Annotated in this window: 107 protein-coding genes (2 of these 107 only partly in view); 55 read left to right on the forward strand and 52 right to left on the reverse strand. The window is 60.8% G+C overall.

Annotated features, from left to right (window positions below):
- Both ACEN8R_RS27500 and ACEN8R_RS27505 read right to left on the reverse strand, forming a co-directional pair.
- Positions 1–1,161 carry the 5' portion of an MFS transporter gene (locus ACEN8R_RS27500; protein WP_495624487.1) on the reverse strand. It extends 51 nt beyond the left edge of the window, so only the first 1,161 of its 1,212 coding nucleotides appear in the window; its start codon is at positions 1,159–1,161; the stop codon falls past the left edge of the window.
- A 271-nt stretch (positions 1,162–1,432) separates the two neighbouring features.
- On the reverse strand, positions 1,433–5,773 hold the full coding sequence (locus tag ACEN8R_RS27505) for a DEAD/DEAH box helicase (RefSeq protein ID WP_495624488.1): 4,341 nt from the start codon (positions 5,771–5,773) through the stop codon (positions 1,433–1,435).
- Positions 5,774–5,998: 225 nt separating this feature from the next.
- On the opposite strand from ACEN8R_RS27505, the gene ACEN8R_RS27510 reads away from it, so the two are divergent.
- A complete protein-coding gene (locus ACEN8R_RS27510; protein ID WP_032833719.1) occupies positions 5,999–6,883 on the forward strand; it encodes a sugar nucleotide-binding protein in 885 nt (294 codons plus the stop codon).
- Entirely contained in the window at positions 6,876–7,805 is a 930-nt protein-coding gene (locus ACEN8R_RS27515; protein ID WP_019650850.1) for an NAD-dependent epimerase/dehydratase family protein, read from the forward strand. Before ACEN8R_RS27510 ends, ACEN8R_RS27515 begins: the two co-directional genes overlap by 8 nt.
- A 187-nt stretch (positions 7,806–7,992) precedes the next feature.
- Here ACEN8R_RS27515 and ACEN8R_RS27520 read toward each other — a convergent pair whose 3' ends face one another.
- From ACEN8R_RS27520 to ACEN8R_RS27540, 5 genes are all read right to left on the reverse strand, one after another.
- A complete protein-coding gene (locus ACEN8R_RS27520; RefSeq protein ID WP_495624489.1) occupies positions 7,993–8,691 on the reverse strand; it encodes an OmpW/AlkL family protein in 699 nt (232 codons plus the stop codon).
- A 177-nt stretch (positions 8,692–8,868) separates the two neighbouring features.
- Positions 8,869–9,387: a DUF3299 domain-containing protein gene (locus tag ACEN8R_RS27525; protein ID WP_018925681.1), complete on the reverse strand. Its 519-nt coding sequence runs from the start codon at positions 9,385–9,387 to the stop codon at positions 8,869–8,871.
- Positions 9,388–9,398: 11 nt separating this feature from the next.
- Positions 9,399–10,664, reverse strand: a complete 1,266-nt coding sequence (locus ACEN8R_RS27530; protein ID WP_007933653.1) for an ABC transporter permease — start codon at positions 10,662–10,664, stop codon at positions 9,399–9,401.
- 1 nt (position 10,665) lies between these two features.
- Entirely contained in the window at positions 10,666–11,376 is a 711-nt protein-coding gene (locus ACEN8R_RS27535) for an ABC transporter ATP-binding protein (RefSeq protein WP_018925682.1), read from the reverse strand.
- Positions 11,377–11,423: 47 nt separating this feature from the next.
- Positions 11,424–12,011, reverse strand: a complete 588-nt coding sequence (locus ACEN8R_RS27540; RefSeq protein WP_018925683.1) for a DUF2796 domain-containing protein — start codon at positions 12,009–12,011, stop codon at positions 11,424–11,426.
- Between the two features lie 135 nt (positions 12,012–12,146).
- On the opposite strand from ACEN8R_RS27540, the gene ACEN8R_RS27545 reads away from it, so the two are divergent.
- Entirely contained in the window at positions 12,147–12,488 is a 342-nt protein-coding gene (locus tag ACEN8R_RS27545) for a hypothetical protein (protein ID WP_018925684.1), read from the forward strand.
- Positions 12,489–12,503: 15 nt separating this feature from the next.
- Here the strand turns inward: ACEN8R_RS27545 and trxA are convergent, their stop codons facing one another.
- The 3 genes from trxA to ACEN8R_RS27560 all read right to left on the reverse strand — a co-directional run bounded on the left by trxA (position 12,504) and on the right by ACEN8R_RS27560 (position 14,687).
- Positions 12,504–13,376, reverse strand: a complete 873-nt coding sequence (gene trxA / locus ACEN8R_RS27550; protein WP_018925685.1) for a thioredoxin — start codon at positions 13,374–13,376, stop codon at positions 12,504–12,506.
- A 193-nt stretch (positions 13,377–13,569) separates the two neighbouring features.
- Complete coding sequence (locus tag ACEN8R_RS27555; protein ID WP_018925686.1) at positions 13,570–14,226, reverse strand: class I SAM-dependent methyltransferase; 657 nt, start codon at positions 14,224–14,226, stop codon at positions 13,570–13,572.
- A complete protein-coding gene (locus ACEN8R_RS27560) occupies positions 14,223–14,687 on the reverse strand; it encodes a YbaY family lipoprotein (protein WP_018925687.1) in 465 nt (154 codons plus the stop codon). Before ACEN8R_RS27560 ends, ACEN8R_RS27555 begins: the two co-directional genes overlap by 4 nt.
- Before the next feature lie 116 nt (positions 14,688–14,803).
- On the opposite strand from ACEN8R_RS27560, the gene nrdR reads away from it, so the two are divergent.
- From nrdR to ACEN8R_RS27620, 12 genes are all read left to right on the forward strand, one after another.
- Positions 14,804–15,268 (forward strand): transcriptional regulator NrdR, encoded by a 465-nt coding sequence (gene nrdR / locus ACEN8R_RS27565; protein ID WP_007906838.1) that lies wholly within the window; start codon positions 14,804–14,806, stop codon positions 15,266–15,268.
- Positions 15,265–16,398, forward strand: coding sequence for a bifunctional diaminohydroxyphosphoribosylaminopyrimidine deaminase/5-amino-6-(5-phosphoribosylamino)uracil reductase RibD (gene ribD / locus ACEN8R_RS27570; RefSeq protein ID WP_018925688.1), 1,134 nt, complete (start codon positions 15,265–15,267; stop codon positions 16,396–16,398). Before nrdR ends, ribD begins: the two co-directional genes overlap by 4 nt.
- Before the next feature lie 44 nt (positions 16,399–16,442).
- The gene (locus ACEN8R_RS27575) at positions 16,443–17,120 is read left to right on the forward strand and encodes a riboflavin synthase (RefSeq protein ID WP_018925689.1); all 678 of its coding nucleotides are present in this window, start codon (positions 16,443–16,445) and stop codon (positions 17,118–17,120) included.
- A gap of 16 nt (positions 17,121–17,136) precedes the next feature.
- Positions 17,137–18,228, forward strand: coding sequence for a bifunctional 3,4-dihydroxy-2-butanone-4-phosphate synthase/GTP cyclohydrolase II (gene ribBA, locus ACEN8R_RS27580; RefSeq protein ID WP_018925690.1), 1,092 nt, complete (start codon positions 17,137–17,139; stop codon positions 18,226–18,228).
- 91 nt (positions 18,229–18,319) lie between these two features.
- On the forward strand, positions 18,320–18,796 hold the full coding sequence (gene ribH, locus ACEN8R_RS27585) for a 6,7-dimethyl-8-ribityllumazine synthase (RefSeq protein ID WP_003228649.1): 477 nt from the start codon (positions 18,320–18,322) through the stop codon (positions 18,794–18,796).
- Positions 18,793–19,293 (forward strand): transcription antitermination factor NusB, encoded by a 501-nt coding sequence (gene nusB, locus ACEN8R_RS27590; RefSeq protein WP_007933632.1) that lies wholly within the window; start codon positions 18,793–18,795, stop codon positions 19,291–19,293. Before ribH ends, nusB begins: the two co-directional genes overlap by 4 nt.
- 23 nt (positions 19,294–19,316) lie before the next feature.
- Positions 19,317–20,282 carry a thiamine-phosphate kinase gene (thiL, locus tag ACEN8R_RS27595; RefSeq protein WP_018925691.1) on the forward strand — a complete coding sequence of 322 codons (966 nt, stop codon included), beginning with the start codon at positions 19,317–19,319 and terminating at the stop codon, positions 20,280–20,282.
- Positions 20,279–20,782, forward strand: coding sequence for a phosphatidylglycerophosphatase A family protein (locus ACEN8R_RS27600; protein ID WP_018925692.1), 504 nt, complete (start codon positions 20,279–20,281; stop codon positions 20,780–20,782). The genes thiL and ACEN8R_RS27600 overlap by 4 nt, the downstream gene beginning before the upstream one ends.
- A 22-nt stretch (positions 20,783–20,804) precedes the next feature.
- Positions 20,805–21,539: a type 2 periplasmic-binding domain-containing protein gene (locus ACEN8R_RS27605; RefSeq protein WP_018925693.1), complete on the forward strand. Its 735-nt coding sequence runs from the start codon at positions 20,805–20,807 to the stop codon at positions 21,537–21,539.
- A gap of 140 nt (positions 21,540–21,679) precedes the next feature.
- Positions 21,680–22,297 carry a GTP cyclohydrolase II gene (gene ribA, locus ACEN8R_RS27610; RefSeq protein WP_018925694.1) on the forward strand — a complete coding sequence of 206 codons (618 nt, stop codon included), beginning with the start codon at positions 21,680–21,682 and terminating at the stop codon, positions 22,295–22,297.
- Complete coding sequence (locus ACEN8R_RS27615) at positions 22,294–22,713, forward strand: hypothetical protein (protein ID WP_018925695.1); 420 nt, start codon at positions 22,294–22,296, stop codon at positions 22,711–22,713. Before ribA ends, ACEN8R_RS27615 begins: the two co-directional genes overlap by 4 nt.
- The gene (locus ACEN8R_RS27620; RefSeq protein ID WP_018925696.1) at positions 22,713–23,513 is read left to right on the forward strand and encodes a cobalamin-binding protein; all 801 of its coding nucleotides are present in this window, start codon (positions 22,713–22,715) and stop codon (positions 23,511–23,513) included. Before ACEN8R_RS27615 ends, ACEN8R_RS27620 begins: the two co-directional genes overlap by 1 nt.
- Positions 23,514–23,568: 55 nt before the next feature.
- On the opposite strand, the gene dxs is transcribed toward ACEN8R_RS27620, so the two are convergent.
- The 4 genes from dxs to ACEN8R_RS27640 form a co-directional block, all read right to left on the reverse strand.
- Positions 23,569–25,467: a 1-deoxy-D-xylulose-5-phosphate synthase gene (gene dxs, locus ACEN8R_RS27625; RefSeq protein ID WP_018925697.1), complete on the reverse strand. Its 1,899-nt coding sequence runs from the start codon at positions 25,465–25,467 to the stop codon at positions 23,569–23,571.
- A 91-nt stretch (positions 25,468–25,558) separates the two neighbouring features.
- A complete protein-coding gene (ispA, locus tag ACEN8R_RS27630; RefSeq protein WP_018925698.1) occupies positions 25,559–26,446 on the reverse strand; it encodes a (2E,6E)-farnesyl diphosphate synthase in 888 nt (295 codons plus the stop codon).
- Positions 26,443–26,685: an exodeoxyribonuclease VII small subunit gene (locus ACEN8R_RS27635; RefSeq protein ID WP_007894317.1), complete on the reverse strand. Its 243-nt coding sequence runs from the start codon at positions 26,683–26,685 to the stop codon at positions 26,443–26,445. The genes ispA and ACEN8R_RS27635 overlap by 4 nt, the downstream gene beginning before the upstream one ends.
- Positions 26,686–26,794: 109 nt before the next feature.
- Complete coding sequence (locus tag ACEN8R_RS27640; protein ID WP_026286375.1) at positions 26,795–27,940, reverse strand: Fic family protein; 1,146 nt, start codon at positions 27,938–27,940, stop codon at positions 26,795–26,797.
- Between the two features lie 276 nt (positions 27,941–28,216).
- Here ACEN8R_RS27640 and ACEN8R_RS27645 point away from each other — a divergent pair, with 276 nt between their 5' ends.
- From ACEN8R_RS27645 to ACEN8R_RS27670, 6 genes are read left to right on the forward strand one after another with little or no spacing between them, the layout of a single operon-like run.
- Entirely contained in the window at positions 28,217–29,008 is a 792-nt protein-coding gene (locus tag ACEN8R_RS27645) for a YfaP family protein (RefSeq protein WP_018925700.1), read from the forward strand.
- Between the two features lie 37 nt (positions 29,009–29,045).
- Positions 29,046–30,758, forward strand: a complete 1,713-nt coding sequence (locus ACEN8R_RS27650; RefSeq protein ID WP_026286376.1) for a DUF2138 domain-containing protein — start codon at positions 29,046–29,048, stop codon at positions 30,756–30,758.
- On the forward strand, positions 30,728–31,393 hold the full coding sequence (locus ACEN8R_RS27655; RefSeq protein ID WP_032833720.1) for a DUF1175 domain-containing protein: 666 nt from the start codon (positions 30,728–30,730) through the stop codon (positions 31,391–31,393). The genes ACEN8R_RS27650 and ACEN8R_RS27655 overlap by 31 nt, the downstream gene beginning before the upstream one ends.
- Before the next feature lie 11 nt (positions 31,394–31,404).
- A complete protein-coding gene (locus tag ACEN8R_RS27660) occupies positions 31,405–35,964 on the forward strand; it encodes an alpha-2-macroglobulin family protein (protein ID WP_432416834.1) in 4,560 nt (1,519 codons plus the stop codon).
- A gap of 1 nt (position 35,965) precedes the next feature.
- Positions 35,966–37,585: a DUF2300 domain-containing protein gene (locus tag ACEN8R_RS27665; protein WP_018925704.1), complete on the forward strand. Its 1,620-nt coding sequence runs from the start codon at positions 35,966–35,968 to the stop codon at positions 37,583–37,585.
- A gap of 3 nt (positions 37,586–37,588) precedes the next feature.
- Entirely contained in the window at positions 37,589–38,395 is an 807-nt protein-coding gene (locus ACEN8R_RS27670; protein WP_018925705.1) for a YfaP family protein, read from the forward strand.
- Positions 38,396–38,695: 300 nt separating this feature from the next.
- Here the strand turns inward: ACEN8R_RS27670 and darG are convergent, their stop codons facing one another.
- The 12 genes from darG to exaC all read right to left on the reverse strand — a co-directional run bounded on the left by darG (position 38,696) and on the right by exaC (position 50,904).
- Positions 38,696–39,784 carry a type II toxin-antitoxin system antitoxin DNA ADP-ribosyl glycohydrolase DarG gene (darG, locus tag ACEN8R_RS27675; RefSeq protein ID WP_018925707.1) on the reverse strand — a complete coding sequence of 363 codons (1,089 nt, stop codon included), beginning with the start codon at positions 39,782–39,784 and terminating at the stop codon, positions 38,696–38,698.
- The gene (gene darT, locus ACEN8R_RS27680; RefSeq protein WP_018925708.1) at positions 39,781–40,425 is read right to left on the reverse strand and encodes a type II toxin-antitoxin system toxin DNA ADP-ribosyl transferase DarT; all 645 of its coding nucleotides are present in this window, start codon (positions 40,423–40,425) and stop codon (positions 39,781–39,783) included. The genes darG and darT overlap by 4 nt, the downstream gene beginning before the upstream one ends.
- Positions 40,422–41,003, reverse strand: a complete 582-nt coding sequence (locus ACEN8R_RS27685) for a DarT ssDNA thymidine ADP-ribosyltransferase family protein (protein WP_018925709.1) — start codon at positions 41,001–41,003, stop codon at positions 40,422–40,424. Before ACEN8R_RS27685 ends, darT begins: the two co-directional genes overlap by 4 nt.
- Positions 41,004–41,510: 507 nt before the next feature.
- Entirely contained in the window at positions 41,511–42,257 is a 747-nt protein-coding gene (locus ACEN8R_RS27690; RefSeq protein ID WP_026286380.1) for a S24 family peptidase, read from the reverse strand.
- A gap of 228 nt (positions 42,258–42,485) precedes the next feature.
- Positions 42,486–43,013 (reverse strand): inorganic diphosphatase, encoded by a 528-nt coding sequence (gene ppa / locus ACEN8R_RS27695; protein ID WP_007933577.1) that lies wholly within the window; start codon positions 43,011–43,013, stop codon positions 42,486–42,488.
- Positions 43,014–43,126: 113 nt separating this feature from the next.
- Complete coding sequence (locus ACEN8R_RS27700) at positions 43,127–43,939, reverse strand: M90 family metallopeptidase (protein WP_018925730.1); 813 nt, start codon at positions 43,937–43,939, stop codon at positions 43,127–43,129.
- A 6-nt stretch (positions 43,940–43,945) separates the two neighbouring features.
- A complete protein-coding gene (locus ACEN8R_RS27705) occupies positions 43,946–44,602 on the reverse strand; it encodes a DedA family protein (protein ID WP_018925731.1) in 657 nt (218 codons plus the stop codon).
- A 268-nt stretch (positions 44,603–44,870) separates the two neighbouring features.
- On the reverse strand, positions 44,871–45,332 hold the full coding sequence (locus tag ACEN8R_RS27710) for a GNAT family N-acetyltransferase (protein WP_018925733.1): 462 nt from the start codon (positions 45,330–45,332) through the stop codon (positions 44,871–44,873).
- 113 nt (positions 45,333–45,445) lie between these two features.
- Complete coding sequence (eutC, locus tag ACEN8R_RS27715) at positions 45,446–46,270, reverse strand: ethanolamine ammonia-lyase subunit EutC (protein ID WP_018925734.1); 825 nt, start codon at positions 46,268–46,270, stop codon at positions 45,446–45,448.
- 8 nt (positions 46,271–46,278) lie between these two features.
- On the reverse strand, positions 46,279–47,673 hold the full coding sequence (locus ACEN8R_RS27720) for an ethanolamine ammonia-lyase subunit EutB (RefSeq protein WP_018925735.1): 1,395 nt from the start codon (positions 47,671–47,673) through the stop codon (positions 46,279–46,281).
- Positions 47,674–47,793: 120 nt separating this feature from the next.
- Positions 47,794–49,164: an ethanolamine permease gene (eat, locus tag ACEN8R_RS27725; protein WP_018925736.1), complete on the reverse strand. Its 1,371-nt coding sequence runs from the start codon at positions 49,162–49,164 to the stop codon at positions 47,794–47,796.
- A gap of 219 nt (positions 49,165–49,383) precedes the next feature.
- Complete coding sequence (gene exaC, locus ACEN8R_RS27730; protein ID WP_018925737.1) at positions 49,384–50,904, reverse strand: acetaldehyde dehydrogenase ExaC; 1,521 nt, start codon at positions 50,902–50,904, stop codon at positions 49,384–49,386.
- A 452-nt stretch (positions 50,905–51,356) separates the two neighbouring features.
- On the opposite strand from exaC, the gene ACEN8R_RS27735 reads away from it, so the two are divergent.
- The 4 genes from ACEN8R_RS27735 (at position 51,357) to ACEN8R_RS27750 (ending at position 55,666) form a co-directional block, all read left to right on the forward strand.
- Complete coding sequence (locus tag ACEN8R_RS27735; protein ID WP_495624490.1) at positions 51,357–53,270, forward strand: sigma-54-dependent Fis family transcriptional regulator; 1,914 nt, start codon at positions 51,357–51,359, stop codon at positions 53,268–53,270.
- A gap of 140 nt (positions 53,271–53,410) precedes the next feature.
- Positions 53,411–54,760, forward strand: coding sequence for a UDP-N-acetylmuramate:L-alanyl-gamma-D-glutamyl-meso-diaminopimelate ligase (gene mpl, locus ACEN8R_RS27740; protein WP_258612719.1), 1,350 nt, complete (start codon positions 53,411–53,413; stop codon positions 54,758–54,760).
- Positions 54,757–55,389, forward strand: coding sequence for a flavin prenyltransferase UbiX (gene ubiX / locus ACEN8R_RS27745; RefSeq protein WP_018925740.1), 633 nt, complete (start codon positions 54,757–54,759; stop codon positions 55,387–55,389). Before mpl ends, ubiX begins: the two co-directional genes overlap by 4 nt.
- Complete coding sequence (locus ACEN8R_RS27750) at positions 55,382–55,666, forward strand: YceK/YidQ family lipoprotein (protein ID WP_018925741.1); 285 nt, start codon at positions 55,382–55,384, stop codon at positions 55,664–55,666. Before ubiX ends, ACEN8R_RS27750 begins: the two co-directional genes overlap by 8 nt.
- 37 nt (positions 55,667–55,703) lie before the next feature.
- On the opposite strand, the gene ACEN8R_RS27755 is transcribed toward ACEN8R_RS27750, so the two are convergent.
- From ACEN8R_RS27755 to ACEN8R_RS27765, 3 genes are all read right to left on the reverse strand, one after another.
- Positions 55,704–56,345 (reverse strand): oxidoreductase, encoded by a 642-nt coding sequence (locus tag ACEN8R_RS27755; RefSeq protein WP_018925742.1) that lies wholly within the window; start codon positions 56,343–56,345, stop codon positions 55,704–55,706.
- A gap of 27 nt (positions 56,346–56,372) precedes the next feature.
- Positions 56,373–58,088, reverse strand: a complete 1,716-nt coding sequence (locus ACEN8R_RS27760) for a C13 family peptidase (protein ID WP_018925743.1) — start codon at positions 58,086–58,088, stop codon at positions 56,373–56,375.
- 115 nt (positions 58,089–58,203) lie between these two features.
- On the reverse strand, positions 58,204–58,659 hold the full coding sequence (locus ACEN8R_RS27765) for a MaoC family dehydratase (RefSeq protein WP_018925744.1): 456 nt from the start codon (positions 58,657–58,659) through the stop codon (positions 58,204–58,206).
- A 188-nt stretch (positions 58,660–58,847) separates the two neighbouring features.
- Here ACEN8R_RS27765 and ACEN8R_RS27770 point away from each other — a divergent pair, with 188 nt between their 5' ends.
- From ACEN8R_RS27770 to ACEN8R_RS27780, 3 genes are read left to right on the forward strand one after another with little or no spacing between them, the layout of a single operon-like run.
- The gene (locus ACEN8R_RS27770; RefSeq protein WP_495624491.1) at positions 58,848–59,210 is read left to right on the forward strand and encodes a CidA/LrgA family protein; all 363 of its coding nucleotides are present in this window, start codon (positions 58,848–58,850) and stop codon (positions 59,208–59,210) included.
- Entirely contained in the window at positions 59,207–59,923 is a 717-nt protein-coding gene (locus ACEN8R_RS27775) for an LrgB family protein (RefSeq protein ID WP_018925746.1), read from the forward strand. The genes ACEN8R_RS27770 and ACEN8R_RS27775 overlap by 4 nt, the downstream gene beginning before the upstream one ends.
- 10 nt (positions 59,924–59,933) lie before the next feature.
- Positions 59,934–60,524, forward strand: a complete 591-nt coding sequence (locus ACEN8R_RS27780; RefSeq protein ID WP_018925747.1) for an LON peptidase substrate-binding domain-containing protein — start codon at positions 59,934–59,936, stop codon at positions 60,522–60,524.
- A 46-nt stretch (positions 60,525–60,570) separates the two neighbouring features.
- Here ACEN8R_RS27780 and ACEN8R_RS27785 read toward each other — a convergent pair whose 3' ends face one another.
- Both ACEN8R_RS27785 and ACEN8R_RS27790 read right to left on the reverse strand, forming a co-directional pair.
- The gene (locus ACEN8R_RS27785) at positions 60,571–61,887 is read right to left on the reverse strand and encodes a bifunctional DedA family/phosphatase PAP2 family protein (protein ID WP_495624492.1); all 1,317 of its coding nucleotides are present in this window, start codon (positions 61,885–61,887) and stop codon (positions 60,571–60,573) included.
- Between the two features lie 100 nt (positions 61,888–61,987).
- The gene (locus tag ACEN8R_RS27790) at positions 61,988–62,686 is read right to left on the reverse strand and encodes a DNA-3-methyladenine glycosylase (protein ID WP_018925749.1); all 699 of its coding nucleotides are present in this window, start codon (positions 62,684–62,686) and stop codon (positions 61,988–61,990) included.
- Between the two features lie 442 nt (positions 62,687–63,128).
- Between ACEN8R_RS27790 and ACEN8R_RS27795 the strand changes: the two genes are divergently transcribed.
- The 13 genes from ACEN8R_RS27795 (at position 63,129) to ACEN8R_RS27855 (ending at position 75,706) form a co-directional block, all read left to right on the forward strand.
- A complete protein-coding gene (locus ACEN8R_RS27795) occupies positions 63,129–64,400 on the forward strand; it encodes a glutamate-5-semialdehyde dehydrogenase (RefSeq protein ID WP_026286381.1) in 1,272 nt (423 codons plus the stop codon).
- 1 nt (position 64,401) lies between these two features.
- The gene (gene nadD / locus ACEN8R_RS27800) at positions 64,402–65,091 is read left to right on the forward strand and encodes a nicotinate-nucleotide adenylyltransferase (RefSeq protein ID WP_018925751.1); all 690 of its coding nucleotides are present in this window, start codon (positions 64,402–64,404) and stop codon (positions 65,089–65,091) included.
- Positions 65,092–65,163: 72 nt separating this feature from the next.
- Positions 65,164–65,658: a ribosome silencing factor gene (rsfS, locus tag ACEN8R_RS27805; protein ID WP_018925752.1), complete on the forward strand. Its 495-nt coding sequence runs from the start codon at positions 65,164–65,166 to the stop codon at positions 65,656–65,658.
- A gap of 9 nt (positions 65,659–65,667) precedes the next feature.
- A complete protein-coding gene (gene rlmH, locus ACEN8R_RS27810) occupies positions 65,668–66,135 on the forward strand; it encodes a 23S rRNA (pseudouridine(1915)-N(3))-methyltransferase RlmH (RefSeq protein WP_007937439.1) in 468 nt (155 codons plus the stop codon).
- 10 nt (positions 66,136–66,145) lie between these two features.
- Positions 66,146–68,041: a penicillin-binding protein 2 gene (gene mrdA, locus ACEN8R_RS27815; RefSeq protein ID WP_018925753.1), complete on the forward strand. Its 1,896-nt coding sequence runs from the start codon at positions 66,146–66,148 to the stop codon at positions 68,039–68,041.
- A gap of 31 nt (positions 68,042–68,072) precedes the next feature.
- Positions 68,073–69,176, forward strand: coding sequence for a rod shape-determining protein RodA (gene rodA, locus ACEN8R_RS27820; protein ID WP_050438283.1), 1,104 nt, complete (start codon positions 68,073–68,075; stop codon positions 69,174–69,176).
- Between the two features lie 17 nt (positions 69,177–69,193).
- On the forward strand, positions 69,194–70,204 hold the full coding sequence (mltB, locus tag ACEN8R_RS27825) for a lytic murein transglycosylase B (protein WP_018925755.1): 1,011 nt from the start codon (positions 69,194–69,196) through the stop codon (positions 70,202–70,204).
- A complete protein-coding gene (locus tag ACEN8R_RS27830; protein ID WP_026286382.1) occupies positions 70,204–71,214 on the forward strand; it encodes a septal ring lytic transglycosylase RlpA family protein in 1,011 nt (336 codons plus the stop codon). The genes mltB and ACEN8R_RS27830 overlap by 1 nt, the downstream gene beginning before the upstream one ends.
- 182 nt (positions 71,215–71,396) lie before the next feature.
- Positions 71,397–72,554 (forward strand): D-alanyl-D-alanine carboxypeptidase family protein, encoded by a 1,158-nt coding sequence (locus tag ACEN8R_RS27835; RefSeq protein WP_018925757.1) that lies wholly within the window; start codon positions 71,397–71,399, stop codon positions 72,552–72,554.
- 83 nt (positions 72,555–72,637) lie between these two features.
- On the forward strand, positions 72,638–72,913 hold the full coding sequence (locus ACEN8R_RS27840) for a DUF493 domain-containing protein (protein WP_003215438.1): 276 nt from the start codon (positions 72,638–72,640) through the stop codon (positions 72,911–72,913).
- Complete coding sequence (gene lipB, locus ACEN8R_RS27845) at positions 72,913–73,560, forward strand: lipoyl(octanoyl) transferase LipB (RefSeq protein ID WP_007937425.1); 648 nt, start codon at positions 72,913–72,915, stop codon at positions 73,558–73,560. The genes ACEN8R_RS27840 and lipB overlap by 1 nt, the downstream gene beginning before the upstream one ends.
- Before the next feature lies 1 nt (position 73,561).
- Entirely contained in the window at positions 73,562–74,584 is a 1,023-nt protein-coding gene (gene lipA, locus ACEN8R_RS27850; protein ID WP_007946663.1) for a lipoyl synthase, read from the forward strand.
- A 174-nt stretch (positions 74,585–74,758) separates the two neighbouring features.
- Complete coding sequence (locus tag ACEN8R_RS27855; RefSeq protein WP_018925758.1) at positions 74,759–75,706, forward strand: S66 peptidase family protein; 948 nt, start codon at positions 74,759–74,761, stop codon at positions 75,704–75,706.
- A gap of 93 nt (positions 75,707–75,799) precedes the next feature.
- Here the strand turns inward: ACEN8R_RS27855 and ACEN8R_RS27860 are convergent, their stop codons facing one another.
- The 5 genes from ACEN8R_RS27860 to leuS form a co-directional block, all read right to left on the reverse strand.
- On the reverse strand, positions 75,800–77,122 hold the full coding sequence (locus ACEN8R_RS27860; RefSeq protein WP_495624493.1) for a lytic murein transglycosylase: 1,323 nt from the start codon (positions 77,120–77,122) through the stop codon (positions 75,800–75,802).
- A gap of 62 nt (positions 77,123–77,184) precedes the next feature.
- Entirely contained in the window at positions 77,185–77,349 is a 165-nt protein-coding gene (gene arfA, locus ACEN8R_RS27865; RefSeq protein WP_003176285.1) for an alternative ribosome rescue factor ArfA, read from the reverse strand.
- A 254-nt stretch (positions 77,350–77,603) separates the two neighbouring features.
- A complete protein-coding gene (gene holA / locus ACEN8R_RS27870) occupies positions 77,604–78,641 on the reverse strand; it encodes a DNA polymerase III subunit delta (protein ID WP_007937416.1) in 1,038 nt (345 codons plus the stop codon).
- Between the two features lie 39 nt (positions 78,642–78,680).
- Positions 78,681–79,286 carry an LPS-assembly lipoprotein LptE gene (locus ACEN8R_RS27875; RefSeq protein ID WP_305410247.1) on the reverse strand — a complete coding sequence of 202 codons (606 nt, stop codon included), beginning with the start codon at positions 79,284–79,286 and terminating at the stop codon, positions 78,681–78,683.
- Positions 79,287–79,376: 90 nt separating this feature from the next.
- Complete coding sequence (leuS, locus tag ACEN8R_RS27880; RefSeq protein WP_495624494.1) at positions 79,377–81,983, reverse strand: leucine--tRNA ligase; 2,607 nt, start codon at positions 81,981–81,983, stop codon at positions 79,377–79,379.
- Between the two features lie 280 nt (positions 81,984–82,263).
- Here leuS and ACEN8R_RS27885 point away from each other — a divergent pair, with 280 nt between their 5' ends.
- Complete coding sequence (locus ACEN8R_RS27885) at positions 82,264–82,584, forward strand: hypothetical protein (RefSeq protein WP_019650894.1); 321 nt, start codon at positions 82,264–82,266, stop codon at positions 82,582–82,584.
- A gap of 106 nt (positions 82,585–82,690) precedes the next feature.
- Positions 82,691–83,470 carry a YdcF family protein gene (locus ACEN8R_RS27890; protein WP_026286383.1) on the forward strand — a complete coding sequence of 260 codons (780 nt, stop codon included), beginning with the start codon at positions 82,691–82,693 and terminating at the stop codon, positions 83,468–83,470.
- A gap of 38 nt (positions 83,471–83,508) precedes the next feature.
- On the opposite strand, the gene lnt is transcribed toward ACEN8R_RS27890, so the two are convergent.
- The 5 genes from lnt to miaB form a co-directional block, all read right to left on the reverse strand.
- The gene (gene lnt, locus ACEN8R_RS27895) at positions 83,509–85,032 is read right to left on the reverse strand and encodes an apolipoprotein N-acyltransferase (RefSeq protein ID WP_018925764.1); all 1,524 of its coding nucleotides are present in this window, start codon (positions 85,030–85,032) and stop codon (positions 83,509–83,511) included.
- Positions 85,033–85,046: 14 nt separating this feature from the next.
- Entirely contained in the window at positions 85,047–85,886 is an 840-nt protein-coding gene (locus ACEN8R_RS27900) for a CorC family transporter (RefSeq protein ID WP_007909641.1), read from the reverse strand.
- Positions 85,887–85,891: 5 nt separating this feature from the next.
- Positions 85,892–86,386 carry an rRNA maturation RNase YbeY gene (gene ybeY / locus ACEN8R_RS27905; protein ID WP_018925765.1) on the reverse strand — a complete coding sequence of 165 codons (495 nt, stop codon included), beginning with the start codon at positions 86,384–86,386 and terminating at the stop codon, positions 85,892–85,894.
- The gene (locus tag ACEN8R_RS27910) at positions 86,379–87,383 is read right to left on the reverse strand and encodes a PhoH family protein (protein ID WP_019020889.1); all 1,005 of its coding nucleotides are present in this window, start codon (positions 87,381–87,383) and stop codon (positions 86,379–86,381) included. Before ACEN8R_RS27910 ends, ybeY begins: the two co-directional genes overlap by 8 nt.
- A 244-nt stretch (positions 87,384–87,627) precedes the next feature.
- Positions 87,628–88,956 (reverse strand): tRNA (N6-isopentenyl adenosine(37)-C2)-methylthiotransferase MiaB, encoded by a 1,329-nt coding sequence (gene miaB / locus ACEN8R_RS27915; protein ID WP_018925767.1) that lies wholly within the window; start codon positions 88,954–88,956, stop codon positions 87,628–87,630.
- Positions 88,957–89,090: 134 nt separating this feature from the next.
- Between miaB and ACEN8R_RS27920 the strand changes: the two genes are divergently transcribed.
- Complete coding sequence (locus ACEN8R_RS27920) at positions 89,091–89,420, forward strand: DUF1820 family protein (RefSeq protein WP_003185742.1); 330 nt, start codon at positions 89,091–89,093, stop codon at positions 89,418–89,420.
- 183 nt (positions 89,421–89,603) lie between these two features.
- On the opposite strand, the gene ACEN8R_RS27925 is transcribed toward ACEN8R_RS27920, so the two are convergent.
- The 4 genes from ACEN8R_RS27925 to ACEN8R_RS27940 all read right to left on the reverse strand — a co-directional run bounded on the left by ACEN8R_RS27925 (position 89,604) and on the right by ACEN8R_RS27940 (position 93,136).
- A complete protein-coding gene (locus ACEN8R_RS27925; RefSeq protein ID WP_018925768.1) occupies positions 89,604–90,158 on the reverse strand; it encodes a tetratricopeptide repeat protein in 555 nt (184 codons plus the stop codon).
- 224 nt (positions 90,159–90,382) lie between these two features.
- Positions 90,383–91,666, reverse strand: a complete 1,284-nt coding sequence (gene hemL, locus ACEN8R_RS27930) for a glutamate-1-semialdehyde 2,1-aminomutase (RefSeq protein ID WP_495624495.1) — start codon at positions 91,664–91,666, stop codon at positions 90,383–90,385.
- A 16-nt stretch (positions 91,667–91,682) separates the two neighbouring features.
- Positions 91,683–92,306: a thiamine phosphate synthase gene (gene thiE, locus ACEN8R_RS27935; protein ID WP_018925770.1), complete on the reverse strand. Its 624-nt coding sequence runs from the start codon at positions 92,304–92,306 to the stop codon at positions 91,683–91,685.
- Between the two features lie 32 nt (positions 92,307–92,338).
- Positions 92,339–93,136 carry a hydroxymethylpyrimidine/phosphomethylpyrimidine kinase gene (locus ACEN8R_RS27940; RefSeq protein WP_019581334.1) on the reverse strand — a complete coding sequence of 266 codons (798 nt, stop codon included), beginning with the start codon at positions 93,134–93,136 and terminating at the stop codon, positions 92,339–92,341.
- A 427-nt stretch (positions 93,137–93,563) separates the two neighbouring features.
- Between ACEN8R_RS27940 and ACEN8R_RS27945 the strand changes: the two genes are divergently transcribed.
- The 4 genes from ACEN8R_RS27945 (at position 93,564) to ACEN8R_RS27960 (ending at position 99,999) form a co-directional block, all read left to right on the forward strand.
- Positions 93,564–95,945, forward strand: a complete 2,382-nt coding sequence (locus ACEN8R_RS27945; RefSeq protein ID WP_495624496.1) for a hybrid sensor histidine kinase/response regulator — start codon at positions 93,564–93,566, stop codon at positions 95,943–95,945.
- A gap of 73 nt (positions 95,946–96,018) precedes the next feature.
- On the forward strand, positions 96,019–97,668 hold the full coding sequence (locus ACEN8R_RS27950) for an acyl-CoA dehydrogenase family protein (RefSeq protein ID WP_495624497.1): 1,650 nt from the start codon (positions 96,019–96,021) through the stop codon (positions 97,666–97,668).
- Positions 97,669–97,786: 118 nt separating this feature from the next.
- Positions 97,787–99,286, forward strand: a complete 1,500-nt coding sequence (gene amn / locus ACEN8R_RS27955) for an AMP nucleosidase (protein WP_018925774.1) — start codon at positions 97,787–97,789, stop codon at positions 99,284–99,286.
- Between the two features lie 146 nt (positions 99,287–99,432).
- Positions 99,433–99,999 carry a pseudouridine synthase gene (locus tag ACEN8R_RS27960; RefSeq protein ID WP_258614509.1) on the forward strand — a complete coding sequence of 189 codons (567 nt, stop codon included), beginning with the start codon at positions 99,433–99,435 and terminating at the stop codon, positions 99,997–99,999.
- On the opposite strand, the gene ACEN8R_RS27965 is transcribed toward ACEN8R_RS27960, so the two are convergent.
- Together ACEN8R_RS27965 and ACEN8R_RS27970 are read right to left on the reverse strand one after the other, a co-directional pair.
- Positions 99,994–100,203 (reverse strand): DUF2788 domain-containing protein, encoded by a 210-nt coding sequence (locus ACEN8R_RS27965; protein WP_007937369.1) that lies wholly within the window; start codon positions 100,201–100,203, stop codon positions 99,994–99,996. The two genes, ACEN8R_RS27960 and ACEN8R_RS27965, sit on opposite strands and share 6 nt — an antisense overlap.
- Before the next feature lie 226 nt (positions 100,204–100,429).
- Positions 100,430–100,909: an Lrp/AsnC family transcriptional regulator gene (locus ACEN8R_RS27970; RefSeq protein WP_007937367.1), complete on the reverse strand. Its 480-nt coding sequence runs from the start codon at positions 100,907–100,909 to the stop codon at positions 100,430–100,432.
- 448 nt (positions 100,910–101,357) lie between these two features.
- On the opposite strand from ACEN8R_RS27970, the gene ACEN8R_RS27975 reads away from it, so the two are divergent.
- Positions 101,358–102,455 (forward strand): DUF6515 family protein, encoded by a 1,098-nt coding sequence (locus tag ACEN8R_RS27975; protein ID WP_495624498.1) that lies wholly within the window; start codon positions 101,358–101,360, stop codon positions 102,453–102,455.
- Here ACEN8R_RS27975 and ACEN8R_RS27980 read toward each other — a convergent pair.
- Together ACEN8R_RS27980 and pmcY are read right to left on the reverse strand one after the other, a co-directional pair.
- Positions 102,449–103,345: a cation diffusion facilitator family transporter gene (locus ACEN8R_RS27980; RefSeq protein ID WP_018925777.1), complete on the reverse strand. Its 897-nt coding sequence runs from the start codon at positions 103,343–103,345 to the stop codon at positions 102,449–102,451. The genes ACEN8R_RS27975 and ACEN8R_RS27980 overlap by 7 nt on opposite strands.
- A gap of 29 nt (positions 103,346–103,374) precedes the next feature.
- Positions 103,375–103,794 carry a periplasmic Zn2+ metallochaperone PmcY gene (gene pmcY, locus ACEN8R_RS27985; RefSeq protein ID WP_018925778.1) on the reverse strand — a complete coding sequence of 140 codons (420 nt, stop codon included), beginning with the start codon at positions 103,792–103,794 and terminating at the stop codon, positions 103,375–103,377.
- A 97-nt stretch (positions 103,795–103,891) separates the two neighbouring features.
- Here pmcY and hrpB point away from each other — a divergent pair, with 97 nt between their 5' ends.
- Complete coding sequence (hrpB, locus tag ACEN8R_RS27990) at positions 103,892–106,408, forward strand: ATP-dependent helicase HrpB (protein ID WP_495624499.1); 2,517 nt, start codon at positions 103,892–103,894, stop codon at positions 106,406–106,408.
- 149 nt (positions 106,409–106,557) lie between these two features.
- On the opposite strand, the gene ACEN8R_RS27995 is transcribed toward hrpB, so the two are convergent.
- Together ACEN8R_RS27995 and ACEN8R_RS28000 are read right to left on the reverse strand one after the other, a co-directional pair.
- Positions 106,558–107,637, reverse strand: coding sequence for an endonuclease/exonuclease/phosphatase family protein (locus tag ACEN8R_RS27995; protein ID WP_495624500.1), 1,080 nt, complete (start codon positions 107,635–107,637; stop codon positions 106,558–106,560).
- 74 nt (positions 107,638–107,711) lie between these two features.
- Positions 107,712–108,386, reverse strand: a complete 675-nt coding sequence (locus ACEN8R_RS28000) for a YciC family protein (protein WP_230173113.1) — start codon at positions 108,384–108,386, stop codon at positions 107,712–107,714.
- A gap of 177 nt (positions 108,387–108,563) precedes the next feature.
- Between ACEN8R_RS28000 and ACEN8R_RS28005 the strand changes: the two genes are divergently transcribed.
- The 3 genes from ACEN8R_RS28005 to ACEN8R_RS28015 all read left to right on the forward strand — a co-directional run bounded on the left by ACEN8R_RS28005 (position 108,564) and on the right by ACEN8R_RS28015 (position 110,613).
- Positions 108,564–109,340 carry a DUF2076 domain-containing protein gene (locus tag ACEN8R_RS28005; protein ID WP_230173115.1) on the forward strand — a complete coding sequence of 259 codons (777 nt, stop codon included), beginning with the start codon at positions 108,564–108,566 and terminating at the stop codon, positions 109,338–109,340.
- Between the two features lie 159 nt (positions 109,341–109,499).
- Positions 109,500–109,979: a LabA-like NYN domain-containing protein gene (locus ACEN8R_RS28010; RefSeq protein ID WP_018925783.1), complete on the forward strand. Its 480-nt coding sequence runs from the start codon at positions 109,500–109,502 to the stop codon at positions 109,977–109,979.
- A gap of 22 nt (positions 109,980–110,001) precedes the next feature.
- Complete coding sequence (locus ACEN8R_RS28015) at positions 110,002–110,613, forward strand: 3'-5' exonuclease (RefSeq protein ID WP_018925784.1); 612 nt, start codon at positions 110,002–110,004, stop codon at positions 110,611–110,613.
- A 19-nt stretch (positions 110,614–110,632) separates the two neighbouring features.
- Here ACEN8R_RS28015 and ACEN8R_RS28020 read toward each other — a convergent pair whose 3' ends face one another.
- A complete protein-coding gene (locus ACEN8R_RS28020; RefSeq protein ID WP_096479505.1) occupies positions 110,633–111,085 on the reverse strand; it encodes an Lrp/AsnC family transcriptional regulator in 453 nt (150 codons plus the stop codon).
- A 163-nt stretch (positions 111,086–111,248) separates the two neighbouring features.
- On the opposite strand from ACEN8R_RS28020, the gene yedA reads away from it, so the two are divergent.
- Positions 111,249–112,181: a drug/metabolite exporter YedA gene (gene yedA, locus ACEN8R_RS28025; RefSeq protein ID WP_018925786.1), complete on the forward strand. Its 933-nt coding sequence runs from the start codon at positions 111,249–111,251 to the stop codon at positions 112,179–112,181.
- A gap of 65 nt (positions 112,182–112,246) precedes the next feature.
- Positions 112,247–113,339 carry the 5' portion of an RNA helicase RhlE1 gene (gene rhlE1 / locus ACEN8R_RS28030; RefSeq protein ID WP_086945927.1) on the forward strand. The gene runs 242 nt beyond the window's last position, so only the first 1,093 of its 1,335 coding nucleotides appear in the window; its start codon is at positions 112,247–112,249; its stop codon lies off the right edge, out of view.

Raw genomic sequence — 113,339 nt, forward strand, 5'->3', positions numbered from 1 at the left:
CGGACCCAATCGATCGAGACGACCACTCCAGGCGGTCAGTGCCAATGCCACCAACACCACCAGGCCACCGATCCACGCGGTATGGATCAGGCCCATATGCGCCACGATCAAACCACCACCCCACGCACCACCGGCAATGCCGAGGTTGAACGCCGCGATGTTCAGGCCCGACGCCACGTCCACCGCATGCGGGGTGTGATGTTCGGCCTGACGCACCACATATACCTGCAGCCCCGGCACGTTGCCGAACGCCACCGCACCCCAGACCAGCACAGTGGCCAGGGCCAGCCATGGATTGGCGGCGGTGAAGGTCAGTGCGAACAGTACGGCGGCGAGCAGGGCGAAGATGATTTTCAGGGCGCCGATCGGGCCGCGCTTGTCCGCCAGCTTGCCGCCCCAGATGTTGCCGACGGCCACCGAGATGCCGTACACCAGCAGCACCAGGCCGACGGTGCTGGCGCTGAAGCCCGCAATGTCCTGAAGAATCGGTGCCAGAAAGGTGAACGCGATGAACGAGCCGCCGTAGCCGACCGCCGTCATGGCATACACCAACAACAGGCGCGGTTGCTTGAGCACTTGCAACTGCTGCAACAGCGAAGCCGGTTTGCTGTGGGCGACGTTCTTCGGTACGTAGAGCAGGCTGCCGATGAAGGCGATCACACCCAGTGCAGACACCGCGAGGAAGGTTTCACGCCAGCCGAAATGCTGACCGATAAACGTCCCCAGCGGCACGCCAGTGACCAGCGCCACAGTCAGGCCGGTGAACATGATGGCAATCGCGCTGGCGGCTTTTTCCTTAGGCACCAGGCTGGTGGCGATGATCGAGCCAATTGAGAAAAACACCCCGTGGGCCAGGCCGGTGACGATCCGCGCAATGATCAGCGACTCGTAGCTTGGCGCTTTCCAGGCCAACAAGTTGCCGAGGGTGAACAGCACCATCAACGACAACAGCAGCAATTTACGCGGGACTTTGCCGGTGAGGGCGGTCAGTACCGGCGCGCCGACGGCCACCCCGAGTGCATACAAACTGACCAGCAAACCGGCAGACGGCAGGCTGACGCCGAGGTCGGCGCCGATGGTGGGTAACAGGCCAACGATGACGAACTCCGTCGTCCCGATGGCGAAAGCGCTAAGGGTCAGCGCCAGCAAGGCAATGGGCATGGCTGCAACTCCGATGGATTGATTGATGGAGCGCAGTGTCGGGGTTTGGGACGTGCGGAAAAATACAGGGATGGGCATTTGATATTTGCGTGCAGGTCAAATATCTCACGGCTGGTATTAAACCTTGTGGCGAGGGAGCTTGCTCCCGTTCGGCTGCGGAGCAGTCGCAAAGCCATACAGCGCGGTGCATCCGGGAGAAATTGGTTTACAGGTTTTGGGGGCGCTTCGCACCCCAGCGGGAGCAAGCTCCCTCGCCACAGGAGGTTGAATCCTACAGGGGGGAGTGGCGGATCAGTGTGTTGTGTACTTCTGTAGTCGATTGCTGATCCAGCTCCAGCCAGAACTGCTGCTTGCCGGCGATCTCGGCGGCAGCCGGCAAGCCATCGCGATACACCAGCCGATTGCTCGCCAGCGCCGGCACTTTTGCGCCCGGCAGCAGGGTGCCGGCGAGGTTCAGCGGATCCACCCCGCACACCGCGATCAAACTACCGTCATGGGGGCGCCGCCTGACTTCGCGCAGCAACGGGATCGCCTCGGGCAGGGCAAACTGTTCGCCGGCCAAACCACTGACAAACCGCCCGCCACGAATCTCGCCCCGGGCCTCCAGCCGATGGAACGTGCGCAGCAATTCCCGCCAACTCGGCAACCAGTCCGCCTCGCGCTCCAGCAAGCGCCAGAACACCACGCCGTACCGGCGCAGCAAGGTCATGGCGATGTGTTCCAGGGTTTCTGTGGGTGTGGACGTCGGGCGTTGTTTATCCACAACCGGCTTATCCACAACCGGCGCGACCGCACTGCGGCGCAGCAACGCCCAACGCCCGGCGTCGTCCATCCCGCCGACAAACGCTCCACGCCCGCGTCGGCTGCTGCGATTCTGGCGTTTGCTGGCCGGGGTGATCAGCGCCCGCAACCCGGCGAAACTGTCGGCGTTGACCAGTCCGGCACCGACCAGTTCCTGCAAGGCGATTTCCAGTTCCGAGCGCAGCAGATGGGCCTCGTGCATCAGCTCATCAAAAAACAGCGCGCCGTGCTGGCTGAGTGCTGCATGGACCTTTTGTGTTTTGGGCGACAACTCGTTGACCGGCGTCTGCTCGGTCAAGCTGCTCCACAACCCGACCTGATTACGCGGCAGCAGCAGAATCGGCGTGCTGCGCAATGCCGTGCCGGTGCTCTTGTTGCGCGCGGTCAGGCGGGTCCAGACCAGTTTGCCGCTGCGGCATAACTCATCCAGCCAGCTCGCCGAATAGTCTTTGAGCCGCGCCGGCAGAATGTCGCTGTCCCATGCCGAAGCGGCGGCGGGGTAGCCTTCGAACTGGCTGATGATCGCCGGCAACACTGCGCTGCCCTGGCCTCGGCTCATGCTGGAAAGATGCTGCCAGTCGAACAGGAAGCGCATGAAATCCTGCAACGCCACTGGCTCGATTTCCCGTCGCAGCCGTTTGACCGTGTAGCGATGAATCCGCGCCAGCAGATGCCGTTCGCACCATTCCTCTTCGCGGGCGCCCGGGCTGAATTGCCCTCGCAGCACGTAACCTTCACGTTCCAGTTGGGCCAGGGCCTGAGTGACTTGAAGCGCCGGTAATCCCAGCGGTTCGGCAATCGCTTTCAGCGGCAAAGGACCAAACGCACTGAGTCGCGCACGGACCACTTCCAGCACCGCTTCGTCCGGCTCCCAGGTTTCATTGAAACCGGGCAACGCCTCCAACGACGGAAACAACGTGGCCTGTGGATAAATCGCCCGCAGGCAGGTCAGTCGCTCCAGTGGCAGCCACAGCGATTGCTTGGCGTTGATCTGCAAACGGCTGGCGCGGCCACTGTTGGCCAGGGTGTTCAGCCATTCGAGCCAATTGGGGTTGGCCCGGGCCTCGGCGTCGGTGATGCACGCCAGGCTCATCAAGGCCTCATGCATTTCATCGAGGCCGGTTGGCGTTGGCCAGGCTTCGTCGCGCACCGCGGCAATCGCGTCGGCGTCCAGCGTACTGAGGTCGTCGGTGGACTGCGGATCGCTCCAGCGACGGTTGAGTACCGCCTGAGTACGGCGTTCTTCCAGCGGCGCGTCGTCGAGGAAGGTGTAGGGGCGGGCACTGAGGATTTCCGCCGCCATTGGCGAAGGCGCCGGCAGGTCGCGGCTGATCAGGCGTATATCGCCCTGTTCCATGCGCCGCAACAACGCCAGCCAGCCTTCGCTGTCCATGGCCTCGTGCAGGCAATCGTCGAGGGTTTGTTCCACCAGCGGATGGTCGGGAATCTCGCGCTCGCCGGCGAGGTTTTCCACGCAGGCGATCTGATCGGGAAACACGCTGGCGATCAGGTCTTCGCTTTTCATCCGCTGGATCTGCGGCGGCACTTTGCGGCCGCCGCTGTAGCGTGGCAGCGCGAGGGCGACCCCGGCATTCCAGCGCCAGCGTACGCCGAACAGCGGGGCTTCGAGCACCGCTTGAGTCAGGATATGTTCGGCGCTGTTGCTGTGCAGGTAGCGCCAGACGTCGTCCAGCTCGAAGCTGTGGCTGGTGGACAGCGACAACACGATGGCGTCCTCGCTGGCGGCGGCCTGCAATTCGAAGTTGAAGGTGCGGCAGAAACGCTTGCGCAGGGCCAGGCCCCAGGCGCGGTTGATGCGGCTGCCGAACGGTGAGTGGATGATCAGTTGCGTACCGCCTGACTCGTCGAAAAAACGCTCCATCACCAGTGTGTCCTGGGACGGCAAGGCGCCGAGGGTCAGGCGGGCCCGGGCCAGGTAGTCGACCAGTTGCTCGGCGCTGGCGAGGTTCAGGCCGAGGGTGTCGGTCAGCCAGTCGAGGGCCGGTTGCAGATCGCCGGGTGTGGCGGCGAGCAGTTCATCGAGTTGCGCTTGCAGGCGGGCCACGGCGAACGACAGTTCATTGCTGCGACCGGGTGCTTCACCGAGCCAGAACGGAATGGTCGGCGGCTGGCCCTGAGCATCTTCGACCCGGACCTTGCCGGTTTCGACCCGCAGGATTCGATACGACGTATTGCCCAGCTGAAAGATATCCCCGGCGATGCTTTCCACCGCGAAGTCTTCGTTGACGCTGCCGATGTTCAGCCCCTGAGGCTCCAGCAACACGCTGTAGTCGGCGTTGTCGGGAATCGTCCCGCCGCTGGTCACGGCGGTCAGCTTGGCGCCCCGACGACCGCGCAAGGTGCGGCTTACGGCGTCCCGGTGCAGGTACGCGCTACGTATGCCCTGGCGACCGTTGTAGCCCTCGGCGAGCATGTGCAGCAACGCCTGATAATGTTTTTCGTCGAGCTTGGCGTAAGGCGAGGCTTTACGCAGCATCTCCAGCAACGCCTGCTCGTGCCATTCCTGGCAACTGACCTCGGCGATGATCTGCTGGGCCAGCACATCCAGCGGCACTTCGGGGATCAACAAGGTGTCGAGTTCGCCACGGCGCACGCAATCGAGCAAAGCGGCGCATTCGATCAGGTCGTCGCGGGTGGTGGCGAACAATCGGCCCTTGGGCGTGCCGCCGACCTGGTGCCCGGAGCGGCCGACCCGTTGCAGAAAACCGGCAATCGAGCGTGGCGAAGCGATCTGGCACACCAGGTCGACGTCGCCGATATCAATCCCCAGTTCCAGCGAGGCGGTGGCGATCAGCACTTGCAGCTCGCCGCGCTTGAGCCGTTGCTCGGCGTCCAGGCGAAACTCCTTGGCCAGGCTGCCATGGTGGGCGGCTACCGCGTCTTTGCCGAGGCGTTCGCTCAAGTGCCGGCTCAGGCGTTCGGCCAGGCGCCGGGTGTTGACGAAAATCAGCGTGGTCCGGTGTTCGCGGGCGAGGGCGGCGAGGCGGTCATAGACCAGCTCCCACACGTCGTTGGCCATCACCGCCGACAGCGGCACGGGCGGCACTTCGATATCGAGATCCCGTGGGCGGGCATGGCCGATGTCGATGATTTCGCAGTCGCGATCACGACCAACCAAAAAACGCGACACCGCTTCGATGGGTTTTTGCGTGGCAGACAGGCCGATCCGCACCAGCGGTTGCGGGCAAAGTGCTTGCAGGCGCTCCAGGCTCAGGGCCAGGTGACTGCCGCGTTTGCTGGCGGCGATGGCGTGGATTTCGTCGACGATCACCGTTTGCGTGGTGCCGAGCATTTTCCGGCCGGAGTCGGAGCCGAGCAGTACGTAAAGGGATTCCGGAGTGGTCACCAGAATGTGCGGCGCGGTTTTGCGCATGGCCGAGCGATCTTTTTGTGGTGTATCGCCGGTGCGCACGGCGGTGCTGATCGGCACGTCGGGCAGGCCCATCAGGCGTAACTGCTCGGTGATGCCGGCCAGCGGGTTTTGCAGGTTGATCCGGATGTCGTTGGACAGGGCCTTGAGCGGCGAAACGTAGACCACCAGGGTTTCGTCTGGCAGGCCATCCGGGTTTTCCAGGCCACGATGGACCAGATCGTCGAGCACGGCCAGAAACGCGGTGAGGGTTTTGCCGGAGCCGGTGGGCGCGGCAATCAGCGTTGAACGGCGCTGGCGGATCAACGGCCACGCCCGGGCCTGGGCGGCGGTAGCCGTCGCGAAGGTGTTGCTGAACCAGGCGCTGACGGCGGGGTGGAAACCGTTCAGCGCGCTGTCTGCGGGGATGGGCAGGTTCATGAGCCAATTTATGCGGGTGGGGGCGGGAAGTTGCAAGTACCGCTCAGGCTCTGTGTTGATCCTGAGGCCAGTAGCTGCACCACAAATCCCCGGGAACTACACTTTACGGGTGACGGTTGCGCACTAAACCCGCAAAATGCAACGATTCCGGCAATTATTGAGGACATCGCCTGCGGGCGCTGTCGATAAAGCCATCGTTCCAATCAGACTGGGCCTGCTGACTCTATGCGAATGCGCCTTATGTTACTGGGCGGCGGAAATGCCCTTGGGCAGGCGCTGATTCGCCTCGGTGCGGAGGAAGACATCGGTTTCCTCGCCCCCCGCCCACCACAAGACGGCTGGGACGCCGCGAGCCTGACGCAACTGCTCGACGATACCCGTCCGGATGCGTTGATCAATCTCGCCTACTATTTCGACTGGTTCCAGGCGGAGACCGTCAGCGAACAGCGTCTGGCCGGGCAGGAGCGCGCCATCGAGCGTCTGGCCGAATTGTGCCAGCATCACAACATCGTGCTGGTGCAACCGTCGAGTTATCGCGTGTTCGATGGCTCCCGGGCGACCGCCTACAGCGAAAAAGACGAACCGGTACCGTTGGGCCTGCGCGGTCAAGCTTTGTGGCGCATTGAGCAAAGCGTGCGCGCCACTTGTCCACAGCATGTGTTGCTGCGTTTCGGCTGGCTGCTCGATGACAGCCCCGAGGGCACCCTCGGGCGATTCCTCGCCCGGGCCGAGAAAGCTGAAGAACTGCTGTTGGCGGATGATCGTCGCGGTAATCCGACGCCGGTGGACGACGCTGCCCGAGTGATCATTTCGGTGCTCAAGCAACTCGATTGTGCTGCGCCGCTGTGGGGCACCTACCACTACGCCGGGCATGAGGCGACCACACCGCTGGCACTGGGGCAGGCGATTCTCACTGAAGCGCGCGCCCTGCATCCGCTGGCCATCGAAGCGCCGACCGCCCAGGCTCACGCCGCGCGGCCCGACGCTGCCGAAGAACCGCAACACGCGGTGCTGGCCTGCAAGAAAATTCTGCACACTTTCGGGATCAAGCCCCGCGCCTGGCGCGCGGCACTCCCGGGCTTACTGGATAGGTTTTATCGCCATGGCTGACGGCCCTGTTTTAATCACCGGCGGCGCCGGTTTCATCGGTTCGCACCTGACCGACGCCTTGCTTGCCAAAGGGCATTCGGTGCGAATTCTCGATGACTTGTCCACCGGCAAGCGCAGCAACCTGCCGATGGACAATCCCCTCGTTGAACTGATCGAAGGCGATGTCGCTGATGCCGCCCTGGTGGCGCAGGCGATGCTCGGTTGCAGCGCGGTGGCGCATCTGGCCGCGGTGGCTTCGGTGCAGGCTTCGGTGGATGACCCGGTGAAAACTCACCAGAGCAACTTCATCGGCTCGCTGAACGTCTGCGAAGCCATGCGTCAGGCCGGTGTCAAACGCGTGTTGTACGCGTCCAGCGCAGCGGTCTATGGCAACAATGGCGAGGGCGAGTCGATCGACGAAGACACGCCCAAGGCACCGTTGACGCCGTATGCGGTGGACAAGTTGGCGAGCGAGCATTACTTCGATTTCTATCGCCGCCAGCATGGTCTGGAACCGGTGATTTTCCGCTTCTTCAACATCTTCGGCCCGCGTCAGGATCCGTCTTCGCCATACTCCGGTGTGATCAGCATTTTCAGCGAGCGCGCGCAGAAAGGCCTGCCGATCACCGTGTTCGGTGATGGCGAGCAGACTCGGGATTTTGTCTACGTCGAAGACCTGGTGGACGTGCTGGTGCAAGCCATCGAGAAACCGCAGGTTGAGGTCGGCGCGGTGAATGTCGGCTGGAATCAGGCGACGACTCTCAAGCAGATGCTTGAAGCCCTTGAAGCCGTGGTCGGCAAGCTGCCGCCTGTTAGCTATGGCCCGGCGCGTTCCGGTGACATCCGTCATTCACGAGCGAATAACCGGCGTTTGCTGGAGCGGTTCACCTACCCGGAGCAGACGCCAATGAGCGTTGGCCTGGCGCGGTTGTTGGGGCGCTGAGGTTTTACACAGCCGTGAAAAAGGCGCCTTGAAGGCGCCTTTTTTGTGTGTCGAATATGACCGATGCAGTTCCGTGGCGAGGGAGCTTGCTCCCGTTCGACTGCGCAGCAGTCGCCATCAATCTTGGGGCTGCTTCGCAGCCCAGCGGGAGCAAGCTCCCTCGCCACAAAAGCTGATCACATGTTGCTTAGAATTTGTAACCCAGACCGACCATGTAGATGAACGGATCGACGTCCACGTTCACCCGTGCGCGGGTGCCCGGAGCCACGGCGTTGTTTTCCACGGTGGCACGGGTGTCGATGTCGATGTAGCGCACTTGGGCGTTGATCATCACCTTATCGGTGAGCATGTAGTCGGCCCCGACTTCCCAGGCCAGGCCCCAGGAGTTTTTCGCGTTGAAGTTGCTGAAGCCGTTGGCGCTGGCTTCGCTGCCGACGTGCTCGTCGTAGATCCAGGTGTAGTTGATACCGCCGCCAACATACGGCTGGAATGCGGACTTGGCGTCCATCGGGTAGTAGACCAGGCTCAGGGTCGGCGGCAGGTGTTTCAGGGTGCCGAGTTTGCCGTTGGCGGCGCCGAGCGCGGTGCCTTTGAGCTTCACGTCATGCTCGAACGGCGAGGCCGCGAGCAGTTCGATCCCCAGGTGGTTGGTGATCATGTAGGCGAAGTTCAGGCCCAGTTGCGTGTCGCTGCTCATGGTGGCCTTGCCACCCAGGTCGGCGCCCTTCAGCGGGCCTTGATCGACCTTGACGCTGGAGCTGTCGGCTGTCGGATTGACGGTGATCGCACCGGCCCGAACGATGATATTGCCAGCCTCATGGGCATGGGTGAGCGGGGCTGCGAGTGCGAGGGCAAGCAGCGAAGCGCTGAGCAGGGACTTGTGCATGGGGGCTCCAAAGGACGTTAAAAATGCTTGATGTCCAATGGTAGGGATCCAACTGATACGGTCTTTTGACTCAGCTCAACGAAACAGTGATGGCCCAGATTTTTGCGGAACCTTTGATGGCCTCATCACGGGTAAGCCCGCGATGGCAGTCCAGTAGGCGACAGATCACCACCGGATTCACTCCGGCAGTTCATACACATAAATCTTCTGCGCCTCCATCTGATACCCGGCATCCGCCAATTCGCTGGTGGACGCCTTGACCTGCAACGCACCTTCGACCCAGTACGGCTGGTACAGCTCATCGAGCTTCACGCCGACTTCGCTTTTGACGTGCACGATCTGGTTCGACGGCGGAGGCGGTACGTGGATGCAGGCGCCGAAATATGGCACCAGCAGAAACTCCGTGGTGCGGCCTTCTTCACTGACCTCCAGCGGCACGATGTACCCCGGCAAGCGAATGTTCTGGCCATCGAGACTTTTCACCACCGGCGCGTTCGGCATGTCCTGTTTGGCGGCCGGGGCCGACTCCGCGGACAATGCGTCGCTCATCTTCGACAGGTCGTGCAGCGGCGTCATGTTCGGCACTTCCGGCGGGGCATCCGGCGGGATCATTTCCGACCAGGTCAGGTCTTTCGGCTCGGCCGCCCACAGCGGCAGAGCAACCAGCATCAACAGCGCAAGCAGAGCGCGGGGCATGTTCAACGTCCTCACAGGCGGATCGACAGGCCATCGGCCAAGGATTGGCGATAAGCGCGCCAGGCCGGCACGCTGCCCATCAGCAGCGCGGCGATCAGGATGCCACCGAGCAGCGTCCATTCATATTCGCTTGGCCAGGCCAGCGGCAGGTACAAACCGTAATTCGACTGCACGTAACCCTGCGCCACGGCGATGCCCACATACAGCAGCGCCACGCCGGCAATCACTCCCGACAGCGCCAGGGCAAACGCTTCCAGCACCAGTAAAGTCGCGATATGCCATGGCCGCGCGCCCACCGAACGCAGAATCGCCATCTCCCGGCGCCGCTCGTTGAGGCTGGTGAGAATCGCCGTGAGCATGCCGATCAACCCGGTCAGCACCACGAACAGCGAGACGACGAACAAGGCTTTTTCCGCCGTGCTCATCAAACTCCACAGCTCCTGCAACGCCACACCCGGCAGGATTGCCAGCATCGGTTCGCCACGGAATTCGTTGATTTCACGTTGCAACGCGAAGGTCGAAATCTTGTTGTTAAGGCCGAGCATGAACGCGGTGATCGCTTGCGGCGTCAGGTCCATGTTGCGCGCCTGATCGGCACTGACTCGACCGTTACCCCGCGCCGGTACGCCGTTGTGCCAGTCGATGTGGATCGCTTCCATGCCGCCGAGGCTGATGTGCAGCGTGCGGTCCACCGGGGTGCCGGTGCGTTTGAGAATGCCGACCACGGTGAACGGCTTGTCGTCGTGCTTGACCAGGCTGATCGCCGCCACGCCATGGGCCAGCACCAGTTTGTCGCCGAGTTTGTAGTGCAGCGCGTCGGCCACTTCGGCACCGAGCACCACTTCGAACGGATCGCTGGCGAAGGCACGGCCGTCGGCCAGTTCCAGATGCTGTTGATGGCCGTACTGGTAATGCTCGAAGTACGCCTCAGTGGTGCCCATCACCCGATAACCACGATGGGAATCGCCGAGGGACATCGGGATCGCCCACTTCACTTTCGGGTTGTTGGCGAACTGCTCGAAGCTGTCCCAGCGGATGTTGTTGGTGGCGTTGCCGATGCGGAATACCGAATACAGCAGCAGGTTCACCGAGCCGGAACGCGCGCCAACGATCAGGTCGGTGCCGCTGATGGTGCTGGCGAAACTGGCCTTGGCCTCGGTGCGCACCCGCTCCACCGCCAGCAGCAGGCAGACCGACAGGGCGATGGCGAACGCGGTGAGGATCGCGGTGAAGCGACGGTTAGCGAGGCTGGCCATGGCTAGACGAAACAGATACATCTCAAACCTCGGACGGGGTGGCGGCGCGATTGAGATCGGCCAGCGACAGGTGGCGATCGAACAGCGGCGCGAGGCTCTGATCGTGGCTGACGAATAACAGGCTCGAGCCGGCTTCGCGGCATTCGGCGAACAGCAGGCGAATGAAGTTTTCGCGGGCGTCGTAATCCAGTGCCGAGGTCGGTTCGTCGGCGATCACCAGTTCCGGCTGACCGATCAGCGCACGCGCGGCAGCGACCCGTTGCTGCTGGCCGATGGACAGCGAATCGGCACGACGGCCCAGAATGCTTTCGTCCTTCAGGCCCAGATGGGCGAGCAGGGTGGCGGCGGCCTGATCGACGCTGCCGTGGCGCTGTTTCGCCCGCTCGGCGCGCAGTTTCGAGAAGTGACAGGGCAATTCGACGTTCTCCCGCACCGACAGAAACGGCAGCAAGTTGAACTGCTGGAAGATGTAGCCGGTGTGATCGACCCGGAAGTGGTCGCGAGCCCCGGCAGACAGTTCGGTCAATTCCTGGCCGAGCAGCCGGATGCTGCCGCGATCAGGCTTTTGCACACCGCCGAGCAAGCCGAGCAGGGTGGTCTTGCCGCTGCCGCTGGGGCCTTTGAGGAACAGGGTTTCACCAGGCTCCAGGCGAAACGCCGGGATGTCCAGCAGCGGCGGGTGACCGGGCCAGCTGAAGCCCAGGTCGGACAGTTCGATGAGTGCTTGGGTCATGTGAAACCGGTCAGGTTGATGGTGAACCCTGTGGGAGCGGTGTCGGATCAGAATTTCAGGGCGGCGGTTTTGGCCGTCACTTCAACCCCTTGCTGTCCGCTCGGGCTGATCAGTTGTACCTGAATCTTCTGGGTAGCCGGGAACGTGTTGAAGACAGTCGCCAGGTCCAGGGTCTTCAGCGCGCCCGGGGCCGAGCAGCTGAATTGGTAACGGGCGTGGATTTCGCTGTGGTCATGTTGATGCTCGTGACCATCCTTGGCTTCTTCATGCTCATCGTCGGCATCCGGTTTGTCACCGAACAACGGGCTTTCCAGCTCCTGGGTCGCGACCACGCACCCGGCGGCTTTCGGCAGGTTGAACAGTGTCAGTGGTTTTTCCAGTTGGGCACGGACGGCGGCGACTTTGGCCTTGTCGGCATCGGTGGTGGCGGCGTGCTCGAACCCCACCAGGTTCATTGCCGGGCTTTCCAGCTCCAGCTCCAGGGTCTGGCCGTCCAGCGCCGCATTCAAGCGACCGACGCCGTGTTCGTGGGCACCGAGGCTGCCGTGCTCATGGTCGTGATCTTGCTCGACAGCCGCGTGGGCGACAGCCAGCGGTAACAAGGCAAACGGCAAAGCGAGCAGCAGACGGCGCATGACGGGTCTCCGAAAAGTAAAATGAAAAATTTGTTATGTAATCTTATAACGAAAGTGCCGAGAGTTTGACCGTCTGCTTGGCGTTGTGCAAGACCCATGGGAGCATGCGAGTCAGGTATGTGCTGGAGCAGACTTATGTTGCGAATACGCGGAAGCATCGGCGACTGGCCGGTGGATTTGACCCTTGAACTGGATGAGGGCGACTGGGCGCAGCTCGGTGCGCAGTTGCAGGCTGCCAAACCCGAGGCGAGTGCAACACCGGTCAAACCGGTGAATCAGGATGATGCGCTATGGCAGATTGCCAAAGAATTGCTGCGCAAGGCCAGGCAATTGAGTGGGCCGGATTTGCTGGAGCAACTGGAAGGGCTGACCGGCAGCGCAGCGGCGGGCAAGCGCTTGTTGGTGCGCTTGCGCCACTGCGCAGATGTCAAAGTGGTGAGCGGCGGGGATACACCGCTCTACAGCTGGATCGAGTAAGCCGCAAAAAAGAGCTTAATAGAGCGCGGCAAACAGCTTGCGACGGTACGTGGTCACCAACGGGTGATCGTTGCCCAGCAGTTCGAACACTTGCAGCAAGGTCTTGTGTGGCAAGCCTTCGTTGTAGCTGCGATTGCGGATGAACAGTTTCAGCAACGCATCCAGCGCCGCGTCGTATTGCTGACGGGCCAGTTGCTGGATCGCCAGTTGATAGACCGCCTCATCGTCCTGCGGGTTTTTCGCCAGGCGTGCTTTCAGGTCTGCCGCATCCGGCAAATCCCTGGCCTGACCGAGAAACTGGATCTGCGCCTTGGCGCCTGCCAGCGCGGCCTTGTGTTCGTCGGTCTTGACCGCGTCGAGTACGGTTTGCGCTTCACTCAGCTCGCTGCGCTCGGTAAGGCAGCGGGCGTAGAGGATCAGTGCCTTGGCATTGGTGTTGTCTTCAGTCAGCAAGACTTTGAGTGTGGCTTCGGCGTCGGCGAAACGGCCTTCATCGAACAGCGCCTGAGCCTGTTCAAACGGGTCGGCGGCGGCTGGAGGCGGCATTTGCACATGAGGTTCGAGCATCGTGCGCACTGCGGATTCCGGTTGCGCACCGGCAAAACCGTCCACCGGCTGACCGTCCTTGAACAGCACCACGGTCGGCAGGCTGCGAATGCCGAAACGCGCAACAATGTCCTGCTCGATGTCGCAGTTGACCTTGGCCAGCAGCAACTCACCCTGATAGCTCTCGGCGATGGTTTGCAGCATCGGCATCAAGGCCTTGCACGGCGCACACCATTCGGCCCAGAAATCCACCAGTACCGGTTTGTGGAAAGAGTTCTCGATCACCGACTGGTCGAAATCGGCAGTCGTGGCGTCGAAGATGTACGGCGTTTCCTGACTCATGGGGGATCTCGTAAAAGCGTGGATGAGGCCACTATAAGGCTTGGTGGGGGGCGGCTGAAAGCGGGGTGATCATTGAGTGATGTGCTGCCAGGCAGGACGTCTTCGCGGGCAAGCCTCGCTCCTACAGGTCCGCGCTGATTTCGAAATCGCCACCCAACCCTGTAGGAGCGAGGCTTGCCCGCGAAGCTTTTTGCTAACCGCGCCGCGCGTGGTAAAGGCTCACATGCCGAAACTCTTCGGGTTCGGCCAGGTCCGGCAAGGTCATCGCCTGCAGCATCTCGATGCGCTGATACAGCGGATGGCGAAAATCCCGCACCCGTGAATCCGCCACCAACGCTTCCCGGCCACGGCTGAGAAACTCGTCGAGTAGCGGCAGATTCTCCCGGTCGTACAACACGTCGGCCACCAGAACCAGATCAAATCGATCCGCTTCGGCGAAAAAATCCGTCGAGTAGCGCAGCTGCACATCATTGAGTTCGGCGTTCGCCCGACACGCGGCAATCGCCAGCGGGTCCAGGTCACAGGCCACCACTTCCAGCGCCCCGGCCTTCACGGCCGCAATCGCAGCCACGCCGGAACCGGCGCCGAAATCCAGCACCCGTTTGCCTACGACCCAGTGCGGGTGTTCGGCGAGATAGCGGGCCACGGCCAGCCCACTGGCCCAGCAGAAACTCCAGTACGGCGGCTCGTGGAGAATCCGCCGGGTTTCTTCGGGGCTGAAGGCGCGATCCATGTTGTCGCCGTCGATCAGCCAGAGTTTCAGCTCGGTGCCCGGCAATTCACAGGCTACAAGCTGTGCGTCACCGAGCAGTTCACCCAACGCCTGTTGCAGGTCGAGCGGTGCAATCATGGCGCTTTGACGAATTGCAACTGACCCAGGGCCTGGGTCGTCGGCTGGGTGATGAGTTGCGCCGGCAGATGCAGAATCAACTGCCCGGACTGGCTGGCGCGGCCGCGCAGTTCAACGCGAGCGCCAACCGGGAAGGATTCAGGGTTGAAACGCAGGCGAAACGGCAACACCTGATTGGTGCCGATCAGGTTGGCACTGGCGAGCAATTGTTGCGGGCGATCCTTTTCGTCGATCACCAGCAGCGCCAGTTCGACTTCGGCGTCGGCCGGCACGCCCATCAGGGTGCCACTGATTTCACGTTGGTAAGCCGGCAGCGGGCCGAGCTCGGCAGACGCCTTGGCCTTCTTCTGCGCCTGTTGCGGCGCTGGGCCTGGTGTTGGTGGCTGGGGCTTGGGTGCATCGCTGCCACAGGCCACCAGCAGGCTGAAAAGACTGAGCAAAACGAGCGGTCGTAACGACATTGGCGGCTCCAGCAAGGTGAAAACATTATAGCCCGTCTGTATACCGCAAACCCTATGGCTTGTCTTGCCACGGGGATGCGCTACCATGGCCCTCCCATTTTTTGTTGCCTGCCACCATGCACTGTCCCTTCTGCGGTGCCAACGACACCAAGGTCATCGACTCGCGTCTGGTCGCCGAGGGCGAACAGGTGCGCCGCCGGCGTGAATGCCTGGCCTGCGGCGAACGCTTCACGACGTTCGAAACCGCTGAACTGGTGTTGCCGCGCCTGATCAAAACCGACGGCAGTCGCCAGCCGTTCGACGAAGAAAAACTTCGTGCCGGCATGCAGCGAGCGCTGGAGAAGCGCCCGGTGAGTGTCGAGCGCCTGGAATCGTCGCTGGTGCACATCAAACACAAGCTGCGCGCCACTGGCGAGCGCGAGGTCAAATCCCTCGTGGTCGGCGAACTGGTGATGGCCGAGCTGAAAAAGCTGGATGAAGTCGCCTATATCCGCTTCGCTTCGGTGTACCGACGCTTCCAGGACCTCAACGAGTTCCGCGAAGAGATCGATCGCCTCGCCCGTGAACCGGTGAAAGAATGACCACCTCCCCGGAACAAGCCATCCTCGACGCCCATTACATGGCCCGTGCCCTGGAACTGGCGCGCAAAGGTCATTACACAACGCACCCCAACCCACGAGTTGGCTGCGTGGTGGTGCGTGACGGGCAGATTGTCGGCGAAGGCTGGCATGTGCGCGCCGGCGAGCCCCATGCCGAAGTCCACGCCTTGCGTGCCGCCGGTGACAAGGCGCGAGGCGCCACGGCTTACGTGACCCTGGAACCGTGCAGCCACCACGGACGTACACCGCCCTGCGCCGATGCGCTGGTGAATGCCGGTGTGGCGCGCGTCGTTGCGGCGATGCAGGACCCGAACCCGGAAGTTGCCGGTCGCGGTCTGCAACGTCTGGCCCAGGCGGGAATCGCCACCGAAAGTGGCGTGCTGGAAGGTGAGGCGCGCAAGCTCAATGAAGGCTTCCTCAAGCGCATGGAACACGGCTTGCCGTTCGTGCGGGTCAAGTTGGCCATGAGCCTCGACGGTCGCACGGCGATGGAAAGCGGCGAGAGCCAATGGATTACCGGCCCGGCGGCGCGCTCGGCGGTACAACGGCTGCGCGCGCAGGCCAGCGTGGTGCTGACCGGCGCCGACACGGTGCTGGCGGACAATGCCCGCTTGACCGTGCGTGCCGATGAATTGGGCCTCGATCCCGAACAAACCGCCTTGGCCATGAGCCGTCCGCCACTGCGCGTGCTGATCGACGGTCGCCTGCGGGTGCCGTTGGACGCGCCGTTCTTCAAGGCCGGTCCGGCATTGGTCGCGACGTGCATGGCGATCGAAGAGCAATACGCCAACGGTCCGGAATGCCTGATCGTGGCGGGCGACGATGGCCAGGTCGACCTGCGCAAGTTGCTGGTTGAACTGGCTGCCCGTGACGTCAACGAGGTACTGGTCGAAGCCGGTCCGCGTCTGGCCGGGGCGTTTGCTCAGCAAGGGTTGGTGGACGAGTTCCAGATTTTCATTGCCGGCAAGTTTCTCGGCTCCACGGCGCGCCCGTTACTGGACTGGCCGCTGGCGCAGATGAAAGATGCGCCCGAGCTCAAAATTACCGAAATCCGCGCGGTTGGCGATGACTGGCGAGTCATTGCCATACCTGTCCCAACGGTCAGCGTATAATTCCCGGCTGCAGCCCAGAAGGCCCTGTTCTCGAGGAGGACTCCATGTTTACCGGCATCATCGAATCCATCGGCAGTATTCGTGCATTGACCCCAAAAGGCGGAGATGTGCGGGTTTACGTAGAAACCGGCAAGCTCGACCTGAGCGACGTCAAGCTGGGCGACAGCATTGCCGTCAACGGCGTGTGCCTGACGGCGGTTGAGCTGCCGGGCAATGGCTTTGCGGCGGACGTCAGTCGCGAAACCCTTGACTGCACCGCCATGAATGACCTCAAGAGCGGCAGCCCAGTGAATCTGGAAAAAGCCCTGACCCCGACCACCCGCCTCGGTGGGCACTTGGTCAGCGGTCACGTCGACGGTGTCGGCGAAGTGGTTTCGCGCAGCGACAATGCCCGCGCCGTGGAATTTCGCATCCGCGCGCCGAAAGAACTGGCCAAGTACATCGCCCATAAAGGCTCGATCACCGTCGACGGCACCAGCCTGACGGTGAACGCGGTCGATGGCGCCGAGTTCTTGCTGACGATCATTCCGCACACCCTGAGCGAAACCATCATGGCTGCTTACAAGCCAGGTCGCCGGGTGAATCTGGAAGTCGATCTGCTGGCACGTTATCTGGAGCGCCTGTTGCTGGGCGACAAGGCTGCTGAGCCTGGCTCTTCGCAGAAGTCTGGCGGCACTATTACTGAAAGCTTTCTGGCCCAAAACGGCTACCTCAAATCCTGACTCAAGGGGGTGCCTTGTGGCGCTCAATAGCATCGAAGAACTGGTTGAAGACATCCGCCAAGGCAAGATGGTCATCCTCATGGATGACGAAGACCGCGAGAACGAAGGCGACCTGATCATGGCCGCCGAGTGCTGCAAGGCTGAGCACATCAACTTCATGGCCAAGCACGCCCGTGGCCTGATCTGCATGCCAATGAGCCGCGAGCGCTGCGAACTGCTCAAGCTGCCGTTGATGGCGCCACGCAACGGCTCCGGCTTCGGCACCAAGTTCACCGTGTCCATCGAAGCCGCCGAAGGCGTGACCACCGGTATCTCCGCGGCCGACCGTGCGCGTACCGTACAAGCCGCTGCCGCCAAAGACGCCAAGGCTGAAGACATCGTCAGCCCCGGCCACATCTTCCCGCTGATGGCTCAGGCCGGCGGCACCCTGGCCCGCGCCGGCCATACCGAAGCGGCTTGCGACCTGGCGCGCATGGCCGGTTTCGAGCCGAGCGGTGTGATTTGCGAAGTGATGAACGACGACGGCACCATGTCCCGTCGCGCCGAACTCGAAGCGTTTGCCGCCGAGCACAACATCAAGATCGGCACCATTGCCGACCTGATCCACTACCGGATGATCCACGAACGTACCGTTCAGCGGATTGCCGAGCAGCCGCTGGACAGCGAACTGGGCCAGTTCAACCTGGTGACCTATCGTGATTCGGTGGAAGGCGACGTGCACATGGCCCTGACCCTGGGCAACGTGTGCGCCGAAGAACCGACCCTGGTTCGGGTGCACAACATGGACCCGCTGCGTGACCTGCTGATGGTCAAGCAACCGGGCCGCTGGAGCCTGCGCGCCGCCATGGCCGCGGTTGCCGAGGCTGGCAGCGGTGTGGTGCTGTTGCTCGGTCACCCGCTCGATGGCGATGTCTTGCTGGCGCACATCCGCGAAACCGCCGACCACAGCGCAGTGAAAAAGCCGACCACCTACAGCATCGTTGGTGCCGGTTCGCAGATCCTTCGGGACCTGGGCGTGCGTAAAATGCGCCTGATGTCTGCGCCGATGAAATTTAATGCGATATCCGGTTTCGATCTGGAAGTTGTAGAATACGTGCCCTCCGAATAATGACCGGTTGTTTCCAGTCCTTGATTCGCGGCTAACACATCACTGAGGGATGCGTAGAAAACGCGTCCCGGCTCTTTAAGAGATCTAACGAATGACCCTGAAGACCATCGAAGGTACCTTCATCGCCCCTAAAGGCCGCTACGCTCTGGTAGTGGGCCGTTTCAACAGCTTCGTGGTTGAAAGCCTGGTCAGCGGTGCAGTTGATGCCCTGGTTCGCCATGGCGTGAGCGAAAGCGACATCACCATCATCCGTGCGCCTGGCGCCTTCGAAATCCCGCTGGTTGCGCAGAAAGTCGCTCAGAAGGGCGAGTTCGCGGCAATCATCGCCCTGGGCGCGGTCATTCGTGGCGGTACTCCGCACTTCGAATACGTGGCTGGCGAATGCACCAAGGGCCTGGCCCAGGTGTCCATGGAGTTCGGCGTACCGGTCGCTTTCGGCGTACTGACCGTTGATTCCATCGAACAAGCCATCGAACGTTCCGGCACCAAGGCCGGTAACAAAGGTGCTGAAGCTGCCCTGTCCGCTCTGGAAATGGTCAGCCTGCTGGCGCAGTTGGAGGCCAAGTGATTAGCGACGATAGCGATCGTTTCAACCCGCGCGATCCAAAGCCTGCGGATGCCGGCAAGCCATCGAAAAGCGCAAAGCGTCGCGAGGCCCGTCAGCTCGCGACCCAGGCGCTGTACCAATGGCATATGGCCAAGCAGTCGCTGAACGAGATCGAAGCGCAGTTCCGGGTCGATAACGATTTCACCGATGTCGATGGCGCGTACTTCCGCGAAATCCTGCACGGGGTTCCGCAGTTCAAGACCGAGATCGACACCGCGCTCAAGCCTTGCCTGGACTTGACCATCGAAGAGCTGGACCCGGTTGAACTGGCGGTTCTGCGCCTGTCCACATGGGAACTGCTCAAGCGTGTCGACGTGCCGTACCGCGTGGTGATCAACGAAGGCATCGAACTGGCCAAGGTCTTCGGTTCCACCGACGGCCACAAGTTCGTCAACGGTGTGCTCGACAAGCTGGCCCCGCGTCTGCGTGAAGCCGAAGTGAAGGCGTTCAAGCGCTGATTGGCGCTTGAACTGCCATTGCCATGGGTGAGTTTGAGCTGATCCGCAACTTCTTCGCCGCCGCGCCTTGCGCGCAGGGCGGTGAAGGCGTTGCCCTCGGGATTGGCGACGACTGCGCCTTGCTGGCTATTCCTCCCGGGGAGCAGTTGGCGATTTCTACCGATACGCTGGTGGCCGGTGTGCATTTCGCCGACCCCTGCGATCCGTTTCTGCTCGGCCAGCGCTCGCTGGCCGTGGCCGTCAGCGACCTGGCCGCCATGGGCGCCACCCCCGTTGCCTTTACCCTTGCCTTGACCTTGCCGATCGGGACTTCCGATTGGCTGGAAGCGTTCGCCCGTGGTTTGAACCTCATGGCGCAGAATTGCCGTGTGGCACTGGTGGGCGGCGATACCACTCGCGGGCCGTTGAGCCTGACCATGACTGTGTTCGGTCGAGTGCCGACCGGTCTGGCGCTGACCCGCAGTGGCGCACGGCCGGGTGATTTGCTCTGTGTGGGCGGTGAACTGGGTAACGGCGCGGGCGCATTGCCGCTGGTGCTCGGCCAGCGGACTGCGGACGCGGCCATCGCCGATCCATTGCTGGCCCACTACTGGTCGCCGCAACCGCAACTGGCGTTGGGCCAGGCCTTGCGTGGCAAGGCCACCGCCGCGCTGGACATCTCCGACGGCCTGCTCGCCGACTGCGGGCATATTGCCCTGGCGTCGAAAGTCGGGATTCGGGTAGAGCGCAGCAGGCTGCCGTTGTCGAAGGCGCTGCTGGCTTTCCTTGGTCAATCCGGCGCTGAGCAGGCTGCCCTGAGTGGCGGTGACGATTACGTGCTGGCCTTCACCTTGCCGCCTGCCGAGTTGCCATCGTTACTGGCGGACGGCTGGCCGATCCATGTGCTCGGGCAGGTGGTTGCAGGGCAGGGCGTGATTCTGCTGGACGCCGACGGACACGACATCACCCCGCCAATCCGGGGTTACCAACATTTTCGGGAGACACCGTGACAGATCATCCCAAACAGGTTCCGTCGGAGTTCGTACCACCGTCGGTCTGGCGCAATCCGTGGCATTTCCTGGCGTTCGGCTTCGGCTCGGGCACCCTGCCAAAAGCGCCGGGCACCTGGGGTTCGTTAGTGGCGTTACCCTTTATTCCGTTGTGGCAGATGCTGCCCGACTGGGGCTACTGGCTGATGCTCGGCATCACCATGCTGTTCGGCTTCTGGCTGTGCGGCAAGGTCGCCGACGATTTGCGCGTGCACGACCATGAAGGCATCGTCTGGGACGAAATGGTCGGGATGTGGATCACCCTGTGGCTGGTGCCGCAAGGTTGGTATTGGTTGTTGGCGGGGTTCCTGATGTTCCGCTTCTTCGACATCCTCAAGCCGTGGCCGATTCGCTGGATCGACCGGCATGTGCACGGTGGCGTCGGGATCATGCTCGACGACGTGCTGGCCGGGGTGTTCGCGTGGTTGGCGATGCAAGGGCTGGTCTGGCTTTTCGCCTGAAGGCTACAGTCGAGGACGAAAGATGGCTCGCTGGTTGATGGTGATGGTTTTCGCGACGTTTTGCTCGTTCGCCCAGGCGGGGGATGCACCGACGACGCCGTCCGTGATTCACCTGGCCAGCGAAGCGTGGGAAGACTTTACCGCCGCCGATGGTCGTGGTTTGGGCTGGGACGTGTTGCGCGAAGTGTTCGAGCCTGCGGGCGTCAAACTGGATATTCGAATCGAACCGTATACACGCGCCACGGGCCTGGCACAGCGTGGCGAAGTGGACGCGTGTGTCGGTGCCTATCGGGATGAAGTCAGTGACGTGCTCTATCCGCGCTGGAGTTTCGATACCGATCCGATCTATGCACTGGGCCTGGCCACCAATCCGGCGCCGACCCCGGAAAATCTGGGCAGTTACCGTTTGGCCTGGGTACGCGGCTACAAGTACCAGGCTTACCTGCCCAACGTGCAGCGCTATAACGAAGTCGCGCGGCGTACCGGGATTCTGCCGATGCTGATCCACAACCACGTCGACTACTACATTGACGCGCTGGACGAGGTTAACTCTATCGTCAGCCGAGCCAAGGATCCGTCGCAGTTCCGCCGCACGCACATCGCGGATTTACCGCTGTACCTGTGCTTCGCCGATACCCCTCGGGCACGGCAGTTGATGGTGCTGTTCGACCAGCGTATGGAATTGCTGGTAAAAAGCGGTCAGCTGAAACCGGTCTTCGAACACTGGAAACAGCCCTATCCGTTCGGCTCGAAATGAAAACGTTCAATGCGGGCGCGGGGCAGATATCAAACTTTTTGATCGTTATGGCCGATAATTCAGCCTAAGCGTCTGTAGGAACGTGCTGTTACAATGCCGCCTCTGCGAATCTTCAGTACTTATAGATCAGGAGCACACCGGTGCCTGTCGTTTTTGTCGCCGCTTCCAAGCTGCCAACGCCTTTTGCGCAATTCACCATGCACGGCTTTCTCGATGAAGAGAACGGGCGCGAGCACGTGGTGTTGAGTCTGGGTGAGATCGCCGACGGTGCGCCGGTACTCGGCCGGTTGCACTCCGAATGCCTGACCGGCGATGCCTTGTTCAGCCAGCGTTGCGACTGCGGTTCGCAACTCGAGGCGGCGTTGCAGGCGATCGCCCGTGAAGGCCGTGGCGTATTGCTCTACTTGCGTCAGGAAGGCCGTGGCATTGGCCTGCTGAACAAGATCCGCGCTTATGAATTGCAGGACGGCGGTGCTGACACCGTTGAAGCCAACGAACGTCTGGGCTTTGCCGCCGACCAGCGCGACTACGCCATGTGCCTGCCGATGCTGGAGCACCTGGGCGTGAAGTCCCTGCGTCTGATGACCAACAACCCACGCAAGGTCAAAGCCTTGACTGACATGGGCATCGTGGTTGCCGAGCGCGTGCCGTTGCACACCGGGCACAACCCGCATAACAAACTCTACCTGGCGACCAAGGCCAGCAAGCTCGACCACATGATGGGCAACGAGCACCAGGGCGAGGCTGACAGGGCGTGACCCGCGGTCAGGTACGGCGACGACTGGCCGTCAACTGGTGGCAATATCTGGCGTTGGCCTTGCTGCCGCTGTTCGTGGTCAATGGCTTATTCGGCCAAAGCGAGGCGATTCTGCCGGTGCTGGCCATGCCGTTTTTCATTGCCGGTGTGGCGTCGATGTTTGTCAGCCTGAAGTTCTTTGGCGGTTACAAACATGCGCTGATCGCGACCCAAAAAGCCCTCGATACCCCTGAAGAACCCGCCGCCTGGATCGCCCTGGCCGCGAAACGCCGTGCTGCGTTTCTGGTCGCCGGCCTGCCCGCCTGGATCGGCGCACTGGCAGTCTTCGTTGGTCTGGAAGCCGTGCCGCTGATGCTGCTGGCGTTGTCGACGGTGGTGCTGTTCTACCTCTACCGTATCCCGCGTCAACTCGGCTGATGCGATGCGTCTGGCTGGCAGTCCTGTTGCTGGCCATCGGTGGTCCGGCAGCTGCGGCCGAGCGTGTTGTCAGCCTGGCACCGTCGCTTTCCGAAATCGTGATTGAACTGAATTCGGCTGACCTGCTGGTCGGAGTGCTGGATGCCGGTGAGCGTCCGGCCGAGCTCAAAGACATTCCTTCGGTGGGCCGCTACGGTCAGTTGGACATGGAGCGATTGCTCAGCCTCAAGCCCGATTTACTGCTGCTCTGGCCAGGCAGTGTGGGGCCGGCTCAGCGTGAACAGCTCAAACGGCTGAACATTCCCACCTATGTCGCCGAACCGCATAACCTCGAACAACTCACTGTGCAGATCGAAGCGATAGCCACGCAACTCGGGCGAGCGGAGCGGGGCGTTGCATTGGCCAAAAAACTGCGTCAGCGACTCGACTCCCTGCGCCAGCGCTATCGAAGGGATGAGCCGCTGCGGGTGTTTTATCAAGTCTGGGATCGGCCGCTGTACACCGTGGGCGGAAGGCAGATCATCAGCGATGCGCTACAGGTTTGCGGGGCAAGCAATGTGTTTGCCGATCTGCCACAGCCTGCACCGCAGGTCAGTGTGGAGGCGGTGTTGCAGCGCAACCCCGAGGTGATTCTGGCCAGCGATCAGGCGCAGCTCGAGGCGTGGAAGGCCTGGCCCCAGGTGACGGCGGTGGCGCAGGGGCAATTGCTGTTGGTGACGGATAAAGGCCTGGAACGACCGAGTGGGCAGATGATCGAAGCGACGGCCAAGCTCTGTCAGTTGATCGCACCCGATCTTTAACCTGTGGCGAGGGAGCTTGCTCCCTCGCCACAGGGTTTTGCATGTAGCCAGAGGATCAGATATTCAGCAATTGCAGGCGCTGACGCACCGCCTCTTCGATCCCGGCTTCATCCAGCCCGCATTCGGCGAGCATTTGCGCAGGCTTGGCGTGTTCGACGTAGATGTCTGGCAAGCCCAGGTGCAGCACCGACTTTAGGATGTTCTCGCGGGCGAGGAACTCGCTGACCGCGCCACCGGCGCCGCCCATGATCGCGTTCTCTTCGACGGTCACCAGCAATTGGTGACTGCCGGCGATTTCGCGAACCAGTGCTTCGTCGAGCGGTTTGACGAAACGCATGTCGACGACCGTTGCATCCAGCTTCTCGGCGACTTTCAGTGCCTCGGCCAGTTGCACGCCGAACACCAGCAGGGCGACTGTGCTGCCCTGACGACGAACCACGCCCTTGCCGATTTCGATCGGTTCGAGGTCTTTCGCGATCGGTGCATTCGGGCCGGTGCCACGCGGGTAACGCACCGCCGCCGGGCCGTTGTACAGGTGGCCGGTGCTGAGCATTTTGCGCAGTTCGTTTTCGTCGCTCGGGGTCATCACCAGCATGCCGGGGATGCAACGCAGGAACGACAGGTCGAAGCTGCCTGCGTGCGTCGGGCCGTCTTCGCCCACCAGGCCGGCGCGGTCGATGGCGAACAGTACGTCGAGGTTTTGTACCGCGACGTCATGAATCAGCTGGTCGTAACCGCGTTGCAGGAAGGTCGAATAGATCGCCACCACCGGTTTGGCGCCTTCACAGGCCATGCCGGCTGCCAGGGTCACGGCGTGTTGCTCGGCAATCGCCACGTCGAAATAGCGCGTCGGGAAGCGTTCGCTGAAGGCCACCAGGTCGGAGCCTTCCTTCATCGCCGGGGTGATCCCGACCAGGCGCGGATCGGCTGCGGCCATGTCGCACAGCCACTCACCAAACACACCGGAATATTTCGGCCCGCTGGCTTTTTTCGGCGCGGCGGCCGGAGCGTCCAGCGGTTCGAGTTTGGTAATGGCGTGGTAACCGATCGGGTCGACTTCCGCCGGGGCGAAGCCTTTGCCTTTTTTGGTGACCACGTGCAGGAATTGCGGGCCTTTCAGATCGCGCATGTTGCGCAGGGTGGCGATCAGGGTCGGCAGGTCGTGGCCATCGATCGGGCCGATGTAGTTCCAGCCCAGCTCTTCGAACAGCGTGCCAGGGACCAGCATGCCTTTGGCATATTCTTCCGTGCGACGGGCGATTTCCCAGGCGCCGGGCAGGCGCGACAGGACCTTTTTGCTGCCTTCGCGCATGCTTGCGTAAGTGCGGCTGGAAAGGATTTTCGCCAGATAGTTCGACAACCCGCCGACGTTGCGCGAGATCGACATGTCGTTGTCGTTGAGGATCACCAGCATGTTGGCGTCCACTTCCGGCGCGTGGTTCAGCGCCTCGAAGGCCATGCCGGCGGTCAGTGCGCCGTCGCCGATCACCGCGATCGCCTTGCGATCACTGTGTTGCAGGCGGGCGGCAATGGCCATGCCCAGCGCTGCGCTGATCGAGGTGCTGGAGTGGCCGACGCCAAAGGTGTCGTACTCGCTCTCGGAACGACGCGGGAAGGCGGCGATGCCATCCTTCTGGCGCAGGGTGCTCATGCGCGCGCGACGGCCGGTGAGGATTTTGTGCGGATAGGCCTGATGACCCACGTCCCACACCAGCCGGTCGTCCGGGGTGTCGAAAACGTAGTGCAACGCGATGGTCAGCTCGATCACGCCCAGGCCGGCACCGAAATGCCCACCGGTCTGGCCGACCGTGTAGAGCAATTCCAGGCGCAACTCATCAGCCAGGGTTTCCAGCTCGGCTTCGCCTAACCGGCGCAGGCCGTCCGGCGTGTTGGCACGGTCGAGCAGGGGCGTGGTCGGGCGCTTACGGGGAATCTCATGAAACGTCGTGGGCATCAGGCGAATCGTTATAGGTATAAAAGATGCGGCAGTTTACCTGATGCATCGCCCCCTGCCCACGCGTTGGTCTTTTTTGGCGGATACGCCGTCAGTTGCGGCGGTCAACGATGTACCGGGCCAGATCGCGCAAGGGCTCGGCTGCCGCGTCAAACGGTCGCAGTGCGTGCAGGGCCTGGTCGCGCAGTTCCAGAGCGTAGGCCTTGGCCGCGTCGAGACCGAGCAGCGCCGGGTAGGTCGGCTTGTCCCGGGCGATGTCGGCGCCCTGGCGTTTACCTAGGGTGGCGGTGTCACTTTCGACGTCGAGAATGTCGTCCTGGACCTGAAATGCCAGGCCGATGGCCTGTGCATAACTTTGCAGCGACTTCAGTTCGTCCTTCTCGGCACGGCCACTGGCCAGGGCACCGAGTTTGACGCTGACTTCGATCAACGCGCCGGTCTTGTGCCGATGCATGTATTCAAGGGCTTTTTGATCGAGCTTCAGTCCCACCGAGCCAAGATCGATGGCTTGCCCGCCGACCATGCCCGCCGGGCCTGCCGCCAGCGCCAGGGCGCTGACCATTTGCAGCCGGGTTTCGGCATCCGACGAGCTCAGGCGTGGGTCGAGCAGGGCGCTGAAGGCCAGGCTCTGCAAACCGTCGCCGGCGAGAATCGCGCAGGCTTCGTCGAATTTCTTATGGGTGGTCGGCTGGCCGCGACGCAGGTCGTCATCGTCCATGGCCGGCAAATCGTCGTGCACCAGCGAATAGGCATGGATCAGCTCAACCGCGCAGGCTGCGCCGTTGGCTTGCTCGGCCTTGCCGCCCAGCGCTTCACACGCGGCGTAGGCCAGCAGCGGACGTACACGCTTGCCACCATTCATCACGCTGTAGCGCATGGCTTCATAGAGGCGGGCGAGCTCAGGGCTCGGCGGGTTGAACAGGGTTTCCAGTGCTGCATTGACGCGGGCCTGGCTGGCTGCCGAATACGCTGCAATCATTCTGGCTGATCCGCGTCGAAGGGTTCCTCGGCCAACTCGCCATCACGCTCGAGCAGCACTTGAACCTTCTGCTCGGCCTGGGCCAGCGCCGCCTGGCAATCACGGGTCAGCCCGATGCCCTGCTCGAAAGCGGTCAGCGAGTCTTCCAGCGACAATTCGCCGTTCTCCAGACGCTCCACCAGCGTTTGCAGGTCGGCGAGGGATTGTTCGAAATCCAGTGCAGCTTTTTTGCGGGCCATGGCGGCTATTTCCGGTTGACGTTAAACCGGCGCGACACTAGCAGACATGGGGGGTATGGGCAAATGAGCGGGCCTGAAAACCCCTGTCGCCGCGTCGGAAAAACCGGACTCAGAATGCCTCAAGCTCAGGGTGAAGGATCTGATACCGAGTGCTGCGCCCGCCACCGGGCAGGCGTTTCAGGCAGCCCTTCTCCAGCAGCTCGGTCAGATGACGGGTCGCGGTAGCTTTGGAAACCTTTGCCACTGCCTGGTATTGAGCGGCGCTGATTCCCTCCTCGAAACCACGTTCTCCGCCATCGAGTAAACGATTCAACACTTTGATCTGCTCAACTGACAGCTCGGACTCCCGATGTGCCTGCCAGAAGCGCGCTTTGGCCAGCACCAACTCGATACGGTTCATGGCTTGCTGCAAACTACGCAGGAGAGTTTGTAGAAACCATTCCAGCCATTGTGTGATGTCCAGCGTGGCTTTCTGGCTGGTTTCCAGCACTCGGTAATAGCCTGAACGATCCTCCAGGATGCTCGCCGACATGGCATAGAAGCGGATAGCCTGAGCCTCGCTCTGGGCCAGCGCCAGGTCGGTGATGGTTCGCGTGAGACGGCCATTGCCATCGTCGAAGGGGTGCAAAGTGACGAACCAGAAGTGCGCGATACCGGCCCGCAGCAATGGATCGAGGCCGGCTTGATTTCGGCTGACTTCAAACCATTTGAGGAATGTGTCCAGTTGCTGCTCAAGGCCTTGGCGAGGCGGCGCTTCGAAGTGAACGGTTGGCCTGTCGAGTCGCCCCGAAACCACTTGCATGGGTTCATCGCCGCGTAACGCTCCAATGTGGATGGGCCGGGCGGCGAAGTCGGAATCTTGATCAGGAAATAGCCACTCGTGCCAATCCAGTAGTCGCTGCAACGTCAGTGGTTCAGCGAAATGCTGTGTGGCGTCGAGCATTAATTGCGCCAGACCTTCACTGCGTTGGCTCACCTTATCCCCGTCGACCAGATTTAAACCCAGTCGTCGCGCCAGTGAAGAGCGCACGGAGCCGACGTTAAGTTGTTCACCCTCGATAGCTGAAGACGTCACGATATTCTGCAATAGCGCATCCAGTTCGTTCTGCGCGCTTAGTGAGCTATCTACGGAACTGGCCATGCCCATCAACCGACCTTGTGCCTGCACACACTCGCGTAATAACGGTGTCAGGCGCTCGGCTTGCCAGTTGAAATTTGGCCAATCAGGCCGTTGCCAGATCCAGTGAGGTGCCATGAACTCGGGTGCTCCAAGGTGAATGAGCCGAATAATAGTCTTATTCGGCTCACTTTATGAGCCGAATAAGATCGCTATTCGGCTCACGCCCAACAAACACCGTGATTCTCACCGCAAATATAGATGTATCTGATTGTTAAAAAACTGCCGAATGGCTAATCTTCGCGCCTTCAACGACCCTATATTCAGGGTCTTCTGACGAAACGCAGTTTTTTTGATCTGTAACGCGCCGAGGATCAGGCGCCAGGTTTCGTTATGCATGGCAGGAGGCGTCACATGCGTTGGGTTCTTTCACTGCTGATTACGCTGGTCTGCGCTCAAGTGGCGCGGGCCGAGCCCACGGCCGAGCTATCGGAACCGGTGGGTGGTTGGCGCTATCACGGCTTGCTGGACCGCAGTGAAAACCCTCGCGTCGCCTATCCCACACCGCCCATCGACCGGGGCGTGCAGCGCAATCGCACAATGATCGAAGGCCAGCTCAAGGCCCTCGGCACGCTCCGTCCGCCCCACAGCCTGGCGGTCAACGGCAATCCCCTGAATCTGTACACCGACGATCAAGGGCGTTTTGCCCGCCCGTATGCGTTCGGCGCCGGTTCCAACAGCGTCGAAGTGCGCAGTTCCGAGGGCAAGTCGCTCAAGCGCGTTCAATTCTATGAAGCCAATAACCTGCGCACCCCGGCGCGGATTCGCGTGGTGCTGGGCTGGGACGATCCCAAGGCCGAACTCGACCTGCACATCATTACCCCCGACGGCCAGCACGCGTTCTGGGCCAGTCCGGCGATGAGCAACGGCGGTGGGCTGGACCCGGACGGGGTCGATGGCCCTGGCCCTGAAATGTTCACCATGACTGCGCCGATGCACGGCACCTATCTGGTTTACGTGAACTATTGGGGCAACTACGGCAGCGGCGGCTATAACTTCGATGAGAACAGCAACCAGAACGAGGTGATCACCTCGCAAATCAATCTGGTGCTCAATGAAAACACCGTCGACGAAAAACGCGAGACGTTCATCGTGCCCTTGCGGGCGATCGGCGACCTGCTGCTGGTCAAGACTTTCAACTATTAAACATCCCGCACCACGGATGAAATCGGGTTTTGTGAACATGAGCGATAACACTGTGACTCCGGCCGCCGACATACCAGCAGCCAAAACCCCACGTCGTTGGCCGGCGTTGCTGATCGGGCTGTGCCTGGCGGCAGGCGTAGCGGGCGGGTTAGGCTGGTTCCTGCACAAACCCAAGGCTCCGCCTGCGCAGTTGGCCAGCGACAAGCTGGGCATGAGTCGCCCGGACGGTCTGCTCGAAACCCATTCCTTGAGTCAGCTACCCAAGGATTTGCTGGCCGTGCCGTTCCTCAAGGAAACCCTGACCGAAGATTTCGTCTTCTATTACGAAGCCCATGCCGATCGCCTCGGTTTGATCGGCAGCCTGCGGCGGATCATTTACGAGCATGACCTGAAGTTGCAGGACAGCCTGATCGAGCAGCTCTTCGACCAACCGGCGGATGTGGCGCTGTGGCGCGGGGCGGATGGGCGTCTCAAGGATTTCCTGTTGGTGATGGATCGCGGCGGACTGGCCAAGGTGCTCGAGCCGCTGGCGAAAGTGGCGCTGGATGATTCGCAGCTGAGCAAGCTCAGTGAAGTGAAAGTCGGTGCCGACGCCGTCACCCTCTATCAGCTCAACTACAACGCCAGCAAGGCGTTGGTGTTCGCTTCCCATGGCGACAAATTGGTGGTGCTGTCCAATCCGGCCAAACTCTACGACCCGGATAACGGGGCTTTGGAGGAAACCGGCGGCGTTTCGACCAAGGCGATCGCCGCCTTGCTCAACGGCGACAAACTGTTCCCCGAAGCCTTCGGCCTGCCGCCGCGTGCGCCCGAGGTAAAACAACGCCTCTCGGTCAACTCCAGCGTGTTGGCCATGGGTTATCAGCGCTTCATCCCGAACTTTGCCGGCCTGCGTTTCGACATGGATGACAAGGGCTGGCACAGCTTCCTCGCCATGGACGAACTGGACAAGCAGCCGGACTTCGACTTCAAACCGATCTGGCAAGCCATGCCGATGGGCGCCAGCGCTTGCGTGGCCTTGCCGTTGGCCGCCGAACAACAGAAACCGCTGCTGGTGAAACTTGGCGCCGAAGAGTCCGTGGCCCAGGCCCTGACCGAACATATGGCCGGTGCCGCCGGCCTGTGCTGGTACGCCGATTCGCGGCTGTACACGCCGCTGCTGGTGGCCAGCCTGAATGACGATGACAGTGCCAAACTCGACGGTGACTTGGGCAACCTGTTCGGCTCGATGGTCGGTGCCTACGAAGGCAATGTTGCCGAGCACGCATTCCCGGTGGTCGAGAAACAGGACGGTAAAACCCATCAGTGGCAGCGCCAGGTCAGCTCCAACTTCGGCCCCTATAAGGCCAAGGATGCCGAGCAGCCGGACGCGATCACCGGCAAAGCCTTCATGCGCGTCAGCCTGGCGCGCCATGGTTCGACGCTGCTGTTCTCCCTCGACGACAAACTCGTCGACAAAGCGCTGGGCACCCTCGACAAACGCTTCCCGCCGCTGGCTGACGTGCTGCCGAAAGACCTGCTGATGCCGATCTATTTCGGCCCCGACTCCATGGCGCAACTGATGCAGCAGGAAACCCTCGACAGCCTGCCGCAGGACATGGAACCGGTGTTCTACAACGCCGCGCAAACCTACCTGATCCCGAAACTGCGCACCCTTGGCGGCTACGGCAAATACGCCCTGACCTTGCCCAAAGGCAGCGAGCCCGACGGCCACTGGCAATGGCTGCCGCTGGAGTGGAAAGCTCTGTGACCGCACTCATCCGAGGCCTCGGCTTGCTGGCGTTGCTGCTGGGGACCCGCACATTCGCCAGCGAAGCCGCCGCGCTCGACCCGCAGCAATCCCAGGTATTCCGTGCCTGGTTCGTGCGCATCGCCCAGGAACAATTGACCCAAGGCCCGAGCCCGCGCTGGTATCAGCAGGACTGCGCCGGGCTGGTGCGGTTTGCCGCCAACGAAGCGCTGAAAGTCCATGACGACAAATGGCTGCGCAGCAATGGCCTGTCCAACCGCTACCTGCCGCCGGAGTTGCAACTGAGTGACGCCCAACGCGGCCTCGCCCAGCAATGGCAGCAGGGCGGCGGCAAGGTTGGGCCCTACGTCAACGCGATCAAACTGATTCAGTTCAACAGCCATCTGGTCGGCCGCGACCTGGCCCAGGCCCGGCCCGGCGACCTGATGTTTTTCGATCAGGGCGATGACCAGCACCTGATGATCTGGATGGGCCGCTTCATCGCCTATCACACCGGCACCACCACCCCCACCGACAACGGCATGCGCTCCGCAAGCCTGCAGCAACTCATGACATGGAAGGACACCCGATGGATACCCGACGCAGCCAACCCCAACTTCATCGGCGTCTATCGACTGAACTTTCTCTCCCAATGATCGGTGCCCGCATGCTGCGCATTTGCTCAAAACTGCCTCTTTTGCTTGCGTTGGTTCTGCCGCTGTCGGCAGTCAACGCCGAAGACACCGTCGAGCCGAGCGGCTATACGCCGGTGGCCGGTGAAAGCTTTTTCCTGTTGGCCGACAGCAGTTTCGCCAGCGACGAACAGGCGGTGGTACGCCTCGAAGCGCCGGGTCGTGACTATCGCCGGTTCCGTATGGAGCCTTACGGCGGTGCGGACATTCGGGTGTATCGCATCGACAAGCCGCTGGATTTCCTCAAGCGCCAGAAGAACCTGCACCGTGTGGTCAGCGACGGCCAGTTCAAGGGCGAAGGCCTGTCGAACACCCTCGCGTACCTGTGGGACAACTGGTACCGCAAATCCCGTCGGGTGATGCAGCGGGCGTTTTCCTACGAGTCGCGTAAACAAGTCACCGAGGAAGTGCCGGAACTGAAGATGGGCACCGCCATCGCCGCGCCAACGCCCTACGACGCACAGCCGCAATTCGCGTTGATTCCGGGTCTGCCGGTGGTCAGCCAATTCCGTTATCCGCTATGGCAAGCCAAACCGATCCAGCCGCCTGAAGGTGTGAAACTGGTTGGTTCTTCCAGTGAGTTCGTCAGCGTCTCGCCGGGCAACGTTTATATCCCGTTGGGCAACCTGAAACCGGGCCTGTACCTGGTGGAAGCGCTGATCGGCAAGTACCGCGCGACCACCATGGTGTTCGTCTCCAATACCGTGGCCGTGAGCAAGATTGCCGGTGATGAATTGCTGGTATGGGCCGCGCGCAAACATGAAGGCAGTTCGGTGCCGAAGGTTAATGTGCTGTGGACCGATGGCCTGGGCGTGATGAGCAGTGGCGCGACCGATGCCGATGGTTTGCTGCGCCTGAAACACGTCAGCCCGGAGCGTTCGTTCGTGATCGGCGAGGACGAAGAGGGCGGGGTGTTCGTCTCCGAGAACTTCTACTACGACAGCGAAATCTACGACACCAAACTCTATGCGTTTACCGATCGGCCGCTGTACCGGCCGGGTGATTGGGTGTCGTTGAAAATCGTCGGTCGCGAGTTCAAGAATGCCCGGGATTCCGTGGCGCCGACCGCTGCCGATGTCAATGTGACGGTGCTCGATGCCACCGGTACTGCGCTGCAGTCGTTGGCGTTGAAGCTCGATTCCAAGGCCGGCACCCAGGGCCGTTTCCAGTTGCCGGACAATGCGGTGGCGGGCGGTTATGAGCTGCGTTTCAGCTACAAGGATCAGGCCTACAGCAGCGCCTTCCGCGTGGCTGAGTACATCAAACCGCACTTCGAGATCTCCCTGAACCTGGCCAAGCAGGATTACCGTACCGGCGAACCGGTCAAAGGCAGCCTGGTGTTGTTGTACCCGGACGGTAAACCAGTGGTCGACGCCAAGGTGAGCCTGAGCCTGCGCGCCCAACAACTGTCGATGGTCGATAACGAACTGCAATACCTGGGGCAATTCCCGGTGGAGCTGACCAGCGCCGAACTGACCACCGACGCCAAGGGCAACGCGACGCTTGACCTGCCCGCCGCCGAGAAACCGAGCCGCTACATGCTCACCGTGTTCGCCAGTGATGGCGCGGCGTACCGGGTCAAGACCACCAAGGAAATCCTCATCGACCGTGGTGCCGCCAGTTTCCGCCTGAGCGCGCCGCAACGGTTCAGCGCGGTGGGCGACAAGGTTGCCTTCAGCTACGCCAATGAAGGTGGCAGCGAGCAGAGCAAAGCGGTCAACCCGAGCAGCTACAGCTGGGTGCGACTTGAAGATCAGACCACTGGCGAAGGAAAACTCGCCGGCAAGGACAAAGGCTTCAGCCTGGCCTTCGACCGTCCGGGTACTTACAACCTGACGCTGAAGGATGATCATGGCCGGGTGCTTGGCGCGACCGGTCATTCGGTCACGGGTGATGGCGTCAAAGCCGTGCCCGGCACCGTGGAAATCGTCCTCGACAAACCCGAGTACAAGGCTGGCGACGAAGCCCTCGCGTTGATCACTTTCCCCGAGCCGGTCAGCGATGCGTTGTTGTCGCTCGAGCGCGACAAGGTCGAGGCCACGGCGTTGCTGTCCAAGGGCGGCGACTGGCTGAAGATGGAAAAGCTCAGCGACACCCAATACCGCGCGCGCATCGCGGTGAAGGACAACTTCGCGCCGAACCTGACGTTCTCCGTGCTCTACACCAAGGGCGGTCAGTACAGCTTCCAGAACGCCGGTATCAAGGTGGTCGCGCCACAGATCGATGTGGCGATCACTACCGACAAAGAGGCGTATCAGCCCGGCGATACCGTGTCCGTGGACCTCACCACCCTGTTCGCCGGCAAGCCGATTCCGGCTCACCTGACGGTCAGCGTGGTCGACGAAATGATCTACGCGCTGCAACCGGAAGTGGCGCCGACCATCGACCAGTTCTTCTACCATCCGCGCCGCAACAACGTGCGCACCAGCGCCAGTTTGTCGTTCATCAGCTACGACGTGGCACTGCCGGGCAGCCCGGGCGCGCCGGGCAAAGCCAACCGCAGCGAGCGTGGGGTGAAAGTGCTGGAGCGGCCGCGTCGTGAAGACGTCGACACCGCCGCGTGGCAGCCGGAATTGATCACCGACGCCAACGGCAAAACCCGTTTCACCTTCAAGATGCCGGACTCCTTGACCCGCTGGCGCATCACCGCCCGCGCCATCGCCGATGACGGTCAGGTCGGGCAAAAGAAGCAATTCGTGCGCTCGGAAAAACCGCTGTACCTGAAGTGGAGCGGCCCGACCAAATTCCGCAATGGCGACAAACCGGATCTTGGCGTATTCGCTTTCAGTCAGGCCGAGAAACCGGTCAAGGCTGAGCTGGTGATTCATTACGCGGGTGCCGAGCAACGTGTGCCGGTCACACTGAACAACGGCGTCAACTACATCCCATTGCCGGCATTCACATTGGCCAATGGCGATTGGACCGCCGAGCTGGTGCAGGATGGCAAAACCGCTGACGCCTTGGCCGTACGCCTGACCGCGACTGGCGAAGGCTGGCAGGTGACCCAGAGCCAAAGCCTGGACGCGGTCAGCGGCGACACGCCGTTGACCTTGCCGGCGGACGCCACGGATATTCGCCTGCGTCTGGATGACAGCCCGCAAGCAGTGTTCCGCTCGGCCCTCGATGATCTGCTGAGCTATCCGTATGGCGGCGTCGAACAAACCGCCAGCCGTCTGCTGCCGCTGAGCATCGCCTATCCAACGCTGTCGTCGAACCCGCAGATCCGTGATCGCTTGCGTTTGATCATGCAGAACAGCCGCCTGCGTCTGGTGCAAATGGCCGGGCCGTCGGCGTGCTTCACTTGGTGGGGCTTTGACGGCGAGCCGGATGCATTCCTCACCGCTTACGCCTATTACGCCGACTGGCACGCCAGCAAAGTGCTGGAACTGAGCCTGCCGCCGGAGCACTGGCAGCGGGTGTTGGAGGTGTACGCGAAACAGGCGCAGAACACACCACTGTTGCAGCGGGCGTTGATTCTGTCGTTTGCCAAACAGATGCAATTGCCGGTGAACACGCTGCTCAGCGGTTTGATCGACGACCTGGTGAAAGCCGGCGAAGGCAATGCCGCGAGCGTGATGGACGATGGTGCAGAGAGCCTGGTCATGAACGATCCGGATTCGGCCTTGGGGCTGGCCAGTGCTCGGGTGTTGACCGCGTCTTTGGCGCGTCAGGCCAAGGTCAATCTGCCGCCGGCGTTCAGTCGTCAAGTGGATGCTGCGCAACAGCAAGTGGCCACCAGCGCTCAACCGTTTGTCGAAGCCCTGAACCTGTCGCTGCAGACTTTCGATCAGGCTCATGCACAAGCGTTGTTGCAACGCCTGTTGCCACAGCAATCGACCCTGGAACGCGCGTTGGCGCTGACCTGGTTGCAGCGCAGCATCGAGCAGGCTTCTCCGACCATCGCATTGGCACCGGGTGAGGGCTGGAAGAAACGTTACAGTGATACCGGTGAGATGTATTGGACGTGGCAGGGCTCTTCGCCAGTGCCGGCGGTATTGTCGCTGAGCGGAACGCAAGAGCGCCCGCTACGCGCCATGTTGAGCTTCCAGACCAAACAACCGGCAATCGATCCGATGGCGGTGACCATCACCCGTCGCCTGTCGCGTCTGGTGCCGGGTGATGAAGCGTTCGAATTCAAACTCGAAGCGGTCGGCACCAAGCCGTTGTCCAGCGACAGCCTGTACCTGGACGAAGTGATCATCACCAGCAAAGCGGCGAAACCGCTGCGCTACGGCATGCTCGAAGTGCCGCTACCACCGGGTGCGGACGTCGAGCGCACCACGTGGGGCATCAAGCTGATGGGCAAGGCCGGCACCGAGCCGACCGCGCTGGAGAAAGCCCGTTTCGAGCCGGGGCAAATGGCCTATGCGGTGCCAGTGGATGCGCTGAGCGGTGAGTTGCGCCTGCGTCATCTGGTGCGCTTCTCGCAAAAAGGCCAGTTCAACCTGCCGCCGGTGCGTTTCACGCAGGTCTACGCGCCACAGCATCAGGCTCAGGAACAGAAACCGGCACTCGGTCAGGTCACGGTCAACTGACATGACCCGGTGTCTGGTCTGGTGGTTGCTGTGTTTGATCCCTGCGCTGGCGACAGCGCAGGACGAGCCGCTGCGCCTGGGCTTCAAGGGTGAATTGCTTGGGTTGAGCCAGACTCAGGTGATCTCGCGTGAGCCATTGCCTGATGATTTGCAGACGCCGTTGGGCAGCTTGTGGAAGCTGTTTGTCTACGGCTGGCTGGTGGACACCGGCGCGCGCGAGCCCGCTTATGAATGTCGCGGGCAATCGAAGGAAGAAGTTTATTGCTGCACGGCGGGCGGCACGATCGGGCGTGATCAGGCATTGGTGAAGTCTTGCGGCTTGTACTTTGAGCCTGCGCGCCTGGGCATTGCCGGCGCACAGTGGCGCGAGTATTGGCAGGCCAGACAAGCGCCGAAATGGTTGCTGGATTTGCCGTTGTTGCAACCGCAGACCCGGGTTCCGGTGGCGGAGTTGTTGAAGGTGTTGGCCGTGATGCCGGCGCAGGATCAGGCGCGAAGGGTGTTGCTCGATGTGGTGCTCAATGCCGCGGATGGCAATGTCGTGGGTGAACTCGGTGGTCGGTTGCGGGTGAAAACCTGGAGCTGGCTGGGGGATCAGGATCCTTCGTCGCGCCAAGGCGGATTCGCGGGCTGGACGGTAGACGGCACGCCGATCTGGGCCGGTGGGCGCGGCACCAGCCAAATGGTGTTGCGCCATTATGGTCAGGCGCTGGCGACGGTGCTGCCCTCGTCGTGGCCAGCCGAGGCAGGGAAGTGTGTTGAGGTCGGTCTGTTCGCGCGTTATCCACTGAAACGCGTGTTGTCGGGGGATCGCGTTATAGCGCCCGGCCCTTTGCAAGGCGACTACCGCGTCGAGTTCGCCAACGGCAATCAACTCGATATCCACAGCGACGGCGAGTTGTTCTTGCTCAAAGACAAACTCATCGCCCGCCTCGATCGTGAAGAATACGTCGCCCGCGTCCTGCAGCGTGAAGCCAGGCCTGAACCCGTCGAAGCGGCCAAAGCCCTGGCCGTCGCGATCCGCACCTACCTGCTGCAAAATGCCACTCGCAACGGCGACTGTCTGAGCATCGATGACAGCAGCAGTCGACAGCGCGTCGCGCCACGTCCGGCCGCCACTGAGTCGCGCAATATCGCCTCGTGGACCAGCGATCTGGTTCTTGCAGGCAGCAACGTCACCTATCACTCCGACCAACCGGGGCCGGACAAACTCTCCTGGCAGCAAGCCGTCGAACAAGCCAATGCCGGCCAACGCTACGACGCCATCCTGCTGCACGCCTACCCGCGCGCCAGCCTCAGTCGCTGGGACAACCCGGTCGCCTCCTGCGAAGCGCTGCCCGCCGCGCAAGACTGGCTGCAAAACCAGCGCCGCGGCTGGCGCCAACGACTAGAAAGCGAAGTCGGCTACAACGAAGTCAGCACCTTTGCGGTCTGCCGCCTGGCCTTTGGTCGTCCGTTTGTCGACCGCGAACGCCAGCGCATCTACGTACGCGGCGTGCTGTCGTTGCAAGACCGCCTCGATCTGACCCACGAATACCTGCACCTGGCCTTCGAAGCACACCCTAACGGCCAGGATGAAACCTACATCGAAGGGCTCGCCCGTCACCTCTTGCTGGAATAGGCCATGAAACTCCGTTATCCACAGGTCTTGCTGTTGCTTTGCGCTTTTTGCGTACTGCCAGCGACATTTGCTGCCGTCAAACTTGATACGCCCATTGGCGGCTGGCGTACCGGCGCCCCTGAAGGCGAAGGCGAAAGCTTTCATCAGACGGTCAATTACCCGGCGTCGTCGGTTAACACCCCGGTGGGTCAGGCCAACACGGCGCGCATTACCGGTCAGATCCAATCCACCCCCAAGAGCAATGAGCCCGGCAAGCTGATCGTCAACGGCGTCAGCATGCCACTGAAGATCGACCCCGCCGGTCACTTCGACCGCCCGTTCTCATTCCCCAAAGGCAGCAACAGCGTTGAAGTCCGCAGCCCCGATGGCCAACAACGCCACCGCACGCAGTTTCTTAACGCCAGCGGCGGCGCAACCCCGGCCAAGTTGCGGGTGCTGCTGTCCTGGGACAGCGATGGCACGGACCTGGACTTGCACCTCATCACCCCCGATGGTGCACACATCTGGTACGGCGACCGTGTCGCGCCCAATGGTGCGGCGCTGGATGTGGACGTGACCACCGGCTACGGCCCGGAAATCTTCGCCATGCCGGCGCCGATCAAGGGGCAGTACCTGGTGTACGTGAACTACTACGGTGGTGGGTATCGCAGTGATGACGAAGGGCAGGAGGATGCGGTCCAGCCGCTAACCACCGCGCAAGTGACGGTGATTACGGAGGAGGGGACGCCTGATGAAAAAATGGAGACGTTCCTGGTGCCGATGCGGGCGGTGGGGGAGTTGACGTTGGTTAAGGGGTTTAGTTATCCGTGAGGGGGGATCGTCTCGGCACTGCTGAGACTATTTCAATTGGGCAACAGTTTGCTGCCCAATTGCCTGGGTGAGGCGAGCAGAGTTAGTCAGCAGGCTGCTGACCAATTCGATCAGCATGTCCCTGACTCAGTATCAGCAGGCCGTTCGAGCCTTCATGGAGGAGCTGGAAGCCTCTTTTTGTGACAGCACTGCTGACACAATCACAGGCTCTGACACGTTAATGTTGGGCCTGTTACCAAGGGCAGACAAATGTCGCAGCACTACTGCGACAAATAGGCACGTGTGGAGGCGCTGGAGAAGTTAACAGACTGCCATTTCAGGTCTGAAACTACAGGAGGTAAGACGTCTCAGTGCGATATCAAGCGCCTGATCATCGAACAGTTTGCTTTTGCGAGCCGCTGCACCGGCTCCGCCATCCCAACGACTCAGCGCTTCGCGCACAGCTGGCACAGTCGGAGAAACTCCTTCCTGACTCAGCAACCAATCGACCGTAGCCAGCAATTCCATACCGAAGGGCGATTCAAATCCGTCGATTAGCTCGGCAGTCCGCTCCAAGGCTGGCAAGAAGTGCTTGGCCTCAGTCTTGAGGTAGGTTTGCAAAAAGGCTTTGCGTTCTTCATCGAACCAAATCACATCACTGATACCCGCATCACTAATTCGTTTGTCGCAATGCAGATAGCTGCCATCAAGATTATTGAGCAGATGCTCCAACCGATTGGCATACGGCCCGTACTTATGAGCAACAAACTGGAGATTCAGCGGGTTTTCGGTGTCTGGTAACTTTTCTATGGCGCGCTCAAGGAACCAGGCCAGTTTCTGAATCTCAAGCAGGCTGCATTCCATGCCCAGAACCCAGTAGCGTCGAACCAGCTCGGCAATGAGCGCGCGAGCAGGCGTGAGTTTCTCGACTCCGCTACGTTTGGCGACATTCAGATACTGATTGGAAGGTTCGAAAACCAGCACATCTACATCCAGATCACTCAAGACAGCAACAATCTGTTCGCGGACTTCAGGCCATTTCAAACCACCATTGCCGGCACCTAACGGTGGAACCGCCACAGACTTCACATGGTTTTCAATCAAAAAGCGACGCAGATCGTGTAAGCCTTCGGTTATCCATGCCATCTGTGATGGTGATCGCCAGTGACGCTTGGTAGGGAAGTTTACGATCCAGCGAGGACCTTCAAGTTCATTGACTGCCGTTACGTGAACCTTGCCTATCTCTACCTCGCCCGTCTTGCAGGCCGCTGAATACAGGCGGTAGTTCTCCGTGAAGCGCTCTTTGAACATCAGCGCGATACCTTTGCCCATCACACCTACGGTATTCACCGTGTTGACGAGGGCTTCGGTTTTGGCTTCCAGAAGGTTGCCTTGGGTAAATCGGATCATTGGAAATACCATCCTGGACGCGCATGAACAGGTAACGTCAGGCCTCTAGCAGCCACGTCTTGTTCTATGCGTTCTTTCATTGCATCGGTGTAGCACATGATGCCCAGGAGTCCTGTAATCGGTAGGTGATGGTGAATCAGTGCTTCGGCCTGATAGCGCTCCATTTTTCGAGGGTCATCAGGTTCGCGCTTGAAATCCCGTCGTTGGAGAATAGACCAATCGATCTCGCTGAGATTCGCCAGATCGCTATAGTAGTCTGTCCAATCCGGGTAGGCATGTGCGTTTGTGAAGACAAACGGTAGGCCAAGCTGTGCGACGCGGTACAGGCTTGAGACCAGAATCACGATCTCGTCGTTGCTGCGCTGCTGAACACTCCATCCGGAGTGAATGTTTTTCATCATTACAGAGAAGGGTGTGAAATAGAAGGGTACGTAGTCGGCCAGCACCCCTCCCGGAGCAATGAGCACAGTGCGAGATCGGCGCTTGTCGATCAGCTCGGTATTGCCAATGTTCACGTACTGCGGTGCCTGCACATCCGAGTTTGCGCAATGCAGACCGTTGTCCAGAATCCAGGGTAGGTTATCGCGGTGGACGATACGCCAGATCAGAGCCTTCTCTGGATTCAGTCTGCTGTAATTCATTGATAAAACATTCTCTGATTCACGCCGGTGAGTACAGTAACACCGGCCTCGCGCATTTTAGCCGCGCAGAGTGCTTCAACCTCCTCGTTAGGAGTGAAAACTTTGAAGAAGACGTTGGGTTTAACAACGCCAGGGGCTAGGCATTCCGCCATGCAGATACTCTTGCAATGAGCGTCCTGATATTCGCGGGTATTCATGACCTCCCACTCGATGGCTTCGAAACCCTCGTCGTAATCGAGTAACTGGATTGAATCACTAGCCAGTGGATGGCGCGGAATGACTTTCCAGCCATTTTGTTTCGCAATTGATCTGTAAACCGAGATCAGGACAAATTTGGCATCGGGTCTATGGCGCTGCACGCTTCCATCAAATGGATTTGCAGCAAACCAATGAAAGGGTACGTAGCGGTCAAGTTTTAGGGCTTGACGCTTTTTCAGGATTTCACTGTCTGCTACGTCTTTAAAATCAGTGATATCGGCGCGAGGTTTCAGGCCTTCCTGAAAAATGCCATCCAGATTTTCAACCGAAGTGAGGTGGTAGAGAAGCTTTTGTTCCTTGATATTTCTGGCGTCCGGCATGGTGGTCTCCTTGACCTGCACATCTGTCTACGCTGGCTTCAGTCCTAGTCCGTGTAAGCAGCGACCTTCAGAGTAGGACGTACACCATGATTCTAGTGTGCTATCACATAAAGCCACAAACATGGAGCGCGCTGACGGAGAGTGAACAGAGAATTCCGTAGTACCCAGATCGGTTGAACTGCGGGATTTTCCAGAGGACCTCTAAAGGTGACTTTCTTTCAGGCATTAAAAAGCCGGCTTGTGGCCGGCTTCTCGGGGACTGGCTTGGTTTATTTTTGGTAAACCGCGCCAGCCTTCAAAACGTACACCCGGATCTTGCGTCCGGCTGTGGGACTTGGCGAGAAAGTGATCTGCCTTGTCGGTGCGATCTGAGCCTTGGAAAGGGTCGATGCGCAAATGTGGGGCGCAGCATACTGATTTTTTTGAGGAATTCCCAGCTTGGTGTGCGGGATAGAGCGATTGCGCTGAGGCGTAGCAGCTGCCGAAGGCTGCTACAGGGCTTCGTATTTACAGGAACGGTACGGACGGTCTGCGTTTGTTGAGCGTCGACCACCAGAACACCCATCCCAATACCCTGATGTTCTGCTTGTCGATCTGCTCGGCACTGAAGATCTCATCCGGATACTCAGCCCTGTTGTGGCTGCGCAGCCGCAATGCATTCCCCGGCATCCGGTGCAGGTATTTGATTCGCAACATCCCGTCATGCTCGATCGCATAGATTTCGCCGTCGATAATCTGCGTAAGCCCGCGATCAATGGCGAGGGTAGAACCGTCTTCAATTTTCTCCGCCATGCTGTTACCGATCATGTGGGTGCAGATGGCATTGGCATGTTTGATTTCCAGGGAGTCGAGGTAGCTGTGGGGCAGGCGGATGGATTGGCCGGGGTCCTCGACGACGTGGGTTTTGTTGGAGCCTGGGGCGGTGGCGGTCTCTTTGAAGAAGGGCAGTTCGACGTCGATGGGTTCGATCACCGTGTAGATGCCCCGGATGGCTTGGGCGTCGAAGGTGTTGCCGGACTCGTCGAGCACACGCAGGCGTGAGGACTCTTTAGGGCCTTCGCCGGTTTTCAGCCAGTCACTGTTGACAGACAGAAGTCGGGAGACTTCCTCCATGCGATAAGCGGGCACACCACGGGTGTACCAGTTATGGATATTTTGCGCTTCCGTGTCGAAGAAAGCGGCAAATCCTGTCGTTGTGATGTTGGCTGCTTCGAGGAGCGCTCTGAACCGTGGGCCGCTAGTGTTCTTTTTCATAAACACGAGTCTACGGGCGCAGGATGGGGGTTTGAATAAACGACCCGTTCAAATTTCGAGGGAAATTTAAGACCGGATGTAAGACGCTTTTCGTAAAAAATAAACAGGCAAACACCCAGGCCGAAATGCTCAAAACTCATTGTTAAAAGCGTTCCAGGCAGGCACAAAAAACCCCGGATCAACCGGGGTTTTTCTTGAAGCGTGAGGCTAGAAACTAACCGTTGCTTCTCAGCCTTTGTAGGCAGCGACCGACTTGGTGATCGCGGCGCGGGCGGCGTCTGCGCCGTCCCAGCCTTCGATTTTCACCCATTTGCCTTTTTCGAGGTCTTTGTAGTTCGCGAAGAAGTGCTCGATCTGCTGGATCAGCAGGGCTGGCAGGTCGGTGTATTCCTTCACGTCCACGTACAGCTGGGACAGCTTGTCGTGTGGGACTGCGATGACTTTAGCATCGCCGCCGCCGTCGTCGGTCATGTTCAGGATGCCGACTGGACGCGCGCGGATCACCGAACCTGGAGCAACCGGGTAAGGAGTCACGACCAGCACGTCGAGGGGATCACCGTCGTCAGCCAGGGTGTTCGGGATGTAACCGTAGTTGGCCGGGTAGAACATTGGGGTGGCCATGAAACGGTCAACGAACAGGCAGTCGCTGTCTTTGTCGATTTCGTATTTGATCGGCGCGTGGTTGGCCGGGATCTCGATCGCGACGTAGATGTCGTTCGGCAGGTCTTTGCCAGCCGGAATCTTGCTGTAGCTCATTGGGCGGTGCCCCCGTTAGTTGACCAAAAACACTTGGCCGGATTGACCAAAAAGTGGCGGCGATTATAGGCATATTCCGCCACCGTTGCTATGTGCCAGAGGTCGTGTAGACCTTAGTCGTGAGCCTGATAGACCGGATCATTGGCCTGAAGTTGCCTAAGCCTTGCCAAGGGATCCTGCCGGTAAAACAGCCTCAACTGCTCGTAGACCTGTGGATAAGCCTCGTGCAGCAAATCCGGGGCGCTGAAGAAGTATTCGCTGGTGACCGCGAAGAACTCGGCGGGGTTTTCCGCGGCGTACGGGTCGATGGCGGTTTCAGCGTCCGGGTTGCGCTCCAGTTGCCGGTCGAGGTCGTCATAGGCTTCCTGCATGACCTTGGCCCAGTCGCTGACGCGCATGTCGGCGTGCAGCGGTGGCAGGCCATTGGCGTTGCCGTTGAGCATGTCGAGCTTGTGTGCGAGTTCGTGGATCACCAGGTTGTAGCCTTCCCAGCCACCGCTGGCCATCACGCCGGGCCAGGCGAGGATGATCGGGCCTTGCTGCCAGGCTTCGCCGCTGTGTTCACCATCCCATTCGTGTTCGACGCCGCTGGCATCGCGATGGCGCTGGGGGCTGAGGAAATCGTCGGGGTAGAGGATGACTTCGTGAAAGCCCTGATACCAGTTCAGATCACCCAAATGCATGAGCGGTAATTGGGCCTGGGCGGCGAGCAGCAGGCGCTGCTCCTGGTGGAGTTCGACGCCGGGCAGGGCGGTCAGGTGTTTGTCTTGCAGGAACAGCACGCTGGCTTCGCGCAGCCACTGGTCTTCGGCCGCGCTGATGCCATCGAGGAAGCTCAGGTGATGGCGCACCCGTTGCCACATGTCGTCGGCAATCGGATGCCTGGCCAGGGTGCGCCGGCGTCGCCAGGCGCTAAGGGACCACATCGTCAGTCAGCGGGGTTCGGCTTTGGACGCGGCATTAGCGAGACGGCTGCGGATCACGCCAATGATCATCGGTAGCAGCGACACCAGGATGATACCCACCACCAGCAGCGACAGGTTTTTCTTGATGAACGGTACGTTGCCGAAGAAGTAACCGAGGGTTACCAGGCCACCCACCCAGAGGATGGTGCCGAAAATGCTGAAGGCAAAGAAACGCGGGTAAGGCATTTTGCCAACGCCGGCGACGAACGGAGCAAAGGTACGGATGATTGGCATGAAGCGCGCCAGGGTCACGGTTTTGCCGCCGTGTTTGTCGTAGAAATCGTGGGTTTGTTGCAGGTAATCGCGGCGGAAGATTTTCGAGTTCGGGTTACTGAACAGCCGTTCGCCGACGGTGCGGCCGATCACGTAGTTGGTGCTGTCGCCGAGGATCGCCGCCAGCATCAGCAGGCCGCCCAGCAGTACCGGATCCATGCCGCCACCGGCCGCCACAGCGCCTGCGATGAACAACAGGGAATCGCCCGGCAGGAACGGCATCACCACCAGTCCGGTTTCGCAGAAGATCACCATGAACAGGATGGCGTAGATCCATGCTCCGTAGTTGTTCACCAGCATCTCGAGGTAAACATCGAGATGCAGAATAACGTCGATCGGGTTGAAATCCATGGAAAGCACCTGTGGTGATGGCCCGACTCAGCAGGCCTGTGCGGATAGCTTCGCGTAAGACTACAGCGGGGTGTGATTTTTCTTACGAGCCGTGAGGTGTGGGCATTATACGGGGTGAAAAGTGAAAAACGCGTCGAGTTTGTAGCGAGGAATGTCGATGTGTTTCAGGGTTTGTCGGAAAAGGTCGCAGCCTTCGGTAGCACCTACAGCTTCGAGGTTGCCTCGGTCGATGCAGGCGCTGCCGAAGGCTGCGATCTTCTTGGTGAGCTTAAAGTTCGTCACTGATCGGCAACACGTAGTTCTTGAACTCGGTGTCTTCCCTGAATCCGATGGATTCGTAGGTTTTCTGCGCGACTTCGTTGTTGCTGCTGGTGGAAACGCGCATGCGCACGGCATTGGTTTCCTTGGCCATTTTCTTCGCGGTGCGGATCAGGTTGTCGGCCACCAACTGGCGTCGGGCGTCTTCGGCGACGTAGATGTCGTTGAGGATCCATACGCGTTTGAGCGAAAGAGACGAAAAGCTCGGGTACAACTGACAGAAACCCAGCAGTTTGTTGTTGTCGTCATCGGCCAGGGCCAGGTAGATCACCGACTCTTTGCGCCGCAGGCGCTTTTCGAGGAACGCTCGGGACGAGTCCGGATACGGCAGGGAACCGTAAAACTCGCGATATTTGACGAACAACGGGGTCAGCAGGTCCAGGTGTTCGAGGGTCGCTTGAATAATCCGCATGGTAGGTCTCGTCTTCAAGTGGCTGTCTTACGTGGTGACGGCGACAGGAAACCCTTGGCGGCCGTGCATCGATCCTGCCTCAAACCAGAATAGAAACGCAATGCGGAAACGGTTCAGGCATCCGACGGACTGAGTAGGAAATTACCTTTCAAACCTGCTCCTGTGTCCGACTCCAGCGTCTGAATCTGGGCTTCGTCCTTCAGACTGACCCCCGATAACTGCCGCCGACAGGCTTCGCGCATCAAATACAGCAAACGGTGTGCCGCCATGCCGTAACTCAAGCCTTCGAGCCGGACATTCGAGATGCAGTTGCGGTAGGCATCCGTCAGTCCGACCTTGGGATTATAGGTGAAGTACAGCCCCAGGCTGTCTGGAGAGCTTAATCCAGGGCGTTCGCCGATCAGAATGACCACCATTTTTGCACCCAGCAGCTCGCCAATCTCGTCAGCCACCGCAACCCGGCCTTGTTCCACCAGAATCACCGGTGACAGGGACCAGCCTTCGATAGCTGTCTGTTCTTCCATGCGTGCCAGAAACGGCAAGGTGTGGCGATGAACGGCCAGTGCCGAGAGACCATCGGCCACCACAACAGCCAGATCCACCCCGCCTGGATGGGCTTGCGCGTAATCACGCAGAGTCTGCGCTGACTCATCACTCAACTTGCGCCCCAAATCGGGGCGCTGCAAATAGCTGTTCCGATCCGTGGCGGCACTGTGCAGCAGCAAACTCTCACACCCACGCTCGGTCAGTTGCGAACTGAGCGCCGAGTGATCGAATGGCAGGTGCACCGCATCCCGGGCCTGGGCATGGGCGTACTGGAAATCCAGCTGCGCGCGGGTCGGCATACTGGTGCCGGTGCGACCCAGTGCAATGCGCGCCGGGGTCAGGCGGCGCAGTTCCAGCAATGGGTTCTGCGGATCGACAGGTGGTTCATACATATAAACACTCATCCCAGTTGCGCCAATGCCTGGCGGAACGCCGGTGGCAGGCTGTTGCCGAAGTGAATTTTGCCGTCCGCCTGGGTGAAGATGCCCATGTTCGCCAGCCACTGTTCAAACTCCGGCGCTGGTTTCAGGCCCAGGGTTTGCCGGGCGTAGAGGGCGTCGTGGAACGAGGTGGTCTGGTAATTGAGCATGATGTCGTCGGAGCCGGGGATGCCCATGATGAAGTTAATCCCGGCTACGCCCAGTAAGGTCAGCAGAGTGTCCATGTCGTCCTGGTCGGCTTCGGCATGGTTGGTGTAACAGATATCGCAGCCCATGGGGACGCCCAGCAGCTTGCCGCAGAAGTGGTCTTCGAGGCCGGCGCGGATGATCTGTTTACCGTTATAGAGGTATTCCGGGCCGATGAAGCCTACGACGGTGTTCACCAGAAACGGTTTGAAATGCCGTGCCACGGCGTACGCGCGGGTTTCACAGGTCTGTTGATCGATGCCGTGGTGGGCGTTGGCCGACAAGGCACTGCCTTGGCCGGTCTCGAAATACATCAGGTTTTGGCCCAATGTGCCGCGATTCAGGCTCAAGCCCGCGTCGTAGCCTTCCTGTAAAACGTTGAGGTTGATGCCGAAACTGGCGTTGGCCGCTTCGGTGCCGGCAATTGACTGGAACACCAGGTCCAGCGGAACCCCGCGATTGACCGCCTCGATGGAGGTGGTGACGTGGGTCAGCACGCAGGCCTGTGTCGGAATGTCGTAGCGCTGGATGATCGCGTCGAGCATTTCCAGAATGGCGCAGATCGAAGCGATGCTGTCGGTGGCCGGGTTGATGCCGATCATCGCGTCGCCGTTGCCGTACAGCAGGCCGTCGAGAATGCTGGCGGCGATGCCGGCCGGTTCGTCGGTGGGGTGATTGGGTTGCAGGCGCGTCGAGAGCCGGCCGCGCAGGCCCAGGGTGCCGCGGAACTTGGTGACCACGCGGATTTTCTGCGCCACCAGCACCAGATCCTGCACGCGCATGATCTTCGACACGGCGGCGACCATTTCCGGGGTCAGGCCGGGGGCGAGGGCGCGCAGGCTTTGTTCATCGGCGGCTTCACTGAGCAGCCAGTCGCGGAAACCGCCGACGGTGAGGTGGCTGACCGCTTTAAAAGCCTGTTTGTCGTGAGTGTCGATGATCAGTCGGGTGACCTCATCGGCCTCGTAAGGAATCAGCACTTCCTCCAGGAAGTGGGCCAGCGGGGTGTCGGCCAGGGCCATCTGCGCGGCCACCCGCTCGCCATCGTTGAGGGCTGCAACGCCGGCCAGAAAGTCCCCGGAGCGCGCCGGGCTGGCTTTGGCCATGACCTCCTTGAGGCTGTCGAAGCGGTAGGTCTGGGCGCCGACGGTATGGGCAAATACGGCCATGGGACGGTGTCCTCCTGATTCAATAAATATCTCAAATGCACCACTAAAACCCCTGTGGGAGCGGGTTCTGGTGCACTTCAATAGGGCAGGCGCCGGGAGTCAGCCCGGCGCCGGTGCATTTCAGACGCCTTCGAGCATCGAATCTGCCGGCGCATCGGCGCGTTGCTTGGCGGTCAGTTGGAAATACAGGTAACCGGCCACCATGAAACCGAGGAACACACAGCCGATCAGCGCGTTGAACCAGGCCATCGCCACCAGGCACACCACCGCCAGAAACAGCGCGATCCCCGGTACGACCGGGTAGCCCGGCGCGCGGAAGGTGCGCTCCAGGTTGGGTTCGGTTTTACGCAGTTTGAACAGGCTCAGCATACTGATGATGTACATCACGATGGCGCCGAATACCGACATGGTGATCATTGCAGCCGTCAGCGTCATGCCTTGCAGGTTGACCAGGCCGTCGCTGTAGATCGCAGCGATACCGATCACGCCGCCCGCCAGGATCGCCCGGTGCGGGGTCTGGAAGCGCGACAGTTTGGCCAGGGAGGCCGGCAGGTAACCGGCGCGAGCCAGGGCGAAGAACTGCCGCGAATAACCCAGAATGATCCCGTGGAAGCTCGCCACCAGGCCAAACAGACCGATCCACACCAACATGTGCATCCAGCTCGAGTTGTTGCCGACCACGGCTTTCATCGCCTGAGGCAGTGGATCGTTGATGTTCGACAGTTGGCGCCAGTCGCCTACACCGCCGGCCATGACCATCACGCCGATGGCGAGGAACACCAGGGTCAGAATGCCGCTGACGTAAGCCTTGGGAATCGTGCGTTTCGGGTCCTTGGCCTCTTCGGCGGCCATGGCTGCGCCTTCAATGGCGAGGAAAAACCAGATCGCGAACGGGATGGCCGCAAAGATGCCGGGAATCGAGGCCATGCTGAATTCGTTGGCGCCCGACCAGCCGTTGAGCACGAAGTTACTGAAGCTGAAGCCCGGTGCGACCACACCCATGAACACCAGCAATTCGGCGACGGCAAGCACAGTGACCACCAGTTCGAAGGTGGCCGCGATGCTCACGCCGAGGATATTCAGGGTCATGAACACGAAATAGGCGCCAACAGCGGCGATCTTCGGGTCCAGTTCCGGGTATTGCACATTGAGGTAGGCGCCGATGGCCATGGCAATTGCCGGTGGCGCAAAGACGAACTCGATCAGGGTGGCGATGCCGGCGATCAGTCCGCCTCGCTCGCCGAAGGCTCGGCGGCTGTAGGCAAACGGCCCGCCAGCGTGGGGAATGGCGGTGGTCAATTCGGTGAAACTGAAAATGAAGCAGGTGTACATCGTCGCCACCATCAATGCGGTGACGAGAAAACCCAGGGTACCTGCGGTGCCCCAGCCATAACTCCAGCCGAAATACTCGCCGGAAATCACCAGGCCGACGGCAATGCCCCATAGATGCAGGGTGCCGAGTGTGGGTTTGAGCTGTGTAGTAGAAGTCATAGGTCCTCTCTGCGTAGTAGAAGTCATAAGTCCTCTCTGTCTTTTTTATTGTTTGATTTGTTGGACTTTCGGGTATGGCATTCAGTGTGTAGAGCGGGAATGCAAAGCCAATGCCAGACCGGCAGAGCGATGAAGGAGGCGTTTAAGGGCACCATCGCGGGCTTGCCCGCGATGGCCTTCTGAAGGGCGACACAGAAATACCTGTATCGCCCCCGGTTTTTAGAAGAAGCCCAACGGGTTGATGTCGTAGCTCACCAGCAGGTTTTTGGTCTGCTGATAGTGATCGAGCATCATTTTGTGGGTTTCACGGCCGACGCCGGACTTTTTGTAACCACCGAACGCGGCGTGTGCCGGGTACAGGTGGTAGCAGTTGGTCCACACGCGACCGGCCTTGATGGCGCGGCCCACGCGGTAGGCGCGGTTGATGTCGCGGGTCCAGAGGCCGGCACCCAGGCCGAACTCGGTGTCGTTGGCGATGGCCAGGGCTTCGGCTTCGTCCTTGAAGGTGGTGATGCTCACCACCGGGCCGAAGATTTCTTCCTGGAACACGCGCATTTTGTTGGTGCCCTTGAGCAGGGTCGGCTGGATGTAATACCCGGTCGCCAGGCTGCCCTCGAGTTTTTCCACCTTGCCACCGGTCAGCAGCTCGGCGCCTTCGCCCTTGGCGATGTCCAGGTACGAAAGGATTTTGTCGAATTGCTGCTCGGACGCCTGGGCGCCGACCATGGTGTCGGTGTCCAGCGGGTCGCCACGCTTGATCTGCAGGACTTTTTTCATGACAACTTCCATGAACTCGTCGTAGATCGACTCCTGTACCAGGGCGCGGGACGGGCAGGTGCAAACTTCGCCCTGGTTGAAGAATGCCAGCACCAGACCTTCAGCGGCTTTCTCGATGAAGGACGGTTCGGCCTGCATGACGTCTTCGAAGAAGATATTCGGCGACTTGCCTCCCAGCTCCACGGTGGATGGAATGATGTTTTCGGCGGCGCATTTCATGATGTGCGAGCCGACTGGAGTCGAACCGGTGAAGGCGATTTTGGCGATGCGTTTGCTGGTGGCCAGGGCCTCACCGGCTTCTTTGCCGAAGCCTTGCACCACGTTGAGCACGCCAGGTGGCAGCAGGTCGCCGATCAGCTCCATCAGCACAGTAATGCCCAGCGGGGTTTGCTCGGCAGGTTTGAGGACAATGCAGTTGCCGGCGGCCAGGGCCGGAGCGAGTTTCCAGGCGGCCATCAGAATCGGGAAGTTCCACGGGATGATCTGCCCGACCACGCCCAGCGGCTCATGGATGTGATAGGCCACAGTATTGCCGTCAATCTCGGCGGCGCTGCCTTCCTGGGCGCGGATGCAACCGGCGAAATAGCGGAAATGGTCGGCGGCCAGCGGGATGTCGGCGTTGAGGGTTTCACGCACGGCCTTGCCGTTGTCCCAGGATTCGGTGATCGCCAGCAGTTCCAGGTTCTGTTCGATGCGATCGGCGATTTTCAGCAGCACCAGCGAGCGTGCCTGGGCGGACGTGGCGCCCCAGGCATCGGCGGCGGCATGGGCGGCGTCCAGGGCTTTTTCGATGTCTTCGGCAGTGGAGCGCGGGAATTCGGCAATCGGTTGGCCGTTGACCGGCGAAGTATTGGTGAAGTACTGACCTTTGACAGGCGCGACGAACTCGCCGCCGATGTAGTTACCGTATTTGCTCTTGAACGAAACGATAGCGCCTTCAGTACCGGGGTGAGCGTAACGCATGATGGGTTTCTCCTTGGCTTTTGTGCTTATAAGGGAGGACGCGCCAGAGCGCGGTAACAAGCGTAGAGCAAAGGTTGGGCCACCGCCTCGCAAGTCAGTTAAATCAAGGGCTTGTGTATTTTTTGTCGGACGGCTGGGCGGTGCTTGTGACGCTTGCGGTACAACCCGTGTGACACTTTGTACCGCTTGTGGCACAGCCTGTGACCGATGGGTCTTGTCAGCATTGCAATGCGTCGATGGCTGGAGGATGCTGGGCCTCAAATGGCCCACAGGTAATCCTCTGTGGCGAGGGAGCTTGCTCCCGCTTGGCTGCAAAGCAGTCCAGAAATGTCTGCCGGTCATGATTTTTGGCGAGCGCTTCGCACTCGAGCGGGAGCAAGCTCCCTCGCCACAAGGTGTGTGCCAGCCCCTTAAAGAGGGTTCAGCACAGCCCTCTGGGAGAATAATAAGAAATGCACGACAACCATTTGAGTCGCCATGCCCAGCAAGTGTTGACCGTGACCCAGGGTAAGTCCCACCTGCACGGTCCCGGCAGCGATCCGTCTATTGCCCGCTCCTGGCTGCGTTGCCTTGAGGACTATCACCTCGACCCGGCCCTGACCATGGCGCCGACGGTGCTGGAACATGGACGTCTCCTGGAAAGCCGCGAACGTTTGCAGCAAGTGCTGCAGATCGCCGGCAACGAAATGACCAGCCTCCACCAGCAACTCTCCGGCGCCGGCCACGCAGTGTTGCTGACCGACGCTCGCGGGGTGATCCTCAACTGCGTCACCGCGCCCGCCGAACGGAAGATTTTCGAACGCGCAGGCCTTTGGCTTGGCGCCGACTGGAGCGAAGCCTGCGAAGGTACCAACGGCATCGGCACCTGCCTGGTGGAGCGCCAGTCCCTGACCATTCACCAGGATGAACACTTTCGTGGCCGCCACACCGGCCTGACCTGCTCGGCAAGCCCGGTGTTCGACCCTCATGGTGAACTGTTGGCGGTGCTTGACGTGTCTTCGGCGCGTCATGAGGTTTCGCGGCAGAGCCAGTTTCACACCATGGCCCTGGTCAATCTGTCGGCGAAGATGATCGAGAGCTGTTATTTCCTGCGTTACTTCGACAATCAATGGCTGCTGCGTTTTCACTTGCAGGCCGAATCCGTCGGACTGTTCAGCGAAGGGCTGCTGGCGTTCGACGGGGAAGGGCGGATCTGTGCGGTCAACCAGAGCGCGCTGAATTTGCTGGGGCATATTCGTGGCGGCCTGTTGGGCCAGCCGGTGGAGGCGTTTTTCGACTGCTCGCTGAATGAGTTGCTCGGCCGCGCGAGCGCCAATGCCAGCGCCAGTTGGCCGTTGCGCACCCGCGACGGGCGGCGGCTGTTTGCTGTATTGCGTGGGCAGCCGCGCAGCATTCCTGCACCGGTGGTGCAAAGCCCGGCAGTGGCCGAGCGTCCACGGCTGTCGGGTATTTGCCTGGGCGATGCCGCGTTGCAGGAAGACTTCCGCAAGGCCTTGCGGGTGTTCGAACGGGACGTGCCGTTGCTGATCAACGGCGAAACCGGCTCAGGCAAGGAGGCTTTCGCCAAGGCCGTGCATCAGGCCAGTCAACGGGCGGAAAAATCGTTCGTCGCCCTCAATTGCGCGGCGATCCCCGAAAGCCTGATCGAAAGCGAGTTGTTCGGCTATCGCGGCGGCAGCTTCACCGGTGCCCGCAAGGAGGGCATGCGTGGCAAGTTGCAGCAGGCCGATGGCGGAACTTTATTCCTGGATGAAATCGGTGACATGCCGCTGAGCATGCAGACCCGGCTATTAAGGGTGCTGGAAGACCGTCAGGTGGTGCCGATTGGCGGCGAGCCGGAATCGGTCAATGTGCGGATCATCAGCGCCACTCACCGTAACCTGCTCGAAAGGGTGCAGGACGGCAGTTTCCGCGAGGATTTATATTACCGGCTCAATGGGCTGGAAGTCGCATTGCCAGCGTTGCGCGAGCGCACGGATAAATCACAGCTGCTCGACTTTCTGTTGGCCGAAGAGGCGGGCGGGGAGGCGGTATTGATTGATGCAGCGGCGCGGCAGGCCTTGCTGGATTTTGCCTGGCCGGGGAACGTGCGGCAGTTGCGCAATGTGCTGCGGACCCTGGCGGCGTTGTGTGACGGCGGTCGGATCGGGCTGGAAGATTTGCCGGCGATGATTCGTCAGGTCCGGCCGGTGACGGTGGCGACGATTGAAGCGCCGTCCGAGTATCCGCTGGACGATGCCGAGCGGTTGGCGTTGCTCAACGCACTGGAACAGCAGCGCTGGCACATGACCCACACCGCCGAACAGTTGGGTGTGAGCCGCAATACCCTCTACCGGAAGCTGCGCAAACACGGCATCGCACGATAGCCGTTTTTGTGGCGAGGGGGCTTGCTCCCTCGCCACAAAAAAATGCGCTCGATCAGCCAGGCGGTTGTGTCACGTTCAGCTAAAGAGTGCGATTTTCCCCTCCCTACGCTAACCTGCGGCCATGTTTTACGAGGTCGACTATGCACATTCATATTCTTGGTATTTGCGGCACTTTCATGGGTTCGATGGCGGTTCTGGCCAAAGAGCTAGGCCATCATGTGACCGGCTCCGATGCCAACGTCTATCCGCCGATGAGCACTCAGCTGCAAGCCCAGGGCATTGAGTTGACGCAAGGTTACGACCCGGCGCAGCTCGATCCGGCCCCGGACCTGGTGGTGATCGGCAATGCCATGTCCCGCGGCAACCCTGCGGTCGAGTACGTGTTGAACAAAGGCCTGCCGTACGTCTCCGGCCCGCAATGGCTGGCCGATCACGTGCTGCAAGGCCGCTGGGTGCTGGCGGTTGCCGGCACGCATGGCAAAACCACTACCAGCAGCATGCTCGCCTGGGTCCTGGAACACGCCGGCATGAGCCCGGGTTTCCTGATCGGCGGAGTGCCGCAGAATTTCTCGGTGTCGGCGCGTCTGGGCGATACGCCGTTCTTCGTGATTGAAGCCGACGAATACGACAGCGCATTCTTCGACAAGCGCTCCAAGTTCGTTCACTACCGCCCGCGCACGGCGATCCTGAACAATCTGGAGTTCGATCACGCGGACATCTTCCCTGATCTGGCGGCCATCGAGCGACAGTTCCACCATTTGGTGCGGACCATTCCGAGCGAAGGCCTAGTGATCCATCCGACCACCGAGCCGGCCTTGCAGCGCGTGATCGAGATGGGCTGCTGGACTCCGGTGCAAACCACCGGCGCCGGCGGTCAATGGCAGGTCAAACTGCTCAGTGAAGATGGCTCGAAGTTCGAAGTGATGTTCGAAGGCGTGGCTCAAGGCGTGGTCGAGTGGGACATGACCGGTCAGCACAACGTCGCCAACGCCTTGGCCACCTTGGCCGCCGCGCGTCACGTCGGCGTCGTGCCGTCGATGGGCATCGCGGCACTGAGCGCGTTCAGAAGCGTGAAGCGCCGGATGGAAAAAGTTGCGGAAGTCCGTGGCATCACCATTTACGACGACTTCGCCCACCACCCGACCGCCATCGCCACCACCCTCGACGGTTTGCGCAAGCGCATCGGCGATGCGCCGCTGATCGCGATCATCGAGCCGCGCTCCAACTCCATGAAGCTCGGTGCTCACCGCGATGGCTTGCCGGAAAGCGTGGTCGATGCCGATCAGGTGATCTGGTATTCGCCGGCCAACCTCGGTTGGGACCTGGGTGCCACGGCGGCATTGTGCACCGTGCCGTCGATTGTCAGCGATTCGCTGGAAGGCATCATCGAGCGCGTGAAGAGCCAGGCCCAGCCCGGCACTCACGTGGTAATCATGAGCAACGGCGGCTTCGGCGGCCTGCACGGCAAACTGGCCGAGGCGCTGCAATGAACAACGGTCCGGAACGCATCACGCTGGCGATGACCGGCGCTTCGGGCGCCCAGTACGGCTTGCGCCTGCTTGATTGCCTGGTGCGTGAAGACCGCGAGGTGCACTTCCTGATTTCCAAGGCCGCGCAACTGGTGATGGCCACCGAGACCGATGTCTCGCTGCCGTCCAAGCCGCAGATGATGCAAGCCTTCCTCACTGAATACACCGGCGCCGCCACCGGGCAGATTCGGGTGTACGGCAAGGAAGACTGGATGTCGCCGGTGGCTTCGGGCTCCGGCTCGCCAGCGGCGATGGTGGTGGTACCGTGTTCCACCGGGACCTTGTCGGCGATCGCGACCGGGGCCTGCAACAACTTGATCGAGCGGGCGGCCGACGTGACGTTGAAGGAGCGCCGCCAGCTGATTCTGGTACCGCGCGAGGCGCCGTATTCGAGCATTCATCTGGAAAATATGCTCAAGCTGTCGAACATGGGTGTGACGATTCTGCCGGCATCGCCAGGCTTCTATCATCAGCCGCAAACCATTGATGACTTGATCGACTTCGTCGTGGCGCGAATTCTCAATCTGCTGAACATTCCGCAAGACATGCTACCGCGTTGGGGCGAGCACCATTTGAGCAGTGATGAATAGGCTGCTGATCATTCTGCTGGCGGTGCAACTGGCGGGCTGCGCCACGGCGCGCACCCTCGATGCCGCCAAACCCGGGGCACCGGTGGTGTATTCGGGGACGCGTCTGGATTTGTATGCAATGAACGGCGGGTGCTGCGCCATGGACAGATTTGGCGCAGAAGCGCCGAGTTATCCCGGTGTTGATCTGCCGGCCAGTGCTTTGCTCGACACACTGCTGTTGCCGTTGTCGTTGTTGACGGTTTTAGGTGTTGGGTTTCAGGCGACCGGCGGATTATAGAAGAGCGCTTCGCGCTCTATTCGCGGGCGCTGCTGGATTACTTGCCTAACTTGCGCAATTCATCCGACTCGACAATCCGTACGCCATCCTGCTCTTCCAGCGCCAGGCGCCACATGGCGCGGGCCAGTTGGCAGGCTTCGATGCCGTGGTATTTGCCCGGAATCAATTTCGACAACGGACCGGCAACCCGTTCGGCCAGTCGCGGCTCGGCGCGATCGCCCAGCAACAGCGAAGGCCGGCAGATGGTCAGCTGCGGCCAATTCTGCGCGCGCAATGCGTGTTCCATCTCACCTTTAACCCGGTTATAGAAAATCGGCGATCTGCGGTCGGCCCCCAAGGCACTGATCACGATCAGGTGCCGTGCGCCCATTTCCCGGGCACGTTTGGCGAAGGCCACGACCATGTCCAGGTCCACCGCGCGAAACGCTTCCTCGGAGCCGGCTTGCTTGATCGTGGTGCCGAGGCAGCAGTAGGCGACGTCGACGCGACCGTTCAATTGCGGCAGAAACTCCGTCGGGTCACCGACCGGGTTTTCCAGGTGAGGGTGTTCGGCCAGTGGCCGGCGTGAGGGGGCCAATACGCGTGCGATCGTTGGCTCGTTGAGCAGACGGTCAAGCAAATGTTCACCGGTTAACCCGGTAGCTCCGGCAAGCAATACATGCTGAGGCGTCAAGTACATAGTTATTCCCCCTTGATACTGTTCAGCTTAGTTGCTCTTTTCATCCTTGCTGATAGAGACACTTTGCAATGCCTTTCGTGCCTGCTGCTTGCGTAACAATTGCCAATGGGCAAGCACGGCTTTCGGCGCCCAGATCTGTGGTTCGGAAGCTTCGAAGCTGTCGGCCAGCTCACGCTCGGCCACGGTGGCGCTGGCCCGTTTGAAGGCTTGCTCCAGATCGTCGGTCTGGTTCAGCGCCTGGGCGAACAGTGCGTCGCCGAAATAGGTGAAGTTGGCTTCTTCCGAGCACCCGAAGGACACCCGGTCGGCGCGCGAGGCGGTCATGATCAGGGTGTGTTCATCCTTGAGGGCAGGGATGAAGCCGCCGGAATAACAGGACGAAATCACGATAATCTTGTCGCGCTTCTTCAGGGGCGCGAGGACGGCGGCGAGTTCGTCGGCCGGCAGGTCGGCCAGCTCCATGCGTGGCTGGTCGAGTACCAGCTCGTGTTCACTGGAGCCATGGCTGGTCAGGTAAATGAACAGCAAGTCCTCCGGACCACTGCGCTCGGCCAGGGTCTGGGCGGCGCGGCGCAGGTTTTCCCGGGTGGCCATCGGCCGGTCGCCGAGGTGGTCGCGATGATTGACCAGGCGAATCTGGCCGAAAGCGCCGAAACGGCTGGCGAGCATGTTGGCGACGTAGTCGGATTCGCGCAGGAACACGCTCTGCTTGCCGTCACCGCCCAAGGTCAAGGTGTACAGTTCGACCGCCGGAGTCGAGGCCGGCACGTTGGCCAGTGCTTCGTCGAGCAAGCGGCCCTGGGCCAGCAAGCCGAGTTCCAGGGTGTCGGGCAGCAGCTTGCCGTCGGCGTCGCGCACGCGCTGGCTGTTGATCCAGGTGCCGCTCAGCACTGTGCCATCGGTCAGCACCAACGTGCCTTTGCCCTGATAGTTGTCGCCGTCGAACTGGCCGATATAGAAACTGCCATCGGCCAGGTTCAAGCGGCCCTGACCGGTAAAACGCCAGTCGCTGAACTGACCGATGTAATGACTGCCATCGGCGCCGATCAACTCGCCCTTGCCGTTCAGCACGCCTTCCTTGAACTGACCGATCCAGACATCGCCATCGGCGTTTTCGTAGCGGCCCTTGCCATGCAATTGATTGTTCTTGAACCCTCCGACGTAGATATCGCCATCGGCGCTGTTGAAAGTACCGTTGCCTTCCAGTTGGCCATCGACGAAGTGCCCGGTGAACTGATTGCCGCTGGCATCGCTGCGCTGGCCTTCGCCGTTGGGTTTGCCGTGGGCGAACTGACCCTGGTACTGGCTGCCGTCTTCGAGTTCCAGACGACCGAGCCCTGAATATTGGTCGGCCTTGAATTCGCCACGATAGGTCATGGCGTTTTCTTTGAGGGTGCCTTCACCATCCCGTCGACCGGCCTTGAAACCGCCGGTGTAGCTGCTGCCGGTGGTGGTCAGCGTGCCCTGGCCGTCGAACAGCCCCTGCTGGAACTGCCCGCGATAGACCTCACCGTTGCTGCCGTGCCATTCGCCCTGGCCATGCCATTGGCCTTTGTCGAAGTGACCGGCATACCAGCTGCCGTTCGGGTAATCGATGCGACCCTCGCCTTGCAGCAGGCCGTTGACCAGATCACCACGATAGCGTCCGCCGTCCGGCAGGCGGGCGTCGGGGGGCAACAGCGATTCGCCATCGCCGCAAGCGGTGAGCATCAGGGTCAGGGCAAGGAGTGCAAGTGAGCGCATAGCGGGATCCGGGCAATTAGGCGACGGAGTATGCCGCAGCTATGTGTCGCATTTATAGAGACACGGCACAGACACAGCGCGAAACAGCATGAGCTGCTTCGCAATCAGGCATGTGTCAGACGAAGCAGAGGGACAATGGCTCGGCGATATAGGCCGGTTTGTCCGATCCTTCGATTTCAAGCGTAGCGGTGGCCTTGAGCAGCCATTGGCCGGGTTTCTTCTCGGTGACGTCGTTCATGTCGACCTTGAGTCGAACCCTGGAATTAACCTTCACAGGCTGGATGAAACGCACGCTGTCCAGGCCATAGTTGACCACCATCTTCGCGCCTTCGGGCAGGATGAGGATGTCTTCCATCAGTTTGGGGATCAGCGACAACGACAGGAAACCATGGGCGATGGTGCTGCCAAAAGGCGTTTGCGCGGCTTTGACCGGGTCGACATGGATGAACTGATAATCGCCTGTGGCTTCTGCGAACAGGTTGATGCGTTCCTGGTCGATGGTGAGCCATTGGGAACATCCGAGTTCCTTGCCGACATAATCTTTGAGCTCTGCAACTGGAACATAGGGCATTGAGACTCTCCTTGGGTTCATCGGATTTATAGTTTTTCGAGTGGGGGACTTGACCTCCCTGCGAACCACTTTAGATCAACATGACAAATTGCTCCGGTCAACTGACCATGCTTTTGGCGAATGCCGACTCATAGCGTGCTTATAATGTCGGGCCCCTTCTTGGTGGGGGAGAGCGCGGGAGAGGATGGATGTTGTTACGTGGCCTGACCTGGCTGGTGCTGTTTCAATTGCTCGGCACAGCCCTCAATCATCTGTTTTTGCCGGTGCTGCCGGGGCCGATCATTGGCCTGCTGTTGCTGCTGGTGTATCTGATCAGCCGCGGTCAAGTCGGCGAACCGCTGAACCTTGCGGCCAGCAGCCTGCTGCGTTATTTGCCGTTGCTGCTGGTGCCGCCGGCCGTGGGCGTGATGGTCTACGCCACTGACATTGCCGCGGATTTCTGGGCGATCACCGGTGCGCTAGTGTTGTCGTTGGTGCTGTCGATGGCCTTCGCCGGGGTGCTGATGCAGCGCCTGGTCAAGCGTCACTCCCATTCCGAGGACAGCCAATGATGTTCGATTGGCACGGCGCCTGGGCGTCGGTGATTCATCATCCGTTGTTCGGCATCGGCATTACGCTGGGCGCGTATCAATTGGTGCTGGCGGCGTTCGAGAAAACCCGCTGGATTTTTCTGCAACCGGTGCTGGTCTCCATGCTGCTGGTCATCGGCGTGCTGGTCAGTTGCGGCCTGAGTTACGTTGAGTACCGCAAGAGCACCGAGATCCTCAGTATCTTGCTCGGGCCGGCCACCGTTGCGCTGGCGGTGCCGCTGTACCTCAACCTGCGGCGGATTCGACAGTTGTTCTGGCCGATATTTACTACGCTGGTGATAGGTGGCGTGGTCGCCACGGGCATGGGGGTGCTGCTGGGTTGGTGGTTCGGCGCCGAACACATGATCCTGATGACCATGGCCCCCAAGTCGGTGACCTCGCCGATTGCCATGCTGGTGGCGGAGCAGATTGGTGGCGTCGCGGCGCTGGCGGCGGTGTTCGTGTTGATTACCGGGGTGATCGGAGCGATCTTCGGGCCGAGTCTTTTGACTCGTCTCGGTGTCCACAGCCCGGAGGCCCGCGGTATGGCTCTGGGCATGACCGCCCATGCGGTCGGCACGGCGGTGGCCATGCAGGAAAGTGAGGAGTGCGGCGCCTTCGCGGCGCTGGCGATGAGTCTGATGGGCGTGGCCACGGCGGTATTCCTGCCGTTGGCGGTGTCGATGGTGGTGTAAGGAAATGTCTATGAGTCTGCCGCTTTTTCCGCTGAACACGGTGCTGTTTCCGGACTGCATCCTCGACTTGCAGATTTTCGAAGCACGCTACCTGGACATGATCGGCCGTTGCATGAAACAGGGCAGCGGCTTCGGCGTGGTGTGCATTCTCGAGGGCGAAGAAGTCGGCATCGCTCCTGAAGGCTACGCGCGGGTGGGGTGCGAGGCGCTGATCACCGATTTCCATCAGCAGGACAACGGCCTGCTGGGCATTCGGGTAAAGGGCGGGCGGCGTTTTCACGTGGTGCGCACCGAGGTGCAGCGCGACCAGTTGATCGTCGCCGAAGTCGAGTGGCTCAAAGATGAACCTGAGCAACCGCTACAGGATGAAGATGCCGACCTGGTCGCGCTGCTCAAGGCCTTGGCGGAACACCCGATGGTCGAAGCACTGAGCATGGGCACCGAAGCGACGGGGCAACAGTCGCTGGCCAATCAGTTGGCGTATCTGTTGCCGTTTTCCGAGGTGGACAAGATCGACTTGCTGCAACTCGATGATCCGCAGCAACGGCTGGATGCGATTCAGGCGTTGCTGGATGAACTGCAGGGTGAGTTGTTTGCCTGATGTCCACTGAAAGATCGCAGCCGCTACAGGTGCGATCTTTCAATCCTCAATATGCATACCGCAACAAAGCTTGCGGCAAATGCCGCAACACAAAGAAGCCGAACAACGCCAGCAACGACGGCAACACCAGCCACCAGACCTTGGGTGGCATGGCGTTGAGCGGCACCTGGCGTTGCGTCAGCCACAGGTTCGCCGCACACATGCATGCCGCCAGCATCGCACCGGCCAGTACATCGGTAGGCCAGTGCGCCCCCAGGTAAACCCGCGACAGGGCAATCGCCAGCGCCGGCAAACAACCCAGCAACAACCAGGTCAGGCGCATTCGCGGCGGTTGTCCGCGGCCAGCCAGCACCGCTAGCGTCAGAAACAGCGCGAACGAGCCCGAGGCGTGGCCGCTGGGCATGCTGTAGCTGGTCAGTGGATCGCTCAGCACTTCCGGGCGAATGCGGGCGAAAAAGTGCTTGGTTGCCGTGTTGCCCAGCGCGGTGAAAAGCAACGTGCTGCCGGCGAAGATCGCGTGCCGCCATTGTCGCGTCAGCAACAGCAGGGCCGTCAACAGGGCGCTGATCATAAACATGTTGCGGAATTCGCCGATCAGCGTGAACACCACCGCCACTTCATCGAGCGTCGGGCTGCGGTGTTCCTGCACCAGGGTCATCAGCCCTTGGTCGAGGGCCGTCAGGTGCGGATAGCCGATGAACAGTCCCGCCAGAATTAGAAAACTCATGCCGGTGATCAGCATCGTCGCCTTGCGATGGCGGCGCATGCTGCTGGTAATGCTCAAACCCACCATGACGGCGATGCTGCCGGCAACGATCCCGGCCTCGGGCCAGAACCCTTCGGGCAATGGCAAGCGAATCGCCGCGCCGGTGGCCCAGCCGGGTATCAGATAGGCAACGCTCCAGCCCGCGGCAGCCAACAGGCTGACGGCGGCGAAGCGGGGGAAGGGCATGTCGAACATTCCTGCGACCATCGGCAGCATTGGTCGCAACGGGCCGATAAAGCGTCCGACTAACAGGCTGGCAATGCCATAACGCTGAAAATACGCTTCGGCCCCGGCGATCCATTCCGGATGATGGCGCAACCCCGGCAGGCGCCGGATGTTCTGGTGGAAATGTCGCCCCAGGAAATACGAAACGATGTCGCCCAGCACGCCGCCGAGGAAACCCAGCAGCAATGTTTCACCCAGCGACAGCGCGCCACTGCCGGCCAGTACTGCCACGGCAAACAACAACACCGTACCGGGTACGATCAGTCCGGCAATCGCCAGGCACTCCACACACGCCACTACGAACACTGCCATGGCCAGCCACTGCGGATTGACCGTCAGCCAACCGATCACGCTATCGAGCCATGGGCCCATAAAAACAACTCCATCGAATGTTCACTTGGCCCCAAAGGGATGAATCTCCCAAATGCTGAACGACCGCTCCCACTGGGATTCCCGTTTGCCCGGGCACGTTTCAAGTCAGCAAAAAATAATCACGCCCTTCGACCTGACCCCGACGCATCGGATTGCGAGTGCAGTACGGCGCGTAAGCCGCATCGACGAAACGGTACATTAAATGTTCGTCGCGCCCCTGGGGGATGCCCAGGCGTGTGGTCTGGATGATGTGGCCGGGCGCAGGCCCGATGTCTTCCACCAGCAGCACTTCATGGTCAAAGCGCTTGGCGTCCCAGACCGGCACCTTCAGCCCCAGCGCCTTGCACAGCAACGTCTGTCCGGCGCACAGCTTTTGTGAGGGGCGAGGGCGGCCCTGGGCGTCGGGATTGTTCAGCAGCATCTGCGCCAGGCTGGCTGGCCCGCTCAGTTCATCGACCCATGGATAGGCGGATTTGATCAGCACCGCATTGCCCGGACCTTGGGCACTGAAGTTCAGGGAATCGCCGCCGCGGGCGTAATACATATAAATGTGGCCGCCATCCAGAAACAAAGCCTTACGCTTTTCTGTGTAACCCAAGGAGGCGTGGCTGCCTTTTTCTTCGCAGTAATAGGCTTCGGTCTCGATAATTCGGGCGCTGAGCCACAGGTCGTCGACCCGGTGGCGGATGATTTTGCCCAGCAGATCCCGGGCCAGTGTTTGGGCATCACGGTCGAAAAATGCATCCGGCAGCGCCTTGGGCGTGCGTGTGTCGGCGGTGCGAACGGTCAGATTAGTCATGATGAACAGCGTTTATCAGGGCTGATTGAGTCGTGATGATAACAATATGCTAAGGGGGCGCTCTCAATGAGTTTCCCCGCCGCGCCGGGTCTGCTGTTGTGCAGGGCAAGGCGCGAGAAGCGTGGTTTGGTCATTCCAAATAAGCTTCGAGCAACGCAGCCCTGCACAACAGCAGGCCCGGCCCTTCGGGTTGTGCCTTAAAGCGGGCCAGGCTGCGTTGCAGGCCTTGGAAAGGGAACAACCATTCCCAGCGGCCTGCGCCTTGCCTGGCCCGCTTTAAGGCGACAACGCGGCGGGGAAACTCATTGAGAGCGCCCCCTGGTCACGGCTGAACGTCGGCAAATTGCCTTCCATTTCGACCATCCGCCCGTCACCGCTGTTAGTCCAGAGACGCGACAGCTATAATCTGCCGCTTTCCTCTTTACCAAGACCACAGCAGACCATGACTGAGTCCGTTCTTGACTACATGACCCGTTTGGGTCGCGCCGCCCGCGAAGCTTCCCGCGTGATCGGCCGTGCCAGCACCGCGCAGAAAAACCGCGCCTTGCAGGCGGCCGCCAATGCGCTGGACGCCTCCCGCGCCGAGCTGTCCGCAGCCAATGAACTGGATTTGGCCGCTGGCCGCACCAATGGTCTTGAGCCGGCCCTGCTGGAACGCCTGGCGCTGACTCCGGCGCGCATCGACGGCATGATCGTCGGTTTGCGTCAGGTCGCGGCCTTGCCGGACCCGGTCGGCGCGATCCGCGACATGAGTTACCGGCCGTCGGGCATTCAGGTCGGCAAGATGCGCGTGCCGTTGGGCGTGATCGGGATCATCTACGAGTCCCGGCCTAACGTGACCATCGATGCTGCCAGCCTGTGCCTGAAGTCCGGCAACGCGACCATCCTGCGTGGCGGCTCCGAAGCGATTCACTCCAACCGCGCCATTGCCGCCTGCATCCAGCGCGGCCTGGCCGAGGCCGATCTGCCGGCCGCGGTGGTGCAAGTCGTCGAAACCACCGACCGTGCCGCCGTCGGCGCGCTGATCACCATGCCCGAATACGTCGACGTCATCGTACCCCGTGGCGGCCGTGGCCTGATCGAACGGGTCAGCCGCGATGCCCGCGTGCCCGTCATCAAGCACCTGGACGGCATCTGTCACGTCTACGTCAGTGCCCACGCCGATCTGCCGAAAGCCCAGCGCATCGCATTCAACGCCAAGACTTACCGTTACGGCATCTGCGGCGCGATGGAAACCCTGTTGGTCGATCACGCCGTCGCCAAAGAGTTTCTGCCGGCGATGGCTGCCCAGTTCCGCGAAAAAGGCGTCGAACTGCGCGGTTGTGAGCGCACCCGGGCGATCATCGAGGCCGTCGCGGCCACCGAGGAAGACTGGACCACCGAATACCTGGCGCCAATCCTCTCGATTCGCGTGGTCGACGGGCTGGATCAGGCCATCGAGCACATCAACCAGTACGGCTCCCATCACACCGACTCGATCGTCAGCGAAAACCTGGCCGACACCCGGCGTTTCGTGGCTGAAGTCGATTCGTCCTCGGTGATGATCAACACCCCGACCTGCTTCGCCGATGGCTTCGAATACGGATTGGGTGCCGAGATTGGCATTTCTACTGATAAGCTGCACGCCCGCGGCCCGGTGGGCCTCGAAGGTCTGACCTGCGAGAAGTACATCGTGGTCGGTGACGGTCAGCTGCGCGGCCAGGAGTCGCTCTGACTTGGGCGACCTCGACCCGTCAGCCCCAGTGACCGCCAGCGAGCCCCGGCCTCGACGCATTGGCGTACTGGGCGGGACCTTCGACCCGGTGCACATCGGCCATTTGCGCGGTGCGCTGGAAGTCGCCGAATCGCTGGCTCTCGATGAGTTGCGTCTGACACCCAGTGCCAGGCCGCCCCATCGGGACAAGCCGCAGGTATCGGCGAAGGACCGTCTGGCGATGGTCAAGTGCGCGGTGGCCGGTGTGGCACCGTTGGTGGTGGATGCCCGCGAATTGCAGCGGGACAAGCCGTCCTACACCATCGACACCCTGGAACTGATGCGCGCCGAACTTGCCGCTTCAGACCAGGTTTTTCTGCTTTTGGGCTGGGACGCATTTTGCGGCCTGCCCACTTGGCACCGCTGGGAAGAGTTGCTCCAGCATTGCCACATCCTGGTGCTGCAACGCCCGGATGCCGACAGCGAACCGCCGGATGCCTTGCGCAACCTGCTGGCAGCACGTTCGGTGAGCGACCCGCTGGCCCTCAAAGGGCCGAGCGGACAGATTGCATTCGTCTGGCAGACACCGCTCGCGGTATCCGCCACCCAGATCCGTCAACTGCTGGCCAGCGGTAAGTCGGTACGTTTCCTGGTGCCCGACGCGGTCCTGGCCTACATCGATGCGCACGGACTTTACCGTGCGTCGAACTGAAAAAGGGCGCGCTTCAAGGCACGTGAATGCGTGTATCGAAGCGCCCGAACATACGAGCAAAACGAGTTTTATATGACTGACAAAGAAGTAAACAAAGTAAAGCGCAAGGGCACATTCAAGAGCGCACCGCTGCCAGTAGAAGCACCAACTGGCGCGCCACTGGCCGGCGAAGAGCTGGTCAAGGTTGCCGTAGCAGCCCTGGAAGACGTCAAGGCCCAGGACATCCAGGTGATCGACGTTCGTGAAAAGCAGAGCATCACTGACTACATGATCATCGCCACCGGTACGTCCAACCGCCAGATCGGCGCGATGCTGGACAAGGTCCGCGAAGCCGTCAAAGCCCAAGGCGTCAAGCCGCTGGGTGAAGAAGGCAAGGGCGACAGCGACTGGGTGCTGCTGGATATGGACGACGTCATCGTGCACATGATGACCGCCTCGGCGCGCCAGTTCTATGACCTGGAACGCCTGTGGGCCGGCGCCGAGCAAAGCCGTTCTGCCAGCGCTGCACACCACAGCCCTGAGAACACTCATGAGCATTTCACCAAGCTCAACAAAGACCAGCAATAAGGGAACGCTGTGCGACTGCGACTGATCGCCGTCGGTTCACGCATGCCCAAGTGGGTGGAAGAAGGCTGGCATGAATATGCCAAGCGTCTTCCTTCCGAGCTGGCGCTGGAACTGGTGGAAATTCCGCTCAACACCCGCGGCAAGAACGCTGACGTGGCGCGCTTTATCCGTCAGGAAGGCGAAGCCATGCTGGCCAAGGTCGGGCCGAACGAGCGCGTTGTCACCCTCGAAGTCCACGGCAAGCCCTGGAGCACCGAGCAACTGGCGGTCGAACTCGATCGCTGGCGGCTGGACTCGCGCACGGTGAATTTCATGGTCGGCGGCCCCGAGGGGCTGGCGCCGGAAGTCTGTGCCCGGGCGGATCAACGTTGGTCGTTGTCGCCGTTGACGTTGCCGCACCCGCTGGTGCGGATTCTGATCGGCGAACAGCTGTATCGTGCCTGGACAGTGCTGTCCGGCCACCCTTACCACAAGTAGTTCTGCCCTCATGTCCCAGCCGATCCGCATCAAGGACCACGAAAAAGACGCCCGTCTGGTGCGTGGCCGCGTCGTGTTCGGGGCTATTGCGGTAGTGACGCTGATAGGCGTGCTGATCGCGCGGCTGTATTTCCTGCAGGTGATCCAGTACGAGTACCACTCGACCCTGTCGGAAAACAACCGCGTCCATGTGCAGCCGATTCCGCCGACTCGCGGACTGATCTACGACCGCAATGGCGTGGTGGTGGCCGATAACCGGCCCAGCTTCAGCCTGAGCATGACTCGCGAACGCTCCGGCGACTGGCAGCAAGTGCTCGATGTGATCGTCGAAGTGCTTGAGCTGACGCCCGAGGACCGGGTGATCTTCGAGAAGCGTATGCGTCAGGGGCGTCGGCCGTTCGAGCCGGTGCCGATCCTGTTCGAGCTGACCGAAGAGCAGATCGCCCGCATCGCGGTGAACCAGTTCCGTCTGCCGGGTGTGGAAGTGGTCGCACAGCTGGTTCGTCACTATCCGCAGGGCGCGCACTTTGCGCACTCAGTGGGATATATGGGGCGGATCAACGAGAAAGAGCTCAAGTCTCTGGACCCGGTGAGTTACAGCGGCACCCATCAAATTGGCAAAACCGGCATCGAGCGCTTCTACGAGCCCGAATTGCACGGTCAGGTTGGTTACGAAGAAGTCGAGACTAACGCCCGTGGCCGCGTGCTGCGGGTACTCAAGCGTACCGAACCGATTTCCGGCAAGGACATCGTCCTGAGCCTGGACATCAAATTGCAGGAAGCCGCCGAAGCCGCACTTGGCGGTCGCCGTGGCGCGGTCGTGGCGCTGGATCCGGCGACCGGCGAAGTGCTGGCGATGGTCAGCCAGCCGAGTTTCGACCCGAACCTGTTCGTCACCGGCATCAGTTTCAAAGCTTACTCCGAGCTGCGTGACTCCATCGACCGGCCACTGTTCAACCGCGTGCTGCGCGGTCTGTACCCGCCGGGCTCGACCATCAAGCCGGCGGTGGCGATTGCCGGCCTGGATGCGGGCGTGGTCACGGCGTCGACCCGGGTGTTCGACCCGGGCTACTACATGCTGCCCAACTACGATCACAAGTACCGCAACTGGAACCGTACCGGTGACGGCTTTGTCGATCTAGACACGGCGATCATGCGTTCCAACGACACCTACTTCTATGACCTGGCGCACAAGCTGGGGATTGATCGGTTGTCGTCCTACCTGAGCAAATTCGGCATTGGCCAGAAGGTCTCCCTGGACATGTTCGAAGAGTCGCCGGGGCTGATGCCGACACGGGAATGGAAGCGCGTGACCCGTCGTCAGGCCTGGTTCCCGGGCGAGACGCTGATTCTGGGGATCGGGCAGGGCTATATGCAGTCCACTCCGTTGCAACTGGCGCAGGCCACGGCACTGGTGGCCAACAAGGGTGTCTGGAATCGTCCGCACCTGGCCAAGACCATCGAGGGCGAGAAGCCGAAGGATGAAAATCCGATGCCGGACATTATCCTGCGCGACCCTTCGGACTGGACCAAGGTCAATCACGGCATGCAACAGGTGATGCACGGTGCCCGGGGTACGGCGCGCAAGGCATCGATCGGCGCGCAATACCGGATCGCCGGCAAAAGTGGTACGGCCCAGGTGGTCGCGATCAAACAGGGCGAGAAGTACGACCGCTCCAAGGTGCAGGAGCGCCACCGCGACCACGCCTTGTTCGTCGGCTTCGCGCCGGCCGACAACCCGAAAATCGTGGTGTCGGTGATGGTCGAGAACGGCGAGTCCGGCTCCGGCGTCGCCGCTCCGGTGGTGCGTCAAGTGATGGACGCCTGGCTCCTCGACCAGGACGGCCGACTGAAAGCCGAATACGCCAGCCCTATCAGTGCGGAGGCTACGGCCCGTGAAGAATAATTTCGATCGCATGCTCTCCAGCGAGGATGTGATGCGTCGCCGTGCGACGCTGTTGCAACGCCTGCACATCGACGGCCCGCTGCTGATCCTGCTGCTGACCCTCGCCGCCGGCAGCCTGTTCGTGCTGTATTCGGCCAGCGGCAAGAGCTGGGATCTGCTGGCCAAGCAAGCCACTTCCTTCGGCATCGGCCTGGTATCGATGATCGTCATCGCCCAGTTCGAACCGCGCTTCATGGCCCGCTGGGTGCCGCTCGGCTATGTGGTCGGCGTGATCTTGCTGGTGGTGGTGGACGTCATGGGCCATAACGCCATGGGGGCCACCCGCTGGATCAATATCCCCGGGGTGATCCGCTTCCAGCCCTCGGAATTCATGAAGATCCTGATGCCGGCGACCATCGCCTGGTACCTGGCCAAGCGTTCCTTGCCACCCCAGCTCAAGCACGTGGGGATCAGTCTGGTGCTGATCGGTGTCCCGTTCATTCTGATCGTGCGTCAGCCCGACCTTGGCACTTCGTTGCTGATTCTCGCCGGGGGCGCGTTCGTGCTGTTCATGGGTGGCCTGCGCTGGCGCTGGATCCTCAGCGTGATTGCCGCCGCCGTGCCGGTGGCCGTGGCGATGTGGTTCTTCATCATGCACGACTATCAAAAGCAGCGAATCCTGACCTTCCTCGACCCCGAAAGCGATCCGCTGGGCACGGGCTGGAACATCATTCAGTCGAAAGCGGCCATCGGCTCCGGTGGCGTGTTCGGCAAGGGCTGGTTACTCGGTACCCAGTCGCACCTGGACTTCCTGCCAGAAAGCCACACCGACTTCATTATTGCGGTGCTGGGTGAAGAGTTCGGTCTGGTGGGGATCTGCGCATTGTTGCTGATTTACCTGTTGTTGATCGGTCGCGGGCTGGTGATTACCGCCCAGGCCCAGACATTGTTCGGCAAGTTGCTTGCGGGCAGCCTGACCATGACGTTTTTTGTTTACGTTTTCGTCAACATCGGTATGGTCAGTGGCCTGTTGCCGGTGGTAGGGGTGCCGTTGCCGTTCATTAGCTACGGAGGAACTTCGCTGGTGACGCTACTGTCAGCGTTTGGGGTTTTGATGTCGATCCATACCCATCGCAAGTGGATCGCGCAGGTTTGAATAAGGTGAAGATTTCAATGCAAGTAATGCGTGGCTGGGCGACTCGATACGCACCGTGGGTCGGCCTGGTGAGCATCCTTGGTTCCGTGCAGGAAGCATTGGCCGGCGATTACGAAGGCTCACCCCAGGTGGCCGAGTTCGTTGGTGAAATGACCCGTGACTACGGCTTTGCCGGTGAACAGCTGATGGGCGTGTTCCGCGAAGCCGAGCGCAAACAGTCGATTCTGGACGCGATCTCCAAACCCGCCGAACGCGTCAAGCAGTGGAAAGAATATCGCCCGATGTTCATCACCGACGCGCGCATCGCCCGTGGCGTGGACTTCTGGCGTCAGCACGAGGCGGTGCTGGCCCGTGCGGAGCAGGAATACGGTGTGCCGGCGCAGGTGATCGTCTCGATTATCGGCGTCGAGACCTTTTTTGGTCGCAATACCGGTAATTATCGGGTGATCGACGCCTTGTCGACCCTGGGTTTCGACTATCCTCCCCGTGCTGATTTCTTCCGCAAGGAGTTGCGTGAATTCCTGCTGCTGGCCCGTGAAGAGCAGGTCGACCCGTTGACCCTCAAAGGCTCCTACGCCGGGGCCATGGGCTTGCCGCAATTCATGCCGAGCAGTTTTCGCGCCTATGCGGTGGATTTCGACGGTGACGGCCACATTAATATCTGGACCAACCCCGATGATGCCATCGGCAGCGTCGCCAGTTATTTCAAGCAACACGGCTGGGTCGCCGGCGAACCTGTGGTCAGCCGTGCCGATGTGCGCGGCGATCAGGTGGACGACGGGTTGACCGACGGCATCGAACCTACGAAAACCGTCGGGGAGTTGCGGGCGCTGGGCTGGTCGAGTCATGATGCGCTGCGCGATGATATGCCGGTCACGGCTTTCCGCCTGGAAGGTGACAATGGCCCTGAATACTGGATGGGCCTGACGAATTTTTACGCGATCACGCGTTATAACCGCAGCGTGATGTACGCCATGGCCGTACATCAACTGTCTGAACAGCTGGTCCAAGCACGGGGCGTCAAGTAATGCGGGCATTGCCTATGAATAAACCCCTGAAGCTCATGGCATTCGCCGCGTTGGCGGTGCTGGTCGCCAGTTGTTCGACCAGCCGCTCACCGACTCAGAAGTCTTCCACCGCCGTTCGTTCGGCCCCCGGCCTGGATATCAACCGGGCGCACAAGGATGGCGCACCCTGGTGGGACGTCGACGTATCGCGCATCCCGGATGCCACGCCGACCCTGCACAGCGGTCCTTATAAAGCCAACCCGTACACCGTGCTGGGCAAGACCTATTTCCCGCTGCAGGAATCCAAGACCTACGTCGCGTCGGGCACGGCGTCCTGGTATGGCACCAAGTTCCACGGCCAGAACACCGCCAACGGCGAGGTGTATGACCTGTATGGCATGAGCGCCGCCCACAAGACCTTGCCACTGCCAAGTTACGTTCGGGTGACCAACCTGGACAACAACAAGACGGTGATTCTGCGGGTCAATGACCGTGGGCCGTTCTATTCGGACCGGATCATCGACTTGTCCTACGCGGCTGCCAAGAAGCTTGGCTACGCTGAAATCGGCACGGCGCGGGTCAAGGTCGAAGGCATCGACCCGCAGGAATGGTGGGCGCAGAAAGGTCGTCCGGCGCCGTTGATGCTCAACGAGCCGCAAGTGGCGCAAAATGCCGCGCCGACCGTGACTGCTTCCACTGGCACCGTCGAGCAATGGACGCCACCGCCGCAGCAACACGCCGCAGCCGTTGTGCCTGTGCAGATCGATGCAAAAAAAAACGCTTCTGTACCAGCCTCTGGCCAGTATCTGCAGGTGGGCGCGTTCGCCAACCCGGACGCTGCAGAGCTCCTGAGATCGAAGCTCAGCGGGATGGTGAGCGCTCCGGTGTTCATCAGCTCGATCGTGCGTAACCAGCAGACACTGCATCGGGTGCGCATGGGGCCGATCGGCTCTGCGGGTGAAATCCAGCAGGTGCAGAACAGCGTGCGGCTGGCCAATCTCGGTTCACCGAGCCTGGTCAGCGCCGAGTAACACGTAGTACTTGATTGACGGTTCGCTTGCGGTTTGGGGGGCGAACCGGGTTGTTGGCTCGTTGAAGAACAAAAGCCCGGCAAGGGTTACAGAGTGAGCAACTGAACACGTGACAGCTTTTTGAAAAGTTGTCTGATTAGTTTTGCCCTAGGGCAGTTTCCATTAGCGATTTCGAGAGACGGATGAACATCACCACCTTTGCCAAACGCCTGTGCCTGCTAGTCCCGCTGCTTCTCTCACCCGCGGCTTTCGCGGTCGAGATGATGCCGTCGCCACCGCAATTGGCCGCCAAAGCCTACGTACTCATGGACGCCAGCAGCGGCAACGTGCTGGTAGAGAACAACGGTGACCAGCGTCTGCCGCCGGCCAGCCTGACCAAGCTGATGACCGCGTACATCGCGACCCTGGAAATCCGTCGTGGCCAGATCGGCGAAAACGATCCGGTGACCGTCAGCGAGAACGCCTGGCGTACCGGTGGTTCGCGGATGTTCATCAAGGTCGGCTCGCAAGTTACCGTCAGCGACCTGCTGCACGGCATCATCATTCAGTCGGGCAACGATGCCAGTGTTGCGCTCTCCGAGCACATCGCCGGCAGCGAAGACGCATTCGCCGACCTGATGAACAAAACCGTTGCTGATCTGGGCATGACCAATACCCACTTCATGAACCCGACCGGTCTGCCGAACCCGGAGCACTACTCGTCGGCTCACGACATGGCCGTACTGGCTCGCGCGATCATCCACGAAGACCCGGCTCACTACGCGATCTACTCGCAGAAAGAGTTCTTCTGGAACGGCATCAAGCAGCCTAACCGCAACCTGCTGCTGTGGCGCGACAAGACTGTCGACGGTCTGAAAACCGGTCACACCGACGAAGCCGGCTACTGCATGGTGTCTTCGGCCGTACGTGATGGCATGCGCCTGATCGCCGTGGTGTTCGGCACCAACAGCGAAGTGGCTCGTGCTGCCGAAACCCAGAAGCTGCTGACTTACGGTTTCCGCTTCTTCGAAACCCAGACCTTCTATCAGAAAGGCGCCGAGCTGGCTCAGGCACCTGTCTGGAAAGGCACCACCAATCAAGTCAAGGCCGGCCTGGCTGAAGACCTGACCATGACCTTGCCAAAAGGCCAGCTGAAGAAGCTTGCTGCCAGCATGACCATGAACCCGCAACTGGTTGCACCCATCGCCAAGGGCGACGTGATCGGTAAAGTCGAAGTGAAACTGGACGACAAAGTGGTGCACAGCGCCGATCTGATCGCTCTGGACGCAGTCGACGAGGGTGGTATCTTCCGCCGCATGTGGGATAGCATCCGTCTATTCTTCTACGGCTTGTTCAACTGATAGTGTGCACCTGCAAGGCCCCACGCTGATCCGGCGTGGGGCCTTGCTGTCGCCACGGCTTACGCTTACGAGGCCGTTACGCCATGACCGATACCGAAGTAAAGGCGCCTAAGATCGAATTCCCCAACGTTGATTACCCGGTTAAGGTGATCAGCGATACGGGTGTGGGCAACAAAGACAAGATCATCGAGATCGTCAAGAAACACGCGACGATCAACCATGACCGCGTTGATGAGCGCCAAAGCACCAACGGCAAGTACACCACGATTCAGTTGCACATCGTCGCCACCGACCAGGACCAGCTGTACAACATCAACAGCGAACTGCGGGCTACCGGCTTCGTGCACATGGTGCTGTGATGCCTGGCACGCTGGGCTTTCGCGAACTTGGCCAGATGGCTTACGAGCCGGTCTGGCATGCCATGCAACGCTTCACCAACGAACGCGGCAGCGATGCCGCCGACGAGATCTGGCTGGTTGAGCACCCGCCGGTGTTCACCCAGGGCCAGGCCGGCAAGGCTGAACACCTGTTGCTGCCAGGCGATATTCCGGTGGTGCAGGTCGACCGCGGTGGGCAGGTGACCTACCACGGTCCGGGCCAGTTGGTGGCCTACCTGTTGCTGGATGTGCGCAAGCTGGGGTTCGGCGTGCGTGACCTGGTCAGCCGCATGGAGCAGTGCCTGATCGAGTTGCTGGCCAGTTACGGCGTGACCGCATCCGCCAAGCCGGATGCACCGGGTGTCTATGTCGATGGCGCGAAAATCGCGTCCTTGGGGCTGCGGATCCGCCACGGTTGTTCCTTTCATGGCCTGGCCCTGAACGTGGATATGAACCTGGAACCGTTTCGACGGATTAATCCCTGCGGCTATGCCGGGCTGGCGATGACCCAGCTGCGCGATCACGCAGGACCGATTGAATTTGCCGAGGTAAGTGCCCGGCTGCGCGCGCAGCTCGTCAAACACCTCGACTATGCTGAGCAGACGACCCTAACGGGCGGAATCGATTGATATGACTACTGATGCAGTGCAAACCATGATCCCGACGCTCGATGTCACCGAGCGTCCGGCCCCGCGTGCCAAGGTTGAAGCCGGCGTCAAGCTGCGCGGCGCCGAGAAGGTTGCACGCATCCCGGTGAAGATCATCCCGACCACCGAACTGCCGAAGAAACCTGACTGGATTCGCGTGCGCATCCCGGTTTCCCCGGAAGTCGACCGCATCAAGGCCTTGCTGCGCAAACACAAGCTGCACAGCGTTTGCGAAGAAGCATCCTGCCCGAACCTGGGCGAGTGCTTCTCCGGCGGCACCGCGACCTTCATGATCATGGGCGATATCTGCACCCGTCGTTGCCCGTTCTGCGACGTTGGCCATGGTCGTCCGAAGCCACTGGACGTGAACGAGCCGGAAAGCCTGGCCATTGCCATCGCCGACCTGAAACTGAAATACGTGGTCATCACCTCGGTAGACCGTGACGACCTGCGTGACGGTGGTGCCCAGCACTTTGCCGACTGCATCCGCGAAATACGCAAACTGTCGCCGAACGTACAGCTCGAAACCCTGGTCCCGGACTACCGTGGCCGCATGGACGTCGCACTGGAAATCACCGCCGCCGAGCCGCCAGATGTGTTCAACCACAACCTGGAAACCGTGCCGCGCCTGTACAAGGCTGCGCGTCCGGGGTCGGATTACCAGTGGTCGCTGACCCTGCTGCAACGCTTCAAGCAGATGATGCCGCACATTCCGACCAAGTCCGGCCTGATGCTGGGTCTGGGCGAAACCGACGAAGAAGTCATCGAAGTCATGAAACGCATGCGCGAACACGACATCGACATGCTGACCCTGGGCCAGTACCTGCAACCGTCCCGCAGCCACTTGCCGGTCCAGCGCTTCGTGCACCCGGACACCTTCGCCTGGTTTGCCGAGGAAGGTTACAAGATGGGCTTCAAGAACGTCGCTTCCGGCCCGCTGGTACGCTCCTCGTACCACGCCGACGAGCAGGCGAAGCTGGTCAAGGCCGAATTGATGTCGTCCTGATTCCGCGCTGAGAAAAGAGCACGCCCGCAAGGTTAGTCCTTGCGGGCGTTTTCATTGGCGGTGCCCACATCCTCTGCAGGCTTTTCCTGCAAGCCGTGGTGCGACTGACCCTCTTTTGTTTATTCCCGTTCCTGACTACTGTGTGCTGAAGCATTCACACAGGGAGAATCATGGATGACTGCTCGACCGACCCACACCCTTTGTCCTCACGTCCCTGTTCCGGCCTTGCCGCCTGCAGGGCTGATCGGCGTCATTGCGCCTGCCGGCCCCGCTGCCCTGGACACCGATAAAGCGATTGCCTGGATGCGCGCTCGCGGCTATTCGCTGCGAGTGTTCCCCGGCGTTTACGAGAAAGACGGCTACCTGGCCGGCAGCGACGATGTGCGACTCAATGACTTGCACGCGGCATTTACCGACAGCGAGGTCGACGCCATCATCTGTTTGCGTGGCGGTTACGGTACGCCGCGTTTGCTCGATCGGATCGATTTCGAGTTACTGCGCAACAATGCCAAACCGTTCATCGGCTATAGCGATATCACTGCACTGCATCTGGCAATCAGCCGTTATGCGGGGTTCGTGACGTTTCACGGCCCGATGCTCAATGCTGACCTGCTGGGTGACAAGCAGAAACCCACCGAGTCCTCGTTTTTCAACATGTTGCGCGGGCAAGTGACGGCGGACAGCGTGCTGGCGCACCCGGTGGCCTACCCGTTGACGACCGTCTCGCCAGGCATTGCTCACGGGCGTTTGCTGGGGGGCAATCTGTCGATGATCGCCGCGACCATGGGCACGCCTTACGAGATCGACGCCGAGGGCGCCATCCTGTTCATCGAAGACATCAACGAGCCGCTTTATCGCATTGATCGGCTGCTGACCCACTTGCGTTTGGCCGGCACGCTGCACAAGTTGCGCGGGGTTCTGGTGGGGGATGTGGCGGGCGTGGACACAATCGCGCTGGAGGGCTTGCTCAAGCAGACCTTCGCGTCGTTGCGCATACCCGTGCTGGCGGGGTGGCGCAGCGGGCATTGCGATCCGAACCTGACGTTGCCGATGGGGGCACTGGTCAGGCTGGATGCGGGGAGCAAGACGTTGGTGTTGGAGCAGGATGTGGTGATCAAGTAACAACACATCGCAAAAAAGATCGCAGCCTTCGGCAGTTCCTGCAGGTGTACACAAAACCCTGTAGGCGCTGTCGAAGGCTGCGATCTTTTGCTTTTAGCGGTTACGCAAACCTTCGAGCAACTTGTGCGTAGGGTACCCATCCGCCGGCCAGCCAAACGACTGCTGCGCGCTGCGGATTGCTTTACGGGTATTGGCGCCGATGATGCCGTCGGGGGTGCCGGCGTCATAGTTCCGGGCGCTCAGCAGGGTTTGCAGCTCGATTCGCTCGGTACGGCTCAGCGGCAAGTCATCTTTTGGCCATAGACCGTTGATCAGGCCACCGCCATTGAAACGCTCAGACAACAAGCTCACGCCCAAGGCGTAGGACGAAGAGTTGTTGTACTTGAGGATTGCTCGGAAGTTATCGAAGATCAGGAATGCCGGGCCGCGATAGCCTGCCGGCAGGAGCAGGGCGGCCGACAGGTGTTCGGAACCGGCCGGAACCTGGGCACCATTGGGCAGGGTGACCCCCAGTTGCTGCCACTCGGCGACGCTTTTGCGAATCGCGCCATCGGCCAGGACGTAATTGAAGCTGCTCGGCAGTTGGACTTCGAAGCCCCACGGCTGGCCTTTCTGCCAGCCGGAGCTTTGCAGGTAGTGCGCGGTCGAGGCCAGTGCATCAGCGGCGCTGTTCCAGATGTCACGGCGGCCATCGCCGTCGAAGTCTACGGCGTGGGTGTTGTAGGTGGTCGGGATGAACTGGGTCTGGCCCATGGCACCCGCCCAGGAGCCGAGCATTTTCTCGGGTTCAATATCACCCTGTTGCAGGATTTGCAGGGCAGCGATCAGCTGCGCATGAGCAAAGCCTGGGCGTCGACCTTCATAGGCCAGGGTTGCCAGGGAGTTGATCACAGACTTGTTACCCTGGAACTGACCGAAGTTACTCTCCATGCCCCACACCGCGACCAGTGCCTGACGGTCGACGCCATAGCGCTGCTCGATGCTTTGCAGGATATCGGCGTACTGGCTGACCAGTGCCTGACCTTTGCGTACCCGCAGCGGCGACAGCGCGCCATCGAGGTATTCCCACACCGGACGAGTAAATTCCGGCTGGCTGCGGTCGGCACGGATCACGCTGGCGTCCAAGCTGACATTGGCAAAGGCACGGTCGAACAGGTCGGCGCGAATGCCGGCGGCGAGGGCGTCTTTGCGAAAACCCGACTGCCATTCGGCAAAGGTCTGGGTGGGCTGGATGTCGAGATCCTCACCGGTCGGAACCACCGGCGGAACGACCGCAGGGGCCGTGGCAAAGGCTTGGGTTTGAAGCGGCTGGGCGTCGGCGGCGGTGGGTTTTTCCGCGCAGGCGACAAGCAGAACGAGGCTGGAGGCAGCTATCAATTGGCGAAGGTGCCAACGACGGGAAAGACAAAGGGGCATGCACAGGTCCAGAGGATACGAATCAGGTGCAGACCTTAACATGTTGAGCGATGGCTTGCCTTTCAGGCTGCCAGAAAGTAAGAAGCCTCCCAGCTATTAGACTGGAAGGCTTCGCGGCGGTAGCTGCCTTTGCCCTTGCCGGCTCGTTCCTGACGGCTGCGGAACAGTGGCTGGGCGATGATGGATTTGGCCTTGTTGGGGCCATGCTTGGATGGCTTTTTACTCATGATGATTTCTCGCAAGTGAGTGGATTTTGCGGGACAAATCATCGGCCGAAGTTGGGGTTCTGTCTAGTCCCCAGGATGTGTAGGAAATGATGACCTGTGGCGAGGGAGCTTGCTCCCGTTCGGCTGCGGAGCAGTCGTAAACCCGGTGAACTTGGATTACCTGAAGCGTCGCGGTGTCTGGTTTTGGGGTCGCTTCGCAACCCAGCGGGAGCAAGCTCCCTCGCCACAGCGGTTGGTACAGGCTGAAAAACAGGTTATTCGGCAGGCAACGACAATCTCTGCCCAGCCATCAACAACGTCAACCGGCTCAAACTCATCCAGGGTGAACCCGCCGCCTGGCCTTTGATCTGCGCGTCGATGCGCTGTGCTTCAAGCAGCAATTGCGCCCAGCGTTGTGCCGAGTAGCGTTGCAGTGCCTTGCTCATCAGTGGTTTGCGCTTGTCCCAGACCGGCGGTCGGGCCTGGCTGAAGGCTTTGTCCAGCGGCACGCCCTGGCTGTATTGCAGCGACAGGTTGGCCAGCAGGCGCAGTTCACGGGCCAGCGCCCAGAGAATCACCGGCGGTTCGACGCCTTCGCCGCGCAGCCCTTCGAGCATGCGCAGGGCATGAGCGGCTTCGCCGTTGAGGATCGCGTCGGTCAAGCCGAAGACGTCGAAGCGCGCGCTGTCGGCCACCGCCGCTTGCACGGTTTCGACGGTGATCTGACCACCTTCGGCCATCAGCTTGAGCTTTTCGATTTCCTGGGCGGCAGCCAGCAAGTTGCCTTCGACCCGAGCGGCGATCAGTTCGACGGCGTCCTGGCTGGCGGAAAGCCCGGCCTGGGACAGTCGTTGACGAATCCAGCTCGGCAACTGGTTGGTGTCCACGGGCCAGATTTGCACGAACTGGGTCTGCGGACCTTCGACCAGCGCCTTGCCCCACTTGGTTTTCTGCGCACTGCCATCAAGCTTGGGCAGGCTGATCAGCAGTAGCGTGTCTTCTGCCGGGCGCGAGCAGTACTCGATGAGCGCGGCGGCGCCTTTGTCACCAGGTTTGCCGGAGGGCAGACGCAGTTCCAGAAGACGTTTTTCGGCGAACAGCGACATGCTTGCACCAGCCTGCAGCAGCGTACCCCAGTCGAAACTGGCGTCGGCGGCGAAGACCTGGCGTTCATCGAAACCTTGTTGGCGAGCAGCGGCGCGAATGGCGTCGGCGGCTTCCTGGCACAGCAGTGGGTCATCGCCACTGATGATGTAGACCGGTGCAAGAGCGCCTTGCAGGTGTTTACCGAGTTGGGCGGGGGCGAGTTTCATAAGAGGAGGCGAACGGGGCGCCTGAGCGCCCCGTAAGTCTTATTGCTGCGGCAGTTCGACAGGCGACTGACGCGGAGTCTCCGCTTCAGCCTTCTGCGCTGCTTCCAGCGCGGCGGCTTCAGCCTTGGCCCGGGCGTCGGCGGTCTGTTGCAGCTGCTCCAACTGAGTCGGAGTGAGCTGTTGCAGACGCAGCATCATGCGTTGAACCAGTTCACGACGAATGTCCTTGCGGGCATCGTTGGCTTCCTGGTCGGAGCCCACCAGGTTGTTGCCGTCGTGGATGAACACCTTCTGCACTTCAAGCTTGTCGCTCAGCAGTGGCAGGTCACCCTGACCACGGATGTCGTAATTGAGCACGGTGTTCACCTGGTACTCGCCAGTACGGCCGGCACCGGCATAGCTGAGGATGCGCTGGCTTTCCTGCTCATCGGTCAGCACCAGTTTGTAAGGTGCGCCGGTGTAGACCCGGACGCCGCTGCTTTCCAGTACCTGGCGCAATTGTGTCACGGTTTCGCCGTAGGCATTGCGGGCGCTCAGGTCGAGTTCCTTGATCGCCAGTTCGGTGGTGCCGGTGCCACGCAGGTGGAAACCGCAGGCGCTCAGCAGGACTGCAAGGCCCATCACCAGCAAATTGCGTTTGATCATCTTGTTGCTCCCCTTGAAACCATGTGGGCCGGTCAAGCGGCCCGAAAGGTTTTACTCGGCGCCAGGCTCACCTGGCGCCCGATCCAATTTTTAGCTGGCGACGATATTGACCAGTTTCCCGGGCACTACGATCACTTTGCGAATAGTCAGGCCATCGACGAAGCGCAGGACGTTTTCGTTGGCCCGTGCGGCGGCTTCGACTTCTTCGCGGCTGGCGCTGGCTGGCATTTCGATGTGGCCGCGCAGCTTGCCATTCACTTGAATGACCAGTTGCAGGCTGTCCTGTACCAGCGCGCTTTCGTCCAGCACCGGCCAACCGGCGTCGATCACCGGGTCGGCGTGGCCCAGGCGATGCCACAGCTCGTGGCTGATGTGCGGGGTGATCGGGGCCAGCAGCAGAGTCACGGTTTCCAGGCCTTCGTGAATCAGCGCGCGATCCTGTTCGGTGCCTTGCAGGGCTTTTTCCAGCACGTTCATCAGCGTCATCACCTGGGCGATGGCGGTGTTGAATTTGTGATTCTGGCCGACGTCGTGGCTGGCCTGCTTGATGGCCTGGTGGATCGAACGGCGAATGGCTTTCTGCTCGTCATTCAGGCTGGCGACGTCCAGTTTGCCCGGCAGGCCCTGAGTGACGTGCGCTTGAGCCAGGCGCCAGACGCGCTTGAGGAAGCGGTGCGAACCTTCTACTCCGGAGTCGGACCATTCCGCGCTCATGTCAGGTGGCGAGGCGAACATCATGAACAGGCGGCAGGTGTCTGCGCCGAACTGGTCAATCATCGACTGTGGGTCGACGCCGTTGTTCTTCGACTTGGCCATCTTCTCGGTGCCGCCGATTTCCACCGGCAGGCCATCTGCGATCAGCTTGGCGCTAATAACCTTGGCCTTGCTGTCGCGTTCGAGTTCGACGTCCGCCGGGTTGAACCAGGTGTAGGCACCGTTGGCTTCGCGACGGTAGTAAGTCTCGGCGATCACCATGCCCTGGGTCAGCAGGTTCTTGAACGGCTCGTTGGAGCTCACCAGGCCTTCATCGCGCATCAGCTTGTGGAAGAAGCGCGCGTAGAGCAGGTGAAGAATCGCGTGTTCGATACCGCCGATGTACTGATCCACCGGCAACCAGTGGTCGGCCGCCGATTTTTCTACCAGGCCACCTTCAAAGTGCGGCGAGGCGTAACGGGCGTAGTACCACGAGGACTCGACGAAGGTGTCCATGGTGTCGGTTTCACGCTTGGCCGGTGCACCGCATTTCGGGCAAGCGCATTCGTAGAACTCGGGCATGCGTGCCAGCGGCGAACCAGCGCCGTCCGGTACCACGTCTTCGGGCAGCACCACGGGCAGTTGATCTTCCGGGACCGGTACATCACCGCAAGTACCGCAGTGGATGATCGGGATCGGGCAGCCCCAGTAGCGTTGACGGCTGATGCCCCAGTCGCGCAGGCGGAACTGGGTGCGCGAGGCGCCGAGGTTTTTCTTGATCAGTGCGACTTCGATAGCGTCGAAAGCGCCTGCGAAGTCGAGGCCGTCGAACTCGCCGGAGTTGATCAGCGTGCCGTACTCGCCGTAAGCGTCCTGCCACGGGGCAGGATTGGTGTCACCGGCACTTGTGCGCACCACCGATTTGATCGGCAGGTTGTACTTGTGGGCGAACTCGAAATCACGCTCGTCGTGCGCCGGAACTGCCATGACCGCGCCATCGCCGTAGTGCATCAGCACGTAGTTGGCGACCCATACCGGGAGTTTCTCACCGGTCAGCGGGTGCTCGACGAACAGCGAGGTCGGCAGGCCTTTTTTCTCTTGAGTGGCGACGTCGGCTTCAGCAACGCTGCCGCCCTTGCATTCAGCGATGAACGCTTGCAGCTCAGGGTTGTTCTGCGCCGCCAGGGCAGCCAGGGGGTGTTCGGCGGCCACGGCAACGTAGGTTGCGCCTATCAGGGTGTCCGGACGGGTGGTGAAGACTTTCAACGCGCCGGCTTCACCGATGGAAGCGACGTCGTACGGGAACTGCACTTCCATGCCGCGGGATTTGCCGATCCAGTTGCGCTGCATGGTCTTGACCTGTTCAGGCCAGCCAGTCAATTCGTCGAGGCTCTCCAGCAGCTCATCCGCGTAAGCGGTGATCTTGAAGTAGTACATCGGGATTTCGCGCTTTTCAATCAGCGCGCCGGAACGCCAGCCGCGACCGTCGATCACTTGCTCGTTGGCCAGAACGGTCTGGTCGACCGGGTCCCAGTTCACGGTGCCGCTTTTTTTGTAAATCACGCCTTTTTCGAACAGGCGAGTGAACAGCCATTGTTCCCAGCGGTAGTAATCGGGCTTGCAGGTGGTCACTTCGCGCGACCAGTCCACCGCCAGGCCCAGGCTACGCAGCTGGCTTTTCATGTAGGCGATGTTTTCGTAGGTCCACTTGGCGGGCGCTACGTTGTTCTTCATCGCGGCGTTTTCCGCCGGCATGCCGAACGCGTCCCAACCCATGGGTTGCAGGACGTTCTTGCCTTGCATGCGCTGGTAGCGGGAGATCACGTCGCCGATGGTGTAGTTGCGCACGTGCCCCATGTGTAGCTTGCCGCTGGGGTAAGGGAACATCGACAGGCAGTAGAAAGTCTCCTTGCCTGGCTGTTCACTGACTTCAAAGGACTTTTGCTCGTCCCAGAACGACTGGGCGGCGGCTTCGATTTCACGGGGCTGATATTGTTCGTGCATGGCTACTTTTGAACTGAATAGGGGTGGCCTAATCCTCTTCAATGCAACGCTGGACGGTGATGACGCCGAATCGGCGTTTCGCTGCCCAGCCGAGCTGGAAGTGGAGTTACAGGAAGCGCCGTAGCATACATGACGGCACTCTACCGAGGGAAACCCTGATTACACGCAAGGGCGCGGCCAATTCCCGCCCCAAGGGCCGTTGGTCGCGGCGCTCAGCCGGTTTTTTCAGCGAAGCTAAGCTCTAAAAGGGGAGTGAGTCTTATCTTCAATGAGGTGATGGATGGTTGATTCACAGCAAAAAGCTACAAAACCGGAGTTGTACGAAAGACTGATCGACCGTCTCGCAATGGCCCTGGACGCGGCCAAAACCGCTGGACGGCTTCGCGACGAGCGTCCCCTGGAGCTGGAACTGCGTGGTTTGACCCCCGCAGAGTTTGAACTGGTCAAGGCCTATCTGGACCGCAGTGAACGTGAAACGCACGGATGCTTGTCAGCAGCAATGAAGCAACTCGAGGCACCACGTACGGCCAAGATCCTCTGGCTCAAGGATAAGACACCCGGCGGAGGCGCGGTAAAGGTCCGGTCTCTGCAGTTCAAGTAAGGACACTTGAAACCATCGCATATGGTTTTTTGAAATAAAGTCCTTCCGCATTTGTTGTCGCATTGCGTTAACCCACTTAGGCTTCGGGCATCTATGGAGATGCCCGATGCCTTTTCGTTATTTCATTAAACAACTTCTATTGCCGCCCGGCGTTCTTTTGCTGTTACTGGTACTCGCCTGGTGGTGGCGCCGCTCAAGGCCGAGGCTGGCGGGAGCGTGCTTCGTTATGGGGGTGGGCGGCTTCTGGTTGATGAGCCTGCCAGTCATGGTGGAGTGGACTGCCAAGGCTCTGGAGCGCGAGCCGCCGCTCGTGCGCGAGGAATGGGCCACCCTGGGCCAGCGCGCCGACGCGATCGTGGTGCTGGGTTCCGGGCGTGAGCGTGGCGACCTGGCCTGGGGCGTCGACCAGCCCACCGGCGTAGGTCTTGGGCGCGAGCGCTATGCCGCGCGTCTGGCCAAGGCTTCCGGCTTGCCGATTCTGGCCAGCGGCGGCCTGCATTACGGGACACCGCCGACTGAAGCGCAGCTGATGGCAGATTCGTTGCTCGATGATTTTGGCGTGACGGTACGCTGGCAGGAAGGGCGCAGCCGCACAACCTGGGAAAACGCGCAGTTCAGCGCCCAGGTATTGTTGCCGCAGGGGATCAAACGGGTGGTGGTCGTGACTCAGGCGTGGCATATGCCGCGGGCGGTGTGGAGCTTTGAGCAGGCCGGATTTGAGGTGGTGCCGGCGCCGGTGGGGTTTTTAGGCGTGGACAATGCGCGGCCACTGGGTGGCTGGATGCCGGAATTCAAATCGATCTGGCAATCGGGGCAGTTGATGAATGAGCTCGTGGGGCAGGTCGGGTATTGGATGTTCTATCGAGGCGAGCCTGTTGAGGAGTGATCATTCCCACGCCTGTGCATGGGAATGATCCTGCCGGGTTAAACGGTCTTCGCCATCCGGTTGGCCATCAACGCCCAGCCAAACAACAGCAAGCAAATGATGATCAACGGCCACGAGCGCCATTGCAGATACGGCGTCAGGTTATGCATTGGCACTACTTCGCCGTACAGAATACCGCGTTCGAACTGCGGGATCCGGGCAGTGATCTGACCAAACGGGTTGATCAGGCCGGTCACGCCGTTGTTGGTGGCGCGGATCATCCAGCGGCCGGCCTCAAGGGCGCGCATCTGCGCCATCTGCAAGTGTTGCAATGGGCCGATCGAGGTGCCGAACCAGGTGTCGTTGCTGATGGTCAGCAGCAAATCGCTGCGGGCGGCGAGGCCTGCGGCGAATTCCGGGTAGACCACTTCGTAGCAGATGTACGGCGCAATCTGATAGCCCTTGGCCTGTAGCAGCGGTTGATCGGCCGGTCCACGGGCAAAGTCGGACATCGGCAGGTCGAAGAACGCGATCAGGCCGCGCAAGACTTCCTGCAACGGAACGTATTCACCGAATGGCACCAGTTTCTGCTTCAGGTAAGTGCCATCACCTTCACCGACAACGGTGATGCCGTTGAAGTAGCGCTTCTCGTGATGGACTTCCTGGCGAATCGGCACGCCGGTAATCAGCGCAGATTTACGCTCTGCAGCGAAGCTGCCCATCATGTCCAGATAGCCCTCGGCGGATTCCTTGAGCACCGGGACCGCCGTTTCCGGCCAGATCAGCAAGTCGACGGGTTTGGAGCTGAAACTCATGTCGCGGTACAGCGCCAGCTGCGCGTTGATCTGCGACGGGTCCCATTTCATGCTTTGTTCGATGTTGCCCTGAATCGCCGCGACGCTCAACGGCGCACCCGAAGGGCTGGTCCAGGCGTGTTCCTTGAGCGCCAGGCCGATCACCCACGGGCCGGCCAGCAGCAACACGCCAGCGGCAATAAAGCCCTTGCGAGCGGTGCGAATCAGGCGCGGTGCGTTGTAGATCAGCGCGGCGGTCAGGGCCAGCGCGAATGAAATCAGCCACATTCCGCCGACCGGTGCGAGACCGGCCAATGGGCCGTCGAGCTGGCTGTAACCGGAATAGAGCCATGGGAAACCGGTGAGGAACCAGCCGCGAAAGGCTTCCTGACCCACCCACAGCGCCGCAAACGCCAGGGCATCGGCCAGCGGCGCTTCGTTACGGCGCAGCCAGCGCGCCCAAATCCAGGCGGGCAAGGCGAAGAACCAGGCAATCGCTGCGGTGAAGAGCAGCATCAAGAACCCGGCCAGCAGTACAGATGCGCCGCCGAAGTTGTGAATGCTGTAGTAGATCCAGCTGGTTCCGCCGGCAAACAGGCCGAAACCGAAACACCAGCCACGGCCCAGGGCCTGACGGGGGCTCAGCTCGCGCAAGCCGGCGTAAAAGAAACCGACCGCCAGCAATGCCAGCGGCCAGATATCGAATGGCGCCAAGGCCAGGGTGGTGAGTGCACCGGCCGCCACGGCCAGCAGGTTACCGGGCCAGCCGGGGCGGGTCATCCAGCGCATTTCAATCCTTAGAGTTACCGAGCTATAGGTGTCAGACGCAGCAAATGAATCCGACGGCTGTCGGCGTTCAGGATGCGGAAGCGATAGGCGCCGATTTCGGTGATTTCGTTGCGTTTTGGCAAGTGCCCGAACGCGCTCATCACCAGTCCGCCGACGGTGTCGAATTCGTCGTCGGAGAATTCGCTGTCAAAGAACTCATTGAAGTTCTCGATCGGCGTCAGGGCCTTGATCAGGAAGTCACCGCTGGGCAGCGGCTTGATGTAGCTGTCTTCTTCGACGTCATGCTCGTCTTCGATGTCGCCGACGATCTGTTCGAGCACGTCTTCGATGGTCACCAGACCGGCCACGCCGCCGTATTCGTCAATGACGATGGCCATGTGGTTATGGTTGGCGCGGAATTCGCGCAGCAGCACATTCAGGCGCTTGGACTCGGGCACGAAGGTGGCCGGGCGTAGCAGGTCCTTGATGTTGAAGCTGTCACCGTTCTCCTTGAGGATCAACGGCAGCAAGTCCTTGGCCAGCAACACGCCCATCACGTCATCATGGCTTTCGCCGATCACCGGGTAGCGGGAGTGGGCCGAGTCGACCACGGCGGGCAGGAACTCGCGAGGTGTCTGGGTCGCCTTGATGCTGATCATCTGCGAGCGCGGGACCATGATGTCCCGTACTTGCAGGTCTGCAACCTGGATGGCGCCTTCGACGATGGCCAGCGCTTCGCTGTCCAGCAACTTGTTTTGGTGTGCATCGCGCAGCAGCTCCAGCAGCTCCTGGCGGTTTTTCGGCTCGTGGGCAAAAGCCTGGGTGAGCTTACCCAGCCAAGACTTCTGCCCGTTGCTCGATCGATCTTCGCTCATAGCGATTACTCTGAATCCTTTGTTGTAACGATAGGGGATGTGTCTGTTTCGTCGTCCGCATAAGGGTCCGGATGACCCAGTTCTGCAAGCAACGTTCGTTCCAGTGCTTCCATTTCTTCGGCTTCGTCGTCATCTATATGGTCGTAACCAAGCAGATGCAAGCAGCCGTGAATGACCAGATGCGCCCAATGGGCGTTGAGTGCCTTGCCTTGTTCGGCGGCTTCGCGCTCGACCACGGCCACGCAAATCACCAGATCGCCCAGTAACGGGATATCCAGCAACTCGTCCGGCACATCGGCAGGAAATGACAGCACGTTGGTGGCGTAATCCTTCTGCCGCCAGGTGTGATTCAGTTCGCGGCCTTCTTCTTCGTCGACCAGACGAATGGTCAGCTCGGAGTCGGCGGTGCGCTGGCGCAAGGCCAGTTCGCACCATTTCCGGAACTCGGCTTCACTCGGGGCAGGTGCGTCGCTGGCCAGTTGCAGATCAAGCTCAAGCATCGTGCGGGGTGTCCTTTGGCGCGGCATCGGCAGCGCGATTTTCGAAGCGCTCGTACGCCTCGACGATGCGTTGCACCAGCGGATGGCGCACCACGTCCTTGGGCTGGAAGTGGGTGAAGCTGATGCCCGGAACGTCCTTGAGCACTTCGATCACATGATGCAGCCCGGACTTGGTGCCGCGTGGCAGGTCGACCTGGGTGATGTCACCGGTGATGACCGCTGTGGAGCCAAAGCCGATCCGGGTCAGGAACATCTTCATCTGTTCGACGGTGGTGTTCTGGCTTTCGTCGAGGATGATGAAGCTGTTGTTCAGCGTGCGGCCGCGCATGTAGGCCAGTGGCGCGACTTCAATCACCTGACGCTCGATTAGCTTGGCGACATATTCGAAGCCGAGCATTTCGTAGAGCGCGTCGTAGAGCGGGCGCAGGTACGGGTCGATTTTTTGCGACAGGTCGCCGGGCAGGAAGCCGAGTTTTTCACCCGCTTCAACCGCCGGACGCACCAACAGGATGCGACGAATCTGCTCGCGTTCCAGTGCGTCTACCGCGCAGGCAACAGCCAGATAGGTCTTGCCGGTACCGGCCGGGCCGATGCCGAAGTTGATGTCGTTACCGAGGATTTCCTTCACGTAGCGCAGTTGATTCAAGCCGCGAGGGCGAATCATGCCTTTTTTGGTGCGCAAGGCGACGGACGGTTCGGCGGGGGAGTGGTTGTCCAGTTCCTCGACGGCCGATTCCTGCAGGAACAGGTGAACCATGTCCGGCGACAGCTCGGTACCCTTTGTTTCCCGGTACAAGCGACGCAGGAGGTTTTCCGCGGAGGTGGTGTGTTTGGGCTCGCCGATCAGTTCGAACTGGTTTCCGCGGTTGCGGATCTCGATGGTCAGGCGCTGTTCGATCAAGCGCAGATGCTCATCGAATTGCCCGCACAAATTGGCGAAGCGGCGAGCTTCAAAAGGCTCGAGGATGAAACGATGTGGTTCTATGGGTGCGTTCAAGGTCGTATTTAGCCGCCCTGGGGCAATATTGATGAAATAAAGGATAACGCCAGTCGCCTGGGTGCGAAAGCTCTTAAAGCAGTCTCACTGGATAACTGTGGCGAGGGAGCTTGCTCCCGCTGGAGTGCGAAGCGCTCCCAAATCATCCAGCCTCAATCTTTCAGGATCGAGGTGTCTGGTTTGCGGCTGCTTCGCAACCGAGCGGGAGCAAGCTCCCTCGCCACAAAGGCTCTATGGCCTGCTGTTATTGGATCAGCGAACCCCGCAGCGAGTGTGGTTGCGCGGCGTCGATGTGCACGTCGGCGAACTGGCCGATCAGGGTCGGATTGTCGCAGCGGAAGTTGACGATACGGTTATTCTCGGTGCGCCCCTGCAGTTCGCCAGGGTCTTTTTTCGAATAATCGGTAACCAGAATCCGCTGAATGGAGCCCACCATTTGTCGGCTGATCTCAAACCCTTGCTGGTTCAGGCGATGTTGCAGGGCATTCAGGCGTTCTTTTTTCAGTTCTTCCGGCGTTTCGTCGGCCAGGTCGGCGGCCGGGGTGCCCGGGCGTTGGCTGTAGACGAACGAGTAGGAGAAGTCGAAACCGACGTCTTCGATCAGCTTCATGGTCTGTTCGAAGTCTTTTTCGGTCTCGCCCGGGAAGCCGACGATAAAGTCCGAACTGATGCAGATCCCTGGCACGGCGGCCCGCAGTTTGCGCAGTTTGGACTTGTACTCCAGCGCGGTGTGGTTGCGCTTCATCGCCGCGAGGATTCGGTCGGAGCCCGATTGCACCGGCAAGTGCAGGTGTTTCACCAGTTCCGGCACGTCGGCGTGGGCCTGGATCAGGCTGTCGGAGAACTCCAGCGGGTGCGAAGTGGTGTAGCGAATCCGGTCGATGCCATCGACGGCGGCGACCACCCGGATCAATTCCGCCAGGTCGGCCAGGCGACCGTCGTGAGTGGTCCCGCGATAGCCGTTGACGTTTTGCCCCAACAGAGTCACTTCGCGCACGCCGTTTTCGGCCAGGTGGATGATCTCGGCAATCACATCGTCGAACGGCCGGCTGACTTCTTCACCGCGGGTATAAGGCACCACGCAGAAGGTGCAGTACTTGCTGCAGCCTTCCATGACCGACACGTAAGCGCTCGGCCCATCGATGCGCGGTTCGGGCAAGTGGTCGAATTTTTCGATTTCCGGGAACGAGACGTCGACTTGCGGCAGTTTGGTAGCGCGCGCGGCGTCGATCATTTCCGGCAGGCGGTGCAGGGTCTGCGGGCCGAACACCACGTCGACATACGGAGCGCGATCACGGATGGCCGCGCCTTCCTGGCTGGCCACGCAACCGCCGACGGCGATGACCATTTCCGGATTGGCCAGTTTCAGTTCGCGCCAGCGGCCGAGCTGGGAATATACCCGGTCCTGGGCGCGTTCACGGATCGAGCAGGTATTGAGCAGGATCACGTCGGCGTCTTCAGCGCGGGCGGTGACTTCCAGGGCCTGATGTTCACCCAACAGATCGACCATGCGCGAGCTGTCGTACTCGTTCATCTGGCAACCGTGGGTTTCGATGTAAAGCTTCTTGGCCATGGAAAGATTCATCACGTGATTCAAAGAACCGCGCATTATAGGGAACATGTCCCAAGGTTCCTACCGCTGCGCGTCCGGTGGCTATGCTATAGTTCGCGCCCTCATTTTTATCCCCGATGTGTTACCCGCCCACCATGACCAAACGTGAAGCTCCAATCTACAAGGTGATTTTCCTCAATCAGGGCCAGGTGTTCGAAATGTACGCCAAGCAGATCTATCAAAGTGATCTGTGGGGCTTCCTGGAAGTGGAAGAGTTCGTCTTTGGCGAGCGCACGCAAGTGGTCGTCGATCCGAGCGAAGAAAAGCTCAAGGCTCAGTTCGAAGGCGTTGTGCGCAGTTTTGTGCCGATGCATTCGATCGTGCGCATCGACGAGGTCGAACGCCTTGGCACGCCGAAAATCAGCGAAGCCCGCGGCGCGGTCGGTAATGTCATGCCGTTTCCGATGCCGATGCCTGAGAAGTAAGCAGCAGGTTTTTCTAAGGTGAGAATGGCTTTTTGTGGCGAGGGAGCTTGCTCCCGCCAGGGCGCGAAGCGGCCCCGAGATCTGCAATCACGATAAGTCTGGCACACCGCGTTCTTGGGTTTTACGACTGCTGCGCAGCCGAGCGGGGAGCAAGCTCCCTCGCCACAGGGGGGCGTGTTCAATTCAGGGAAGTGGCGAAAACGGCGTACGCCCGTCGGCGCTCTGCAATTCCATCAGGTATTTACGGAAAATTTGCCCCAGCACCTGGGTAGCAACTTCCAGGTCTTCGCGGGGCATTTTTTCGGCGACTTCGTCGGCGGTGTCCAGCGCGTCTTCGGCGCCGTTGACCGCAGCCATTTTCAGCACGATATACGCCTGTATGTTATTGGCCGGTACACCTTCGCCATGGAAGAACATGGTGCCGAGTTTGAATTGCGCCTGGGCATGACCTTGCAGCGAGGCCTTTTCGAAGTAGCTCAGGGCTTTATTGAGGTCGCGCGGCACGTTCTTGCCTTCGTAGTAGAACTCACCCAACTCGTATTGCGCTTGCGCATCCCCTTCATCCGACGCTTTCTGGCAGGCGGCGAGCGCTTGCGTCAGGTCTTGCGGCTGAGTATTGAGGGTGCAGCGACCCATCGCCGGGATCAACAACGAGTTGCCGCCTGCTTGTGCGAGCGCGAGCAGGGGCTGAAGGAGCAACAGGCAGCCCAATGCAAGGGTGCGGCCGGTGCGGTTCATGGGAATCGACTTACCTCTGAGGGGCGCGCGGACCCGTCGAGGGATCCAATAAGCGCGCATTATGAAATAAGCAGGGCCAACCTTACAAAGTCTTTACTCGTTTTTCTGCTGCGCGGGGACTATATCACCCACTTTGCGGGGGATTATTGGCAGCTGAGCAGGAAAAAGGGGGCGGATGTAGGTGAAAGCTGACGCTGGCAATCGCCAACGTCAGCGTCGCAGATTTACTTCAGTGCGGTGAAGGCACGTTCGGCGGCGTCCAGCGTCAGTTTCAACTCGGTTTCGCCGTGGGCGATCGAGGTGAAGCCGGCTTCGAAGGCGCTCGGCGCCAGGTACACGCCGCCTTCGAGCATCAGGTGGAAGAAGCGCCCGAACAGGTTCGCATCGCTGGCCATCACGTCATCGAAGGTGACGATGTCGTCGGCGCCGCTGAAGTACAGACCGAACATGCCGCCGGCCTGAGTGGTCACGAACGGAATGCCAGCGGCATCGGCGCGCTGTTGCAGGCCATCGAGCAGGCGGCTGGTGTAGTCGCTCAGCTCGGCGTGGAAGCCCGGACGACTGATCAGACGCAGCGTGGTCAGGCCAGCCGCCATCGCCAGCGGGTTACCCGATAACGTACCGGCCTGGTAGACCGGGCCCAGTGGCGCGATGTGTTCCATGATTTTGCGTTTGCCGCCGAAGCAGCCCACGGGCATGCCGCCACCGATGATCTTGCCGAAGGTGCTCAGGTCCGGTGTTACGCCGTAATAGGCTTGGGCACCGCCGAGGGCGACACGGAAACCGGTCATCACTTCGTCGAAAATCAGCACCACGCCGTGCTTGTCGCACAGGGTCCGCAGGCCTTCGAGGAAACCCGGTGCCGGCGGTACGCAGTTCATGTTGCCGGCCACCGGTTCGACGATGATGCACGCCACGTCCTGGCCGACTTCGGCGAGCATGGCTTCTACTGCGTCGATGTCGTTGAACGGCAGGGTCAGGGTGTGTTTGGCGAACGCCGCCGGTACACCGGCCGAGCTCGGTACGCCTTGGGTCAGGGCGCCGGAACCGGCCTTGACCAGCAGGCTGTCAGAGTGACCGTGGTAGCAGCCTTCGAATTTGATGATGCTGTCGCGACCGGTGAAACCACGGGCCAGACGGATCGCACTCATGGTCGCTTCGGTGCCGGAGCTGACCATGCGCACCATTTCCATCGATGGCACGATCGAGCAGACCAGATCGGCCATCTCGGTTTCCATCGCGGTCGGGGCGCCGTAGGACAGTCCGTGCTCAAGCTGTTTGCGCACCGCGTCCAGCACGTCCGGGTGGCTATGGCCGAGAATCATCGGGCCCCAGGAACCGACGTAATCCACATAGCGCTTGTCGTCTTCGTCGGTGACGTAGGCGCCTTCGGCGTGTTTGAAGAACAACGGCGTGCCGCCAACGCTCTTGAACGCACGAACAGGCGAGTTCACGCCTCCGGGGATGTGTTTCTGGGCATTGGCAAACAGGGTTTCGGAACGAGACATTATTTGGCTCTCAAAATCAGGATTTGAACAATTCGTTAAAGGCGCGGGCGCGACGCGTCACTTCAGCCGTGCTCTCGGCGCCGAACAGGCCATGCACCACCGCCAGCAGATCGACGCCGTGGGCCACCAGCGGGGCAGCGTTGTCCAGGGTGATGCCGCCGATCGCACAGATCGGCAGGTGCAGTTTGCTGCGGGCCTGATCAAGCAAGTCGAGGCTGCATGTCGGGGCGCCAGGCTTGGTGTTGGAATTGAAGAATCGGCCGAAGGCGACGTAACTGGCGCCTTCCTTGGCGGCTTGTTCGGCGAGTTCGAGTTGCGCGTGGCAGGTCGAGCCGATGATCGCCTGACGCCCGAGCAGTGCTCGCACCGGCATCAGTGGGCCATCAGTCTGGCCCAGGTGCACGCCGACATTCAGTCGCGCGGCCAGTTCGGCGTCGTCATTGATGATCAGCTGGGTCTTGTAGCGATCGCACAGATCACGCAGGGCTTCGGCCTCGCGCAGGCGGCGGGCCTCGTCGCTGCTTTTGTCGCGGTATTGCAGCAGGGTGACGCCGCCTTCGAGCGCCGCCTCCACGTACGAAAGAAATTTGCCGGCCAGTAGCTGGCTGTCGGTAATGGCGTACAGGCCACGTAGTTTCATCGGACAAGCCTCTGCGCTTTACGCATCGAAAGTTACGAACAGAAATCCAGCGGCAGGCGGCGGGGCACGAACTGGCCTTTGCCCAGCTGTTCCGCATCTCGCAGGGTGCGCCAAGTGTAGTCAAGCGCGCTCTGTACGGCACTGGCGAGGTGTTCACCCTGGGCCAGGCGGCCGGCGAGGGCGCTGGCCAGCGTGCAACCGGAACCGTGATAACTGCCGGGCAGGCGCTGGCAGGTAAAGGTTTCGCGGCGACCGTCACGGCTGTACAGGCGGTTGTGGATTTCGTGTTCGTCGCCATGGCCGCCGGTGATCAGCAGGTGTTTGACGAATGGCAGGAGTTTTTCCGCGCACTCGTCGGCGGTGCCTTCGGGCAGTTCGGCGAGGATGCGGGCTTCGGGAAGGTTAGGAGTGGCGATGATCGACAGCGGCAGCAAGCGCTCGCGCATGGCGTAGCCGACTTCGTCCTTGCCCAGTCGTCCGCCACCGCCGGCACGCAGCACCGGGTCGCAGACCACTGGCAAATGCGGGTGCGCTGAAAGCAGTTCGACCACGGTGTCGACCATTTCCAGGGAACCGAGCATGCCCAGTTTGACGGCGGCGACTTCGGAGTCGTTGAGCACGGCATTGGCCTGGGCCAGTACCCACTCGCGATCGAGCACGCGGAAGTCAGTGACGTTGACCGTGTCTTGCACGGTCAGGGCGGTGACGGCCGGAGCCGCATGGCAACCCTGGGCAAGCAGGGCTTCGATATCTGCCTGCAAGCCGGCGCCACCACTAGGGTCGTGGCCGGAGAGACAGAGGACAACGGGGCGAGAGCTGTAGATATTCATGGTGCGCGAGCTTACCACCAAACATGTTTTTTCGGGTGTTGCGACGTCCAGTCCGGCCGATACATTGTGGCGAGGGGGCTTGCCCCCGTTGGGGTGCGAAGCGCCCCCTTTGCCTTCTGTCTGGAACACCGCATGGGCAGATTTACGACTGCTTCGCAGCCGAACGGGGGCAAGCCCCCTCGCCACAGGGTTCATCACCCACCGGGGCATTGTCACGACCTGATCAAGCCAACAGCTCTAGCTCAATACATAGCGCTGGAACGCCCGTGCTAGAGCCTTTTTAGGAAAAAATTCAATGGTGTTCAATGGCCACTAACGGCTATGCTAGAGTGGATCCAAACCAATAACAGGTAATACCGGTTTTACGTCTACTCAAAAGGAATGGGGGGCTTCCTGACAGAACCGGACAGGCCACGCTGGGGCTTAAATGCGCTATTTGTTGATGTTGCTGTTGTGCTTGCCCCTCCTGGCGAGCGCCGTCGAGTTCGACGAGTTCACCCAGAGCCTTCCCCTGGGCCGAACGATGCAGGTTTATGAAGACGCGGGCGGTCAAGCGACCATTGCCGATGTCCGTGCGCAAGCCGCGGCCGGGCATTTCAAACCCCACGATAAAGCCACCCTCAACGCCGGCTATTCGCGTTCGGCGTTCTGGTTGAAAATCGACCTGCAATACCGTCCGACCAATCCGTCGGCGCAACGGACCTGGCTGCTGGAACTGGCCTATCCGCCCCTCGATCACCTTGATCTGTACTTGCCCGATGCTGTCGGTGACTATCAATTGGCCCGACAGACGGGCGATGCGCTACCGTTCGCCACTCGCCAGATTCGTCAGAACAACTATCTGTTCGATCTGAGCTTTGCGCCCGGGCAGGCGCAAACCGTGTACCTGCGTCTGCAAAGCGAAGGCTCGATCCAGGCGCCCGTCACCTTGTGGTCGAGCACTGCTTACCTTGAAGAACAGCCGGTGCGGCTCTACGTGCTGGGGCTGATTTACGGCGTATTGCTGGGGATGCTGGTCTACAACCTGTTCATCTTCCTCAGCGTGCGCGACACCAGTTACCTCTATTACATCGTCTACATCGCCTCGTTCGGCTTGTATCAGCTGTCGGTGAACGGCGCGGCCGTGGAGTATTTCTGGCCGAACAATCCGTGGTGGGCCAACGCCGCCACGCCGTTTTTCATCGGCTGTTCGGGGTTGTTCGGCAGCCAGTTTGCCCGCAGCTTCCTGCGGACGGCCACCCACAGCCGCTGGCTGGACCGTGTGCTATTGGCGCTGATCGCGTTCAGCGGGCTGGTGGTCGGGTTGTCTTTGATGACCAGTTACGCCCTGGCCCTGCGTCTGGCGACGGCGTTGGCGCTGGTCTTTACCGTGGTGATTTTCGCTGCCGGGGTATTCGCCTGGTGGCGTGGCTTGAGGGTGGCGCGCTACTTCATCATTGCCTGGTCGGCGTTTTTGCTCGGTGGCGTCGTGAACACGATGATGGTGCTGGGGTATTTGCCCAACGTGTTCCTTACCATGTACGCCAGCCAGATCGGCTCGGCGATTGAAGTGGCGTTGCTGTCCCTGGCCCTGGCCGATCGTATCAACGCCATGCGCGAGCATCAGGCACAGACGTTGTTCGACGCCGGCCAGAAGCTTGAGGTGCTGAACCAGCGACTGGCTCACAGCAACAGGCTCAAGGACGAATTCCTCGCCACGTTGACCCATGAGCTGCGCACGCCCATGAACGGTGTGATCGGTTCGCTGGAGCTGATGCAGACCGTCGAGATGAACCCAGAGCTGGAGCAGTATCAGCAAACGGCGGCAGGTTCGGCGCGGGACATGATGCGCATGGTCAACGGCATCCTCACCCTGACCGAATTGCAGGCCGGCAAGCTCAAGGTCTATCCGGAGGCGTTCAGCTTGCGCAGTGTGGTCGAGTCTTTGCGCGGGCAGTTCGATGGCAATGCGTCGAGCAAGTCGCTGGACTTCAAGGTCGAGGTAACGCCCGGGTTGCCGGATCGTTTGTTCGGCGACAGCGGCAAGCTGGCGCAATGCCTGGAATGCTTGCTGGACAATGCAATCAAATTCACCCGAGTCGGTGGTCTGGCGCTGCGGGTGACGGGTAAACCGGCGGCGGAGCCCGGTCGGCTGGCGCTGTCTTTTGCGGTGATCGACACCGGCATCGGTTTTACCGATCTGGGGGAGGCGACGCTGTACCAGCGCTTCTTCCAGCTCGACGGCTCGATGACCCGTGAATATGGCGGTCTTGGCGTTGGCCTGGCGATCTGTCGGCAGTTGGTCGAATTACTCGGGGGGCGCCTGAGCCACCGTTCCGAACCAGGCCGTGGAAGCCGCTTCCAGCTGGACGTCGAATTCGAGCTGTCGGTGGTGGAGCCTGCTCCCTCGATCACCCGGCAGACCACCGGCCTGCGCTTGCCCCAGGAGTGCACGGTATTGCTGGTCGATGACAACAGCATCAATCAATTGGTGATGCGCGGCATGTTGCTCAAGCTTGGGTTCCGGGTACGCACCGCTGACAATGGCCTTGCTGCGCTCGATCAATTGCAGTGTGAAGCCGTTGACGCGGTATTGCTCGATTGCCAGTTGCCGCCAGTGGACAGCGCCTCCATCTGCAGTCGGATCCGCGCGTTGCCGGGTTGCGCCGACTTACCTGTGTTCATGATTGCCCTGAGTGCGGACCGATTGCACTGCCCGAGCGACACCGTGGTCGACTACCTGAACAAACCGGTGAAATTCGAGGACTTGCAGGCCGCGCTCTATCGACGGGTGCTCTGTTCTGGACAAGGCGAAAGCGCCGACATTTAGGCAGATATGCCACTTTGTTCAGCCTCGGGGCGGTGCTTAACTGAAGCCCTTGGCTGACCAAAGGAGCCCCGTCATGAACCTGCATCAGTTCGCCGAAACCCACGAAGTCACCAACCAGCCACCGTCGCTGGATGGCATCAACCTCTATCGCATCGACCTGCCTTTGCAGGAATGGTCGCGACGGTTCGATGCCGGTTGGGCCGAGTCGCGGATCGATGCTTACGGCGCATTGGCCGGCGGGCCGCTGATGGAGGCCGGGTTTGCGGCCAATCAAAACAAACCCGTGTTCGTCAGCCATGACCGTTACGGCCATCGCATCGACCTGGTGGAGTTTCACCCGGCTTATCACCAGTTGATGCGCACGGCGGTGGAGCGTGGCCTGACAGGGTTGCCCTGGACCGATCCGCAACCGGGCGCTCATGTGGCTCGCGCGTCCATGACGTATTTGCACAGTCAGGCAGAGGCCGGTAGCGGTTGCCCGTTGACCATGACTTTCGCCAGCGTCCCGGCGATGCGCCTGCAGCCGGATCTGGCCCGGCAATGGCTGCCGAAAATCCTCGCCACCGAGTACGACCCGCGCAATGTCGGCATGGCCCATAAGGCCGGAGTCACCATCGGCATGGCGATGACCGAGAAACAGGGCGGCACCGATGTGCGAGCCAACACCACCAAGGCGTTTCCGGTGGGGGGCGGTGGGCCGGGCCAGGCGTATGAACTGGTGGGCCACAAGTGGTTCTGCTCGGCGCCAATGTGTGACGCCTTCCTGACCCTGGCCCAGACCGACAAAGGGCTGACCTGTTTCCTGCTGCCGCGTCATCGTCCGGATGACACGCGCAATCAGTTCTACATACAGCGGCTGAAAAACAAACTCGGCAACTGGTCCAACGCCTCCAGCGAGGTGGAGTTCCGTGGCGCCCTGGCCTGGATGGTCGGCGAAGAGGGCCGGGGCGTTCCAACCATTATCGAAATGGTCGCCATGACCCGTTTCGATTGCATGGTCGGCTCCAGCGCGCTGATGCGCCAGGCCCTGACCCAGGCCAGCCATCACTGCGCCCACCGCAAGGTCGGTGGCAAGTTGCTCAGCGAACAACCCTTGATGCAAAACGTGCTGGCCGACCTGGCCCTGGAAAGCGAAGCCGCCCTGGCGTTGAGCCTGCGCATGGGGCGAGCGCTGGATCATCTGGATGACGACCACGAAGCGAAATTCGCTCGATTGGTGACGGCAGTGGGCAAGTACTGGATCTGCAAACGCGCGCCCGCGATGATCAACGAAGCGGCCGAATGCATGGGCGGCGCCGGTTACGTCGAAGAAAGCATCTTGCCGCGACTGTACCGTGAGGCACCGGTCAACTCGACGTGGGAAGGTTCCGGCAACGTGCAATGTCTCGACGTGTTGCGCGCGTTGTCGAAAGAACCGGGCGTGCTCGATGTGCTGTTCAACGAGTTGGGCGATGGCCATGGCGACAAACGCCTGGCCGCACACATCGGCCAGTTGCAGAAGGCGTTCAAGGACACCGACGACATTCAATACCGCGCCCGCCAGCTCACCGAAGACATCGCCTTGGGGCTTCAGGCCAGGCTGTTGCTGGAGGCGGGTAATGCGGCGGTCAGTGATGCGTTCATCGCCAGCCGCCTCGGTTCGGCCGGTCGGGTGTATGGAACGTTGCCACGTGGGCTGGATGTGGAAGCGATTGTGGCCCGCTCGACACCGCAGGGCTTCTGAAGGGCGAAAAGATCGCAGCCTTCGGCAGCCTCTTACAGGTGTACGACGACCCTCTGTAGGAGTTGCCGAAGGCTACGATCTTTTTTCACTGTTCCCGTGAAGCGATGATGCAGGCAAGATGAAGGTCTGCAAGTCAGAACACAGGAAGCTGATCGTGACCGAAGCGTTTATTGTCGTTCAAACCGCCGAGCAAGCCGTTGATCGGCTTGCTGTCTTGCACGAGCGTGCAACCACAGCGCTGAATCAAGCGCTCAAGCGTTATCTCAAGGATCGCGTCGAGCCGGACGCTGAACAGCGTGCCCTGTTTCGTTATCCCGAGTTGCGTCTGACCTACCTCTGCCAGGGCGAAGTCCCACAGACCACTCGCGCCTATGCCAAGGTTCAATTGCCGGGGACCTACAGCGTCACCGTCACTCATCCGGCAGCCTTTCGCAAATACCTGCTGGAGCAACTCGTTCCGTTGATGCACGACTTCACCGTGACCGTGGAAGTCGGCGTCAGCCAGCAAAACATTCCTTATCCGTATGTGGTCGAGCAGGGCGATGAACTGGCCGGCTCTGGCGTTACGGCGGCGGTACTGGCGCGGGTGTTCCCGAGTACGGATCTGTCGGCCGCCACCGATGGCATCGCTGATGGCTTGTACGATTGGGAAAACACCGACCCGCTGCCATTGGCCCTGTTCGATGCCGCGCGGGTGGACTTCTCCCTGCGCCGACTGGTGCACTACACCGGCAGCGACTGGCGGCATGTGCAGCCGTGGATTCTGCTGACCAACTACCACCGCTACGTCGACCAGTTCATCGTTCATGGCCTGGAACAATTGCGCAAAGACCCGCGTTTTGTGCGCATGGTGTTGCCGGGCAACGTGATCATCGAAAAGGGCATGGACCACGGCGAAGCCTCGGCGATTGCCGCTGGCGTGGTCTGGCATCGTTACCAGATGCCGGCCTATCACCTGATCGCCAGCGATGGCCATGGCGTGACCCTGGTGAACATCGGCGTCGGCCCGTCCAACGCCAAGAACATCACCGACCATTTGGCCGTGCTGCGTCCGCATTGCTGGCTGATGATCGGCCACTGCGGCGGCTTGCGTCAGTCGCAGACCATTGGCGATTACGTGCTGGCACACGCTTACATGCGTCGCGACGGGATTCTCGACCGGGTGGTGCCACCGAACATTCCGATTCCGGCCTTGGCCGAAGTGCAGTTGGCGTTGCAGCAAGCGGCGGCCAACATCACCGGTGAGAAGGGCGACGAACTGAAGAAACGCCTGCGTACCGGCACCGTGTTGACCTACGACGACCGTAACTGGGAGCTGCGCTGGGCGCAGGAGCGTCCGCTGATCAACCTGTCCCGCGCCGTGGCGGTGGACATGGAAAGCGGCACGATTGCGGCCCAGGGTTATCGCTTGCGGGTGCCCTATGGCACGTTGCTCTGTGTGTCGGATAAACCGCTGCACAGCGAAATCAAACTGCCGGGGTCGGCCAACGCGTTCTATGAGCGCGCGGTCAGCCAGCACTTGAAGATCGGCATCGAGGCGGTGGATCTGTTGCGCACCGAGCTCAACTCGCTGCACTCACGCAAACTGCGCAGCTTCGACGAGCCGCCGTTCCGCTGATTGTTCTCATGGTCATTTGACGGTTGGGGCACTAGCATTAGCAGCCCTGACCGTTAGATGTTCTTCTCGCCATGTCCCGTCCTCAACGTCCCGTTTCCCGCCGCCCTGGCGTGAAGCCTGTGTCATCTTCTTCCGCCCCGCGCCGTATCGCCAAAGCGCCCCCGGCCGAGCCGAAGCTGATTCTGTTCAACAAACCTTTCGATGTGCTGACGCAATTCAGCGACGGCGAAGGGCGGGCGACGCTCAAGGACTTTATCGAGATTCCGGGGATTTACCCGGCAGGACGGCTGGACCGCGACAGCGAAGGCTTGCTGCTGCTGACCAACGACGGCCAGCTGCAGGCGCGGATTGCCGACCCGAAACACAAACTGGCCAAGACTTACTGGGTGCAAGTGGAAGGCGAGCCAACCGCCGAGCAGTTGCAGCGTTTGCGCGAGGGCGTCGAGCTGAACGACGGTATGACCTTGCCCGCCGAGGCGCGGCAGCTTGAAGAACCTGAGCTGTGGCCGCGCAACCCGCCTGTGCGTTTTCGCAAAAGCGTGCCCACCAGTTGGCTGGAGTTGGTGATTCGCGAGGGGCGCAACCGTCAGGTGCGGCGCATGACTGCGGCGGTCGGCTTGCCGACGTTGCGCCTGGTGCGGGTCAAAATCGGTGACTGGTCGATCGAAGGGCTCGATCAGGGACAGTGGAAGGAAGTGCCGGCGCGTTTATAGCGTGCCGGATTCGATCAGGCCGATGACCACGCTTTTGATCACGAATGCGGCCACACCCAACCCCAGCACAAAGAACAGAATGAACGAGCCGAAGCGTCCGGCTTTGGATTTTTTTGCCAGATCCCAGACGATGAAACCCATGAAAATGATCAGGATGCTGACCAGGCCAGTCATCATCCACTCTTCAAAAACTGCAGGATCCATTGAACATCTCCAGCGCGGGCGGGGCTAAAAAGGCGGGAGGAGTATACGCCAAGGGGGATTGGCGGGGTATTGACCTGCGTCGGATTGTGGCGAGGGAGCTTGCTCCCGCTGGGGCGCGAAGCGGCCCCAAAATCAGCGACCGGGTTTAATCTGGCACACTGCGTTCACTGGTTTTGCGACTGCTTCGCAGCCGAACGGGAGCAAGCTCCCTCGCCACAAAGCATTCTCAGCTGCGCAAATGAGTTAAAGGCAACTCCGTGCTATTGAGCACCTGGTTCAACACAAAACTCGACCGTACACTCGTCACCCCTTCAATCCGGGTCAGATGCCCCAGCAGCAGCTTTTGATAGTGATCCATGTCCGGCACCACCACCTTGAGCTGATAATCCGCGTCCATCCCGGTCACCAGGCTGCATTCCAGCACTTGCGGTAATGTGCGAATGGCGGCTTCGAAGTTCTCGAAACGCTCGGGTGTATGGCGGTCCATGCCGATCAGCACGTAGGCGGTCAGGCTCAGGCCGAGCATCTTGCGGTCCAGCAAGGCGACCTGGCGGGAGATGTAGCCGTCGTCTTCCAGTTGCTTGACCCGCCGCGAGCAAGGCGAAGGCGACAGGCCGATGCGTTCGGCCAGCTCCTGATTGGAGATGCGCGCGTCGCGCTGTAATTCCGCCAAAATACTCAGGTCGTATCGGTCGAGTTTGCTCATCAATCAGGCCTTTGTCATAACTATTGCGGCAGATTATCTATCCTGAGTTAAAAATTGCGCAAGTGATGTTTATTTGAGCAATCTTCGCAATCCTCTGTCGGTGCTCCGGGCCTATTCTTATCACCAGAATCACTGCTCGGACAAACAGTCCAGTGCGGCTCGCCCAATCAGGCCAGCTGCGGTCGCCACCCCCACCGGGGATGCGTCGGCCCCCGAGCTACACACTGTCCAGAAGACGGCGTGAGGTGAGCCGACGTCATAAGCGTCGAGCACGGACGAAGTTCTCAAAGGGAGGCCGACGGGTCTCCCTTTTTTCTTGCCCGCAATTTGGCATGCCCTTAATAAAAAGCCGCTCAATAAAAAAGTTACGTGACTGATAACCTGTTGCAGAACCGGCCTGCGCTTTCCCAGTCTTACGTACAGGCCCTAACCCGCCGTGAGGAAAAGCATGAAATCGCGCATCTGGCGTTTGGCCGGTGTTGGTTTGCTGTGTGTGAGTGTCACTGCACAATCGCTTGCCGATGAACCACAGAACCGCGGCCCCGATGGCGGGCAGCGTGGGCCTGATCATCGGGGCAATGAACAGGGCCAGGGCCATGGCGGCAGCAATCAGCCACGCCCGCAGAACACCGAAATCATTCGTGGCGACAACAGCCGCCAATTCGAACGCCACGACCAGAATCAGGGCGGCCAGTGGCAGAACCGGGCGCCGCACGAGTCCAACAATCAGGGCGGCCAGTGGCAGAACCGTACGCCGCACGACTCCAGCGTTCAGGGTGGCCAGTGGCAGAACCGTCCGCTACACGATCCAAACGTTCAGGAGCGAGCGCCGCAACAACCGAGTAATAATCTGCCAATCCAGAGTCGGCCCGATACCGTGCGCCAGACCCAGGAACCGCGGCGTGGCTACTATCAGGACGAACCGTGGCGTAACAATCACAACCAGCCATGGCAGACCGGGGGGCGGGAGCCGCGTCACGATGACCGTCGCTGGCCCGGTCGTCCGGAGGGGCACGGCACAGGCTGGGGCCCCGGCCCGCAGTATCGTCCTGGGTACGTGATCGACCGCTTCCCGGAGGAGCGTCACTTCCGCGTGCCGTATCGTGGCCAGGATTATTTCTATTCCGGTGGCTACTGGTATCGCCCGCAAGGCCCGCGTTATGTGGTGGTTCAGCCGCCTCGCGGGATTCGCGTCAGCTACTTGCCCGATTACGCCCGTGAAGTGTGGATCGGCGGCACGCTGTTGTTCCTGGCGGCCGGCGCATATTACGCCTATCAGGAGAGCACTCAGGATTACGTCGTGGTCGACCCTCCTGTGCAGCCGCCACCGGTGAGCAATGGTTATGACGTGGTGGCGTATCCGGCCAACGGCCAGTCGCCGGAGGAAGTCAGCCGGGACGCTTATGAATGTTATCGCTGGGCCGTGCAACAGAGCGGTTTCGATCCACGTACTGCCACCTACCGACCGGATCCGTCGGTGGTGCAAGTTTACCGACAGGCCCAGGGCAACTGCCTGAGCAGTCGCGGTTATCAGGTGAGTTACTGAGCCTTGGCGGTCTTTACCACTTCCTGCGGGTCGGCGTGCACCAGCACTTCGGCTCGCGGGTAGACGGCATGAATCGCATCGGCGGCTTGATCGCTGATGCCGTGGGCGACTGACAGGGTCAAGTCCCCCGGCAATTCCAGATGCAATTGCACGAACCACTGGTTGCCGGAAATCCGCGTGCGCAAGTCGTGGGCACCCAGAACGCCGGGTACGCTGCAGGCCAGTTCGAGCATGTGCTGGCTGACATCGGTCGGCAATTCTTCATCCATCAGCACTGCAAAACTATCCCGGGCGATTTGAATCGCGCTCCAGAGGATGTAAGCAGCGATCCCCAGGCCGAACCACGGGTCGACTTGCTGCCAGCCAAACCCTGCCAGCACCAGCGCTACGAGAATACCGCCGTTGAGCAGCAGGTCCGAGCGGTAATGCAAGGAGTCGGCGCTCACCGCGTTGGAGCCGGTAGCCTTGATTACCCGGTGCTGCAACATCAGCAGGGCCACGGTCAGGACGAGGGAGAACACAATCACCCCGATACTGAGCCACGCTGCGCCTATCGGTTCCGGATGTTTCAACCGTTCGATCGCCTGCAGGGAAATCAGCACGGCACTGCCACCAATGAACAGCGCCTGAGCCATGCCCGCCAGTGATTCGGCCTTGCCGTGCCCATATCGATGATCATCGTCGGCCGGGCGCAAGGCGTAATGCACGGCCATCAGGTTGAGCAGCGAGCTAATGCCGTCGAGTGCCGAGTCGGTTAACCCGGCGAGCATGCTCACCGAGCCGCTCAGCCACCAGGCGATGGCTTTGGCGATGATCAATATGCACGCGACCGCCACCGAGGCGCGCGTCGCCAGCCGCAGCAGGCGGGCGTGGTCGGTAGGGGTCGTCATCAGTGCTGTGGTTCCTTCAAATGCACGAATTATGCAGCCGGTTGCAGGCCGAACATAGCCAGTTGCTGGGCGCTGCCCTTGTGCTGGATCAGACGCGGATCGTCCAGCGGGAAGCTGCGGCCCAGTTCACTTTCGAGAATAGTCTGCAACTTGTGGTTATCGACCTTGCCGTCGGCGCCGATGGCTTCCTTGAGTTTTTCCGGCGCCACCTGGGCGGTCCGGCCGGGCTCGAAGTAAATGGCACCCGTGGTGAAGTCCACTGCAAAGGCGATCAGGCCGGGGATGATATAGAACAGCAGGCCCACTGCATCCAGCGCGGCAATGGCCGGGTCAATCTTGCCGTCAATCTGGCCGCGACGATCCGGGTAGAAAATCGAACCGCAGGCGGTCATTTGGGTCAGCAAGGACGCGATCAATACACCGCCGATCAAGCGAAAGGGAGCACGCATTTGAAATCTCCTGGGTTATCTGGAAACGAAGCATCGTCGATATGAATTAGGACCGCGCTGAACGCCGTTATACTCGGCCCTCTGTTTGGGAGCCAGCATGATTTCTTTGCCAATTGATGAAGTTTTACCCGCCCTGCGTGAAGCCCTCGCTACACGCCACGAAGCCGTGCTCGAAGCACCGCCCGGTGCCGGTAAAACCACCCGGGTGCCGTTGGCCTTGCTCGATGAGCCGTGGCTGGCCGGGCAGACCATTCTAATGCTCGAACCGCGCCGGTTGGCAGCGCGGGCGGCGGCGGAGCGCTTGGCCAGTGAATTGGGCGAGAAGGTCGGCGAAACCGTGGGTTATCGCATTCGTCTTGACAGCAAGGTCGGCCCCAATACCCGCATCGAAGTGGTCACCGAAGGCATCCTCACCCGGCGCCTGCAGGATGACCCGGCGCTGGAAGGCGTTGGGTTGCTGATTTTCGATGAATTCCACGAGCGCAGCCTCGATGCCGACCTGGCGCTGGCCCTGAGCCTGAATGGCCGGGAGCTGTTCCGCGACGATCAACCGCTGAAAATCCTCTTGATGTCGGCAACCCTGGAAGGCGAACGCCTGGCCGGGTTGCTGGATGACGCGCCAATCCTGCGCAGCGAAGGTCGCATGTACCCGGTGGCGATGCGCTGGGGCCGGCCGTTTCAGCCCGGTGAGTTCATCGAGCCAAAGGTGGTGCAGACCATCCTCGACGCGCTGAACGATGAAACCGGCAGCCTGCTGGTGTTCCTGCCGGGGCAGGCGGAGATTCGGCGGGTGCATCAACAATTGGCCGATGCCTTGGGCGAGGGCGCGCCGGTGTTGCTGTGCCCGCTGCACGGCGAACTGGACCTGGCGGCGCAGCGGGCGGCGATTGACCCGGCGCCTGCGGGCAAGCGCAAAGTGGTGCTGGCCACCAACATCGCCGAAACCAGCCTGACCATCAATGGCGTGCGCGTGGTGATCGATGCCGGGTTGGCGCGCGTGCCGCGTTTCGACCCCGGCAGCGGCATGACTCGCCTGGATACCCAACGGATCTCCAAAGCCAGTGCAACGCAGCGTGCAGGCCGGGCCGGGCGTTTGGAGCCCGGTGTGTGTTATCGCTTGTGGTCGCAGGATCAGCACGAGCAACTGGCGGCTTACGCCAGTGCGGAAATACTCTCGGCGGACCTTGCCGGGCTGGCCTTGCAACTCGGTCGTTGGGGCGTGACGCCGGGGCAGTTGGTTTGGCTCGATGTGCCTCCGGCAGCGGCTTATGCACAGGCCCAGGATCTGCTTGAGCGTTTGGGTGCGCTGGAGGGAGAAGCGCTGACCCGTCATGGTCAGGCCATGGCCGAACTGCCGGCCCATCCACGGATCGCCCATTTGCTGTTGCGTGGCCAGGCGCTCGGTTTGGCCGACATGGCCTGTGATGTCGCGGCACTGCTTGGTGAGCGCGATATCTTGCGTGGTGCTGGCGCGGACCTGCACAGCCGACTGGTGCTGTTATCCGGTGAAGAGCGGGCCGCTCGCGGTGCGCAGGGCGGTGTTCAACGAGCTCGGCAACTGGCGCGACAGTATCGCGGTTATTTGCGCGGCAAAGCGTCGGAGCCGGTCAGCGACCCCGAACATCCGCGTTGGCTCGGTGCGTTGCTGGCATTGGCTTATCCCGACCGGGTCGCCCAACAGCGGCGGGCCGGTGGCGCTGAATATCGCCTGGCCAACGGTCGTGCGGCGTTGTTTGCCGAGGCGGACAGCCTGATGAAGCAACCGTGGCTGGTGATCGCCGATCTGGGCAGTCGTCAGGGCCAGCGTGAAGAACGGATTTATCTGGCGACGGATTTTGATCCGGCGCTGTTCGACTCCGTGCTGGCCGAACAGGTGCGGTGCGTCGATCAACTGGATTGGGATGAGCGCGAAGGTGTGCTGCGGGCCGAGCGTCAGCGCAAGGTCGGCGAGTTGATCCTCAGCCGCGAACCGCTGACCGGGCTCGATGAAAGTGCTCGCAGTCAGGCGTTGGTGAATCTGGTGCGGCGCAAAGGTCTGGAGCTGTTGCCCTGGACGCCAGAGCTGCGTCAGTGGCAGGCGCGGGTGGCGTTGTTGCGGCAGTTGGATCTCGCGGGTAAAGGCGAGAGCGAATGGCCGGATGTCAGCGACGCAACATTGCTCAAAAGCCTCGAACACTGGCTGATGCCCTATCTGGGGAAAGTCTCGCGGCTCAGTCACTTCGCCAATCTGGACCTGTCGAGCATCGTTCACAACTTGCTGCCGTGGCCGTTGCCGCAACGGTTGGATGAGCTGGCGCCGCATCATTTGAGCGTGCCGTCGGGCTCATCGATTCGTCTGGATTACAGCGAGCAGCCGCCGATTCTGGCGGTGCGGTTGCAGGAGTTGTTCGGCTTGGCCGAGACTCCGCGGATTGCCGGCGGCCGGCAAGTGGTGAAACTGCATCTGTTGTCCCCGGCGCGGCGGCCAGTGCAGGTGACGCAGGACCTGGCGAACTTCTGGCGCAGCACCTATGCCGAGGTGAAGAAGGATTTGAAGGGGCGGTATCCGAAGCACTACTGGCCGGATGATCCGCTGGTGGCCGAGGCGACGGCGCGGGTTAAGCCTCGTAAGTAGGGCACGGATTTTTGTGGCGAGGGAGCTTGCTCCCGTTGGGCTGCAAAGCAGCCCCAAATTCTGTCACATCATTTTTCAGGTGCGTGGTGTCAATCGGTTTACGACTGCTGCGCAGTCGAGCGGGAGCAAGCTCCCTCGCCACAGGTGTTTTATGGCGCGGCCGGCAACAGAAACCGCGCAATCACCGGCAAATGATCGGAAATGCGCAACGTATCGTCCTGCCGCACCCGCGCTTCGACCCGTTTGATGCGCGGGCTGTAAAACAGGTAGTCGACGGTCCGGTCCGGCCCGTTCAAGCCGGGATCATTCGGGTAATGGGTCAACCATTGCGCCCGGTCGATACCGCTGGCTTCGTTGTTGGTGGGGATCATCGGGTATTTGTCCCACAGCACATGCAGCGCGCTGTCGGCAGAGTAGGGCGTGCGTTGCTCGGCAGGCAGGCGTTGATACTGGCCCAGCGGCAACAGGTTGAAATCTCCACCGATCAACCACGGCGTGCCTTGGCTTTCGAACTTGTCGAGCACCTTGGCCACGGCGGTCACCTGGGATTGCAAGGTATCGTCGAGCTGGCTGGTGCGGTCCAGATGGGTGTTGAGCACGGCCATCTGGCCACCGTCGTTCAATGCCAGGTACGTGACCAGCAAGGCGTCTTTCGGCTTGAACTGACGGCTGATGACATTGGCCGGCGCGACCGGCAATTGCAGGCGTTCGGCGTGTTCGATCCGGTAGCGGCTCAGGGTCGCCAATTGCCGGCCAACGCTGCCGAAGATGTGGGGTTCAGGTACGAAGTCGGCTTTCCAGTCGAAGGCCTGAGTGGTGCACGGATACAGGTCGGTGACCCGATCCTCAAGTAATTTGAACTGGTTCTGGTAGTCGCTGGCCTTGGCGCCGTCATCGAGTTCCTGCAACAGCACGATGTCCGGTTGCTCGTCGCGAATCACCCGCGCCACTTCGTCGAGGCTGAAGGCCATGTCTTCAGGTGTAGGGGATTCGTCGTCTCCTGCGGCCAGGTCGTTCCAGAACACGTAGCGCTTGCCGGCCAGATACTGGACGTTCCAGGTCATCACCTTCAACGCCTGACCGGGCACCAGCGTCGGCGCCTGGGCGTTGCAACTGACCGGCAGCGCTTCCTTGGCGTCGGGGCGCCAGGTCAGGCTGTAGATCAGCAATGCAATCAGGCTGATGGCGATCAGCAGGCCCAGCAGGGTGTAGCGCAGTAGACGGGGCATGGCTCGGCTTATCGCGTTACAAAGATGACCCCGAGCATAACCGAGAGCCGCGCCAAAGCCCAAGGGTAGAGCGGTCAGAGCCGCTCATCAGATTTCTCGGGCGCATCGGCGATCAGCATGAACAAGCGGAACAGCACCACGCTGGTGAACAGCTGCAGGAAGCTGTGGGCGCTGTCGATCAGCAGCGAGATCACCGGGTTCTGCGGGTCAGGGTAAACCGCCAGCGTCGCTCCCTTGAGCACCCACAGCGGGCCCATCACGCACAGAATGCACACCAGGATGCGGATGAAATGCCCGCGGGTCAGGCGCAGGCTTTCCTTCATCGCCGCCAGCGGTGCCAAGCCGCGCAGCACCAACAGGTACTCGCCGAACGCCAGCGTCACCATCAGCCAGATGCCCGGCAGGAAATACAGCGACAGGCCGATCAGGATCAGCAACGTATTGAGGGCGGTCAGCACGGCGAAGCGCGGCCACAGGGACGCAGCGGCTGCCAACAGGTCGCGGGTACGCGGTGATTCGCCTCGGCTGCGGGCATCGAGGAACAGGATCAGCGCTGCGGTGTACAGCGGATACACCAGCAAGCCGACAATCACACTGATGCCGGCAAAACTGTCCGGCCCGGTGGAGCGGTCGACCACTTGTTGCAGCAGCGCCTCGACAATCACCAGCGGCAGGCATAGCTGCACAATCTGGCCCAGGTTGCGCTTGAAGAAATACAGAGAGTCACGCAGTACATCGAACGAATTCATCAGTCGGTATCGCAGGTTGAAAGCAGTGCCTCACTTTAACCGATCAACCCCTTCGGGGCGCAAACGTAAACGTTCGGTAAAGGTCATTGAAACATCCTGTATCAGCCCCATTACTGGTGAGCACCTTATCCACTGTGGGTGAGGGCAATGATATTCCCGGCAATCTACGAGGTCGCCATGAACAGCGAAGAACAAACCCTGATCGATGGACTGTTTTCCCGGCTGCAACAGGCCGAAACGGACTCAGCCCCGCGCGACGCCCAGGCCGAGGCGCGGATCAAGGAACACCTGACTCGCCAACCAGCGGCGGGCTATTTCATGACCCAGGCGATTCTGGTGCAAGAGGCAGCCATCAAGAGCCTCGACGAACAGAACAAGCAACTCACCCAGCAAGTGCAGCAATTGCAGGCCGAACTGCAACAGGCCAAGGCCCAGACAGCGGCACCGGCACCGAGCAGCGGCGGCTTTTTGTCGAGCATCTTCGGCGGCGCTTCCCGTGATCCGCAGCCTGCGCCGACTCAAAGCGCAACCCCCTCGAATGGCGGCTGGCGTGAACCAGGACGGCCGTCGTTCAACTCGCAGCCGCAGCAAAACTTCGGTGCACCGCCTGCTCAGCAGAACTTCGGAGCGCCACCTCAACAGAATTACGCACCGCAACAGCCTGTCGGCAGCGGTTTCCTCGGCGGTGCATTGAAAACGGCAGCGGGCGTGGCTGGTGGCGTGATGCTGGCGCAAGGCATCAGCAGCCTGTTCCATCACAATCAGCAGCCGGAAGTGGTTGAAGTCATCAAGGAAGAACCGGCCAAGGTCAACGATCAGAGCGATAGCAGCGGTTGGGGCGACGATCAGCGCGTGGCTGACAACTCCAGCGATCAGGGCGGTTTCACCGACGCGAATTACGACGATGACGGTTCATCGTTCTTCGGTGGCGATGACGACGACTCCTTCATCTGACCTGCCATTCGTCCCGCGCGCCAAGGCGCGCCGGGCCGATTGTTCGCGGAACAATCCTTCAGGCTGGCATACTGGGCGACTTTTCGGGCCTGGAGCCTGATCCTGCCCGCGCGCCAACGCGCCACGACCCCGCGCGCCAACGCGCTGAGAGGATGTACGGTGAAAAAAATCGCAGTGTTCGCCGATGTCCAGAACCTCTACTACACCGTGCGTCAGGCCTATGGTTGTCACTTCAACTACGCCGCTTTGTGGGCTGACGTCAGCAAACAGGGGCAGATCGTCGAGGCCTATGCCTATGCGATCGATCGTGGCGACAGCAAACAGCAGCAGTTCCAGCAGATCCTGCGCAACCTTGGCTTCGTCGTGAAGCTCAAGCCCTACATCCAGCGCAGCGACGGTTCGGCCAAAGGCGACTGGGACGTGGGCATCACCCTCGACATCATGGACGCCGCCGACCATGTCGACGAAGTGGTGCTGGCCTCCGGCGACGGTGATTTCGACATGCTGCTGGAGCGCATCATCGCCAAGCACGGCGTGCAGGCGGTGGCCTACGGCGTGCCGGGCCTGACGGCCAACTCGCTGATCCGCGCCGCCAGTCGTTACGTACCGATCGAAGGCGCGTTGCTGCTCAAGAATTGATTTTTACGGAGTTGAAACAGGTTTGGAACGCATAGCAGTCATCGACTTTGAAACCACCGGGATCTCCCCGAGCAGCAGCTGCCGGGCCACGGAAATTGCCGTGGTGATTCTTGAACAGGGGCGCATCGTCGAGCGTTACCAAAGTCTGATGAATGCCGGCGTGCGGGTGCCGGCGTTCATCGAACAACTGACCGGCATCAGCAACGCCATGCTGCGCACTGCGCCTTCGGCCGAGCAGGTGATGAACGAGGTCAACGAATTCGTCGGCATCACGCCGCTGCTGGCGCACAACGCTGCGTTCGACCAGAAGTTCTGGGACTACGAGCTTGGGCGAATCAAACGTACACGTCTGCAGAACTTTGCCTGCTCGCTGTTACTCGCCCGCCGCCTGATGCCCGCCGCGCCGAACCACAAACTCGGCACCCTCACCACCTTCGCCAGTCTGCCCAATACCGGCAAGGCTCACCGGGCCATGGCCGATGCGGAAATGGCCGCCAACCTGACGGCGCATCTGGCGCAAGAGCTGCGGCAAAAGCATGGATTGCGCGAGTTGTCCCATGATCTGTTGTGCAGCCTGCAGAAAGTACCGGCGGCGAAGATCAATGAGCATTTGAAGCGGTATCGCGGGTTCTGACAGAAGCACCCCTGGAGAACTATTTGCCATTCCCCTCCAGCTGCCCCAACGGCACGCGTTTTTCGATGGCGCTCGATAACACAATCGAGGTCTTGCTGAACCCGAACGTGGCGATCCGGTTGATCAACTCTTCCAGCTCCGGCATCGAGCCCACCGCCGCTTGCATGATCACGCAGGGGTCGCCGGTGACGCGATGGCATTCGGTGAGCTGTGGGATTTTGATCAGTTCGTCGTAGGTTTTCTGATTACCGTGCTGGTTCAGGCGCAGTTCGATGACGCACTGGATCGGCAGGCCGATTTTGGACAGGTCGACTTTCGCCTGGTAACCAGTGATCACCCCGCAGGCTTCAAGTTTGGCAACGCGTTCGGCCACCGCGGGAGCGGACAGGTTCACCTTGCGCGCCAGATCGGCGTAGGACGCACGACCGTTTTCCAGCAGGGCGCTGAGGAGCATGCGGTCGTATTTGTCCATCGTGGCCTACCTGAAAATGACTGACTTTCGAAAGCACGGTTTATAGCGTCGAACTCCGTGTTTTGAAAAGTGTACCGGCGCTATAAACAGGTTTTGTAGCTTATTTTCCGCTGTTGGCCTTTCTAGAATAGCGGCTCTCCTTGTCTTGTTCATCGAGCTGCCCATGTCTGGTCTACGCCGTTTTTCCTTACCGCTGATCGCTGCTTTTTTCGCGTTGTACGTGATTTGGGGGTCGACCTACCTGGTGATTCGCATTGGCGTGCAGTACTGGCCGCCGTTGCTGCTCGCCGGTATCCGCTTCGTGCTCGCCGGGACGTTGATGTACGCGTACCTGCGCTGGCGCGGGGCGCCGGCGCCGACCTGGGCACAGTGGAAAGCGGCGGGGATCATCGGGATTTTGCTGCTGACGTGCGGTAACGGTGCGGTGAGCGTCGCCGAACACACGGGCGTGGCCTCTGGCGTGGCCGCGTTGGCGGTGGCGACGGTGCCGCTGTTTACCTTGTTGTGCGGATATTTCTGGGGCGCGCGTAATACCCGTCTCGAATGGGCCGGGATTGTGCTTGGGCTGATCGGTATTGCCATGCTCAACCTCGGCTCCAACCTGCAATCGAGCCCGTTGGGCGCGGCGTTGCTGGTGTTCGCGGCGGCGTCCTGGGCCTTTGGTTCGGTGTGGAGCAAACATTTGCCGTTGCCTCAGGGCGCGATGGCCAGTGCTGTGGAGATGCTGGTGGGTGGCGTGGTGTTGCTGATCGGCAGCGCGGTGAGTGGCGAGCGTCTGGAAAGTCTGCCGCCGATCGAAGGTTGGGCGGCGCTGGCGTACCTGACCCTCTTCGGTTCGATCATCGCCTTCAACGCCTACATGTACCTGTTGAAACACGTGCGGCCGGCAGCGGCCACCAGCTATGCCTACGTCAACCCGGCGGTGGCGGTGTTGCTGGGGATCGTGTTTGTCGGCGAGACCATCGGTATCGAAGAAACGCTGGCGATGGCGGTGATCATCAGTGCGGTGGTGTTGATCGGGTTGCCACAGTGGCGCCGTGGCACAGATCGGCCTGCCCCTGCCGTAGCGGTGCCGACAGAATCCCGCGCGAATTAGGGTAAACTGCGCGCCATTGCACACTTGTTTCGCACAATCGCGCTGAATTTTCCTACGGTACTCCCATGACTTTCGCCACCCTTGGCCTGATCGAACCCTTGCTGCGCGCCCTCGAGACGCTCGGCTACCAGACCCCGACGCCGGTTCAGGCGCAAGCGATTCCGGCGGTGCTGGCCGGTCGCGACCTGATGGCCGCGGCCCAGACCGGCACCGGCAAAACCGCCGGTTTCGCCTTGCCGCTGCTGCAATTGCTGGCCATGGAAGGGCCGAAAGTCAGCGCCAACTCCGTGCGCGCGCTGATTCTGGTGCCGACCCGCGAACTGGCCGAACAGGTTCACGAAGCCGTGCGCCAGTATGCCGAGAACCTGCCGTTGAGCACCTACGCGGTGTACGGCGGCGTCAGCATCAACCCGCAAATGATGAAACTGCGCAAAGGCGTCGACCTGTTGGTGGCGACCCCGGGCCGTTTGCTCGACCTGTTCCGTCAGAACGCGCTCAAGTTCAACCAGCTGCAAACCCTGGTGCTGGACGAAGCCGATCGCATGCTCGATCTGGGCTTTTCCGAGGAGCTGGGGAATATCTATAAAGCCCTGCCTTCGAGACGTCAGACGCTGCTGTTCTCCGCGACCTTCTCCGATGCGATCCGCATGCTGGCCGGGCAAATGCTCAACGACCCGCTGAGCATCGAAGTCAGCCCGCGTAACGTGGCCGCCAACACCGTCAAGCAATGGGTGGTGACGGTGGACAAAAAGCGCAAGCCGGAGCTGTTCATTCACTTGATGCGCAAGGGCAAGTGGAAGCAGGTGCTGGTGTTCGCCAAGACCCGTAACGGCGTAGACGCGTTGGTGGAAAAACTCCAGGGCCTGGGCGTCAATGCCGACGGCATCCACGGCGACAAACCCCAGGCAACTCGCCAGCGGGCGTTGGATCGCTTCAAGGCCAGCGAAGTGCAGATCCTCGTGGCCACCGACGTGGCTGCCCGTGGCCTGGATATCGAAGATTTGCCATTGGTGGTCAACTTTGACCTGCCGATCGTGGCAGAAGACTACATCCACCGCATCGGTCGTACCGGCCGTGCGGGCGCAACCGGGCAGGCTATTTCGCTGGTCTGCGCTGATGAAGTGAATCAACTGTCAGCCATCGAGATGCTGACCCGTC

The organism is Pseudomonas sp. Pseusp15, from assembly GCF_059492165.1.

Bases quoted from the DNA above. Each gene is read 5' to 3' on its own strand.
- ACEN8R_RS27975 (WP_495624498.1), top strand. From the start codon at position 101,358: ATGAAATCGCGCATCTGGCGTTTGGCCGGTGTTGGTTTGCTGTGTGTG.
- rodA (WP_050438283.1), top strand. From the start codon at position 68,073: ATGCGTCGCCGTGCGACGCTGTTGCAACGCCTGCACATCGACGGCCCG.
- ACEN8R_RS27555 (WP_018925686.1), bottom strand. From the start codon at position 14,226: ATGATTGCACCGCTCGACCTGCAACAGGCGTTGGGTGAACTGCTCGGT.
- ACEN8R_RS27945 (WP_495624496.1), top strand. From the start codon at position 93,564: ATGCGCTATTTGTTGATGTTGCTGTTGTGCTTGCCCCTCCTGGCGAGC.
- ACEN8R_RS27765 (WP_018925744.1), bottom strand. From the start codon at position 58,659: ATGCCCTATGTTCCAGTTGCAGAGCTCAAAGATTATGTCGGCAAGGAA.
- hrpB (WP_495624499.1), top strand. From the start codon at position 103,892: ATGATTTCTTTGCCAATTGATGAAGTTTTACCCGCCCTGCGTGAAGCC.
- mrdA (WP_018925753.1), top strand. From the start codon at position 66,146: ATGTCCCAGCCGATCCGCATCAAGGACCACGAAAAAGACGCCCGTCTG.
- ACEN8R_RS28000 (WP_230173113.1), bottom strand. From the start codon at position 108,386: ATGAATTCGTTCGATGTACTGCGTGACTCTCTGTATTTCTTCAAGCGC.
- ACEN8R_RS27635 (WP_007894317.1), bottom strand. From the start codon at position 26,685: ATGGCCCGCAAAAAAGCTGCACTGGATTTCGAACAATCCCTCGCCGAC.
- ACEN8R_RS27530 (WP_007933653.1), bottom strand. From the start codon at position 10,664: ATGTATCTGTTTCGTCTAGCCATGGCCAGCCTCGCTAACCGTCGCTTC.
- ACEN8R_RS27925 (WP_018925768.1), bottom strand. From the start codon at position 90,158: ATGAACCGCACCGGCCGCACCCTTGCATTGGGCTGCCTGTTGCTCCTT.
- ubiX (WP_018925740.1), top strand. From the start codon at position 54,757: ATGAACAACGGTCCGGAACGCATCACGCTGGCGATGACCGGCGCTTCG.
- yedA (WP_018925786.1), top strand. From the start codon at position 111,249: ATGTCTGGTCTACGCCGTTTTTCCTTACCGCTGATCGCTGCTTTTTTC.
- rsfS (WP_018925752.1), top strand. From the start codon at position 65,164: ATGACTGACAAAGAAGTAAACAAAGTAAAGCGCAAGGGCACATTCAAG.
- ACEN8R_RS27885 (WP_019650894.1), top strand. From the start codon at position 82,264: ATGGTTGATTCACAGCAAAAAGCTACAAAACCGGAGTTGTACGAAAGA.
- ACEN8R_RS27640 (WP_026286375.1), bottom strand. From the start codon at position 27,940: ATGGCACCTCACTGGATCTGGCAACGGCCTGATTGGCCAAATTTCAAC.
- ACEN8R_RS27855 (WP_018925758.1), top strand. From the start codon at position 74,759: ATGACTGCTCGACCGACCCACACCCTTTGTCCTCACGTCCCTGTTCCG.
- ribH (WP_003228649.1), top strand. From the start codon at position 18,320: ATGACCCTGAAGACCATCGAAGGTACCTTCATCGCCCCTAAAGGCCGC.
- ACEN8R_RS27795 (WP_026286381.1), top strand. From the start codon at position 63,129: ATGACTGAGTCCGTTCTTGACTACATGACCCGTTTGGGTCGCGCCGCC.
- leuS (WP_495624494.1), bottom strand. From the start codon at position 81,983: ATGCACGAACAATATCAGCCCCGTGAAATCGAAGCCGCCGCCCAGTCG.
- ACEN8R_RS27860 (WP_495624493.1), bottom strand. From the start codon at position 77,122: ATGCCCCTTTGTCTTTCCCGTCGTTGGCACCTTCGCCAATTGATAGCT.
- ACEN8R_RS27720 (WP_018925735.1), bottom strand. From the start codon at position 47,673: ATGGCCGTATTTGCCCATACCGTCGGCGCCCAGACCTACCGCTTCGAC.
- ACEN8R_RS27670 (WP_018925705.1), top strand. From the start codon at position 37,589: ATGAAACTCCGTTATCCACAGGTCTTGCTGTTGCTTTGCGCTTTTTGC.
- ACEN8R_RS27710 (WP_018925733.1), bottom strand. From the start codon at position 45,332: ATGCGGATTATTCAAGCGACCCTCGAACACCTGGACCTGCTGACCCCG.
- ACEN8R_RS27950 (WP_495624497.1), top strand. From the start codon at position 96,019: ATGAACCTGCATCAGTTCGCCGAAACCCACGAAGTCACCAACCAGCCA.
- ACEN8R_RS27875 (WP_305410247.1), bottom strand. From the start codon at position 79,286: ATGATCAAACGCAATTTGCTGGTGATGGGCCTTGCAGTCCTGCTGAGC.
- ACEN8R_RS27665 (WP_018925704.1), top strand. From the start codon at position 35,966: ATGACCCGGTGTCTGGTCTGGTGGTTGCTGTGTTTGATCCCTGCGCTG.
- ACEN8R_RS27535 (WP_018925682.1), bottom strand. From the start codon at position 11,376: ATGACCCAAGCACTCATCGAACTGTCCGACCTGGGCTTCAGCTGGCCC.
- holA (WP_007937416.1), bottom strand. From the start codon at position 78,641: ATGAAACTCGCCCCCGCCCAACTCGGTAAACACCTGCAAGGCGCTCTT.
- amn (WP_018925774.1), top strand. From the start codon at position 97,787: ATGAAGGTCTGCAAGTCAGAACACAGGAAGCTGATCGTGACCGAAGCG.
- mltB (WP_018925755.1), top strand. From the start codon at position 69,194: ATGCAAGTAATGCGTGGCTGGGCGACTCGATACGCACCGTGGGTCGGC.
- trxA (WP_018925685.1), bottom strand. From the start codon at position 13,376: ATGAGTCAGGAAACGCCGTACATCTTCGACGCCACGACTGCCGATTTC.
- eat (WP_018925736.1), bottom strand. From the start codon at position 49,164: ATGACTTCTACTACACAGCTCAAACCCACACTCGGCACCCTGCATCTA.
- ACEN8R_RS27655 (WP_032833720.1), top strand. From the start codon at position 30,728: ATGGCTGCCGCTGGAGTGGAAAGCTCTGTGACCGCACTCATCCGAGGC.
- ACEN8R_RS27540 (WP_018925683.1), bottom strand. From the start codon at position 12,011: ATGCGCCGTCTGCTGCTCGCTTTGCCGTTTGCCTTGTTACCGCTGGCT.
- ACEN8R_RS27790 (WP_018925749.1), bottom strand. From the start codon at position 62,686: ATGACTAATCTGACCGTTCGCACCGCCGACACACGCACGCCCAAGGCG.
- ACEN8R_RS27575 (WP_018925689.1), top strand. From the start codon at position 16,443: ATGTTTACCGGCATCATCGAATCCATCGGCAGTATTCGTGCATTGACC.
- mpl (WP_258612719.1), top strand. From the start codon at position 53,411: ATGCACATTCATATTCTTGGTATTTGCGGCACTTTCATGGGTTCGATG.
- ACEN8R_RS27965 (WP_007937369.1), bottom strand. From the start codon at position 100,203: ATGGATCCTGCAGTTTTTGAAGAGTGGATGATGACTGGCCTGGTCAGC.
- ACEN8R_RS27735 (WP_495624490.1), top strand. From the start codon at position 51,357: ATGCACGACAACCATTTGAGTCGCCATGCCCAGCAAGTGTTGACCGTG.
- hemL (WP_495624495.1), bottom strand. From the start codon at position 91,666: ATGTCTCGTTCCGAAACCCTGTTTGCCAATGCCCAGAAACACATCCCC.
- ACEN8R_RS27900 (WP_007909641.1), bottom strand. From the start codon at position 85,886: ATGAGCGAAGATCGATCGAGCAACGGGCAGAAGTCTTGGCTGGGTAAG.
- dxs (WP_018925697.1), bottom strand. From the start codon at position 25,467: ATGCCCACGACGTTTCATGAGATTCCCCGTAAGCGCCCGACCACGCCC.
- ACEN8R_RS27510 (WP_032833719.1), top strand. From the start codon at position 5,999: ATGCGAATGCGCCTTATGTTACTGGGCGGCGGAAATGCCCTTGGGCAG.
- ACEN8R_RS27750 (WP_018925741.1), top strand. From the start codon at position 55,382: ATGAATAGGCTGCTGATCATTCTGCTGGCGGTGCAACTGGCGGGCTGC.
- ispA (WP_018925698.1), bottom strand. From the start codon at position 26,446: ATGATTGCAGCGTATTCGGCAGCCAGCCAGGCCCGCGTCAATGCAGCA.
- ACEN8R_RS27830 (WP_026286382.1), top strand. From the start codon at position 70,204: ATGCGGGCATTGCCTATGAATAAACCCCTGAAGCTCATGGCATTCGCC.
- ribD (WP_018925688.1), top strand. From the start codon at position 15,265: ATGACCACCTCCCCGGAACAAGCCATCCTCGACGCCCATTACATGGCC.
- darG (WP_018925707.1), bottom strand. From the start codon at position 39,784: ATGATCCGATTTACCCAAGGCAACCTTCTGGAAGCCAAAACCGAAGCC.
- ACEN8R_RS27605 (WP_018925693.1), top strand. From the start codon at position 20,805: ATGGCTCGCTGGTTGATGGTGATGGTTTTCGCGACGTTTTGCTCGTTC.
- ACEN8R_RS27650 (WP_026286376.1), top strand. From the start codon at position 29,046: ATGAGCGATAACACTGTGACTCCGGCCGCCGACATACCAGCAGCCAAA.
- exaC (WP_018925737.1), bottom strand. From the start codon at position 50,904: ATGCGTTACGCTCACCCCGGTACTGAAGGCGCTATCGTTTCGTTCAAG.
- ACEN8R_RS27890 (WP_026286383.1), top strand. From the start codon at position 82,691: ATGCCTTTTCGTTATTTCATTAAACAACTTCTATTGCCGCCCGGCGTT.
- lnt (WP_018925764.1), bottom strand. From the start codon at position 85,032: ATGCGCTGGATGACCCGCCCCGGCTGGCCCGGTAACCTGCTGGCCGTG.
- ACEN8R_RS27545 (WP_018925684.1), top strand. From the start codon at position 12,147: ATGTTGCGAATACGCGGAAGCATCGGCGACTGGCCGGTGGATTTGACC.
- nrdR (WP_007906838.1), top strand. From the start codon at position 14,804: ATGCACTGTCCCTTCTGCGGTGCCAACGACACCAAGGTCATCGACTCG.
- ACEN8R_RS27690 (WP_026286380.1), bottom strand. From the start codon at position 42,257: ATGAAAAAGAACACTAGCGGCCCACGGTTCAGAGCGCTCCTCGAAGCA.
- ACEN8R_RS27520 (WP_495624489.1), bottom strand. From the start codon at position 8,691: ATGCACAAGTCCCTGCTCAGCGCTTCGCTGCTTGCCCTCGCACTCGCA.
- ACEN8R_RS27840 (WP_003215438.1), top strand. From the start codon at position 72,638: ATGACCGATACCGAAGTAAAGGCGCCTAAGATCGAATTCCCCAACGTT.
- darT (WP_018925708.1), bottom strand. From the start codon at position 40,425: ATGAATTACAGCAGACTGAATCCAGAGAAGGCTCTGATCTGGCGTATC.
- miaB (WP_018925767.1), bottom strand. From the start codon at position 88,956: ATGGCCAAGAAGCTTTACATCGAAACCCACGGTTGCCAGATGAACGAG.
- ACEN8R_RS27685 (WP_018925709.1), bottom strand. From the start codon at position 41,003: ATGCCGGACGCCAGAAATATCAAGGAACAAAAGCTTCTCTACCACCTC.
- ACEN8R_RS27515 (WP_019650850.1), top strand. From the start codon at position 6,876: ATGGCTGACGGCCCTGTTTTAATCACCGGCGGCGCCGGTTTCATCGGT.
- eutC (WP_018925734.1), bottom strand. From the start codon at position 46,270: ATGTATGAACCACCTGTCGATCCGCAGAACCCATTGCTGGAACTGCGC.
- ACEN8R_RS27660 (WP_432416834.1), top strand. From the start codon at position 31,405: ATGCTGCGCATTTGCTCAAAACTGCCTCTTTTGCTTGCGTTGGTTCTG.
- ACEN8R_RS27505 (WP_495624488.1), bottom strand. From the start codon at position 5,773: ATGAACCTGCCCATCCCCGCAGACAGCGCGCTGAACGGTTTCCACCCC.
- ACEN8R_RS27920 (WP_003185742.1), top strand. From the start codon at position 89,091: ATGACCAAACGTGAAGCTCCAATCTACAAGGTGATTTTCCTCAATCAG.
- ACEN8R_RS28005 (WP_230173115.1), top strand. From the start codon at position 108,564: ATGAACAGCGAAGAACAAACCCTGATCGATGGACTGTTTTCCCGGCTG.
- ACEN8R_RS27835 (WP_018925757.1), top strand. From the start codon at position 71,397: ATGAACATCACCACCTTTGCCAAACGCCTGTGCCTGCTAGTCCCGCTG.
- ACEN8R_RS27780 (WP_018925747.1), top strand. From the start codon at position 59,934: ATGAGTCTGCCGCTTTTTCCGCTGAACACGGTGCTGTTTCCGGACTGC.
- thiE (WP_018925770.1), bottom strand. From the start codon at position 92,306: ATGAAACTACGTGGCCTGTACGCCATTACCGACAGCCAGCTACTGGCC.
- ACEN8R_RS27770 (WP_495624491.1), top strand. From the start codon at position 58,848: ATGTTGTTACGTGGCCTGACCTGGCTGGTGCTGTTTCAATTGCTCGGC.
- ybeY (WP_018925765.1), bottom strand. From the start codon at position 86,386: ATGCTTGAGCTTGATCTGCAACTGGCCAGCGACGCACCTGCCCCGAGT.
- ACEN8R_RS28020 (WP_096479505.1), bottom strand. From the start codon at position 111,085: ATGGACAAATACGACCGCATGCTCCTCAGCGCCCTGCTGGAAAACGGT.
- ppa (WP_007933577.1), bottom strand. From the start codon at position 43,013: ATGAGCTACAGCAAGATTCCGGCTGGCAAAGACCTGCCGAACGACATC.
- ACEN8R_RS27760 (WP_018925743.1), bottom strand. From the start codon at position 58,088: ATGCGCTCACTTGCACTCCTTGCCCTGACCCTGATGCTCACCGCTTGC.
- ACEN8R_RS27620 (WP_018925696.1), top strand. From the start codon at position 22,713: ATGCGATGCGTCTGGCTGGCAGTCCTGTTGCTGGCCATCGGTGGTCCG.
- pmcY (WP_018925778.1), bottom strand. From the start codon at position 103,794: ATGCGTGCTCCCTTTCGCTTGATCGGCGGTGTATTGATCGCGTCCTTG.
- ACEN8R_RS27755 (WP_018925742.1), bottom strand. From the start codon at position 56,345: ATGTACTTGACGCCTCAGCATGTATTGCTTGCCGGAGCTACCGGGTTA.
- ACEN8R_RS27645 (WP_018925700.1), top strand. From the start codon at position 28,217: ATGCGTTGGGTTCTTTCACTGCTGATTACGCTGGTCTGCGCTCAAGTG.
- lipA (WP_007946663.1), top strand. From the start codon at position 73,562: ATGACTACTGATGCAGTGCAAACCATGATCCCGACGCTCGATGTCACC.
- ACEN8R_RS27560 (WP_018925687.1), bottom strand. From the start codon at position 14,687: ATGTCGTTACGACCGCTCGTTTTGCTCAGTCTTTTCAGCCTGCTGGTG.
- thiL (WP_018925691.1), top strand. From the start codon at position 19,317: ATGGGTGAGTTTGAGCTGATCCGCAACTTCTTCGCCGCCGCGCCTTGC.
- ACEN8R_RS27980 (WP_018925777.1), bottom strand. From the start codon at position 103,345: ATGACGACCCCTACCGACCACGCCCGCCTGCTGCGGCTGGCGACGCGC.
- ACEN8R_RS27525 (WP_018925681.1), bottom strand. From the start codon at position 9,387: ATGCCCCGCGCTCTGCTTGCGCTGTTGATGCTGGTTGCTCTGCCGCTG.
- ACEN8R_RS27700 (WP_018925730.1), bottom strand. From the start codon at position 43,939: ATGTGGTCCCTTAGCGCCTGGCGACGCCGGCGCACCCTGGCCAGGCAT.
- ACEN8R_RS27970 (WP_007937367.1), bottom strand. From the start codon at position 100,909: ATGAGCAAACTCGACCGATACGACCTGAGTATTTTGGCGGAATTACAG.
- ACEN8R_RS27785 (WP_495624492.1), bottom strand. From the start codon at position 61,887: ATGGGCCCATGGCTCGATAGCGTGATCGGTTGGCTGACGGTCAATCCG.
- ACEN8R_RS27775 (WP_018925746.1), top strand. From the start codon at position 59,207: ATGATGTTCGATTGGCACGGCGCCTGGGCGTCGGTGATTCATCATCCG.
- arfA (WP_003176285.1), bottom strand. From the start codon at position 77,349: ATGAGTAAAAAGCCATCCAAGCATGGCCCCAACAAGGCCAAATCCATC.
- ACEN8R_RS27995 (WP_495624500.1), bottom strand. From the start codon at position 107,637: ATGCCCCGTCTACTGCGCTACACCCTGCTGGGCCTGCTGATCGCCATC.
- ACEN8R_RS27940 (WP_019581334.1), bottom strand. From the start codon at position 93,136: ATGAATATCTACAGCTCTCGCCCCGTTGTCCTCTGTCTCTCCGGCCAC.
- ACEN8R_RS27705 (WP_018925731.1), bottom strand. From the start codon at position 44,602: ATGGATTTCAACCCGATCGACGTTATTCTGCATCTCGATGTTTACCTC.
- lipB (WP_007937425.1), top strand. From the start codon at position 72,913: ATGCCTGGCACGCTGGGCTTTCGCGAACTTGGCCAGATGGCTTACGAG.